Annotated in this window: 101 protein-coding genes and 1 riboswitch (1 of these 102 only partly in view); of the genes, 58 read left to right on the top strand and 43 right to left on the bottom strand. The window is 73.6% G+C overall.

Annotation, left to right across the window (positions count from 1 at the left end; translation table 11 throughout):
* Positions 1–689 carry the 3' portion of a peptidyl-tRNA hydrolase gene (locus AB0P03_RS02085; protein ID WP_363579420.1) on the top strand. Its footprint begins 85 nt before the window's first position, so only the last 689 of its 774 coding nucleotides appear in the window; its start codon lies beyond the left edge, outside the window; it ends in the stop codon at positions 687–689.
* A gap of 24 nt (positions 690–713) precedes the next feature.
* Here AB0P03_RS02085 and AB0P03_RS02080 read toward each other — a convergent pair whose 3' ends face one another.
* Together AB0P03_RS02080 and AB0P03_RS02075 are read right to left on the bottom strand one after the other, a co-directional pair.
* The gene (locus AB0P03_RS02080; protein ID WP_363627583.1) at positions 714–1295 is read right to left on the bottom strand and encodes a DUF2269 domain-containing protein; all 582 of its coding nucleotides are present in this window, start codon (positions 1293–1295) and stop codon (positions 714–716) included.
* Positions 1296–1393: 98 nt separating this feature from the next.
* Positions 1394–2167 (bottom strand): SDR family NAD(P)-dependent oxidoreductase, encoded by a 774-nt coding sequence (locus AB0P03_RS02075; RefSeq protein WP_363627582.1) that lies wholly within the window; start codon positions 2165–2167, stop codon positions 1394–1396.
* A 555-nt stretch (positions 2168–2722) separates the two neighbouring features.
* On the opposite strand from AB0P03_RS02075, the gene AB0P03_RS02070 reads away from it, so the two are divergent.
* The 3 genes from AB0P03_RS02070 to AB0P03_RS02060 are packed head-to-tail and all read left to right on the top strand — an operon-like array spanning position 2723 to position 5336.
* Positions 2723–3463 (top strand): hypothetical protein, encoded by a 741-nt coding sequence (locus tag AB0P03_RS02070; RefSeq protein WP_363627581.1) that lies wholly within the window; start codon positions 2723–2725, stop codon positions 3461–3463.
* 35 nt (positions 3464–3498) lie between these two features.
* On the top strand, positions 3499–4674 hold the full coding sequence (locus AB0P03_RS02065) for a sensor histidine kinase (RefSeq protein ID WP_363627580.1): 1176 nt from the start codon (positions 3499–3501) through the stop codon (positions 4672–4674).
* The gene (locus AB0P03_RS02060; protein ID WP_363616612.1) at positions 4674–5336 is read left to right on the top strand and encodes a response regulator transcription factor; all 663 of its coding nucleotides are present in this window, start codon (positions 4674–4676) and stop codon (positions 5334–5336) included. The genes AB0P03_RS02065 and AB0P03_RS02060 overlap by 1 nt, the downstream gene beginning before the upstream one ends.
* Before the next feature lie 128 nt (positions 5337–5464).
* On the opposite strand, the gene AB0P03_RS02055 is transcribed toward AB0P03_RS02060, so the two are convergent.
* Genes AB0P03_RS02055 through AB0P03_RS02045 form a run of 3 tightly spaced genes read right to left on the bottom strand, consistent with a single transcriptional unit; the run spans position 5465 to position 7925 of the window.
* Complete coding sequence (locus AB0P03_RS02055) at positions 5465–6211, bottom strand: hypothetical protein (RefSeq protein WP_363579410.1); 747 nt, start codon at positions 6209–6211, stop codon at positions 5465–5467.
* 23 nt (positions 6212–6234) lie between these two features.
* Positions 6235–6990 carry a hypothetical protein gene (locus AB0P03_RS02050; protein ID WP_363627579.1) on the bottom strand — a complete coding sequence of 252 codons (756 nt, stop codon included), beginning with the start codon at positions 6988–6990 and terminating at the stop codon, positions 6235–6237.
* On the bottom strand, positions 6987–7925 hold the full coding sequence (locus AB0P03_RS02045; RefSeq protein ID WP_363627578.1) for an ATP-binding cassette domain-containing protein: 939 nt from the start codon (positions 7923–7925) through the stop codon (positions 6987–6989). Before AB0P03_RS02045 ends, AB0P03_RS02050 begins: the two co-directional genes overlap by 4 nt.
* A 179-nt stretch (positions 7926–8104) precedes the next feature.
* Between AB0P03_RS02045 and AB0P03_RS02040 the strand changes: the two genes are divergently transcribed.
* Both AB0P03_RS02040 and AB0P03_RS02035 read left to right on the top strand, forming a co-directional pair.
* Complete coding sequence (locus AB0P03_RS02040; protein WP_363627577.1) at positions 8105–9307, top strand: histidine kinase; 1203 nt, start codon at positions 8105–8107, stop codon at positions 9305–9307.
* Between the two features lie 44 nt (positions 9308–9351).
* Positions 9352–10011: a response regulator transcription factor gene (locus AB0P03_RS02035; RefSeq protein ID WP_363579664.1), complete on the top strand. Its 660-nt coding sequence runs from the start codon at positions 9352–9354 to the stop codon at positions 10009–10011.
* Between the two features lie 80 nt (positions 10012–10091).
* Here the strand turns inward: AB0P03_RS02035 and AB0P03_RS02030 are convergent, their stop codons facing one another.
* From AB0P03_RS02030 to modA, 3 genes are all read right to left on the bottom strand, one after another.
* Complete coding sequence (locus AB0P03_RS02030; protein WP_363627576.1) at positions 10092–11216, bottom strand: ABC transporter ATP-binding protein; 1125 nt, start codon at positions 11214–11216, stop codon at positions 10092–10094.
* Between the two features lie 64 nt (positions 11217–11280).
* Complete coding sequence (locus tag AB0P03_RS02025; RefSeq protein WP_350875665.1) at positions 11281–12102, bottom strand: ABC transporter permease; 822 nt, start codon at positions 12100–12102, stop codon at positions 11281–11283.
* Positions 12103–12173: 71 nt separating this feature from the next.
* Positions 12174–13028 carry a molybdate ABC transporter substrate-binding protein gene (gene modA, locus AB0P03_RS02020; protein WP_363627575.1) on the bottom strand — a complete coding sequence of 285 codons (855 nt, stop codon included), beginning with the start codon at positions 13026–13028 and terminating at the stop codon, positions 12174–12176.
* A 360-nt stretch (positions 13029–13388) separates the two neighbouring features.
* Here modA and AB0P03_RS02015 point away from each other — a divergent pair, with 360 nt between their 5' ends.
* Positions 13389–14471: an RNA ligase (ATP) gene (locus AB0P03_RS02015; RefSeq protein WP_363627574.1), complete on the top strand. Its 1083-nt coding sequence runs from the start codon at positions 13389–13391 to the stop codon at positions 14469–14471.
* A 108-nt stretch (positions 14472–14579) separates the two neighbouring features.
* Entirely contained in the window at positions 14580–15965 is a 1386-nt protein-coding gene (locus AB0P03_RS02010) for a cytochrome P450 (protein WP_363627573.1), read from the top strand.
* A 182-nt stretch (positions 15966–16147) separates the two neighbouring features.
* Here AB0P03_RS02010 and AB0P03_RS02005 read toward each other — a convergent pair whose 3' ends face one another.
* Positions 16148–16522 carry a hypothetical protein gene (locus AB0P03_RS02005; protein ID WP_363579397.1) on the bottom strand — a complete coding sequence of 125 codons (375 nt, stop codon included), beginning with the start codon at positions 16520–16522 and terminating at the stop codon, positions 16148–16150.
* Between the two features lie 113 nt (positions 16523–16635).
* Here AB0P03_RS02005 and AB0P03_RS02000 point away from each other — a divergent pair, with 113 nt between their 5' ends.
* Entirely contained in the window at positions 16636–17481 is an 846-nt protein-coding gene (locus AB0P03_RS02000; protein WP_363627572.1) for an RNA polymerase sigma factor, read from the top strand.
* Between the two features lie 45 nt (positions 17482–17526).
* Positions 17527–18492 (top strand): hypothetical protein, encoded by a 966-nt coding sequence (locus AB0P03_RS01995; RefSeq protein WP_363579393.1) that lies wholly within the window; start codon positions 17527–17529, stop codon positions 18490–18492.
* Between the two features lie 160 nt (positions 18493–18652).
* On the opposite strand, the gene AB0P03_RS01990 is transcribed toward AB0P03_RS01995, so the two are convergent.
* Positions 18653–20056: a cation:dicarboxylase symporter family transporter gene (locus AB0P03_RS01990; RefSeq protein ID WP_363579391.1), complete on the bottom strand. Its 1404-nt coding sequence runs from the start codon at positions 20054–20056 to the stop codon at positions 18653–18655.
* A 230-nt stretch (positions 20057–20286) separates the two neighbouring features.
* Between AB0P03_RS01990 and AB0P03_RS01985 the strand changes: the two genes are divergently transcribed.
* From AB0P03_RS01985 to AB0P03_RS01970, 4 genes are all read left to right on the top strand, one after another.
* Positions 20287–22131: an ATP-binding protein gene (locus AB0P03_RS01985; RefSeq protein ID WP_363627571.1), complete on the top strand. Its 1845-nt coding sequence runs from the start codon at positions 20287–20289 to the stop codon at positions 22129–22131.
* Positions 22119–22859: a response regulator gene (locus AB0P03_RS01980; RefSeq protein ID WP_363627570.1), complete on the top strand. Its 741-nt coding sequence runs from the start codon at positions 22119–22121 to the stop codon at positions 22857–22859. The genes AB0P03_RS01985 and AB0P03_RS01980 overlap by 13 nt, the downstream gene beginning before the upstream one ends.
* A 274-nt stretch (positions 22860–23133) precedes the next feature.
* Positions 23134–24498, top strand: coding sequence for a diaminobutyrate--2-oxoglutarate transaminase (locus AB0P03_RS01975; protein ID WP_363627638.1), 1365 nt, complete (start codon positions 23134–23136; stop codon positions 24496–24498).
* Between the two features lie 239 nt (positions 24499–24737).
* A complete protein-coding gene (locus AB0P03_RS01970) occupies positions 24738–26201 on the top strand; it encodes a pyridoxal-dependent decarboxylase (RefSeq protein ID WP_363627569.1) in 1464 nt (487 codons plus the stop codon).
* Positions 26202–26386: 185 nt separating this feature from the next.
* Here AB0P03_RS01970 and AB0P03_RS01965 read toward each other — a convergent pair whose 3' ends face one another.
* The 10 genes from AB0P03_RS01965 to AB0P03_RS01920 form a co-directional block, all read right to left on the bottom strand.
* Positions 26387–27184 carry an inositol monophosphatase family protein gene (locus AB0P03_RS01965; protein ID WP_363617008.1) on the bottom strand — a complete coding sequence of 266 codons (798 nt, stop codon included), beginning with the start codon at positions 27182–27184 and terminating at the stop codon, positions 26387–26389.
* 229 nt (positions 27185–27413) lie between these two features.
* On the bottom strand, positions 27414–28634 hold the full coding sequence (locus AB0P03_RS01960; RefSeq protein ID WP_363627568.1) for a type III PLP-dependent enzyme: 1221 nt from the start codon (positions 28632–28634) through the stop codon (positions 27414–27416).
* Positions 28631–30385: an IucA/IucC family protein gene (locus AB0P03_RS01955; protein ID WP_363627567.1), complete on the bottom strand. Its 1755-nt coding sequence runs from the start codon at positions 30383–30385 to the stop codon at positions 28631–28633. The genes AB0P03_RS01960 and AB0P03_RS01955 overlap by 4 nt, the downstream gene beginning before the upstream one ends.
* The gene (locus AB0P03_RS01950; RefSeq protein ID WP_363627637.1) at positions 30382–31596 is read right to left on the bottom strand and encodes an MFS transporter; all 1215 of its coding nucleotides are present in this window, start codon (positions 31594–31596) and stop codon (positions 30382–30384) included. Before AB0P03_RS01950 ends, AB0P03_RS01955 begins: the two co-directional genes overlap by 4 nt.
* 2 nt (positions 31597–31598) lie before the next feature.
* Positions 31599–33314 (bottom strand): IucA/IucC family protein, encoded by a 1716-nt coding sequence (locus AB0P03_RS01945; RefSeq protein WP_363627566.1) that lies wholly within the window; start codon positions 33312–33314, stop codon positions 31599–31601.
* Complete coding sequence (locus AB0P03_RS01940) at positions 33311–34519, bottom strand: ATP-grasp domain-containing protein (RefSeq protein ID WP_363627565.1); 1209 nt, start codon at positions 34517–34519, stop codon at positions 33311–33313. Before AB0P03_RS01940 ends, AB0P03_RS01945 begins: the two co-directional genes overlap by 4 nt.
* Positions 34520–34622: 103 nt before the next feature.
* Positions 34623–35612, bottom strand: a complete 990-nt coding sequence (locus AB0P03_RS01935) for an iron-siderophore ABC transporter substrate-binding protein (protein ID WP_363627564.1) — start codon at positions 35610–35612, stop codon at positions 34623–34625.
* A 100-nt stretch (positions 35613–35712) separates the two neighbouring features.
* Positions 35713–36555, bottom strand: coding sequence for an ABC transporter ATP-binding protein (locus tag AB0P03_RS01930; protein WP_363627563.1), 843 nt, complete (start codon positions 36553–36555; stop codon positions 35713–35715).
* Positions 36555–37532, bottom strand: a complete 978-nt coding sequence (locus AB0P03_RS01925; protein ID WP_363579659.1) for an iron ABC transporter permease — start codon at positions 37530–37532, stop codon at positions 36555–36557. Before AB0P03_RS01925 ends, AB0P03_RS01930 begins: the two co-directional genes overlap by 1 nt.
* A 53-nt stretch (positions 37533–37585) precedes the next feature.
* Positions 37586–38551 carry an iron ABC transporter permease gene (locus tag AB0P03_RS01920; protein ID WP_363579658.1) on the bottom strand — a complete coding sequence of 322 codons (966 nt, stop codon included), beginning with the start codon at positions 38549–38551 and terminating at the stop codon, positions 37586–37588.
* Positions 38552–38825: 274 nt separating this feature from the next.
* Between AB0P03_RS01920 and AB0P03_RS01915 the strand changes: the two genes are divergently transcribed.
* Together AB0P03_RS01915 and AB0P03_RS01910 are read left to right on the top strand one after the other, a co-directional pair.
* Complete coding sequence (locus AB0P03_RS01915) at positions 38826–39626, top strand: (2Fe-2S)-binding protein (RefSeq protein WP_363579372.1); 801 nt, start codon at positions 38826–38828, stop codon at positions 39624–39626.
* A 102-nt stretch (positions 39627–39728) separates the two neighbouring features.
* Positions 39729–40130 (top strand): VOC family protein, encoded by a 402-nt coding sequence (locus AB0P03_RS01910; RefSeq protein WP_363579370.1) that lies wholly within the window; start codon positions 39729–39731, stop codon positions 40128–40130.
* Here AB0P03_RS01910 and AB0P03_RS01905 read toward each other — a convergent pair.
* Positions 40091–40465 (bottom strand): DUF6191 domain-containing protein, encoded by a 375-nt coding sequence (locus AB0P03_RS01905; protein ID WP_363579368.1) that lies wholly within the window; start codon positions 40463–40465, stop codon positions 40091–40093. The genes AB0P03_RS01910 and AB0P03_RS01905 overlap by 40 nt on opposite strands.
* A gap of 105 nt (positions 40466–40570) precedes the next feature.
* Here AB0P03_RS01905 and AB0P03_RS01900 point away from each other — a divergent pair, with 105 nt between their 5' ends.
* The 5 genes from AB0P03_RS01900 to AB0P03_RS01880 all read left to right on the top strand — a co-directional run bounded on the left by AB0P03_RS01900 (position 40571) and on the right by AB0P03_RS01880 (position 47631).
* Positions 40571–41329, top strand: coding sequence for a dienelactone hydrolase family protein (locus tag AB0P03_RS01900; protein ID WP_363579366.1), 759 nt, complete (start codon positions 40571–40573; stop codon positions 41327–41329).
* Between the two features lie 418 nt (positions 41330–41747).
* Positions 41748–42626 carry an alpha/beta hydrolase gene (locus tag AB0P03_RS01895; protein ID WP_363579364.1) on the top strand — a complete coding sequence of 293 codons (879 nt, stop codon included), beginning with the start codon at positions 41748–41750 and terminating at the stop codon, positions 42624–42626.
* Positions 42627–42741: 115 nt separating this feature from the next.
* Positions 42742–44859, top strand: a complete 2118-nt coding sequence (locus AB0P03_RS01890; protein WP_363579362.1) for a serine/threonine-protein kinase — start codon at positions 42742–42744, stop codon at positions 44857–44859.
* The gene (locus AB0P03_RS01885; protein ID WP_363579360.1) at positions 44856–45158 is read left to right on the top strand and encodes a glutaredoxin domain-containing protein; all 303 of its coding nucleotides are present in this window, start codon (positions 44856–44858) and stop codon (positions 45156–45158) included. The genes AB0P03_RS01890 and AB0P03_RS01885 overlap by 4 nt, the downstream gene beginning before the upstream one ends.
* Before the next feature lie 835 nt (positions 45159–45993).
* On the top strand, positions 45994–47631 hold the full coding sequence (locus tag AB0P03_RS01880) for a M4 family metallopeptidase (protein ID WP_363579358.1): 1638 nt from the start codon (positions 45994–45996) through the stop codon (positions 47629–47631).
* Positions 47632–47725: 94 nt separating this feature from the next.
* Here AB0P03_RS01880 and AB0P03_RS01875 read toward each other — a convergent pair whose 3' ends face one another.
* Genes AB0P03_RS01875 through AB0P03_RS01865 form a run of 3 tightly spaced genes read right to left on the bottom strand, consistent with a single transcriptional unit; the run spans position 47726 to position 50095 of the window.
* A complete protein-coding gene (locus tag AB0P03_RS01875; RefSeq protein WP_363627562.1) occupies positions 47726–48211 on the bottom strand; it encodes an MFS transporter in 486 nt (161 codons plus the stop codon).
* Between the two features lie 13 nt (positions 48212–48224).
* The gene (locus tag AB0P03_RS01870; RefSeq protein WP_363627561.1) at positions 48225–49247 is read right to left on the bottom strand and encodes an iron-siderophore ABC transporter substrate-binding protein; all 1023 of its coding nucleotides are present in this window, start codon (positions 49245–49247) and stop codon (positions 48225–48227) included.
* A 59-nt stretch (positions 49248–49306) separates the two neighbouring features.
* Positions 49307–50095 carry a MerR family transcriptional regulator gene (locus AB0P03_RS01865; protein WP_363579352.1) on the bottom strand — a complete coding sequence of 263 codons (789 nt, stop codon included), beginning with the start codon at positions 50093–50095 and terminating at the stop codon, positions 49307–49309.
* Positions 50096–50452: 357 nt separating this feature from the next.
* Here AB0P03_RS01865 and AB0P03_RS01860 point away from each other — a divergent pair, with 357 nt between their 5' ends.
* Genes AB0P03_RS01860 through AB0P03_RS01850 form a run of 3 tightly spaced genes read left to right on the top strand, consistent with a single transcriptional unit; the run spans position 50453 to position 53921 of the window.
* Positions 50453–52015, top strand: a complete 1563-nt coding sequence (locus AB0P03_RS01860; RefSeq protein WP_363579350.1) for an NAD(P)/FAD-dependent oxidoreductase — start codon at positions 50453–50455, stop codon at positions 52013–52015.
* Complete coding sequence (locus AB0P03_RS01855; RefSeq protein ID WP_363579348.1) at positions 52012–53019, top strand: alpha/beta hydrolase; 1008 nt, start codon at positions 52012–52014, stop codon at positions 53017–53019. The genes AB0P03_RS01860 and AB0P03_RS01855 overlap by 4 nt, the downstream gene beginning before the upstream one ends.
* On the top strand, positions 53016–53921 hold the full coding sequence (locus AB0P03_RS01850) for an SDR family oxidoreductase (protein WP_363579346.1): 906 nt from the start codon (positions 53016–53018) through the stop codon (positions 53919–53921). The genes AB0P03_RS01855 and AB0P03_RS01850 overlap by 4 nt, the downstream gene beginning before the upstream one ends.
* 121 nt (positions 53922–54042) lie before the next feature.
* Here the strand turns inward: AB0P03_RS01850 and AB0P03_RS01845 are convergent, their stop codons facing one another.
* The gene (locus AB0P03_RS01845) at positions 54043–55467 is read right to left on the bottom strand and encodes a PLP-dependent aminotransferase family protein (RefSeq protein ID WP_363579345.1); all 1425 of its coding nucleotides are present in this window, start codon (positions 55465–55467) and stop codon (positions 54043–54045) included.
* 204 nt (positions 55468–55671) lie between these two features.
* Here AB0P03_RS01845 and AB0P03_RS01840 point away from each other — a divergent pair, with 204 nt between their 5' ends.
* Positions 55672–56268 (top strand): LysE family translocator, encoded by a 597-nt coding sequence (locus AB0P03_RS01840; RefSeq protein ID WP_363579657.1) that lies wholly within the window; start codon positions 55672–55674, stop codon positions 56266–56268.
* A gap of 64 nt (positions 56269–56332) precedes the next feature.
* On the opposite strand, the gene AB0P03_RS01835 is transcribed toward AB0P03_RS01840, so the two are convergent.
* From AB0P03_RS01835 to AB0P03_RS01820, 4 genes are all read right to left on the bottom strand, one after another.
* On the bottom strand, positions 56333–57346 hold the full coding sequence (locus AB0P03_RS01835) for a serine hydrolase domain-containing protein (protein ID WP_363579343.1): 1014 nt from the start codon (positions 57344–57346) through the stop codon (positions 56333–56335).
* Positions 57343–58275 carry a hypothetical protein gene (locus AB0P03_RS01830; RefSeq protein ID WP_363579341.1) on the bottom strand — a complete coding sequence of 311 codons (933 nt, stop codon included), beginning with the start codon at positions 58273–58275 and terminating at the stop codon, positions 57343–57345. Before AB0P03_RS01830 ends, AB0P03_RS01835 begins: the two co-directional genes overlap by 4 nt.
* Complete coding sequence (locus tag AB0P03_RS01825) at positions 58272–59015, bottom strand: hypothetical protein (RefSeq protein WP_363579339.1); 744 nt, start codon at positions 59013–59015, stop codon at positions 58272–58274. The genes AB0P03_RS01830 and AB0P03_RS01825 overlap by 4 nt, the downstream gene beginning before the upstream one ends.
* 273 nt (positions 59016–59288) lie before the next feature.
* On the bottom strand, positions 59289–59516 hold the full coding sequence (locus tag AB0P03_RS01820; RefSeq protein WP_363579337.1) for a hypothetical protein: 228 nt from the start codon (positions 59514–59516) through the stop codon (positions 59289–59291).
* Between the two features lie 155 nt (positions 59517–59671).
* On the opposite strand from AB0P03_RS01820, the gene AB0P03_RS01815 reads away from it, so the two are divergent.
* Together AB0P03_RS01815 and AB0P03_RS01810 are read left to right on the top strand one after the other, a co-directional pair.
* Positions 59672–60445 carry an SDR family oxidoreductase gene (locus AB0P03_RS01815; RefSeq protein WP_363579335.1) on the top strand — a complete coding sequence of 258 codons (774 nt, stop codon included), beginning with the start codon at positions 59672–59674 and terminating at the stop codon, positions 60443–60445.
* A 160-nt stretch (positions 60446–60605) separates the two neighbouring features.
* On the top strand, positions 60606–62447 hold the full coding sequence (locus AB0P03_RS01810) for an ABC transporter ATP-binding protein (RefSeq protein WP_363579333.1): 1842 nt from the start codon (positions 60606–60608) through the stop codon (positions 62445–62447).
* Positions 62448–62539: 92 nt separating this feature from the next.
* On the opposite strand, the gene AB0P03_RS01805 is transcribed toward AB0P03_RS01810, so the two are convergent.
* Positions 62540–63208 carry a lysophospholipid acyltransferase family protein gene (locus tag AB0P03_RS01805; protein ID WP_363579331.1) on the bottom strand — a complete coding sequence of 223 codons (669 nt, stop codon included), beginning with the start codon at positions 63206–63208 and terminating at the stop codon, positions 62540–62542.
* A 174-nt stretch (positions 63209–63382) separates the two neighbouring features.
* On the opposite strand from AB0P03_RS01805, the gene AB0P03_RS01800 reads away from it, so the two are divergent.
* The gene (locus AB0P03_RS01800; RefSeq protein ID WP_363579329.1) at positions 63383–63595 is read left to right on the top strand and encodes an EF-hand domain-containing protein; all 213 of its coding nucleotides are present in this window, start codon (positions 63383–63385) and stop codon (positions 63593–63595) included.
* Positions 63596–63683: 88 nt separating this feature from the next.
* On the opposite strand, the gene AB0P03_RS01795 is transcribed toward AB0P03_RS01800, so the two are convergent.
* Positions 63684–65894 (bottom strand): bifunctional glycosyltransferase family 2 protein/CDP-glycerol:glycerophosphate glycerophosphotransferase, encoded by a 2211-nt coding sequence (locus tag AB0P03_RS01795; RefSeq protein ID WP_363627560.1) that lies wholly within the window; start codon positions 65892–65894, stop codon positions 63684–63686.
* Between the two features lie 799 nt (positions 65895–66693).
* Between AB0P03_RS01795 and AB0P03_RS01790 the strand changes: the two genes are divergently transcribed.
* Both AB0P03_RS01790 and AB0P03_RS01785 read left to right on the top strand, forming a co-directional pair.
* Positions 66694–66960 carry a hypothetical protein gene (locus AB0P03_RS01790; RefSeq protein WP_063349971.1) on the top strand — a complete coding sequence of 89 codons (267 nt, stop codon included), beginning with the start codon at positions 66694–66696 and terminating at the stop codon, positions 66958–66960.
* A gap of 241 nt (positions 66961–67201) precedes the next feature.
* Positions 67202–67648 carry a YjbQ family protein gene (locus AB0P03_RS01785; RefSeq protein ID WP_350875241.1) on the top strand — a complete coding sequence of 149 codons (447 nt, stop codon included), beginning with the start codon at positions 67202–67204 and terminating at the stop codon, positions 67646–67648.
* 87 nt (positions 67649–67735) lie between these two features.
* Here AB0P03_RS01785 and AB0P03_RS01780 read toward each other — a convergent pair whose 3' ends face one another.
* Positions 67736–68332: a DUF1990 domain-containing protein gene (locus tag AB0P03_RS01780; protein ID WP_363579325.1), complete on the bottom strand. Its 597-nt coding sequence runs from the start codon at positions 68330–68332 to the stop codon at positions 67736–67738.
* Positions 68333–68485: 153 nt separating this feature from the next.
* On the opposite strand from AB0P03_RS01780, the gene AB0P03_RS01775 reads away from it, so the two are divergent.
* Positions 68486–68713: a hypothetical protein gene (locus AB0P03_RS01775; RefSeq protein WP_363627559.1), complete on the top strand. Its 228-nt coding sequence runs from the start codon at positions 68486–68488 to the stop codon at positions 68711–68713.
* A gap of 133 nt (positions 68714–68846) precedes the next feature.
* On the opposite strand, the gene AB0P03_RS01770 is transcribed toward AB0P03_RS01775, so the two are convergent.
* A complete protein-coding gene (locus tag AB0P03_RS01770) occupies positions 68847–71906 on the bottom strand; it encodes an SMC family ATPase (protein ID WP_363627558.1) in 3060 nt (1019 codons plus the stop codon).
* Positions 71903–73072 carry an exonuclease SbcCD subunit D gene (locus tag AB0P03_RS01765; protein WP_363579319.1) on the bottom strand — a complete coding sequence of 390 codons (1170 nt, stop codon included), beginning with the start codon at positions 73070–73072 and terminating at the stop codon, positions 71903–71905. The genes AB0P03_RS01770 and AB0P03_RS01765 overlap by 4 nt, the downstream gene beginning before the upstream one ends.
* A 485-nt stretch (positions 73073–73557) precedes the next feature.
* Between AB0P03_RS01765 and AB0P03_RS01760 the strand changes: the two genes are divergently transcribed.
* From AB0P03_RS01760 to AB0P03_RS01750, 3 genes are all read left to right on the top strand, one after another.
* A complete protein-coding gene (locus tag AB0P03_RS01760; RefSeq protein WP_363627557.1) occupies positions 73558–74442 on the top strand; it encodes a hypothetical protein in 885 nt (294 codons plus the stop codon).
* A gap of 205 nt (positions 74443–74647) precedes the next feature.
* The gene (locus tag AB0P03_RS01755) at positions 74648–75346 is read left to right on the top strand and encodes a hypothetical protein (RefSeq protein ID WP_363579315.1); all 699 of its coding nucleotides are present in this window, start codon (positions 74648–74650) and stop codon (positions 75344–75346) included.
* Positions 75347–75852: 506 nt separating this feature from the next.
* A complete protein-coding gene (locus AB0P03_RS01750) occupies positions 75853–76629 on the top strand; it encodes an SGNH/GDSL hydrolase family protein (protein WP_363579656.1) in 777 nt (258 codons plus the stop codon).
* 108 nt (positions 76630–76737) lie between these two features.
* Here AB0P03_RS01750 and AB0P03_RS01745 read toward each other — a convergent pair whose 3' ends face one another.
* Entirely contained in the window at positions 76738–77628 is an 891-nt protein-coding gene (locus tag AB0P03_RS01745) for a nitroreductase/quinone reductase family protein (RefSeq protein ID WP_363627556.1), read from the bottom strand.
* Positions 77629–77928: 300 nt separating this feature from the next.
* On the opposite strand from AB0P03_RS01745, the gene AB0P03_RS01740 reads away from it, so the two are divergent.
* Complete coding sequence (locus AB0P03_RS01740) at positions 77929–78315, top strand: hypothetical protein (protein ID WP_363627555.1); 387 nt, start codon at positions 77929–77931, stop codon at positions 78313–78315.
* A gap of 82 nt (positions 78316–78397) precedes the next feature.
* Here the strand turns inward: AB0P03_RS01740 and AB0P03_RS01735 are convergent, their stop codons facing one another.
* Entirely contained in the window at positions 78398–79624 is a 1227-nt protein-coding gene (locus AB0P03_RS01735; RefSeq protein WP_363627636.1) for a polysaccharide deacetylase family protein, read from the bottom strand.
* A 258-nt stretch (positions 79625–79882) separates the two neighbouring features.
* A complete protein-coding gene (locus AB0P03_RS01730; RefSeq protein WP_363579309.1) occupies positions 79883–81781 on the bottom strand; it encodes an AMP-dependent synthetase/ligase in 1899 nt (632 codons plus the stop codon).
* A 548-nt stretch (positions 81782–82329) separates the two neighbouring features.
* Between AB0P03_RS01730 and AB0P03_RS01725 the strand changes: the two genes are divergently transcribed.
* From AB0P03_RS01725 to AB0P03_RS01705, 5 genes are all read left to right on the top strand, one after another.
* Positions 82330–85197 carry a nitrate- and nitrite sensing domain-containing protein gene (locus AB0P03_RS01725; protein WP_363627554.1) on the top strand — a complete coding sequence of 956 codons (2868 nt, stop codon included), beginning with the start codon at positions 82330–82332 and terminating at the stop codon, positions 85195–85197.
* Positions 85194–85613, top strand: coding sequence for a roadblock/LC7 domain-containing protein (locus tag AB0P03_RS01720; protein WP_063349983.1), 420 nt, complete (start codon positions 85194–85196; stop codon positions 85611–85613). The genes AB0P03_RS01725 and AB0P03_RS01720 overlap by 4 nt, the downstream gene beginning before the upstream one ends.
* An 8-nt stretch (positions 85614–85621) precedes the next feature.
* Positions 85622–86161: a DUF742 domain-containing protein gene (locus AB0P03_RS01715; protein WP_363579305.1), complete on the top strand. Its 540-nt coding sequence runs from the start codon at positions 85622–85624 to the stop codon at positions 86159–86161.
* Positions 86162–86291: 130 nt separating this feature from the next.
* Complete coding sequence (locus AB0P03_RS01710; RefSeq protein WP_350875683.1) at positions 86292–86840, top strand: ATP/GTP-binding protein; 549 nt, start codon at positions 86292–86294, stop codon at positions 86838–86840.
* Positions 86841–87859: 1019 nt separating this feature from the next.
* Positions 87860–88558 carry a winged helix-turn-helix domain-containing protein gene (locus tag AB0P03_RS01705; RefSeq protein WP_363579654.1) on the top strand — a complete coding sequence of 233 codons (699 nt, stop codon included), beginning with the start codon at positions 87860–87862 and terminating at the stop codon, positions 88556–88558.
* 81 nt (positions 88559–88639) lie between these two features.
* Here AB0P03_RS01705 and AB0P03_RS01700 read toward each other — a convergent pair whose 3' ends face one another.
* The gene (locus AB0P03_RS01700; protein ID WP_363627553.1) at positions 88640–89422 is read right to left on the bottom strand and encodes an IclR family transcriptional regulator; all 783 of its coding nucleotides are present in this window, start codon (positions 89420–89422) and stop codon (positions 88640–88642) included.
* Positions 89423–89944: 522 nt separating this feature from the next.
* On the opposite strand from AB0P03_RS01700, the gene AB0P03_RS01695 reads away from it, so the two are divergent.
* From AB0P03_RS01695 to AB0P03_RS01670, 6 genes are all read left to right on the top strand, one after another.
* Entirely contained in the window at positions 89945–90967 is a 1023-nt protein-coding gene (locus AB0P03_RS01695) for an ABC transporter substrate-binding protein (protein WP_363627552.1), read from the top strand.
* A 113-nt stretch (positions 90968–91080) separates the two neighbouring features.
* The gene (locus AB0P03_RS01690; protein ID WP_363627551.1) at positions 91081–92109 is read left to right on the top strand and encodes an NrtA/SsuA/CpmA family ABC transporter substrate-binding protein; all 1029 of its coding nucleotides are present in this window, start codon (positions 91081–91083) and stop codon (positions 92107–92109) included.
* Positions 92106–92972, top strand: a complete 867-nt coding sequence (locus AB0P03_RS01685) for an ABC transporter permease (protein ID WP_363579298.1) — start codon at positions 92106–92108, stop codon at positions 92970–92972. The genes AB0P03_RS01690 and AB0P03_RS01685 overlap by 4 nt, the downstream gene beginning before the upstream one ends.
* Positions 92969–93727 (top strand): ABC transporter ATP-binding protein, encoded by a 759-nt coding sequence (locus tag AB0P03_RS01680; protein WP_363627550.1) that lies wholly within the window; start codon positions 92969–92971, stop codon positions 93725–93727. Before AB0P03_RS01685 ends, AB0P03_RS01680 begins: the two co-directional genes overlap by 4 nt.
* Positions 93728–93790: 63 nt before the next feature.
* Positions 93791–94696 carry an ABC transporter substrate-binding protein gene (locus AB0P03_RS01675; RefSeq protein ID WP_363579294.1) on the top strand — a complete coding sequence of 302 codons (906 nt, stop codon included), beginning with the start codon at positions 93791–93793 and terminating at the stop codon, positions 94694–94696.
* A gap of 3 nt (positions 94697–94699) precedes the next feature.
* Entirely contained in the window at positions 94700–95773 is a 1074-nt protein-coding gene (locus AB0P03_RS01670; protein WP_363579292.1) for an LLM class flavin-dependent oxidoreductase, read from the top strand.
* A gap of 115 nt (positions 95774–95888) precedes the next feature.
* On the opposite strand, the gene AB0P03_RS01665 is transcribed toward AB0P03_RS01670, so the two are convergent.
* Complete coding sequence (locus AB0P03_RS01665) at positions 95889–96878, bottom strand: aldo/keto reductase (protein ID WP_363579290.1); 990 nt, start codon at positions 96876–96878, stop codon at positions 95889–95891.
* A 395-nt stretch (positions 96879–97273) separates the two neighbouring features.
* Here AB0P03_RS01665 and AB0P03_RS01660 point away from each other — a divergent pair, with 395 nt between their 5' ends.
* From AB0P03_RS01660 to AB0P03_RS01635, 6 genes are all read left to right on the top strand, one after another.
* The gene (locus tag AB0P03_RS01660) at positions 97274–98293 is read left to right on the top strand and encodes an LLM class flavin-dependent oxidoreductase (RefSeq protein ID WP_363579288.1); all 1020 of its coding nucleotides are present in this window, start codon (positions 97274–97276) and stop codon (positions 98291–98293) included.
* 240 nt (positions 98294–98533) lie between these two features.
* Entirely contained in the window at positions 98534–99100 is a 567-nt protein-coding gene (locus tag AB0P03_RS01655; RefSeq protein ID WP_363579286.1) for a TetR/AcrR family transcriptional regulator, read from the top strand.
* A 134-nt stretch (positions 99101–99234) separates the two neighbouring features.
* The gene (locus AB0P03_RS01650) at positions 99235–99867 is read left to right on the top strand and encodes a DUF4865 family protein (protein ID WP_363627549.1); all 633 of its coding nucleotides are present in this window, start codon (positions 99235–99237) and stop codon (positions 99865–99867) included.
* A gap of 17 nt (positions 99868–99884) precedes the next feature.
* Positions 99885–100469, top strand: coding sequence for a carboxymuconolactone decarboxylase family protein (locus tag AB0P03_RS01645; protein WP_363627548.1), 585 nt, complete (start codon positions 99885–99887; stop codon positions 100467–100469).
* Positions 100466–101458 (top strand): phosphotriesterase, encoded by a 993-nt coding sequence (locus tag AB0P03_RS01640; RefSeq protein WP_363579283.1) that lies wholly within the window; start codon positions 100466–100468, stop codon positions 101456–101458. The genes AB0P03_RS01645 and AB0P03_RS01640 overlap by 4 nt, the downstream gene beginning before the upstream one ends.
* 95 nt (positions 101459–101553) lie before the next feature.
* Positions 101554–102090, top strand: coding sequence for a GNAT family N-acetyltransferase (locus tag AB0P03_RS01635; RefSeq protein ID WP_363627547.1), 537 nt, complete (start codon positions 101554–101556; stop codon positions 102088–102090).
* 371 nt (positions 102091–102461) lie between these two features.
* Here AB0P03_RS01635 and AB0P03_RS01630 read toward each other — a convergent pair whose 3' ends face one another.
* A complete protein-coding gene (locus AB0P03_RS01630) occupies positions 102462–103226 on the bottom strand; it encodes an SDR family oxidoreductase (RefSeq protein WP_363579279.1) in 765 nt (254 codons plus the stop codon).
* Between the two features lie 142 nt (positions 103227–103368).
* Between AB0P03_RS01630 and AB0P03_RS01625 the strand changes: the two genes are divergently transcribed.
* Positions 103369–104013, top strand: coding sequence for a TetR family transcriptional regulator (locus AB0P03_RS01625; RefSeq protein ID WP_363579277.1), 645 nt, complete (start codon positions 103369–103371; stop codon positions 104011–104013).
* Between the two features lie 187 nt (positions 104014–104200).
* Positions 104201–105343: an alpha/beta hydrolase-fold protein gene (locus AB0P03_RS01620; RefSeq protein WP_363627546.1), complete on the top strand. Its 1143-nt coding sequence runs from the start codon at positions 104201–104203 to the stop codon at positions 105341–105343.
* Between the two features lie 93 nt (positions 105344–105436).
* Here AB0P03_RS01620 and AB0P03_RS01615 read toward each other — a convergent pair whose 3' ends face one another.
* Positions 105437–105766, bottom strand: coding sequence for a MoaF N-terminal domain-containing protein (locus AB0P03_RS01615; protein WP_063349998.1), 330 nt, complete (start codon positions 105764–105766; stop codon positions 105437–105439).
* A gap of 209 nt (positions 105767–105975) precedes the next feature.
* Here AB0P03_RS01615 and AB0P03_RS01610 point away from each other — a divergent pair, with 209 nt between their 5' ends.
* A complete protein-coding gene (locus AB0P03_RS01610) occupies positions 105976–107328 on the top strand; it encodes a lipase (protein WP_363627545.1) in 1353 nt (450 codons plus the stop codon).
* 258 nt (positions 107329–107586) lie between these two features.
* A riboswitch (cyclic di-AMP (ydaO/yuaA leader) is annotated at positions 107587–107753 on the top strand.
* Positions 107754–107755: 2 nt separating this feature from the next.
* Entirely contained in the window at positions 107756–109135 is a 1380-nt protein-coding gene (locus tag AB0P03_RS01605; protein WP_363627544.1) for a glycoside hydrolase family 16 protein, read from the top strand.
* Positions 109136–109154: 19 nt separating this feature from the next.
* Here AB0P03_RS01605 and AB0P03_RS01600 read toward each other — a convergent pair whose 3' ends face one another.
* Together AB0P03_RS01600 and AB0P03_RS01595 are read right to left on the bottom strand one after the other, a co-directional pair.
* Positions 109155–109640: a hypothetical protein gene (locus AB0P03_RS01600; protein WP_363579270.1), complete on the bottom strand. Its 486-nt coding sequence runs from the start codon at positions 109638–109640 to the stop codon at positions 109155–109157.
* Positions 109641–109959: 319 nt separating this feature from the next.
* Entirely contained in the window at positions 109960–110757 is a 798-nt protein-coding gene (locus tag AB0P03_RS01595; protein WP_363579268.1) for an IclR family transcriptional regulator, read from the bottom strand.
* A gap of 188 nt (positions 110758–110945) precedes the next feature.
* Here AB0P03_RS01595 and aceB point away from each other — a divergent pair, with 188 nt between their 5' ends.
* Together aceB and AB0P03_RS01585 are read left to right on the top strand one after the other, a co-directional pair.
* Entirely contained in the window at positions 110946–112598 is a 1653-nt protein-coding gene (gene aceB, locus AB0P03_RS01590; protein ID WP_363579266.1) for a malate synthase A, read from the top strand.
* Positions 112599–112754: 156 nt separating this feature from the next.
* Positions 112755–113141: a gamma-glutamylcyclotransferase gene (locus tag AB0P03_RS01585; RefSeq protein ID WP_363579264.1), complete on the top strand. Its 387-nt coding sequence runs from the start codon at positions 112755–112757 to the stop codon at positions 113139–113141.
* Positions 113142–113235 lie beyond the last annotated feature (94 nt).

Genomic DNA, 113235 nt, shown 5'->3' with positions numbered 1-113235 from the left:
CCCCGGCGGACCGTGACGCGCGGCCGCAGTACGTGCTGCCGCTGCTCGTCCGGCTGGAGAAGGCTACGCCGCCCGGGCGGACCGACGCGCTGGAGACCTCGGCCCGGGCGGTGCTCACCCTGCTGTCCGACTCGCGGGTGACCGACACGGACGGCGAGTGGGCGGAGCGGGTCGAGGCCTGGGAGGACGCCCGGATCCGCAAGGTGGTCCGGCGGGCCCGGGGCGGGGAGTGGCGCCGGGCGGGCGAACTGCCGGGGATCACGGTGAGCGGACGGGAGGCCGAGGTGCGGGTGTTTCCGCCGGTGCCGTTGGATGGCTGGCCGAAGGACCTCGCCAAGCTCCAGGTCTCCGGGACGGACTTGGAGGAGACCACCGAGGTCGGCGCTCCTGAGCCCGGGTTGCCGGTGCTGTGGCTCAACCCGGAGCTGGAGATGAGCGCGGGCAAGACGATGGCGCAGACCGGCCACGCCGCCCAGCTGGCCTGGTGGCGGCTGGACGAGGCGCAGCGCAAGGAGTGGGCCGAGGCCGGATTCGCGCTCGCGGTGCGGACGGCCCCGGCGGAGGCGTGGGAGGGGCTGGTCACCAGCGGTCTGCCGCTGGTCCGGGATGCGGGCTTCACCGAGATCGCGCCGGGTAGCTGCACGGTGATCGCGGACCACCCGGCATTGCGGGGGACTGCTGAGGTCTGACAGCGAGCTCGGCCCTGCCTCGGCTCACCCGCCACTGGGCCGTGAACGGGCATGGTGGCGTCCCGACGGTTTGACGACGGAGAGCACGACGTTGGCGACGTACACCGACAGCGCGACGATCGGGATGATCACCAGGTTGTAGCGGGTGAATCCGAGGTGCATGTCCGCGATGGTGCCGGTGGGGTGCTGGTCCACCAGGTGGGCCGCTTCGTGCAGCCGGGCGGTGAGTTCGAAGATCGAGGCGGCGGTGGCGGCCAGGGTGAGCCAGAACTTGACGGCAACCCAGCGGTACCTGAACAGGCGCCAGGGGGTGCCGAGCGCGAGGAGCAGTCCGGTCAGCAGGGAGAGCAGGCTCAGCGGGAAGACCAGCGCGTCGCCGAGGACCGGCATCATCCGGTAGGCGCTGCGCAGGGTCTCCGCGCTGTCCGTCAGCAGCCCTGTCGCGCCGAGTGTGAGCAGGCAGAGCATCAGGCCCAGCCAGCTGACCGAGCTGACGATGTGCACGACCACCGCGCTCTTGCGGGCAGTCGGTGAGAGGCGGAAGTTCTTGGGCTGCCGGGTGCCCGGACGGGGCGTTGCCGCGGAGGACGCGGCGGGGGTGGTCATACGGGGTCCTTCGGGAGGCGACGGGGGAGGGGGCCTGCGTCAGGCTCTCGTGGCGAGCGCCGTGGTCGCCGGCCGGTGGCTGCGGCCGGCCACCGGCGTCAGAGCATGATGCGCCCGCCGGCCACGTCGATCGTCAGGCCGGTCAGCCAGGACGACGACTCGGACGCGAGGAAGAGCGCGGCGTGAGCGACATCGGCGGGCACTCCTGCGCGGCCCAGCGGGAACTGCCTGACGATCAGCGGGAGCTTTTCGGCGGGTATACGCTCCTGCTGGCTCTCCGTCATGATCAAGGACGGAGCGAGGCAGTTGACCCGCACGCCGTACCGGCCCACCTCCTGTGCGACCTGGCGGGTGAACATCAGCACGCCTGCCTTGGCCGCCGCGTAGGAGGCGGCGGCACCGCCGGGAAGCCGCCCGGCGGTGGACGCCATGGTGATGATCGAACCGCCGCCGCGCTCGATCATGCCGGGCAGGAAGGTCTGCACGGCCAGGAAGGTGGTGGTCAGGTTCAGGTCGACCACCGAGTGCCAGTGCTCCAGGCTCATCTGCTCGATCGGCACCGGGTCGCCGCCTCCGCCGACGAACGCGCAGAGCACTTCGATCGGACCGACGGACTGCTCGGCCTGTGCACGCAGCCGCACGAGGTCGGCGGGATCGGTGCAGTCGGCCGTCATCGCGACCGCCGTTCCGCCTGCCGCGCGGATCTCGCCGACCGTCCGGTCGACGGCACTCCGGTCGCGGCCGACGACGGCTGCCTTGACACCGTTGGCGGCCAGGGCCTTTGCCGTCTCGGCTCCGATGCCCCGGGAACCTCCGGTGACGAGGGCGGCCTTGCCCGCGAGATCGGGATAGGTGGGCAGTGGCGTGGTCATCAGTGTGGCTCCGTGGATTCTCGGTTGACGGTGAATCGGCCGACGGGCGGCGTGGTCTCGTCAGACATGGGAGGGGACCGTGGCGTCATCGGCTTCGGCCGGGCGTCGCGCCGGGTTGAGGGCGCCGGCCTGGCGGCCGGCGCGTCGCCCCGGACTGATCCGCCGATGCGGGCACCTGCCGCCCGTGCCGACCCCAGGAATCCTCGTCGCCGCGCCTGCACGCCGTCGTCGTCCGAGCGGCGACCGTCGGGATACTCCTGCTGACGTAGCGTCGCGTCCCGGTGGTACGACGCTGGGAGGAGGCCGAAGTGCCAGTCTCAGACCAGCTGCTGACACGACACAAGGACAATGCTCTCTTGGTGGCCGAGCCCTTGGTGCGACCCACGGCCGAAGCGCCAGGCCTGTGTGAGGGCGGCCGGTGATCCGGTACCTCCGCGGGCGTACGGCGGAAGCCTTCCTCCGGAGGACGCCCCGGCGCGGCCGGCGCGGTGAACTGAACCGCGCCGGACGTGGGCCTTCCAGCCGGCGCCGTCCCTTGCCTGGAGGCTGTCGACCTTGTCGTCCTTCACCTCGCCCCGCCGGTCGTCCGCGGGAGCGCTCAGCGGCATCCTGTACGTGCTCCTCTTCGTGGCCAGCCTCGTCATCAGCGGCATCACCGCGCCCTCCGGGCCGTTCGCCACCCCGTACTCCAGTGACGACGTGGTGCGGAAGTACCTGCTCGCCGATCCGGCGGCGCTGCACCGCTCGCTTCAGGTGGGAGCCCTGTTCCAACTGCTCTCGGCACTGGCGCTGCTGGCGTTCGTCCCCTGGCTCACAGAGTTCGTGGGCCGCTACGGCACCCCGGTGCGGGCGGGTGTGGTCCGGGCGGCGGGCAGTGCGTCCGGGGTCCTGCTGGTGCTGTCCGCGAGCGCGGGTTGGGTCCTGTCGCTGCTGGGCACCGCCGCGGACCTGTCGGTGTCCCGCGCCCTCATGGACCTCGCCTTCATCACCGGCGCTGCGCCCGCGATCGGTACGCTCGGCGTGGTCCTGTGGCAGGTGTCGCGCACCGCGCTGGTGAGCCGGGCGCTGCCCGCCTGGGTGGCCTGGTCCGGACTGGCCCTGTCCGCCGCGAGCACGTTGTCTCTGCTCTCGCTGGTCGCCGAGCCGGCCACGCTGCTGATCCCGGTCGGACGTTACGTCGGCTTCCTCTGGTTCGTCGCGGTGAGCCTGACGCTGTGGCGTCGGGACGGCGGCACCCCCTCCACGGGCCAGTCGCGTACTACGGCGGGAGTAGCTGCGCCCGCACCCGCGAGCTGATGCCCGGGTGTGGCGCGCCGCACTAGCCTTCCGGCATGAACGAGTTGCGCCCGTCGTGGAAGCCGCCGTGGAACCGGTCCGGCCGGGCGGGCCTGCCCGTGCTCTCGTCGCTGGCCGTCGCCTGCTTCCAGGTGGCGGGCACGGTCGGCGCAGGGCACCGGCAGCCCGACCGCGTCCAGCTCGACGCCCTCGGCTACGCGCTGCTCCTGCTCGGCCCCGCCGCGCTGCTGCTGCGCCGCCGCCACCCGGCGGCGGTCATGGTCGGCACCACAGCGGTCACCATCGGCTACCTGCTCGCCGGGTACCCGTACGGCCCGGTCTTCGTCAGTCTTGGTGTGGCGTTCTTCGTCGCGGTCCAGTGCGGGCGACGGCGGGCGGCCTGGGCCTGCGGCGGCGCCTTCTACGTCGGTCAGCTGCTGATGAGCTACGCGGTTCCGCACGACTGGCTGCGGGCCAAGAGCTGGCAGGCCAACGCCTGGCAGGAGTTGGGCGTCACGGCGGTGCTGCTGCTCATCGCGACCGGTGCGGAACTGGCCCGGACCCGCCGCGAGCAGTCCGCCGCCGCCAGAGCCGCCGCGGAGGAGGCGCAGCGGCGCCGCGTCGACGAGGAGCGGCTGCGGATGGCCCGCGAGCTGCACGACATCCTGGCGCACAGCATCTCGTTGATCCACGTCCAGGCCGGGGTGGCGCTGGAACTCATCGACACCCGCCCGGAACAGGCCAGAAGCGCCCTGGCGACGATCAAGGCCGCCAGCAAGGAGGCCCTGGGCGAGGTCCGGCAGGTCCTCGGCACGCTGCGCGGACCGGGGGCCACCGCGCCGCGCACTCCCGCCCCCGGCCTGGACCGGCTGGACGAACTGGTCGACCAGGCCGGCCGGGCAGGCCTGACCGTCAGCGTCCGTTCCGAGGGCATCCCCGGGGAGGTCCCGGCCGCCGTCCAGCGGGCCGCCTTCCGGATCGTCCAGGAAGCCCTGACCAATGTGATCCGCCACTCCGCCGCCCGGACGGCCACCGTGCTGCTCTCCCGGACGGCCGACGGCCTCACCGTGCGGATCGACGACCCGGGCCCGGTGGGCGGCGGCGACGCGGGCGGCTCGGGAGCCGGACTGATCGGGATGCGGGAGCGGGTCGCCGCCTTCGGGGGCACCCTGGAGGCGGGCCCGTACGACGCGGGATTCCGAGTCCGGGCCCGCTTGACGAGGGGTGACTGATGATCAGGGTGCTGCTGGTGGATGACCAGATGCTGGTCCGGGCCGGTTTCCGGGCGTTGCTCGACGCCCAGCTCGACGTCGAGGTGGTCGGCGAGGCCGACGACGGCGAGCAGGCCCTGCGTCTCGCCGTCGAGCTGCGTCCCGACGTGGTGCTGATGGACATCCGGATGCCCCGCCTCGACGGCCTGGAGGCCACCCGGCGGATCGGGGCCGACCCGGAGCTCGGCGGGGTGCGGGTGGTCGTACTGACCACCTTCGAGCTCGACGAGTACGTCTTCGAGGCGCTGAGGTCCGGCGCGGCAGGGTTCCTCGTCAAGGACGCCGAGCCGGCCGAACTGCTCCGGGCGGTCCGGGTCGCCGCCGCAGGCGACGCGCTGCTCTCGCCGGGCGTCACCCGGCGCCTGATCGGAGAGTTCGCCGCCCGCTCGAAGGAGCCGCGGGCGGTCGGCCTTGAGATGCTCACCGAACGCGAACGCGAGGTGCTTGCCCTGGTCGGGCTCGGGCTCTCCAACGAGGACATCGCCCGCCGCCTGGTGGTCAGCCCGCTGACCGCCAAGACGCATGTCAGCCGCGCCATGGTCAAGCTCGGCGCCCGCGACCGTGCCCAACTGGTCGTCCTCGCCTACGAGTCTGGCCTGGTCCGCCCTGGCTGGCTCGGGTGACGAGTGACAGATGGCAGCGAACAGATAACAGCAAACAGATAACAGATTTCGAAATCTGTTATCTGTTATCTGTTCGCTGTTTGTTGTCATCGGCCACCGGCCCGCCGCCCGCCGCCCGCCGTCGGGCGCTACTCGCCGGAAGCCTGGTGCCGCCGGATCGCCCGCAGCCCGCCGTAGGCGGCTGCGGCCGTCCAGAGGGCCATGATCAGCAGTCCGGTCCAGTGGCCGTAGTGGATGCCGGCCTCGGTCCGGGTGTGCATCGCGTACAGGCCGGCCCGGTCGGGCAGGAACTGGCCGACCTCGCGGACGCCGGGGATGGCCGCCAGCCAGGTGGTGCCGAGGAACACCATCGGGCCGAGCAGGCCGAGCGCGGCGCTGAAGTTGCCCAGCATCGTGGTCAGTCCGAGGCAGAGCAGTACCAGCAGCGGGTGGTAGAGCACGCCGGCCACGAAGCTGCGGGCCAGGCCGGGGGTTGACCAGTCCAATCCGACGGTGGCGTCGACGGCCAGGAACGAGCCCGCCGTCGACGCCAGCCCGAGCAGCAGGCCCAGCCCGGCTCCGAGCGTGAGCTTGGCGCCGTACAGCCGAGCGCGCCGGGGGACGGCGATGAACGAGGTGCTGATCATGCGGGTGTTGAACTCCTGGCCGATCAGCAGGATCCCGAGGCAGGCCACGGCCACGTGCCCGAAGAGCAGCCCGTAGTAGATCCCGTTGGCCGGGTCAGTGCCGGGGGCCACGGTCTTGGGGTCGGAGGCGGCGCTGACGGCCGCAGTGACCCCGACGGTCAGGACCAGGGCGACCAGCGGGGCCGCCCACTGGGAGGGCAGGGTGGTGAACTTGATCCGTTCGGCGCGCAGGGCGTGGGCCGCGCTCATGGTCATCTTCCCTTCGTTCGTGGTCACTTGGCGCGCCGCAGGGCGAGCAGGCCGCCGTAGGCCGCGGCGCCGGCCCACAGGGCCATGATCAGCAGTCCGGTCCAGTGCCCGTACGAGACCTGCGGGTCGTCGGCGTAGTGCATCGCGTACTGGCCGGCCCGGTCGGGCAGGAACTGGGCCACCTGCCGCACCCCGGCCACGCCGCCGAGCAGCGGCGAGAGCAGGAAGAAGACCGGGACCAGCAGTCCCATGGCGGCGGTGAGGTTGCCGAGCAGCGCGGTCGCGCCGAGGCAGAACACCACCAGCAGCACCGGGTAGAGCACGCCGGCGGTGGCGCTGCGGACGAAGGCGGGGCCGTCCCAGTCGCCGGGGACGGTGGCCGCGTACCCGGCGAAGGCGCCCGCCGTGCCCGCCGCGCCGACGCCGAGGCCGACCAGCGCGCCGAGCGTGAGCTTGGCGCCGTACAGCCGTCCGCGCCGGGGGACGGCGGTCAGCGAGACGTCGATCATGCGGGTGTTGAACTCCTGGCCGATCAGCAGGACCGCGAAGCAGACCAGCGCGGCCTGGCCGAAGTTGAGCCCGTAGAAGACGCCCACGCCGGGGTCGTCGGTGAGGTTGTGCTCCGAGCCGCCGAGGGCCGCACCGATCGCCGTGGTGGTGCCCACGGTGAGCGCGAAGGCGAGCAGCGGGGTGATCCAGAGCGAGTGGAGGGTGGTGAGCTTGATCCGCTCGGCGTCGAAGGCGCAGAGGTGGTGCCGGAGAGTTGAGTTGGAGCTCATGCGGTGGCCTCGGCGCGGTACTCGACGCTGTCGGCGGTCATCCGCATGAACGCTTCCTCCAGCGAGTCCTGTTGGACCGCGATCTCGTACAGGACCACGCCGTGTGCGGCGGCGAGCGCGGCGATCTGCTCGGGTTCGGCGCCGGTCACCTCCCAGGCGCCGTCGTCGACCTCGGTCGCGGTGAGGTTGCCGGCGGTGTCCGACTGCCGGAGCAGGTCGCCGCCGAACAGGGCGGCGAGCTTGGCCGAGTTGACGGCCCGGACGCGGATCCTGGTCCGGCCGTGCTGGTCGATGAACTCGGCGGTGGCGGCGTCCGCGAGCAGCCGACCACGGCCGATGACCACCAAGTGGTCGGCGGTGAGCGCCATTTCGGTCATCAGGTGGGACGACACCAGCACCGACCTGCCCTCGGCGGCCAGTTCGCGCAACAGGGTGCGGATCCAGCGGATGCCCTCCGGGTCGAGACCGTTGACCGGTTCATCCAGCAGCAGCACCGGCGGGTCGCCGAGCAGCGCGGCGGCCACCCCGAGGCGCTGGCGCATACCGAGGGAGAAGCCGCGGATCCGCCGTCCGGCGGCGTCCGTCAGGCCGACCTGGGCGAGCACCTCGTCCACCCGGCGCGGCGCCAGGCCGTTGCTCGCCGCGAGCCAGCGCAGGTGGCCGGCGGCGGTGCGGCCGCCGTGCAGGGCGTGGGCGTCCAGCAGGGCGCCCACCTGCCGTAGCGGCTGGGCGAGTTCGGCGTACCGGCGGCCGCCGACCAGGGCGCTACCGGCGGTGGGGCGGTCCAGGCCGAGGATCAGGCGCATGGTGGTGCTCTTGCCGGCGCCGTTCGGGCCGAGGAAGCCCGTCACCAGGCCGGGCCGGACCTCGAAGGACAGGTCGTCGACGACGCGCCGACCGTCGTACTCCTTGGTGAGGCCCTGGATCTCGATCACGGCCGCGCTCCCCTCTCGGTGCTCCGGTGCCGGGTCGTCCGGCTGGTGGTCACATTCGACCGGAGCGGGCCGTACCGGCGGATCCCGCCGGGGTCGGGAGCCGCCTCCCTCCCGGGAGGGAGACGGCGGCAGGCCGGCGGGGGAGCCCGGGCCGACCGCTGAGCTGGCAGGATGGTGGAATGCCCAGGATCCTCGCGCCGCTGCTGGCCGGCGCCACGTACGCGCGCCTGCTGCATCTGCTGGTCGGGTGGATCTTCGTGGGCGTCGTCCTGATGATCTACCCGGGGACGTACCACAAGAGCCTGGGCGAGATCGTGGTCGCCGGCGCCGCGGTGGACACCGCCCTGCTCGCCCTGGTCGCCCTCGTCCCCGCGACGCGGCGCGCCGAGGGGGTGCAGGCGCGACTGCTGCTGCTGCCCGACCGCGAGGAGGACATCGCCGCCGAGTCCTCCCGCACCTGGGCGGACCGGCGGCGCACCGCCGGCTGGCTGATCGGGCGGGTCGTGCTCGGCTCGGTGGTCGGGTTCGCGACGGCCTTCGGCCTCACCAGCGGCTACGACCTGCTGACCGGACCGGACTCGTTCTGGTACCTCCCGCTCGCCCCGGTGCTGGTGATCGGCTACGGCTGGCTGGTGGTGTCCGCCGGGCGCCTCCAACTCGCCATGGCTGTAAGGCTTCTGGGGCCATCCCCGGCGGAGCGGCTGGCGGAGGCGGAGCTGCGCGCCGAACGGCTGCTGGAACGCAACAGGTTGGCCCGCGAGCTGCACGACTCCATCGGCCACGCACTGACGGTGACGGTCCTTCAGGCGGGTGCCGCGCGGGAAGTCGGGGACCAGGTGTTCACCGCCAAGGCGCTCGAAGTCATCGAGGAGACCGGCCGCCGGGCCATGGAGGACCTCGAACGCACCCTCGTCCTGCTCCGCGAGACGCCGGAGGGCGCGGCCGGCAACGGAACGGCCACCGAACAGCCCGGTGTCGACCAGTTGCCCGCACTGTTCGACACCGCCCGGTCGGCCGGGAGCCCGGTCGAGGCGCGGATCGAGGTGTCGGCGGGCGCGCTGCCCGGGGTGCTCTCCCGCGAGTCCTACCGGATCGTCCAGGAGGGTGTCACCAACGCGCTCAAGTACGCGCCCGGCGAGCCGGTCAGCGTCCGGATCGCCCTTCAGGGAGGGCAGTTGGAGCTGCGCTGCGCCAATCGCCCGGCGGTCGGCGGCGTTCCGGCGCGCCTCCCGGGCGGCGCGGCGGGCAAGGGCGGCAAGGGGCTGCGCGGCATCCGGGAGCGCGCCACGCTGCTCGGCGGGGAGGCCACCGCCGGGGTTTCGGGCGACGGGAGCGGGGAGTGGGTGCTCGCCGTCCGGTTGCCCCTACGCTTGGGCTCGTGACGAACGATCTTGTGGGCGACGGACCGTCGAGGGGCTCCGCCGGGATGATCGACATCCTGCTCGCCGACGACGAGGAGCTGGTCCGGGCCGGGATGCGGGCCGTCCTGGAGGCGCAGGGGGACCTACGGGTGGTCGGTGAGGCCGCCGACGGCGCCGACGCGGTGGCGCTGGCCCGCACGCTGCGCCCACACGTCGTCCTGATGGACGTCCGGATGCCGGTGCTGGACGGCCTGGCGGCCACCCGCGAGCTCCTGCGCCCCGGCGCGCCGGGGGACCAGCCGCCGAAGATCCTGGTCGTCACCACCTTCGAGAACGACGACTACGTCTACCAGGCGCTGCGCGCGGGCGCCGATGGCTTCCTGCTGAAGCGCTCCCGAGCGGCCGAGATCGCGCACGCGGTACGGCTGGTGGCGGCGGGCGAGTCACTGCTGTTCCCGGCCACGATCCGCCGCCTCGCGGCCGGCCACGGCAATCCCGCCGCCCGCGCGACCATGGAGCGGGCGGCACTGACCGAGCGCGAGGCGGAGGTGCTGCGGCTGGTCGCGCGCGGCCTCAGCAACGGGGAGATCGCCGAGCTGCTGTTCCTCGGCGTGCAGACGGTGAAGACCCACGTCAGCAGTGTGCTGGCGAAGCTCGGGGCGCGGGACCGCACCCAGGCGGTGATCGCCGCGTACGAGTCGGGCTTCGTCGAGCCGTCGGAGTAGCGCAGAGCGCAGCGGGCAGGAGCTCGGCGGGGACGCGGGCGGCCCGGCGCGGCCCGGCCCGGCCCGGCGCGGTGTCGGGGTCAGGCCGGGTACGCGTGGGTCTGGGTGGCTTTGACGGAGGCCCAGACCTCGGATCCGGGCGCCAGCCCCAGCTCGGCGACGGCGGCCGGGGTGAGGTCGGCGGCCATCGGGAGTTCGCCCGCGAGGTCGGCGCGCACCTGGTCGCCGTGCAGGTCCAGGCCGGTGACCTCGGCCTTCCACACGTTGCGCGCGCTGGACTGGGGCCGTTCGCGGTGCAGGGTCACGGCGGACGGCGGGAAGGCGACGAAGGCCGGGCCGGACAGCTCCTCGGTGGTGGCCAGGACTGTGCCGGCCGTGAGCGTGACCTGGTGGCCGTCGGCCACGCCCTGGTACAGGTTCAGTCCGACCAGGCGCGCGATGTAGTCGGTGCGCGGCCGCCGGGCGACCTCCGCCGGGCTGCCGGACTGCACCTCGTGCCCGCTCTCGATCACCACCAGCCGATCGGCGAGTACCATCGCGTCCAGCGGGTCGTGCGTCACCAGCACCGCCACGGCCTCGAACTCGGCCAGATGGCGCCGCAGTTGGGCGCGTACGTCGAGCCGGGTGCGGGCGTCCAGAGCGGCCAGTGGCTCGTCCAGCAGCAGCAGCCGGGGGCGGACGGCCAGCGCCCGGGCCAGCGCCACCCGCTGGGCCTGGCCGCCGGAGAGGCTGCCGGGTCGTACGGAGGCGTGGTCGGCCAGGCCCATCCGCTCCAGCCAACCGGCCGCCTCGGCCCGGGCGGCACGCTTGGGGCGGCCCTGGCAGCGCGGGCCGAAGGCGACGTTGTCGAGCGCGCTGAGGTGCGGGAAGAGCAGGTAGTCCTGGAACACCACACCGACGGGACGCTCCTCGGCGGGGGTGTGCACGCGCTGCCCGGGCTCCTCCAACAGGCGTCCGTCCAGGCGCAGGTGGCCGCCGGTGAGCGGGAGCAGCCCGGCGAGGGCGCGCAGGGCGGTGGACTTGCCGGCGCCGTTCGGGCCGAGCAGCGCGATCACCTCGCCGGGTGCGGCGGTGAGGGCGAGGTCGAGGGTGAACGCGGCGCGCTCCACCCGCAGCCGGGCGTCGAGGGCGGGTGCAGGTGCAGCCGCGGCGGCCGTGGAGGCGGGGTCGGCCGAGTCGGTGGGGTCGGTGGGGGAAGTGCTCATCGGGGCGGCGTCCAGGGGGTCGGGGCAGCGGTGGCCGGGCTCCGGCCCGGGGCTCGCGGGGCCGTCACGGGGTCGACATCCAGCGGTCGCGCAGGCCGACCAGGACCGCGACGGAGACCACCAGCAGGACCAGCGACAGCGCGATCGCCGCCTCGGGGTCCGATTCCATGGCGAGGTAGACGGCCAGTGGCATGGTCTGGGTGCGGCCCGGGAAGTTGCCCGCGAAGGTGATCGTGGCGCCGAACTCGCCGAGCGCCCGGGCCCAGGCGAGGACCGCCCCGGCGGCGATCCCCGGGGCGATCAGCGGCAGGGTCACCCGGCGGAACGCCGTCAGCCGGGAGGCGCCCAGGGTCGCGGCCGCCTCTTCGTAGCGGGGGTCGGCGGCGCGCAGCGCACCCTCCACGCTGATCACCAGGAACGGCATCGCCACGAACGCCTCGGCGATGACCACTCCGGTCGTGGTGAACGGCAGCGTGATGCCGAAGGCCGAGTCCAGCCAGGAACCGACGATGCCGCGCCGTCCGAGGACCAGCAGCAGTGCCACGCCGCCGACCACCGGCGGCAGCACCAGCGGCAGGGTGACCAGGGCCCGGATCACCCGTCGGCCCGGCAGCTCGGTGCGGGCGAGCAGCCAGGCCAGCGGGACGCCGAGGACCAGCGAGACCGCCGTGGCCGCTGTCGCGCAGATCAGCGACAGACGCAGGGCGTCCCAGACGGCGGCGCTGGTGAGCTGCTCGGACAGGCCGCTCCAGGGCGCCCGGACGAGCAGGCCGACCAGCGGCAGGATCAGGAACGCCAGCCCGAGCAGCGCCGGGAGCAGCAGCGTGACCGGGACGCGGTGGGTGCGCCGGCGCCGGCGTGGCAGGGCTTTCGCCGTTCCTGCCACGCCGGGCCCGGTGCCGGTGGCGCGCTCGGTGGTGCGCCCGGTGTCGGTGGTGCGCTTGGTGGTGCGGTCGCTCACGGCGCCTGGAAGCCCGCCGCGGTGAGCACCTGCTTGGCCTCGGGCGACTGGATGTACGCGACGAAGGCGGCGGCGCCGTCCTTGTTCGGGGCCTTGGCCAGGGCGGCGATCGGGTAGTCGTTCACGGCCTTGTCTGCCTCGGGGAAGTCCACGCTGTCGATCTTCCCAGCGTCCGCCTTCACGTCGGTCTTGTACACGAGCGAGGCGTCGACCTCGCCGAGCTCGACCTTGGTCAGCGCGCCCTTGACGTCCTGCTCCAGGGTGACCGGGGTGAGGTTGACGTTGGCGGCCTTGAGCGCGGTCAGGGCGGCGGCGCCGCACGGCACCTCCTTTGCGCACAGCGCGACCTTCACACCGGAGGCGGTGAGGTCGTTCAGGCCCGCGACGTGCTTGGGGTTGCCCTTGGGCACGGCGATGGTGAGCGTGTTCTTGACGAAGGTCTTCGGGTCGCCGCTCGCGCCGCCCGCGTCGGTCACGGTCTTCATGGTGGCCGGACTGGCGGCGGCGAACACGTCCGCCGGGGCGCCCGAGTTGATGCTGGTGGCGAGGCTGGAGCTGCCGCCGAAGTTGAACTTGACCTTGGCGCCCGGGTTCGCGGCCTCGAACTTCTTGCCGAGGTCGGTGAACGTCTCCTTGAGCGAGGCGGCGGCGAAGACGGTGATGTCGCCGGTGGCCTTCGGGACGCTGCCGCCACCGGCCGCCGACGAGGCCGAGGAGCCCGCCGTCGAAGCGGCCGAGGAGCTGCCGGACTTGCCACCGCCGTCGCTGCCGCAGGCGGTGGCCCCGAGGCTGAGGACGAGGGCCGCCGCGGCGGCGACGGCGAGTCTGCGGGTGGTCGTACGGGTGCTCATCGGGGCTTCCCCTCCAGGGCGCGCGCCGGAAGGGGCGCGGAGTGAGGCCGCAGGTGCGGCCATTACGGTGATCATAGTGCCGCAAATGCGAGTGATAAGTCCTCTGTCGCTTCGCACAGGCGGGGTGTGGCGGCGCTCTCCGCCCGGCTGTGCGAAGGCTCAAACGTGCACGGACGGCGCCGGAGCGGGAGTGCTGCGGGGGTCGGCGTGATGGCCTGCGTGAGGGCCGGCGTGAGCGTGGTGCCGGGGAAATTACGTCGCGCAGGGGGCGGCCGGGCGGACAGAGTGGGGGCGATTCGTACGGCAGTCCGTACACGCCACCCGGGCCGAACGGCCCAGAAGAGGAGGAGGGGTCCGTCCATGTCCACGTTGCGCGTCACCGCGGAGAAGCTGGTCGTCCTGGAGCACCCGAACGCCGACGCACTGGAGCTCGCGCAGGTCGGCCTCTACCGGGCGGTGGTCGCCAAGGGCAGGTACCGGACCGGCGACTACGCCATCTACATCCCCGAACAGTCGGTCCTCCCGGTGGAGTTGATCGAGGAGCTGGGCCTGACGGGCAAGCTGGCCGGCAGCAAGTCCGACCGGGTGAGGGCCGTCCGGCTGCGCGGTGAGCTGTCCCAGGGCATCGTCTGCCTGCCGGCCGCGCTCGCCGGCACCGACCTGGCGGACGCCGCCGGGCGCGGCGAGGACTTCGCCGAGCTGCTCGGAGTCGTCAAGTGGCAGCCCCCGGTACCGACCTCCATGAGCGGCGACGTGCTGAGCGCGCCCGACCTGCTGCCCTGGGTGGACATCGAGAACCTCAAGCGCTACCCCGACGTCTTCGAGCCCGGCGAGCCCGTGGTGCTGACCGAGAAGCTGCACGGCAGCTGCTGCCTGATGACGTACACCGCCGCCACCGGCGAGGTCCGGGTGTCGTCCAAGGGCATCGGGGCGCAGGGGCTCTCACTGGTCGAGGACGAGCGCAACCTGTACTGGCGGGCCGTGCGCGCGTACGACCTCCCCGCCGTGGCGGCCCGACTGGCCGAGCGGCTGGGCGCCGAGCGGGTCGGCGTCTTCGGCGAGGTCTTCGGCGCCGGTGTGCAGGACCTGACGTACGGAGCCTCCGGCCGTGCCGAACTGCCCGGCTACGCCGTGTTCGACGTGTCGGCCGTGGTGGACGGGCAGCTGAGGTGGTACTCCGCCGCCGAACTGCTCGACGGCGAACTGCTCGACGGCGAACTGCCGCTGGTGCCCGAACTGTGGCGGGGGCCGTTCGACCCGGAGACCGTGCTGGCCTTCGCCCAGGGCAAGGAGACCGTCTCCGGGCGTGAACTCCACCTGCGCGAAGGCGTGGTGGTCCGGCCGGTGACCGAGCGCTGGAGCCCGGTGGTGGGCGGACGGGCGATCGCCAAGGTGGTCGGTGACGCCTACCTGACGCGCAGGGGCGGCACCGAGTACGAGTGATCCCCGCCCCGTCGCGCCCTCTCGCGCCCTCCCCCGCGCTTTCACGCCTTCCGCAGCTGATGGATCGTCAGCTAGGTTGGTGGGTCGCCTGCGGAGAATGGAGTGCCGATGACCGCCGCCACCGCCCTCATCCCCGGGCCGGCCGGAAACCCCCTGGTCGGGTCGTTGTTCGACCTCACCCGCCGCCCGCTGCGCACCTACCTCGCCGCCCGCCGCGACCACGGGGACGTGGTCCGGTTCCGGGTCGGGCCGCCCGGGCTGCGGGTCGAGTTCTACGGGGTGTTCTCCCCGGAGGGCGTCCAGCAGGTGCTGGGCGGTGAGGCGGCCAACTTCCGCAAGGAGAACGCCTTCTACGACGAGTTGCGGACCAGCGTCGGTAACGGCCTGCTGACCAGCCAGGACGGCGACTACCAGTGCCAGCGCCGGCTGGTCCAGCCGCTGTTCACCCGCCGCCGGGTGGACGGCTACGCGGGCGCCGTCGCCCGGGAGGCGCGGGCGCTCACCGAGCGGTGGAACGCGATCCCGGTCGGGGTCGTGGACGCGGCGGAGGAGATGTCCCGGTTCGCGCTGCGAGCCGTCGCCCGGATCCTGTTCGGCGCGGACGTCGAGGAGGCGGTGGCGGTGGTGGACCGCAGCTTCCCGGTGCTCGGTGAGTACGTCTGGGACCGGGGCTTCGCGGCGATCCGCATCCCGCGCACCTGGCCGACCCCCTCGAACCGGCGCGGCGCCGAGGCCCAGCGCGCCCTGTACGCGGTCTGCGACCGGATCATCGCCGAGCGGGCCGCGCGCGGCGGCCTGGACGAGGACGCGGACGACCTGCTCACACTGCTCGGACGGGCCCGTGGCGAGGACGGGGAGCAACTCGACCCGGCCGAACTCCGGGACCAGGTACTTGTGTTCCTGCTCGCCGGGCACGAGACCACGGCCACCTCGCTGGCCTTCGCGCTGCACCTGCTCGCCAAGCACCCCGAGCAGCGGAAGCTCGCCCAGCAGGAGGCGCAGACCGTGCTGGCCGGCCGGGAGCCGACCGCGGCGGACCTGGAGTCGCTGCCGTACATCACCCGGGTGCTGAAGGAGGCGATGCGGCTCTACCCGGCGGCGGCCCTGGTCGGGCGGCGGGCGGTCGCCGAGACGGTCATCGACGGGTACGTGATTCCGGCGGGTGCCCAGGTCGTCGTCTCGCCACTGGTCACCCACCGGCACCCGGCGCACTGGCCGGACCCGGAACGCTTCGACCCCGACCGCTTCCTGCCCGAGCAGGAGAAGGACCGGCACCGCTACGCCTGGTACCCGTTCGGTGGTGGTCCGCGGGCGTGCATCGGGCAGCACTTCGCGATGCTGGAATCGGTGCTGAGCCTGGGCGTGCTGCTGCGGGACTTCGAGATGGAGGCGGTGGACGAGCGGGTGGCGCTCGCCCAGGGCATCACGCTCCGCGCGGCGAGCCCGATGCGGATCCGGGTGACGGCGCGGGGAGCCGCAGGGCTCGCCGGGTAACGGCTGACAGCGTTCAGATTTCAGATGACAGAGGATGAAATCTGTTATCTGTCATCTGTTTGTCGTTATCTGTTCGCTGCCTCTCCGGGTGTGTGGCCGGCCGGCGCCCACCGGGGGGTGCGGGTGCGCGGCGGGGGCGCCGCCCCGGCGGGACAGCGCCCCCGATCGGCTCTGCCGGTGCCTCAGCCCCGGCTCTGGAACACGATCCTGGTCCAGGTGGAGCCCGGGCAGTTGCCCCAGACGTCCCAGGCCTGGGATCGGGCGCCGATCCACAGGCCGGTGGTGCTCGTGCCGTTGGCACAGTAGGTGATGGTGCGCAACTCGCCCGAGTAGACGTTGCAGTAGCCCTCCCAGCGCCACCCGTAGTTCGCGGTGATGACGCAGTGGTAGGAGGCGGCGGCCACCTCGGGCGAGGCTCCGATGGCATTGGCGGTGATGGTCTGGTCGGCGACGGTGGGCGCGGCGGCGGCGGGCAGGGTGGTGGTCCCGAGCACGCCGAGGGTGGCCGCGGCGGCGGCCCCGAACGTGGCGATCTTCCTGGCGATGCGACCTCGCATGGCGGTTTCTCCTCGCTCAGCGGTACGGATCGGGCGGTGTGTCCCCGGCCGTCCAGATCCACGGGGTGGGTGAATTCCGGCTTCCCGTCCGGCCGATGACGTATTGCGCACGAATGACTGCGTACAGTGAGACGACGGCCTATGATGTGAGCTGTGTCACAACCTTTTCTTTGGGTTGTGACCTGCCCAACTGGGCTTTCGGAGTGCCGATTTCCGGGGAGAGCGGCATGGCGGAATGCGGCGGTAGGTGTGGTGGCGGACGCGGGGGCGGCGGTGGGAAGGACTTCGGTCCGAGGCCTGCCGATCGTCAATCGGACGATTTCAACCGGGTGTTCACGGAAATGCTGCCGAGGCTCCACCGGGCGGCCGCGTCGCTCACCGGCGGGCTCGCCGCCGGGGACGTGGTGCATGACGCGTATCTGCGGATCGCCCGCAGGCCGGAGCGGTTCCTGAGCCATCCGCAGCCCTACGCCTACGTGTTCACCACGATGGCGAACATCCTGCGCGACCAGTGGCGCCGGGAGCGGCGGAGGGTCGTGCTGCCCGATCCGTGCGAGACGGCCGAGCGGGAGCGGGACCGGCCGCCGGTCGAGTCGCCGTCGGGCGGGATGGCCGAGCTGCAGGCGCGCTGGGAGGTGCTCCGACTGCTGGGCTGCCTGACGGCGAAGCAGGCCCGCGTGGTGGTGCTGGTGGACCTCGACGGCTACACCGTCGACGAGGCCGCCGAACTGCTGGGCCTGCATCGCAGCACGCTGGCCGTCACCCGTCGCCGCGCCCACGGGAGGCTGCGCGCGGTCCTCGCGCGGGAGCGGGAACATGAGCGGGAGGGCGAGCGGGACCATCGGCCGGGGCCCGCCCTCGAAGCGGCGCCCGGCGCGGGGTCCGCTGCGGGGTCCGCTGCGGGGCCCGGTGCAGGCCCTGGGGCGGCGCCCGAAGCGGCACCCGACGCACCGAGCTGACGCCAAGTCAGCTGATGCGCCGCCCCGGCCCGTACGCTGAAAATCGTGATCACGTACGAGGACCACCGCCTCCGCGCCCTGGCTGACGACGGCCGCTGGCCCGAACTGCTGACCGCCTACCGGCAGGGTCGGGCGGCAGCCGTGGAGCGCGCCGGGGAGGAGCCCGCGGCGGCGCTGACCGCGCCGCTCGGCCACCTGATCGCCTACTCGGCGCCGCCGGAGCTGGCCGTCCGGCTGTTCGACCGGGACGGCGGCCCGGGGACGGTCGCCGGGGTCGCCGACCATGACGCCGGTCCGCTCTGGGAGGTGCTGGCGACCCGGCATTCCTGGCTGCGGCTGGCCCCGCTGCTCGTCCCGGCCCCGGTGCGCCGACTGGTCGCGCAGACCCGGGTGCTGCTCGGCGAGGACCTCTCGTACGGGGCCGAACCCGACCCGGAGGGCGTGCCGCTGCTGCTGGCGCCGTGGGAGGCGGCCGGATGGGACGAGGGGGCGCGGGTGCGCCAGTACCTGCCCTGCGGGGGCGCGCGCAGTGCGCTGCTGACCCTGCCGGCCAGCCGGGAGGGTCTGGGTGACGTGACGCTGCCCGCATCGGGCGTACGGCTGGGCGGGCAGCGGGCGACCCGGGCGCTGGCCGCACTGGCGGACTGGGCGGAGGTGGTCTGCGTCCGGGGCCCGGCGCCGCAGGCGGCCGCCCAACTGGCCCGTAGTTCCCGGGTCACCGGCGGGTACCTGCCGTTCGCGCTGGTCTATCCGGCGCTGGTACAGGCCGCCGTCGTGGACCGCGGACGGGGCTCGGCGCACGGACGGCTGGCGCTCTGGCGGGCGCTGGTCGAGATGGCCGGCGCGAAGGGTACGGACGGGTCGGACCGGGCGGAGGTCGACGCGCTGGTGGCCCGGATGCGCTGCTTCATCTGGCACGAGCCGACCGCCGGGCTGCGCCATCTGCACGTCGCGCTGGAGGACCCGGCCTGTGGCCTGGCCTGGGCGGTGAGCGGCTCCGAGGACCTGTGAGGACCTCCGAGGACCTGCGAGGACCTGTGGGGACCCGCGAGAACCGGTGAGGACCGGTGAGGGCCTGTGGCGAAGGCCCGTCGGACATGCGGAACCCCCGGTCCGGCGCCGTTTCCGGGGGAGGTGGTGGCGCCGGACCGGGGGCGTATGAGGGGGCCGCTCAGGCGGCCGCGGCCGCGCCGCTCTGGACGGGGACGGCTTCCGGAGTCGCCGGGACGGCCTCGGGGGCCTCGACCGGCCCGCCGTGCGCGTCGACCAGGGTCCGCTCGTCGAACGGCTCCTCGCCGGCCAGCACCCGCTGGGCGCGGTCCGCGTCGAGTTCGCCGGTCCAGTGCCCGATCAGGACGGTCGCGACGGCGTTGCCCGCGAAGTTGGTGAGCGCACGGGCCTCGGACATGAAGCGGTCGATGCCGACGATCAGGCCGACCCCGTCCACCAGCGCGGGCTTGTGCGACTGCAGTCCGCCGGCCAGGGTGGCCAGCCCGGCGCCGGTGACCCCGGCCGCACCCTTGCTCGCGATCACCATGAACACCAGCAGCGAGAGCTGCTCGCCGATCGACATCGGCTTGTCCATCGCCTCGGAGATGAAGATCGACGACATGGTGAGGTAGATCGCGGTGCCGTCGAGGTTGAAGCTGTAGCCGGTCGGCACGGTGATGCCGACGACCGGGCGGCTCACGCCGAGGTGCTCCATCTTGGCGATCAGGCGGGGCAGCGCGCTCTCGGAGGAGGAGGTGGAGAGGATCAGCAGGAACTCGCGGCCCAGGTAGCGCAGCAGGGCGAACACGTTGACCCCGGCGACCAGTCGCAGCAGCGCGCCCAGGACGACGACGACGAACAGCACGCAGGTCGCGTAGAAGCCGATCATGATGACCGCGAGGCTCTTCAGCGCGGCCGTGCCGGTCGCCCCGACGACGGCGGCCATCGCCCCGAAGGCGCCGATCGGCGCGACCCACATGATCATCGACATGACCCGGAAGACCAGCCGCTGCACGTGCTCGATCCCGCGCAGCACCGGGGCACCGGCCGGGCCCATCGCCTGGAGGGCGAAGCCGGCGAGCAGTGCGACCAGCAGGGTCTGCAGCACCTTGCCCTCGGTGAGGGCCGAGAACGTGGTGGTGGGGATCATCCCGAGCAGGAAGTCGGTCGTCGACTGGGCGCCGCCGGCGACGGCCTGGGCGTGGCCGGACTTCGCGAGCGCGGCGGTCAGGTGCAGGCCGCCGCCGGGCTCCAGCAGGTTGCCGATGGCCAGGCCGATGGCCAGCGCGACGGTCGACATGACGAGGAAGTAGCCGAGGGCGAGGCCGCCGACCTTGCCGACCTTGGCGGCCTTGGTCACCGAGCCGATGCCCAGCACGATGGTGCAGAAGATCACCGGGCTGATCATCATCTTGATCAGGTTGACGAATCCGGTGCCGACCGGCTTCAACTCCACGGCGAAGCCGGGGGCGGCCAGCCCGACCGCGATGCCCGCGACCACGGCGGCGATGACGGCGAGGTAGAGGTAGTGGGTCCGGTCCCTGCGTCTGGATCCCCCCGCCGGTGCGGCTCCATCGATCGACATCTGCGGCTCCTTCGCCGTGCGGTCCTGGCGGCCCCGGGTGGTGGGCCGCTCTGACTATCGGGCCTGGGCGTGACGGAGGTCACGTTTGCGTTCATAGAGTTCACGGCCGGGTGCCGCTGGGCCGTGGGGTGCGACGGGGCTGGGGGGCGTTCGTCGACAGGTCGTCGGCAGGCCGCCGACCTGTCGCGGGCCCCTGGGGGACCCCGGGAGTGTGGTGCACACTGGCAGGCATGTCCGTGCGCACCGCCCCCACGCCCTCGCGCCGACGGCTCCCGGCACCCCGCGGGCTGGTCCGCAGCCTGGCTGGGCAGCTCTTCGTCGTCCAGGTGGTCATCGTCGCCGCCGTGGTGGCGGGCGGTGCGGTGCTCGCATACCTCTTCACCGCCGACCGGGCCGAGGACGCGGCCCGCCGTCAGGTCACCGCTGTCGCCCACGCCGTCGCCGACTCGCCCTCCGTGCGGGCCGCCGTCACCACGCCGGACCCGACCGCGGTGCTCCAGCCGTACGTCGAGCAGGTGCGGGTGGACACCGGCGTCTCCTTCATCACCGTCATGGACACCGAGGGCGTGCGCTGGACCCACCCGCTGCCCGAGCAGATCGGCAAGCGCTTCCTCGGACACATCGACTGGGCACTCGCGGGGGAGACCCGCAGCGAGACGTACACCGGCACGCTCGGGCCGTCCGTGCGGGTGGTGACGCCGGTGTTGGACGACCGGCACCAGGTGATCGCGCTGGTCAGCGCGGGCCTCACGGTGGAATCCATCTCCGCGCAGTTGAGCGGCCCGCTGCTCGCCCTGGTCGGGGTGGCGGTGGCCGCGCTCGGGGTCGGCGGTGTGGGCACCTACCTCGCCAACTCCCGGCTGCGGCGGCACACCCACGGCATGGGGCCGGCCGAACTCAGCCACCTCTACGAATACCACCAGGCGACCCTGCGCTCGGTGCGCGAGGGGCTGGTCCTGCTGGACCGCGCGCACCGGGTGGTGCTCTGCAACGACGCGGCCCGTGAACTGCTCGGACTGGGCGGCAACTTGGAGGGCCGCCTGATCGTGGAGCTGGGGCTGCCGCAGGCGCTGGTCGCGGCCGTGCTCGGCGACGAGCCGGTCCGGGACGAGGTGCACCTGACCGCCGAGCGGGTGGTGGTGCTCAACACCTCCACCATCGGCACCGGCCTCGGCCGGGTCGTCACCCTGCGCGACCACACCGAACTCCAGTCGCTCAGTGGAGAGTTGGACTCCGTACGGGGCTTCACCGAGGCCCTCGGGGCGCAGGCGCACGAGGCGGCCAACCGGCTGCACGCCGTCGTCTCGCTGATCGAACTCGGCCGCCACGAACAGGCGGTGGAGTTCGCCACCGCCGAGCTCGCGCTCGCCCAGCAGCTCACCGACCGGGTGGTCGCGGCGGTCGGCGAACCAGTACTGGCCGCGCTGCTGCTCGGCAAGGCGGCCCAAGCGGCCGAACGGGGAGTGGAGTTGACCCTCACCGACGACAGTCGGATCGACGACGGGCTGCTGCCGCCCGGGCTCTCCGCGCGGGACCTGATCACCGTCCTCGGCAACTTGATCGACAACGCCGTGGACGCCGCCATCGCCGGAGCCGCGCAGAGCGCGGTGCCGCCGGAGGTCACCGTCACCGTGCGGATCGATGGCGGTGGCGTGGGTGGCGTGGGGGGCGGCGACGCGGCTCCGGGTGGCGGCGATTGCCTGCTGCTGCGCGTCGCCGACACCGGGGCGGGGATCGACCCGACCGCCGTCGAGGACGTGTTCCGGCGCGGCTGGAGCACCAAGCAGGACGTGCGCGGGCACGGTCTCGGGCTGGCACTGGTGTCCCAGGCCGCCCGGCGCAACGGCGGCAGCGTCGAGGTCGGGCGCGACCGGGGTGCGGTGCTCACCGTCCGGCTGCCGCTCGCCGGGCTGCCGGCACGATCCGGTGAGCGGCAGCCGGGGCAACTCGGGAGCCCGGAGCAACTTGGCCAGCCGGGCCAGCCGGGGCAGCCAGGCCAGCCGGGGCAGCCGGGCCAGCCAGGCCAGCCGGGGCAGCCGGGCCGACGGGAAGGGGTGTCGCGATGGCCGAGGTGACCGCCGGGCCGGGGATCTCCGTGCTGGTCGTCGAGGACGACCCCGTGGCCGCCGCCGCGCACACCCTCTACGTCGAGCGCGAACCCGGCTTCCACGCCGCCGGGACGGTGCACAGCTGCGCCGACGCGCTGCGCTTCCTGGACCGCGCCCGCGCTGCCGGGAGGCCCGTCGACCTGACCCTGCTCGACCTCTACCTGCCGGACGGCCACGGCCTCCACCTATGCCGCTCGCTGCGTGCCGCCGGCCACACCACCGACGTCATCGCGGTGACCTCGGCCCGCGACCTGGCGATGGTGCGGCAGGCCGTGTCGGCGGGCGTGGTCCAGTACCTGCTGAAACCGTTCAGCGCCGCCGCCCTGCACGACCGCCTGGAACGCTACGCCCGCTACCGCGACAGCCTCGGGCGCACCGGCGAGGCGACCGGGCAGGACGAGGTCGACCAGGCGTTCGCCCTGCTCCGCACGCCCGAGCGCAGCAGCCTCCCCAAGGGGTTGAGCGCGCCCACCCTGGACACCGTCGCCGCCGTACTGCGCGAGACGGCGACGGGTCTGTCCGCCGCCGCCGCGGGCGTCGCCGCCGGGGTCTCCCGGATCACCGCGCGCCGCTACCTCGAACACCTCGTCGACACCGGGCGGGCGGTGCGGGAACCGCAGTACGGGAGCGTGGGGCGGCCGGAGCTCTGCTACCGGTGGAAGGGTGGCGGGGCGGCTCCGGGTCGGCGGGGGTGAGGGCCGTGACCTTTTCGCCGGTGGCTCGTTGGCAGGACCGGGGGCGGTTCACTCACTCGGGTGGTTCTGGGGGTCCCTGGGGTATCCCGCCAGGTCAGGGGCGGTAAAGTTAGGCTTACCTAACTTCTTCTGGGGGTTTGCCTTGTCGCTCGCCGCCGTTCCCGCCCAGGTTCCGGCCTCCTCCTCCGGAACTGTCGGAGCCGCCGGAGCCGTCGGAGGTGTCGAATCCGCCGGTGTCGCTGGAGCCGCCGGTGCCCCGGCCTCCGGCGAGGCCATCCTGCGCCGCCAGCGCGTACGCGAGTCCGCCGCCCGTACGTACGCCCGGTCCTTCCCGATCGTCCCGGTACGGGCCCACGGCATGACCGTCGAGGGCGCCGACGGGCGGCGCTACCTGGACTGCCTCTCCGGCGCCGGGACGCTCGCCCTCGGGCACAACCACCCGGTGGTGCTGGAGGCGATCCGCCGCACCCTCGACAGCGGCGCCCCGCTGCACCTGCTCGACCTCGCCACCGCCGAGAAGGACGACTTCACCAGCGCCCTCTTCGAGAGCCTGCCCGCCGACTTCGCCGCCGGCGCCCGGATCCACTTCTGCGGGCCGGCCGGCACCGACGCCGTCGAGGCCGCGCTCAAGCTGATGCAGACCGCCACCGGCCGGTCCGGCGCGCTCGCCTTCACCGGCGCCTACCACGGCATGACCGCCGGAGCCCTGGCGCTCACCGGAAACGTCGCCGTCAAGGAACCGCTGCCGAGCGGCGGCGAGGTCGTCCGGCTGCCCTACCCGTACGGCTACCGCTGCCCGTTCGGCGTCGGCGGCGAGGCCGGCGCCGACCTCGCCGCGACCTACGTCGAACGGCTGCTCGACGACCCCTCGGGCGGGGTCGTCCCGCCCGCCGCGATGATCCTGGAAGCCGTCCAGGGCGAGGGCGGCGTCGTCCCCGCGCCCGACGGCTGGCTGCGCGAGATGCGCCGGATCACGGCTGAACGGGGCATCCCGCTGATCGTCGACGAGGTGCAGACCGGCGTCGGGCGCACCGGGGCGATGTGGGCCGTCGAGCACAGCGGCATCGTCCCGGACGCCATGGTGCTCTCCAAGGCCATCGGCGGCAGCCTGCCGCTCGCCGTCGTCGTCTACCGGGAGGACTACGACGGCTGGCGCCCCGGCGCCCACACCGGCACCTTCCGCGGTAACACCCTCGCCATGGCCGCCGGCGCCGCCACCCTGCGCCACGTCGCCGCCCACGGGCTGGCCGAGCGCGCCGCCGTCGTCGGCGAGCGGATGACCGCCCGGCTGCGCGGGCTCGCCGCCGAACTGCCGGTGATCGGCGACGTGCGCGGGCGCGGCCTGATGCTCGGCGTCGAACTCGTCGACCCCGCCGCCGATCCGGACGCCTGCGGGGCCAGGCCGGCCGACCCGGCGCTCGCCCGCCGGGTGCGGGAGGCCTGCCTGGCACGCGGGCTGATCGTCGAGCTCGGCGGGCGCCACGACGCGGTGCTGCGACTGCTGCCGCCGCTGACCATCACCGACGAGCAGGTCGCCGCGGTGCTCGACCGGCTGGCCGACGCGATCGCGGCCGCTGCGGCCGTCGATCCCGTCGCTGCGGCGAGCGCCGCGGCTCCCGCGGCCCGGGGCGCCGAATGAGCGCGCGGCGAGGGGGCGATGGCGGTTCAGGGGAAGGCTCGGGAGGAGGCTCGGGCGCCCGAGCCGGGGCCGGTGGCGACTCCGGTGCCGAGGGCGGGTCCGGGGCCGGAGTCGGGGGCGGTTCTGGAGTCGGAGGCGGTTCGGGAGTCGGAGGCGGTTCGAGGGCTGGTGGTGGTTCCGATGCGGGTTCCGGCTCGGGTTCCGGTGCCGCAGCCGGACTGCCCGGCGGGCCCGCCCCGTTGGACGCCCTCGCGGGCGGCGTCGGCGGGCCTGGCGCGCTCGGACCGCTGCTGGCCACCGTCCTCGACGCGCTCGACCACGGCATCGCCCTGCGCGGCGGGCCGCTGCCCGCAGGCAGTCCGGCCGAGCTCGGTGCGCTGGTCGCCGACGGTCTGGCCGGCGCCCACGGGCCCGGCGCGCTCGCCCGCCTCACCGAACTCCTCGCCTACGGCGCCGCCGACCCCGCCGACCCGGCCTGCGCCGCCCACCTGCACTGCCCGCCGCTCGCCGTGGCCGCCGCCGCCGACCTCGTGGTCAGCGCCCTCAACCCCTCCCTGGACTCCTGGGACCAGGCCCCCGCCGCCACCGCCCTGGAGACCGCCCTCCTCGCCGAACTCGCCGCCCTCGTCGGCTACGACCCGGCCCGCGCTGCCGGCGTCCTCACCTCCGGCGGCACCGAGTCCAACCTCATGGGACTGATGCTGGCACGGGACCAGAAGCTGGACGGCATCGTCGAATTGGACGGCATCCCGGCCGGAGTCCGGCCGTGCGTCGTCGCCTCCGAGGCCGCGCACTTCTCCGTCCAGCGCGCCGCCGCCCTGCTCGGGCTCGGCGAGCGCGCCGTCACCACCGTCCCCGTCGACCGGCAACTCCGGATGGAACCAAAGGAGTTGGAGCGGACCCTGGCCGAGGCCAGCTGGGCCGGACGCACCCCGATCGCCATCGTCGCCACCGCCGGCACCACCGACACCGGCGGCATCGATCCGCTGCACGTCGCCGCCGACCTGGCCGGCCGCTACGGCGCCTGGCTGCACGTCGACGCCGCGTACGGCGGCGGCGCGCTGCTCTCCGACCGGCTCGCCCCGCTCCTCGACGGCATCGACCGCGCCGACTCCGTCTCCCTCGACTGGCACAAACTGGGCTGGCAGCCCTCCGCCGCCGGCGTCTTCCTGGTCCGCCGCACCGAGACCTACGTCTCGCTCGCCCGCCGCGCCGAGTACCTCAACCCCGTGGACGACGAGCAGGCCGGCTACCCCAGCCTGCTCGGCCGCTCGCTGCGCACCACCCGGCGGGCCGACGCCTTCAAACTCGCCGTCACCTTGCGCACCCTCGGCCGCGACGGGCTCGGCCGACTCGTCGACGTCTGCCACGAACTCGCCCGGTCGGCCGCCGAGGCCGTCCGCGCCGAACCGTCGCTCGAACTCCACGCCGAACCCGCGCTGACCGTCGTGCTGTTCCGCTACCGGCCGCCGGGCCTGACCGACGAGGCTGCCGTCGACGAACTCAACGGCAGCCTGCGCCGGTTGCTTCTGCGCACCGGGCGGGCGGTGGTCGGGCGGACCGAACTCCCGGGCGAGGGGCCGGGCCGGGTACGGCTCAAGCTCACCCTGCTCAACCCGCACGCCACGGCGGGGGAGGTCCGTGTACTGCTGCGCGAGGTGGTGGGCGCCGGGCGGAAGGCCGAGGGGGACCGGGCCGGCTAGGCGCGCGCTGCGGGGAGTCGGTCATCGCCGGTCATCGCCGGCCGACCGGCGCCCGGGCAGGCCCCGTTCGGGACCGAGGACCAGGGCGCCGATTCATGACCGCGACCGGATGACCATGGTTGCCGCGGTGGCGGTGGCGGTGGCGGTGGCGGTGGCGGTGGCGGCGTGGCTGTGGTTGCGGTCGGTCAGTCGCTCAGGAGTGTGGTGCGGGTGAGCTCCCAGGTCTCCGGGTCGGCGGCGACCAGCAGGCCGTTCTCGCAGCCGGGGGCCTCGGGGCGGTAGGGGGTGCCGTCCAGCCGGGCGGACACGCCGCCGGCCTCGGTGACGAGCAGGGAGCCGGGGGCGTGGTCCCAGGGGAGGGTGCGCCAGTAGAGGAGGAAGTCGAAGCGGCCCTCGACGACGTCCGGGTACTCGATTCCGGCGGCGTGCCGGCCGGGGGAGACCTCGCCGAAGGCCGACTCGTTGGCCTGCAAACGCCGGCGGTGTTCCGGGTCGAGGTAGCGGCTCTTCACGGATCCGCGCAGCTTCGCGGCGTCGCGCGGTGCCGGCGGCCGGGTCAGGCGCACGCCGTCGCGCCAGGCTCCGGAGCCCAGTTCGGCACAGTAGGCGGTGGCGGTGGCGGGCTGCCAGATCCAGGAGGCGACGGTCTCTCCGCCGCGGACGAGCGAGCACATCACGGCGTACTCGGGGCGGCCTGCGACGAAGTTGGCGGTGCCGTCGACCGGGTCGACCAGCCAGGCGGCGGGCTCGTCGTGGAGGGCCTGGGCGAGTTCGGGGTCGGCGGAGACCGCCTCCTCGCCGACCACGGGGACGGGCAGCAGCTCGCGCAGGCGGCGGGCGATGATCACCTCGGCCTCGCGGTCGGCGACCGTCACGATCTCGCCGGGCGCCTTCTCCATCACCTCGCCGGCGGCCAGCGCCCGGAAGCGTGGCTCCACCACCTCGGCCGACGCCTCGGCGAGTATCTCCGCCACCTTGTCCATCAGCACGTTCGCGCTCCCTTCGCTGCCTACCACTGTCGCACGAGTGTGCGGAGGCGACCTGCGGCGACCCCTGGGGCGGGCGGGGCCCGCGGGTGGGGTCCGGCGCGCGGACGGGCGGGCGGCGGGGCTCGAACAGGGAACGGCGAACAGATAACAGATAACAGATTTCGAAATCTGTTATCTGTTATCTGTCAGCTGTTACCTGCTGCCCGCCGTCCCGGGGGTGCCTTCAGTCGCCCAGGTAGTGGAACCCCGGGCGCGGGTGCATCAGGAACTCGTGGTGCGAGATGTTCCAGGCGTACGCGCCCGCCATCGCGAACAGCACCCGGTCGGCTGCCCGCAGGCCGTCGGCGTCGGCGGCGGCCCGGGCGAGGACGTCCTTCGGGGTGCAGAGCTGGCCGGCCAGGGTGGCGCGGCCGGTGGCGACGGCGGGGCGCGGCCACGGGTGCGGCCAGGCGTCGACCGGGAGCACCTCGAAAGGCTGGGAGTGCCCCCGGGTGGCGGGGGTGCGCAGGTGGTGGGTGCCGCCACGGACCACCGCGAAGTCCTCGCCGTGGCTCTGCTTCACGTCCAGCACCTCGGTCGCGTACCAGCCGCAGTGGGCGGTCAGGGCCCGGCCGGGTTCGATCCGCAGGGTCAGACCGGGGTGGGCGTCCAGCAGCTTGGCCAGCCCTTCGCCGAAGGCCGTCCAGTCGAAGTGGTTCGCCGGGTCGTCGTAGTCCACGGCCATTCCGCCGCCGACGTTGACCTCCGCCAGCGGGAAGCCGTGCCGCTCGGCCAGCGCGGCCGACCAGGCCACGATCTGCTCGGCGACGGCCAGTTGCTCAGCCGCCGCGAGCCCGCTGGCCAGATGGGCGTGCACGCCGCGCAGACGCAGCCGCCGTCCGAGCGGGCCGGTGCCGTCGCCGGTGCCGTCGCCGGTGAGCTGGCGCACGCACTCCTCGGCGCGGTCCGGGTCGAGCCCGAAGGGCGTCGGTCGCCCACCCATCGCGAGTGCCACCGCGTCGAGCGCACCGGTGGCGACCGGCAGGTTGACCCGTAGCAGCACGTCGACCACCGTGCCCGGCCGGTCCGCGAGGACGGCGTCGAGCCGGTGCAGTTCCTGCTCGCTCTCGATGTGCCAGCGGTGCACCCCGGCGTCCACGGCGGCGGCGATCTCGGCGGGCGTCTTGCCAGGGCCGCCGAAGGCCAGCGGCGCGTCCGGAACGGCCGCCCGCACGTGCGCCAACTCACCTCCGCTGGAGACCTCGTAGCCGTCGACCGCGTCGCGCAGCGCGGCCAGCAGCGGCGCCTCCGGATTGGCCTTGGCGGCGTAGTACAGCTCGACCCGCGCGGGCAGCGCGGCCCGGACGGCGGCGGCGTGCGCGCGCAGCGCCGCCAGGTCGTAGACGTAGGCGGGCAGGGCGTCGGGCGCGAGGGCGGCGACGTGCCGGCGGACGATCTCGGTCATCGGGCGGCGCTCCCGAGGGAGAGGGGGGTAGCGGTGCGGGCGGCCTGGGCGAGGACGGATCCGGCGAGCGGCGAGGGCAGGCGGACGTAGCCGGCCTGTCGGTCGGCCTTGCGCTCCCAGCGGGTGAGCAGGTTGGCCTTGGCCGGCAGCGGCACGCCCGCGAGCAGCGCCCGCAGCCGGGGCGGGCGGCCGTGGCCTGCCGCGTACCGCTCCAGGGTGTCCCGGACCGCCTGCCACAGGGCGCCCTCCAGCTCGGGGTGGCGGTCGGCGAGGGCGGCCAGCAGTTCGGCGACGTGGTTGACCAGCAGGCAGTAGACCACCCGGTCCCAGCCGCGTTCGGCGTCGTACGTCATCGGCCCGGCGACCTCGGGCGGGAGGGCGGCCAGGATGTCGGCGTTGTGCTCGGGGACGAGCTTGGTGCCCTCCAGGTCGCGGAAGAGCACCTGGGTGGGGCGCCCGGTGGCGTCGACGCCGATGAGCACGTTCTGCAGGTGCGGCTCCAGCACCACGCCGTGGTCGAAGTAGGCGGCGAGCACGGGCGGGATGAGTAGCCCCAGATAGGCCCGCCACCAGTCCAGGGCCCGGAAGGCGTCCGAACTCCCGTCCAGCAGGCGGGAGATGTGGGCGGAGCTGGTCGGGTGCTCGTCGGCGACGGCGGCGGCCAGCAGCGGGGTGACGCCGGGCCGCAGCACGCCGCCGAAGCCCTCGCGGACGATCAGGCCGAAGCCCTCGTACAGCGCCTGGTCGGGTCGGCCGTCGGCGCCGGGCAGGGCGAGGGTGCGGAACGCGGGCTCGCGCAGCATCGCCGCGTCGGGGAAGCGCCGGGCGAGGTCGGCGAGGGCGGGGGCGAGCAGCCGGGTGAGTTCGACGGCGCCGGTGAGCTCGTAAGCGGCGTTCTTGCGCAGGCAGTTGGTGATGCGCACGTTGAGGCTGAACTTGAGGAAGGCGTCCGCGCCGTGGAGGGTGCGCACCGAGGCGGTGGCTGCGAACTCCTCGCCGCGCGGCCCGAGGTCGAGGACCTCCCCGCGGTCCAGGGCGTCGCGCAACAGCGGGTGATCGCCGATGAGTTGATACTGCCAGGGGTGGGCGGGCAGCAGGCGGTATCCGTCCGGGACGTCGCCGAGGCCGTCCAGCAGGGCGCTCGCGCTCTCGTCCAGGGACTGCTCGGTGAGCAGTTCGGTGCGGACGGCGAGGTGGCGCAGCGGGAACGCCGCACGGGACTCCGGGGCGTACCCGCGCCAGTCCCCCCGAGCGGCGGAGCGGGACTTGGGCGCCGGGTGGAAGCGGTGGCCGAACAGCAGGGCCTGCTCGGACTCCAGGTAGCGATCCGGTCCGGAGACCGGGCGGTCGGCCAGGCTCTGCCGGAGGCCGTCGTGGCTGGAGGTGACCTGGCCGAGGAACTCCTCGTTCACCGTGCCGGTGCGCAGCTCCAGTTCGTCCTGCACGTGTTCCGCCAGCTCTCGCCAGTTCAACTCCGCCCAGATGCCGCCTCGTTCGATCTCGACCGGGCCGGTGAAGCGGTGCGCGCCGAGCAGCGAGGTGCGGCGCAGGGCGATCCGCAGCAGGGCGCCGCGCCGGGGCAGGCGCAGCAGCAGGCGGCCGTCGGCCACGGCGGTCTGGTGCTCGGGGGCGGAGACCTCGCGCAGCAGGCAGTTCAGCAGGGTGTGGGCCACCGCGTCGTCGGCGGTGGGCAGTTCGTGGCTGATCGGCTCGTGGGTGATCGACTTGGGGGCGATCGGCTCGGGGGTCATCGGCGACTCCAGCGCTGGCGGAGGGACGGGAGGGAGAATGCGGTGGCCGCGACGGCGGCCAGCAGGGCGGCGGCGGTGCCGGCCACCACGGGCGCGGCGGCGCCGAACTGCCCGTTGGCCAGCGCTGCGACGGCGCCGGCGGCGACGGCGCCGCCCTTGGAGACGAGTTCGAGCGTGCCGAACATCCGCCCGGGCGCGCGCCCTTGGGCCGCTCCGGCGGCGAGCACGGCGAGGCAGACCAGGCCGAGCGTGAGCCCGGCGCCGAGCAGCAGCCGGACGGCGACGAAGACCGGGAGCGAGTACGCGACGGCGTGCCCGGCCAGGCCGAGCGCGACGAGGCCGAAGCCGAGTGCGATGCCGGTGTGCGGGCGGGCGTGGAACAGCGTGTGGACGCGTGCGGCGAACACCAGGTAGCACAGGTGCGGCAGGGCGAACAGCACGCCGGTGGTGGTGCCGGAGACGCCGGGAAGCCGTTGCTCGGCGAGCGAGATGAGATAGGGGAAGGAGATGACGGTGGCGAAGACGAAGACGAACTCGAAGACGTAGAGCGGGAGGAGCGGGGCGGCGGGTGCCCGCTCGGCGCGGCCCTCCGACGCGGGGGTGGCCGCCGGACGGTCCGGCTCGGGCAGCAGGGACAGCAGCAGCGCGGCGGCGAGCGGGAGGACGGCCATCACCAGGTACTGGCGGTGCGGGTCGATCCACGGGGACAGCGCGCCGACCAGGATCGGTGCGGCCACCAGGGCCGCCCGGGCGCTGCCTTGCATCAGGGTGAGTGCGCGGGACAGCCGCGGTCCGTCGAGGGCGGCGGCGAGGTAGCCGTTGGTGGCGGCGAAGGTGCCGCCGAGGAAGCCCTGAAGGACCAGCGCGAGGGTGAACGCGGGCAGGCTGTCGGCGGCCCCGGCCAGCAGGAAGGAGACGGTGAGCCCGAGTTGGGCGCGCAGCAGCAGCCGCTTGCGGCCGAAGCGGTCGGCGAGCCGGCCCCACAGCGGTGCGCCGAGCGCGCTGAAGACCGTCGGGACGATGTAGAGCACGCCGGCCCACCGGGCCTGCGGATCGCCGAGCGTGGGCAGGATCGCGGTCAGGTACGGCGGCAGGCCCAGCGCGGCGAAGGAGGCGACGAAGTAGCAGGCGGCGACGGCGTGCACCTGGCGGCGGCCGAGTCCGCCGGAGTGGTCGGTCCCGTGGCCGGACCGCTGCGAAACGGTCTCCACACTCACCGGGTGATCCCGTTCGCCAGCAGGTAGTTGGGGCCGCTGGTGTAGTGCTTGTTGATGTCGGCGGCGCCCGAGCGCTGCTTGCTGAGCAGGGTCCCGGCGCTGACCATGGCCTTGACCGGCAGGCGTTCGGCCTCCAGCAGGTCCGTCCGCAGCGGCTCACCGGCCGGTCCGATCCGGTCCACCGCTTCGGCCAGGCGCTTTCGCAACAGTGTGAGCACGTCGGTGAGTTCGGCGCGACGGTGCTCGGCGAGGCCGAACGCGAGCGCGCCGGTGCACAGGTGGCCGGTGATGGTGGTGAACAGGTCGGTGAGCGCCCGGTCGTCGTCGCCGAAGATCCGGGCGTCGTCGAAGTCGGCCCGGGTCGGGGCGAGTTCGCCGAGGCGGGCGGTCATCCGGGCGGTGTGCACGCGCGGGCCGTCGTCGTCCTTGTAGAGCAGGCGCAGTCCGTCGCCGTCGAGCACCAGGGAGGTGTTCTGCTGGTGCGACTCCAGTGCTATGCCGTAGTCGAACAGCGTGGTCTGCCAGTCCAGCAGCAGTTCCAGCAGGGAGTCGTAGAAGGCGAGTTGGTCGCCGTCGTGGAAGCGGTCGGCGAGGTGGTCGAGCACCAGGCGGCCCCCGGGCGCGGGGGCCAGCAGGGCGGCCAGCGGGACGGTGACGGCCCGCTCCAGCCCGGCGGGGTAGCGGCGCAGCAGGACGGCCAGCAGTTCGTGACCGGCGTGCGCCCAGGTCTGCTCGTCGGCGTGCAGGACGCGGCCGGCGAAGCGCGGCTCGCGGGCCAGCACGGCCTCGATCAGGCGCTGGCCGGCGGCGCCGTCGAGCAGTGTGCCGGGCTTGATGGTGCGGCGGTTGAGCCGGCCCAGCGTGGCGGTGGCGAGCGGGAGTTTGAGGTGGCAGGCGGGGTCGTCGGCGACGGCGACGGTGCGCATGGAGAGCGTCGGCACGACGGTCAGGTAGGGCCGTTCGGCGAGCACCGCGCGGTCGGCCAGGCCGACCGCCTCCAGTGCCTCGTCCAGCGGGGCGCCGACGGTGAGGGGGTGGACCGGCAGGGTGGTCCAGCCGTCGCCGGGGCAGGCGTCCGCAAGGCCCAGCCAGGCCGGAGTGGGCCACCAGCTCGGGAGCGGGCGCCGGCCGTGGGTGGTGAGGGCGTCGGTCGGGACGGCCAGCCAGCGCAGCTCGAACGCGGGGTGGAACTCCGGTGCGTAGGAGCTCAGCTGGTGTTCGGTGAGGCCGGATCGGCCGCGCGCGGTCGGGTAGACGGGGTGGTCGAGGTAGGCGGCCAGGGTGTCGTGGCCGAGGGCGGCGGCCAGACCGGTCCAGTCGGCCGGGTCCTCGCCGTACAGGTCGGTGAGCCGGGTGTGCACCTCGGGCCGCGCGCGCTCGTGCAGTTCCATGGTCGCGAGGGTCTGGCGGCACTCCTCGGCGAAAGCGTCCCAGCCGGGCCGGTCCTCGGCCTCGGCCAGGCCGGCCAGGGCTGCCACGATGACGTCCAGGCCGGTGAGCCGGCGCCCGGCCAGCTCCAGTAGGGGCAGCCGGGCGGCGTACTCGCACTGGAACCCCTCGACGGCGACGGGCAGGGCGAGTTCGGCGTCCGCGACGGTGAACCAGGCGCCGTCCGCGCGGTCCTCCACGGCGCCGCGGGTGCGCAGGCCGAGGACGTCCTCGCGCAGCAGGGCGGAGAGCACCCGCAGGGTGAGCTGCTCGTCGGCGGTCACGGGGTGATCTCCCAGCGGTTGGCGGCGCGGAACCGGGCGACGGCGGCGTCCACGGCTTCCTGGTCGGCGCCGATGGCCCACATCACGCCCAGGTAGTCGCGGTTGGTGCGGTAGTGCTCGTGCCGCTCGCCGAGCGGGCGCAGCGGGCGGTAGGCGAGCCGGATGCCGTCGCGCTCCTCGTCGTACGGCCCGGGGGCGGCGGTGAGGAGGCCGGCGCGGTCGGCGCAGACCACCTCGTTGCGGGCCCGGCGCGGGGTCGCGGCGCACTGCGCGCCGAGGTCCGCGGGGAGTTCCCGGCCGAGGTGGGCGGCGAGGATGTGCTCGAAGAGCGGGACGCCGAGGATCTCGGCGAGCATCAGGTCGCACTGGTCGCCGATGGCACGGTAGTTGACCTCGATGATCCGGGCGCGGCCGTCGGGCTGCACGACGAACTCGGTGTGGCAGGCGCCGAGTCCGATCCCGAGCGCGTCGAGTTGGGCGAGCACCTGCGCGACCACCTCGCCGGGGTGCGCGGGGATGAACTCCAGCACCTCCTCGATGAAGTCCGGCGGCGGGGAGAGCTGCGTGCGGAAGCCGCCGAGGACGTGCCGGCGGCGGCCGTCGCCGAGCGTCTCCAGGGTGCACAGCCGGCCGTCCAGGAACTCCTCGACGACCAGCGTCGCGCCGGCCCGGCGGTGCTGGATCTCCCGGCAGCGGAGGGCGAGTTCGGCGGCGTCGGCGACCAGTGTGACGTCCTCGCTGGCCACTCCCTCACGAGGTTTGACCACGCACGGGAACGGCGGCTCCAGCTCGGCCGGTTCCTGCCCGGGGGCCAACTCGGCGGACCAGACGGCGTCCTGGCCGGTCAGGGCGAGGTGGCGGCGCAGCTGGCCCTTGTCCTTGGCCCGCAGTGCGGCCTTCCAGTCCTTGGCGGGGAGGCCGAAGTACTCGGCGGCCAGGGCGGTCTGGGTCTGCAGGTGGTCGCTGTTGCTGAACACCGCGTCGGGCGCGTGGTGGCGGGAGACCAGGCTGATCACGGCGCGGAAGTCCCGGACGTCGCACTCCAGCACCGCGGGTGCGGTGAACGGGAGGTCGGCGTAGGCCTTCTGGTGGGGTTCGGCGTGGTCGGTCAGGACGGTGACGTCGAGCCCGAGCCGGGCGGCGGCGGGCAGGAAGCCGGCGGTGACCGAGTCGGTGGGGTTGAGGGCGAGCAGGTAGAGCCGCATGGGGTGGTGGTCCTTGAGGGTGGTGGCGGACGGGAGTGACGGCGGGCGGTGGCGGTGGCGGCCACAGCGGCAGCCGCCTCCGCCCGCCGTCGTCCGTCGGCGGTTACTTGGGCGCGTCCACGCCCGCGGCCTTGGCGATGTCGCCGAGCATGGCGTCGGCGGCCTGGACGCCGATGCCGGACATCCAGGTCTCGTCCGGGACGTTGAAGACCTTGCTGTTCTTGACGGCGTTCAGGCCCTGCCAGACCGGGGTCTGCTGGACCTCGCTCTCCTTGGTCTTGGACGGGTCGTCGGCGGTGGTGACGAACACCAGGTCGGCGTCGGCCTGGTTGATCTGCTCGGCGCTCACCTCGACGATGTTCTTGTCGACGTCCTGGGCGGCCGGGCGGGCCAGGCCGACGTCCTTGAGCACCACGCCGCTGTAGGAGGCCTTGGCGTAGAGGCGGGTCGGTCCGGCCACGAAGCGGACCACCGAGGCGGTCGGCATGGTGCCGCCGTTCTTCGCCTTGATCTCCTCACCGAGCTTGGCGGCCCGCGCCTCGTAGTCGGCGAGCGCCTTCTTGGCCTCGTCCTCCTTGCCGAGCGCCTGCGCGTAGAGGGCGAGGTTCTCCTTCCACGGGAACCCGGTGGTCTCGGCGAGCACGGTCGGCGCGATCGCGTTCAGCTGGTCGTAGACCTTGGCGTGGCGGACCTTGGAGGAGAGGATCAGGTCGGGCTTCAGGGAGGCGATCAGTTCCAGGTTCGGCTCGTTCATCGGGCCGACGTCCTTGGTGTCCTTGATCTTGTCCTTGAGGTAGTTCGGGAACCCGCCCTCGGTCTTCATGTGCGGCGACACCGCGCCGACCGGCGTGATGCCGAGCAGCGTGACGTCGTCCAGCTCGCCGCTGTCCAGCACCACGACGCGCTTGGGCTGGGCCTTGATCTGGGCGGTTCCGGCGGCGTGGGTGACGGTGCGCGGGAAGCCGGCGGACGCGCCGGCGCTCGCGGAGGAGGCGTCCCCGCTCTGCTTGGTCCCGCCGTCGCTGCCGCAGGCGGCGAGCAGCGTGGTGGACAGGGCGACGGCGAGGACGGCGACGGGGAGGCGGCGGTTCATGGGGGTCCTTGGATCGGGTCGAGCGGGCGTCGGGTTGCGGAGCGTCGAGGGTGAGGAGCGTCGGGGGTGACGAACGGGGGCAGTGGTCAGTGGTCAGTGGTCAGCGGTCGGCGGCGCGCGGCCGGGTCCGCGCCCGGGGGACGACCAGCGGCGTGCCGGTCTCCGGGTCGGGCACCACCCGGCACGGCACCTGGAACACGGTCTCGACCAGGTCGGCGGTGAGGACCTCGGCGGGCGGTCCGGCGGCGGCGAGCCGCCCGTCCTTGAGCACCACCAGGTGGTCGGCGTACCGGGCGGCCTGCCCGAGGTCGTGCAGCACCATGACGACGGTGCGTCCGGCCTCGGCGTGCAGGTCGGCGACCAGGTCGAGGACGTCGAGCTGGTGGCGCAGGTCGAGGAAGGTGGTCGGCTCGTCGAGCAGCAGCAGCTCGGTGTCCTGGGCGAGTGCGAGCGCGATCCAGGCGCGTTGGCGCTGCCCGCCGGAGAGCCGGTCGACCTGCTGCTCGCGCAGTTCGGCGGTGCCGGTCCGGGCGAGGGCGTCCTCGACGGCGGCCTGGTCGGTCTTGGACCACGGGCTGAGCATCCGCTGGTGCGGGTACCGGCCGAGCCGTACCAGTGCCTCGACGGTGATCGCCTCGGGGGTGACGGGCTGCTGCGGCAGCAGGCCCATCCGCTTGGCGAGGGCCCGGGCGGACATCCGGTGGATGTCGGAGCCGTCCAGGGTGACGGTGCCGGCGGCGGGGTCGAGCAGCCGGACCAGTCCGCGCAGCAGGGTCGACTTGCCGCAGGCGTTGGGCCCGACGATGGCGGTGACGGCGCCGCCGGGCAGTTCGAGGTCGAGCCCGTCGACGATCGTGCGGTCGCCGTAGCGCAGGTCGAGGCCGTGCGCGGCGAGCCGGTTGGCGGTGGTGGTGACGGACTCGACGGTCGTCGTGGGCGTCATCAGTTGCTCCTCTGGGGAGGCCGGCCCTGGCGGATCATCAGCGCCAGGAGCCAGGGCGCGCCGAGCGTGGCGGTGACGGCACCGACCGGCAGGCCGTGGACGGGGATCACGTGGAGCACGAGGAGGTCGGCGGACAGCAGCAGGACGGCGCCGGTGAGCGCGGTGAGTCCGAGCGTGCCGAGGGTGGGCGGCCCGGCGAGCAGCCGGACCAGGTGCGGTACGGCGAGCGCGACGAACGCGACCGGGCCGGTGAGGGCGGCGGCCAGCGAGGCGAGGGTGATGCCGAGCAGCAGCAGCCAGAGCCGGTCCCGGCCGGGGTTGAGGCCGAGGCCGCCGGCCGAGTCGTCGCCGAGGTCGAGGACCGCGATCCGCCGCTGGCAGAGCAGCACGGCCAGGGCGGTCAGCGCGATGGCGGTGCCGCCGATCCACACCTCGGTCCAGTTGCGGCCGTAGAGCGAGCCGGTGGTCCACTGCATCGCGGAGGAGGCCAGCTCGGCCGGGAACCGTACGATCATCAGGTTCACGGCGGCGGCGAGGCCCTGCTGCACCGCCAGGCCGACCAGCACCAGCCGGGTGACGGCCATCTTCGACCGCCAGGCGAGGCCGCCGAGCAGCAGCGCCGCCAGCAGTCCGCCGCCGAGCGCGGCCAGCGGGATCAGCTGCTGGGAGGCGCCGGTGGCGAGCATCAGCACCGCGCCGAAGGACGCGCCGCCGGTGACACCGATGGTGTCGGGGGAGGCCAGCGGGTTGCGGAAGAGCCGCTGGAGCATCGAGCCGGCCATCGCCAGCCCGGCCCCGGCGATCAGCGCCGACACCACCCTGGGCGCCCGGAACTGCTGCACCACCAGGACGTTTCCGGGTTCGCCCTGCCCGACCAGGGCGCGCAGCGCGTCCCATCCGGACAGGCTCACCTGTCCGGTGCCGAGCGCGACGCCCGTCAGCACCACCAGGACGACGGCGGCCAGCGCCGACCACACGGCGGTGCGGGCCCGGCGGCGGGCGAGCGTGCCGACGGGTACGGCGAGCGCGGTCACCGGGCCACCTTCCGGGCCAGTACGGCGAGAAGCGGCGCGCCGAGGAAGGCGGTCACGATGCCGACCTCGATCTCGGAGGGGCGCACCACGAGCCGTCCGAGCACGTCGGCGGCGAGCAGCAGCAGCGGACCGGCGATCAGGCAGCCCGGCAGCAGCCAGCGGTGGTCGTTGCCGAGCAGCGGGCGGACCAGGTGCGGCGCGGCCAGTCCGATGAACGCCACCGGCCCGGCGACGGCCACCGCACTGCCCGCGAGCAGGACGACGGCCAGCCCTCCGGCCAGTCGGATCCGGGCCACCGGCACGCCGAGCGACTGGGCGGTCTCGTCGCCGAGGGCCAGCGCGTTGAGGGCGGGCGAGATCGCGAACGCGCCCAGCAGGCCGAGCACCAGGAACGGCAGCACGGGGGTGAGGGTGTCCAACTGCCGCCCGCCGATCGAGCCGGCCAACCAGAACCGAGCCTCGTCCAGGGTGCGGTGACTGGCCAGCATCAGCGCGGAGGTCCAGGAGGTGAGCACCACGGTGAGCACGGTGCCGCCGAGCGCGAGCCGGACCGGGTCGAGGTCGCCGCCGCGCCGGGACATCGCGTACGCGGCGACCGCGGCGACGGCCGCCCCGGCGAAGGCGAACCAGACGTACTCGACGGGCCGGGTGAGGTCCAGCGCGTAGATCGCGGCGACCACGGCGAGACTCGCGCCGGCGTTGACGCCGAGGGTGACCGGGGAGGCGAGCGGGTTGCGGGTGACGCCCTGGGCGACCGCCCCGGCGACGCCGAGCGCGGCCCCGACGGCCAGTCCGATCACCGTTCGCGGCAGGCGAAGGCCCGTCACCACATCGGCGTCGCCGCCGTGGGCGGCCCCGGTGAGCGCGTCGGCCACGGTGGACAGCGGGATGGATCGGGAGCCGAGCGCGAGGCTCAGCGCGGCACACAGCACGAGCGCGCCCACACCGGCGACCAGCAGCAGGGGCCGCTGGACCGCAGACGATCGAGGCGTCGCCGGGGCCGTGGTGGCCGGCGGGTCGGTTCTCAACACGAGTCGACATCTTAGGTTAGGTTTGCCTAAGTTCGTCAATCTCGGGTCGCCTGGTCCGATGTCGGGCCGTTCGCCGCGGCGTCACCCCGCCCAGGTGTCGCGGGTGTCGCGCCGCCCAGCCCGGCCCCGGGTGGTGCACTCCCTGGGGCATTGTAAGGTGAGCCTCACCTTATTCGATCATGCGGAGTCGATCCACGGAGCGCCGATGATCCCCGGAACACCCCTGCCCGTCGCGCCGACGTCCACCCTGCCCGGCGACTACCGGCGCCTGCGCGAACTCTGCCCGGTGCTGGAGCTGCGCCTGCTCGGCGCCGACGAACCCGACCCCCGTGCCGCCGACGGCTGGTACTCGGGGGCCGAACTCGCCGCCGACGAACGGGCCCTGGCCGCCGTTCTGGCCGGCGAGGAGGAGCGCATCGCCGCCGAACACGGCCGCGCCCCCCGCCCGCACGTCACCGCCTCCAGGCTGCTGCACCACTACGTCTGGTCCGCGTGCCTGCTCATCGCGGGCCCCTGGCACCTCGCCCGGAAAGTACCCCTCGTCGACCCCGCCGACCTCTGGCTGCACGCCCCCACCGGGGACCTCGCGCTGCGCCCGCGCGGCCACGTCACCCTCCCCGGCGACGACGAACTCCGCGCCGAACTGCGGGCCGCCGTGGTCGCCCACGTGGAGCCGGTGCTCGCTGCCTTCGCCGCCCCCAGCCGGCGCCGCGACCGCGCGCTCTGGGGCATGGTGACGGACGACCTCGCCTCCGCCGTCTGGTACCTCGGCCGGATGCTCGGCGAGGAGGACGCCGCCGTCGTCGCCGCCGGGGCGGTGCTGCCCGGCGGCACCCTCCCGCTGCCCGGCGCCGCCGACTTCCGCCGCCTGCACACCCCCGACGGGCGCGGCCACCACACCCGTACCCGGCTCGGCTGCTGCCTCTACTACGCGGTCAAGCCCGAGGCCGCCGCCTGCCTGACCTGCCCGCGCACCGGCGACGAGGAACGGCTGCGCCGGTTCTGAGGGGTCCGTCCGCGGATCGCCGTCGGGGATCCGCGGACGGGATTGTGTGGGGGAACCGTCGGGGACGGTTCGTTGTCAGTGGTATCGGCTAGGGTCGCGGCCATGATCGATTCGACGACGCGGGTTCGCATCGCCCGGCCCTCGCGCGACCTCGCGGCGGCCGAGCGCTTCTACGTCGGCGGCCTCGGCCTCGACGTGCTGTGGCGCACCACCGAGCGGGTGTCCGGCGAGCACGACCTGCTGATGGTCGGTCCGCCCGGCGGAGCCTGGCACTTCGAACTCACCCACGACCCGGAGAACCCGCTGGAGCCCACCCCGACGGTCGACGACCTGTTCGTCGTCTACCTCGGTGCGCCGGTGGACGACGCCCTGGTCGCCCGGCTGGAGGCCGCCGGCGGCACCCCGGTCCGGGCCCACAACCCCTACTGGGAGGAGTTCGGCGTGACGATATCCGACCCGGACGGCTACCGGCTGGTGCTCTGCTCCCGTGGCTGGGGAGCCTGACCGCCTGTCCGACCCCGTTCGGTCTCGCCGCCCGCCCCGTCCCTGCCGCGCAGCACCGCCACGCCCCGGTCCAGGTCCACGCCGAAGTGCGGCGGCGCTCCGACCTGGGCGTCGTCCCGCAGCGTCAGCTGTTCCCGCCGTTGTTCGACCTGCACCCGCTTGCCCGGGCTGAACAGCGCCTGCAACTCCTCCAGCCCGCCGCCCAGGCCAACCCCGGTGCTCCCGCCGCCGCGCCGCCAACGCCCCGACGACTCGCCCCGGATCTGCCACGCGATCAGGAGCATCAGCCCGATCACCGCCGCCGCCACGCACGCCACGTCTACGATCACACCCATGTACGCCCAACGCCGGTCGGCAGCACCCGTGTTCCCCGAGGGCGCCGCGCCGGTGGCGGCGTCCACCCGCTACCCTGCCGCGCGAACCGAAGGAGACCCCTCACCATGACCGTGCGCGGAACCACCGTGGACATCCCGACGGCGGACGGCACCGCCGATGCCTACCTCGCCCGTCCCGACGACGGGCGGGCCCACCCCGGCGTCATCCTCTATATGGATGCCTTCGGGCTCCGACCCCAGCTGAAGGACATGGCCGACCGGCTCGCCCGGGCCGGGTACGCCGTGCTGGTCCCCAACGCCTACTACCGGAACGGCCGCGCGCCGGTCGTCGAACTGCCGCCGCTGATCGACCTGGAGAAGGACCCGGCGATCTTCAAGCAGATCGGCCCGCTGCTCGCCACCCTCACCCCCGAGGTGACCGCCCGCGACGCGGACGCCTACCTGCGCTGGCTCGCCGATTCCCCGCTCGTCGAGGACGGCCCGGTCGGCCTCACCGGCTACTGCCGCGGCGCGGTGCTCGCCCTGCGGACGGCCGCCAGCCACCCCGACCGGATCGCGGCCATGGCCGGTTTCCACGGCGGCAGCCTCGCCACCGAGGCGCCGGACAGTCCGCACCTGGGCGCCTCCCGGATCACCGCCGAGGTGTACTTCGGCCACGCCGACGAGGATCCGTCCATGCCCGCCGAGCAGATCGAACGGCTCGCCGGGGCCCTCGCCGCCGCCGGTGTCCGCCACCGGGAGGAGGTCTACCAGGGTGCCCCGCACGGCTACACCCAGGCCGACACCACCCGCTACGACGCCGTCGCCGACGCGCGCCACTGGGAGGCGCTGCTCGACCTGTTCAAGCGGACCCTGTCGGCCTGAGCCGCCGGAGGGCCGGGGCGGCCAGCGACGCCGCCCCGGCCTGGGCCGTGCGGGCGCGGGCCGGTGACGGCCTCACGCCACAGCGCCTCCTCTTCGTCCTCCGGTCACACAACGGACGCGAGGTGTTCGGGTTTGCGTGGAGCCGGGCCGTCATGGTCTGGTGCCTGACAGCGAGTCCGGGCCCGGCCGGGGGCCGACCCGCCGGGCGTCGGGGAGGCACCCGGGACTCGTGGCAGTGGTGAGCAACGAACCCGCGTCACCCGGTACCACAGGCCGGGACCGGGCGGACGGATCCAGGGGGGAACCGAACGTGCAGAAGACGGAGAACAGGCAGAACGCGCAGGAACCGTGGGGCACGCGGGACACGCAGGGCGCACGGGGCATGGGGGGCGTACAGGTAGTACGGGGCACGCGGGCCATGCGGGATGTGCAGGACGCCATCGCGCAGGCGCTGGCCGAGAGCGTCCCCGGCGGGGTCCGGCAGGGCGAACTCGACCGTGACGGGCGGGCATTGCGCTGGGTGGAGGCGGGGCGCGGCGGCCCGCCGGTGGTCCTGCTCGCGGGCTGCGGCACCTCGTCGCTGACCTGGGCGCCGGTGCTGTCCGAACTGGCCGCGCACAGCCGGGTCGTGGCGTACGACCGGGCCGGGCTCGGTGCCAGTGACCCCGCTCGCGTCTCCGGTCCTTCGCTGGAGTCCCCGACCGGGGACCTGGCTGCCCTGGTGGAGCACCTCGGCGCCGGCCCGGCCATCCTGGTCGGGCACAGCTGGGGCGGCCAGCTGGCCCAACTCCTCGCCTGGCGGCACCCGGAACTGGTGGCCGGCCTGGTCCTGGTGGATCCGGCGCACGAGGAGTTCCAGCCACCGGCCATCCGCGCGGCCGAGGCCGTCCTGTTGCGGGTGGGGCTGCTCCGGGCGGCCATGACGCCCGCCGCACGCCGTGCCGGGGGAGCCGTCGCGAGGGCCGAGGCGGCCGTCGAGGCGCATCGCCACCAGCGGCGGACCGTCCTCGACGAGAACCGGCTGACGGTCCTCGCGGTCTCCGAGCTCCGGCGGCGGCGCGCGGCCGCGCGGCTGCCCGACGTGCCGGTGACGGTGCTGAGCGCGACCGACGGCCTGCCGGGGGCGATGCGCGCCCGCTGGACCGTCCTCCAGTCACACGTCGTCGCCGGCGCGGCCAAGGGGTCGCACATCGTGGTGCGCGGCGCCGGCCACCACGTCCACGCCGACCACCCGCAGGCCGTCGCCGCCGCCGTCCTGGAGGTGGTCGAGCACGCCCGGCAGGGCCGGGACAGCTGACGGCGGCGGCCCTCAACCGCTGGCCGGACAGCGCCTGCTGACCGTTCGACCCCCTCTGGCACACTGGGGGCCGAACGGCCCGCTGGGGAGGGTCATGACACATGGGGGCGGGAGTATGAGGGGTCCGGGCGCCGTGCTCGGCGGGCGGTACACGCTGGTCGAGCGGATCGGCGGCGGGGGGATGGGTACGGTCTGGCGGGCCGACGACACGGTGCTGGCGCGGCCGGTGGCCGTCAAGATCCTGCACTCGGCGCTGTTCGAGGACGACACTTTCATCCAGCGCTTCCGCCGGGAGGCCCAGCTGGTCGCCGCGATCGACCACCCGGCCGTCGTGGACGTCCACGACTACGGTGAGAGCGGCGGCGGTGCCGAGGGCCGGGAGGGCGGCGAGGGCGGTGACGCCGGGGACCGCTGCGCCTACATCGTCATGGAGCTGGTCGACGGCCGGCCGTTGGACCGGGTGCTCGCCGAGGAGGGCCCGATGCCTCCCGAGCGCGCCCTCGGTCTGGTCGCCGCCGCGCTGGACGGCCTGCACGCCGCCCACCGCCGGGAGATCGTGCACCGGGACATCAAGCCGTCCAACCTGATGGTGCGCACGGACGGCCGGGTGACCATCACCGACTTCGGCATCGCCCGGGCGATCGCCAGTACCAAGATCACCGCCTCGCACGCGATCGTCGGCACCGCCCTCTACATGGCCCCCGAACAGGCCGAGGGTACGGGCACCGGGCCGGCCTCCGACCTCTACTCGATCGGCGTGGTCTGCTTCGAACTGCTCACCGGGAAGCCGCCGTTCGTCGGCGAGAGCGTGTTGGAGGTCGCGCTCAAGCACGTCCGCCAGCCGGCGCCGGAGCTGCCGGGGGCCTTCCCGGCGGCGGTCCGCGAGCTGGTCGCGAAGGCACTGGAGAAGAAGCCGGAGGACCGGTTCGCCGACGCCGCCGAGATGGCGGCCGCGGCCCGGGCGGCGATCGGCGCGAAGGACGCGGGCGCTGCGGCGGGTGCGGCCGGCGCCCCGGCCGACACCGGGACGGTCGACCTCAGGGCGGCGGCCGGGGGAGCGGCTGCGGGTGAAGGGGCCGGGGGTGGGGTGGCCGGGGGCGCCGGTGCGGCGAAGGCCGGTGCCCTGGTGCCGGTCGCGGACGGCGCCGACCAGCCCGCGTCAGGCGAGCGCCCGGCGTCGGGTGGCCCCGTGCCGGACGAGGACGAGGTCGCCAAGGTGGGGCCGCAGCCGGTGACCGAGCCGGGCAAGCGCCGGTCGCGGCGCGCACTGCTGGTGCCGGTGATCGTCCCCGTGGTCATCTCGATGGGCACGGCGACCGTCCTGCTGGTGGACCGCGGCCCCGGCCGGTCGGACGCGGCCGAGCCGCCCGCCGCCCAGCCGACCGTCGTCGTGACGGCCCCGGTGACCCCGGGCGCGGGCACCCCGGCGGCCCCGGCCGTGACGCCGCCCGCCACGCCGACACCCTCCGACACCCCGGTCGCGGCCCCGGCCGCCGACCAGCAGCCGAGCACCCCGAACCAGCCGGGCGCGCCCGTCCCGGCCCCCGCGCCGGGCGGCAACGGAGGCGCGGCGGGCCGAGGCGCCGGCGCGGGCGCGGCGGGCGGCGGAAACGCGGCCGGTGGCGGCGGCGCTTCGGGCGGCCAATCCAACCAGTCCGGCGGCGGGGGCGGCACCGCCAACCAGCCCGCCAACCCCAATCCCAATCCCAACCCGCAGCCCCCGGCCCAGAACGCGGCCGGTGGCTCCCCCGCCGGGGGCGGCTCCCCGTCCGGCGGCGGTTCGCCCTCGGGCGGCGGCAACCCGCCGGCTCCGCAGACCCCCACCCGGCCGCCGTCGTGCGGCGGCACCTCCTGGACCACCATCGTCAACGTGAAGGACGGCCGCCCGATCGGGATGGCCCGCGACGAACTGAGCGGCGACAACCCGATCGTGGTCGGCGGCGCGTCCCAGTACGGCTGGGTGCGGGCGACCGACCCCGGCTCCTGGATCAGTTTCAACGCCTGCAACAGCGGCGGGCCGCTGCTCGTCCAGACCATGGACGGCAAGGTCACCCTGAGCGGAGGCTTCAGCTTCCTGACCAACTGGACGGTGCGCAGCGGATCCGCCCAGGGCTCCTACACGCTGGCCGACTACCAGAACCAGCGCTGCATGACCGACAACGGCCCGGGGAACGCGGTCACCATGGTGACCTGCACCCCCGGCAACACGGCCCAGGAATGGCGGTTCCAGTGACAGCGACCGGCGGAGCCGACGACGGTGTGGTCCTCTACTGGCGGCCGCTGTGCACGTTCTGCATGAACCTGCGCCTGGCGCTGCTCTTCACCCGCCTGCGCTACAGCCGGCGGTTCACCATGGTGAACATCTGGAAGGACCCGGACGCCGCCGCCTTCGTCCGCTCGGTCGCGGACGGCAACGAGACCGTGCCGACCGTCACCGTGGCCGGGCGGCCGATGGTGAACCCGTCGATCCGCCAACTGCTCGCCGCAGTGCGGGAGTACGCGCCGGAGGTGCTCCCGGGGAGGCCTCGCTGACCGGTCCGGGCGAGGAGTGGTACCCCTTCGCTCTCCCGGTCCAGATCCCGATCCCGCCGTTGCCGTTGCCGCTGCCGCTGCCGCTGCCGCTGCCGCTTCTGCGACCGGACGGGCCCGGCGCGGGCGGCGGTTGAGCGCGTGTGCCGACCCGGCCCGGGTGTCCGTACGGGCGGGTCGCCCGGGAGCCGGGGGCGGGCGAGCGGGGCGCCGCGGGAACCGGGCGTCATCGCAGATGCCGGTGGAGGAGGGGCCGTTGTGGGACACGGGGTCTCCCCGGCTCCGGTGCGCCCTCAGGTGTCGAGCCCAACTCGCCGACTGCGCTGAGGAGTCGGGCGAACACGAGGCCCGGTGGCGCTAGCAGATGACCCGGCGGCGGGCAAGGGTGGCAGGTGGCGGGACCTCGCCAAGCGGATGTCAAGATTCCGTATTGGAAGTTCTACAGGGATGTAAAAGTCGATTCCGGCCCGCTCGGCTCCGCGCGCCGAATCGGCGTTCGACGGTCGATCGGACATCGGTGCAGGCGGTCGGGCGTGGTTCGGGTGGGAACCTACTGCAAGGCGCGGTGAATTGCCCCGTTTTGCCCACCACTTGAGGGCCTTGGCGAGCTGGCGGGACCTGGCCAATCGCTGAAGTAGACCTGTCAATTCACCTGCTGGATTGTCATGCTTCTGGACAGCCCCGGCGGTAGCCCCCACCCCCACCCCTTGGTGGCTCGCCGCTCGACCGCTCGGGGTTTCAGCACGTCAGCGCCCATTTCCGCCCCACAGGTGCCGACCCCGGCCCCCGGAACGCGGCGCGACCGCGTCCACACGCGGTTTCCCGGAAGGACTCGCACGTGAAGCGAAAGCTCGCAGCTGTCGCCGTACTGTCGGCCACCGCCCTGCTGACCGGTGTGATCCAGGTGAGCACCGCCGCCCAGGCCAGCCCCGTCGCCGGCCTCCAGGCCCAGGCCGACCACCAGCACGCGGCCGTGCTCGCGCTGGCCGGCGGCCAGTCCGGCCCGCTCGCCAAGGCCCTCGCCCTCGGCGAGAAGGAGCGGCTCGTCGCCAAGGACGCCGTGGTGGACAAGGACGGCACCCGGCACCTGCGCTTCGAGCGCACCTACGCCGGCCTGCCGGTGCTCGGCGGCGACCTGGTCGTCCACCAGAAGGCCAACGGCTCGGTCAAGTCGGTCGACAAGGCGGTCTCCGCCAAGCTCGCGCTGCCGAGCCTGACCCCGCAGATCCCGGCCGACCAGGCCGCCACGCAGGCCACCGGCGCGGTCAAGGCCACCGTCGGGGTCACCCTCGACGCCGACGAGTCCCCGCTGGCCGACGTGCACCAGACCGGCAAGGCCGAACTGGTGGTCTGGGCGACCGACGGCAACCCGCGCCTGGCGTACCGGACCACCGTCGAGGGCGTGCGCGCCGACGGCACCCCGAGCAACCAGGTGCTCGTCACCGACGCCGCCACCGGCAAGGTGCTGTCCACCCACGAGAAGATCCAGACCGCCGCCGGCACCGGCAAGGGCGTCTTCGTCGGCCAGGTGCCGCTCACCACCGCGCAGAGCGGCTCCAGCTACTCGCTGAAGGACGACAGCCGCGGCGGCCAGTCCACCAGCGACATGAGCAACGGAACCGCCGGCAACGGCTCGCTGTTCGCCAACACCTCCAACAACTTCGGCGACGGCACCGCCTCCAACCGCGAATCCGCCGCCGTGGACGCCCAGTTCGGCGCGGCCACCACGTGGGACTTCTACAAGAGCACCTTCGGCCGCAACGGCATCCGCAACGACGGTGTCGGCGCCGCGAGCCGCGTCCACTACGGCTCCAACTACGTCAACGCCTTCTGGGACGACAGCTGCTTCTGCATGTCCTACGGCGACGGCAACGGCGACGCCGCCCCGCTCACCGAGATCGACGTGGCCGGCCACGAGATGAGCCACGGCGTCACCGCCGCCACGGCGAACCTCAACTACTCAGGTGAGTCCGGTGGCCTCAACGAGGCCACCTCCGACATCATGGGCACGATGGTCGAGTGGTACGCCAACCTGCCCTCCAACCCGCCGAACTACTGGATCGGCGAGCTGATCAACCTGAACGGCAACGGCACCCCGCTGCGCTACATGGACCAGCCCAGCAAGGACGGCCAGTCCGCCGACTCCTGGTCCGCCGGCGTGGGCAACCTCGACGTGCACTACTCGTCGGGCGTGGCCAACCACTTCTTCTACCTGCTGTCGGAGGGCAGCGGCGCGAAGAGCATCAACGGGTTCGACTACAACAGCCCGACGGCCGACGGCTCCTCGCTCGCGGGCATCGGCCGGGACAAGGCCGCGCAGATCTGGTACCGCGCGCTGACCGTCTACTTCACCTCCACCACCGACTACGCGGGCGCCCGGGCGGGCACCCTCAGCGCGGCGGCGGACCTGTACGGCAACGGCAGCGCCGAGTACAACGCGGTCGCGGCCACCTGGACGGCGGTCAACGTCAACTGACGACCGCCTGAGTGGGCCCTGCCGAACCGTGGGTGCCGGCGGGCGGGGCCGCACGGCGGGGGCGACGGTGTGCGGACCACCGTCGCCCCCGCCGTCATGTGCGCGGGGCGCGGCGCGCGGGCGCAGCGATGCGGGGTTGGACGCCGGAACCGTCAGTCCCACCGTCAGTCCCACCGTCGGTCGGAGCGGTCGGAGCGGTCGGAGCGGTCGGAGTGCGGCGGCGGTAGCGCTGTTCGGTCGCGGTGCACGCGGCGAGCAGCAAGGCCGCCGCCGCCGTGGCCGCGGTGATCGCGAACGGCGCGGCGGGCGCGAAGTGCGTGGTCGCCCAGCCGCCCAGGAAGGTGCCGGCCGATTGCGCCAGGATCAGCGCGCTGACCAGCGCAGCCATCGCCTCGCCCAGCCGGACGGCCGGCACCGTCCGCTCGGCCAGGCCGAACATCGTGATCATCTGTGGTGCGACCGCCACCCCGAGGAGGCCCACGGCAACGGTCAGGCTCCACAGGCTCCCGGTGGAGACGAGCAGGACGCAGGAGGCGGCGAACAGCAGCGCCATCCCGGCCAGCAGCAGGACGTAGGGCACGGTGAGCAGTCGCTCAGGGCGCGAGGTGCTTCCGGATCTGGTCCAGGATCAGGCCGGCCCCGGTGTAGCCGATCCCGAGCATCCACAGGCTGTCGTCGACCCGGAACACCCGGCCGGTGCGGACGGCGTCCAGGCTCTTCCACAGCGCGCCATCGGTGATCCTGCCCTGGTCGGATTTGGCCGCGTCCCCGTAGACCGAGTAGAAGATGACGTCGGCCGCCGCCTGGTCCACCTGCTCGGGGCTGATCTCGACCGAGAACCCGGGCTTGTCCTGGTTGGCGGGCCGGCCGAGCCCGAGGTCCTTGAACAGCGAGCCGACGAAGGTGTCGTTGAGGTACAGCCTGGTCGGTGCGCCCGCGAGGAAACGAGCCATCTCGACCCGGGTGGCGGCGGCCTTGGCCGGGCCGCCGAGTGCGGTGACGAGGTCCCGCGCCTTCGTCCGGTACGCCGCGTCGGCCGCTTCGGCTTCGGCCTGCCGGCCCATCGCCTCGGCGTGCAGCCGGACGTTCTCCTTCCAGGTGGGCCCGGTGGTCTTGGACAGCACGGTCGGCGCGATCTTCGTCAGTTCGTCGTACCGCTTGTCGTCGCGCACCTGGTTGCTCAGGATGAGGTCCGGCCGCAGCGCCGCGATCGCCTCCAGGTTGGGCTGCCCGATGGCGCCGACGGCCTTTGTCGTGGCCAGCCGTTCGGCGGGCAGGTAGGCCGGGAAGGGAGCGCCCTCGGTGACGGTGGTCGCGCCGACCGGCGTGAGCCCGAGGGTGACCACCGAGTCCAGCGCGTCGGTGTCCAGCGCCACCACCCGGGTGGCCCGGGCCGGTACGGTGCTCTCGCCGCGAGCGTGCCGGACGGTCCGGGGGCCGGCCCCGCTGGACCCGCTGGACCCGCCGGAACCGCCCGGCGCGCCGGGCTCACCGGTCGCGCCGGTCGAACCGGCGGACGGTGCCGGGGAGTTCGGTCCGCAGGCGGCGAGCGCGAGGCCCGGGGTGAGCCCGGCGGCGAGGCCGAGCGCGGCGCGGCGACTGAGGGGTCTGGGCATCGGCGGTTCCTCCAACGGGTGGGCAGGGCGCGGGAATCCCTGCCCTCCCGTCGGAGGGGTTACGCCTCGGTGTCGTTCTCCCGTCGCTGGCGCAGCAGTTCGTCGTACTCGGCGGGCACCCGCCGGTCCATCGCGAGGGCGAACTGCGCGTCGACGACCGTACGGGCCAGCGGCCGCACCCGCAGGATGCGTTCGGTGAGCCGGGCTGCCTCGCCGGGCGGCAGCGGGGCGTCGGCGGCGAGGGCGCCGAGCAGGTGCTCGCCGACCACGTCGATGAAGATCTCGGCGATGGCTTCCACGTGCTCCTGGGTGCGCCGGCTGGCGTCCAGCACCACGGAGAGCGGTACGCCCTCGGCGACGAGTGCGGTGGTGGCGTCCATCAGGCGGCGGCTGATGTGGGTGATCCCGTCGTCGTCGATCGTGATGTAGCCCTGGGCGATCGACTCGGCGGTGTTCTCCTCGGTGAGCTGGTCGTTGAAGACGGTCCTGAGTTCGTCCCAGTCCAGGCGCACCGGGGTCTCGTCCGACCAGGGGGCGACGATCGCGGCCTCCAGCCCGATCAGCTCGGCGACGTCCCGCCCGCTCTCGCCGGCGCCGATCAGTTCGGCGATGCCGCCCAGGGTGTGGCCGCGGTCCAGCAGTTCGCCGATCATCCGCAGCCGGGCCAGGTGCTCCTCGCCGTACCAGGCGATCCGGCCCTCCTTGCGGGGCGGCTGGAGCAGTTTGCGCTCGCGGTAGAAGCGCAGCGTCCGGCTGGTGATGCCGGCCGCCTCGGCCAGTTCCTCCACCCGGTACTCGCGTTTTCCGTCACCCGCAGCAGCTCTGACCTTGTCCACGGCGATCAGCATAGGTCCGGCACCTCCGAAGGCTCCCGGAATCCGGGTGGCCGCGCTTCTTCCATCCGGTGTCAGCAAGGGCTACCCTGCCAATCATGCCAGTAATTACTGGCGCGATTAGCGGGGCTCCGACGCCGGTCGTCGGGGAGCCCAAGGCAGTGCGCACAGCACCATGCGGAGCAGCACCAGAGCGACACCGCGGCTTCACCCGGGCGCATCAGGGCAACATCAGAGCAGCGCCAGGGCGGTACGAGAGCAGTCGAGCACAGCACGAGCACGGCGTCGTCGGCGCGCCAGGACGCGCGGCACGAGCGGGCGCCACGGTACGGCAGCGCGAAGATCATCGCCCCACCCTCAGGAGGAGGCCGCATGGCATCCAGCAGCAAGCGCCCCCGCTCCGGCACGTCCGGTGCCCCCGCGGCGGACGAGGCCGTCCCGCACGTGCGGGTGGCGGTGATCGGCTCCGGCTTCGGCGGTCTCGGCGCCGCCGTCCGGCTGCGCCGCGCCGGGATCACCGACTTCGTCGTCCTGGAGCGCGCGGACTCGGTCGGCGGCACCTGGCGCGACAACAGCTACCCCGGCTGCGCCTGCGACGTGCCCTCGCACCTCTACTCCTTCTCCTTCGCGCCCAACCCCGCGTGGCCGCGCAGCTTCTCCGGCCAGCCGGACATCCGCGCCTACCTGGAGAAGGTCGCCACCGTCTTCGGCCTCCGCCCGCACCTTCGGTTCAACACCGAAGTGCTGGAGGCGCGTTGGGAGGCCGAGCAGGTCCGCTGGCGGATCACCACCTCGGCCGGTCAGTGGACCGCGGACGCGGTGGTCTCCGCCGCCGGACCACTGGCGGACCCGCAGATCCCCGACCTGCCGGGGCTCGGCGCCTTCCCCGGCAAGGTGTTCCACTCCTCCCGCTGGGACCACGACTACGACCTGACCGGCAAGCGGGTCGCGATCGTCGGCACCGGAGCCTCCGCCGCCCAGATCATCCCGTCGATCCAGCCGAAGGTCGGCAGGTTGACGGTCTTCCAGCGCACGCCCGCCTGGGTCCTGCCGCGCCGGGACCGCGAGATCAGCCAGCTGGAGAAGTGGCTGCACGACCGCGTGCCGGTCACCGGGAAGATCCGCCGCGGCACCCTGTTCGCCCTCCGAGAGCTCCAGGTGGACGCCTTCGTGCGCCGCCCGGGAATGCTGCGCGTGGTCCAGCAACTCGCCGAACGCCACCTCGCCCAGGGCGTTCCCGACCCGGCCCTGCGCGCCAAGCTGACCCCGGACTACCGGATCGGCTGCAAGCGCATCCTGCTCAGCAACACCTACTACCCGGCGCTCGCCGCGGCCAACACCGAGGTCGTCGCCTCCGGCCTGCGCGAACTGCGCGGCTCCACCCTGGTCGCCGCCGACGGCAGCGAGCACGAGGTCGACGCCATCGTCTTCGGCACCGGCTTCCACGTCACCGACATGCCCATCGGGGCCCGGGTGTTCGGCGCCAACGGCACCAGCCTGGCGGAGGAGTGGAAGGACGGCATGGAGGCGCTGCGCGGCTCGGCCGTGCACGGCTTCCCGAACCTGTTCTTCGTGATCGGTCCCAACACCGGCCTCGGCAACAGCTCGATGATCCTGATGATCGAGTCCCAACTGAACTACCTGATCGACGCGTTGACCACGCTCAAGTCGATCGGTGCCACCGCGATGCAGCCCACCGTCCGGGCCCAGCGGCAGTGGAACCTAGAACTCCAGCACCGGATGGACCGCACCGTCTGGACCACCGGCGGCTGCCGCAGCTGGTACCTGGATCCGAACGGCAAGAACACCGTGCTCTGGCCCGGCTCCACCACCGCGTTCCGCCGCGCCACCCGCAAGGTCGACCTCGGCGAGTACGAACTGATCATGCGCGCCGGCCAGGACGCCGCCCGTACCGCGCAGGAGGTGTCCGCATGAGCGCCGCCGAGCTGCCCGCCGAGTACGTCCCGCCCGTGCCCGTCGAGGAGTTGAGCATCCGATCGGCGGACGGGATCCGGCTGCACGTCGAGGTCCACGGCCAACCCGGGGCGCCGACCGTCGTGCTCGCCCACGGCTGGACCTGCTCAACCGCCTTCTGGGCTCCGGTGATTCGCCAACTCACCGACCGCTACCGAGTGGTGGCCTACGACCAGCGCGGCCACGGGCACAGCGAGATCCCGCCGAGCCGGGTCCGCTACTCCACCCGGGCACTGGCCGAGGACCTCTCCGCCGTCCTCGCCCGGACCGTCCCGGCGGGGGAGAAGGCCGTGCTCGCCGGGCACAGCATGGGCGGGATGACCATCATGGCCGCCGGTGGCCGCCCCGAGATCGCCGACCGGACCGCCGCCGCCGTCCTGGTCTCCACCGGGCCGGGGGAGCTGGTGGCCGAACTCGCCGTGCTGCCCGAGGCGGTGCGTTCCCCGGGGCTGCGCCGCTTCCTGAACCGCCTGCTGCTGCGCTCCCGGCTGCCGCTCGGGCCGGTCTCGCCGGTCACCCGTGTCGCGCTCAAGTACGCGACCATGGGTCCGGGTTCGTCCGCCGGGCAGGTGGAGGCGACGGCCCGGATCGTGCACGCCTGCCCGACCGCCGTCCGTGCCAACTGGGCGGGCGTCCTCGACCGTCTGGACGTCCACGCCGGACTCGCCCGGCTCGCCGTACCGACCGCGGTCGTGGTCGGCACCGCGGACCGGTTGACCCCGCCGGTGCACGCGCACCGGATCGTCGCCGAACTCGCCGACCCACAGGGGCTGTTGCTGCTTCCGGGGGTCGGGCACATGGCGCCGCTGGAGCGGCCGGTGGAGGTCGCGGCCGAGATCCACCGCTTGGCCGCCGCGTACCTGTCCGCCGCGCCCGCTTCCGCCGCGCCCGCTTCCGTCTCCGCTCCTGCCCCCTCCGCCTCCTCCGCCTCTGCGCCCGTCTCCGAGAGGACCGCCGCCGCATGAACGCCATCCCGCCGTTGTCCGCGCAGGTCGTCGTCGTCACCGGGGCCGCCCGCGGGGTCGGGGCTTCGCTCGCCCGCACGCTCGCCCGGCGCGGGGCCAAGGTCGCCCTCCTGGGGCTGGAGCCGGACGAGCTCAAGGCCGTCGCGGCGCAGTGCGGCGCGGCCGCGACCAGTTGGGAGGTGGACGTCACCGACCTCGACGCGCTCGGCGACGCCGCCCGTCGGATTAAGGAGCACTACGGCCGGATCGACACCGTGGTCGCCAACGCCGGCATCGCCATCGGCGGGCCGGTGGTGGACAGCGATCACCGGGCGTTCAGCCGGGTGATCGAGGTCAACCTGCTCGGCAGCGTCGCCACGGCCAGGGCCTTCCTGCCCGCCCTCGCCGAGAGCCGGGGCTACCTGCTGCAGATCGCCTCGCTCGCCGCGCTCACTCCCGCGCCGCTGATGAGCGCGTACTGCGCCAGCAAGTCCGGGGTGGAGGCCTTCGCCCACTCGCTCCGCGCCGAGGTCGCCTACCAGGGGGTCAAGGTCGGCGTGGGATACCTGAGTTGGACCGACACCGACATGGTGCGCGGCGCCGACGAGGACGCCGTGCTCAAGCAGATGCGCACCAGGCTGCCGTGGCCGGCCAACAAGACCTACCCGCTGGAGCCCGCAGTGGAGCGGATCGTCGCCGGCATCGCCCGGAGGTCCGCCCACGTCTACGCGCAGGCCTGGCTGCGCGGCATGCAGCCGGTCCGCTGGCTGCTGCCGAGCCTGATCGCGGCGGTCGGCTCCCGCGACGTCGCCCGGATCGCGCCCCAGCTCGCCGCCACCGCCGCCTCCCGGTTGCGCGCCGTCGGTGCCGGCGGAGCTGCGGACACGGCGGTGCGGGGCGGCCGGAGCGGCGCCGTCGACTGACGGCCGTCGACTGACAACTGACAATTGACAGATTTCAACTGACGGATAACAGATAACAGATTTCAACAGCTGTTATCTGTTATCTGCCAGTTGTCCGTCCGTCCGTCCGTCTGGCTGCCCATCACTCCATCCACTCCTCCGCCGTCCCCCGCGCGATCCGCGCCAGCGTCTCCAGCGCTCGCGTCAGCACGGGCAGCGGCGGCGAGGCCAGGGCGACTCGGACGGCGGACGGGGAACGCCGGGGGTCGGCGGCGAACGCCGCCGCGGGTGTGACGGCGATGCCCGCCCGCGCCGCCGCCGCGACGAACGTCTCCGCCCGCCAGGCCGTCGGCAGCTCCCACCACAGGTAGTACGAGCAGGGGTCGGCCCGGACGTGCTGCCCCGCCAGCACCTCGCGCGCCAGCAGCTGACGCGCGACGGCGTCGGCGCGCTTGGCTGCCGCGACCTCGGCCACGGTGCCCTCCCCGATCCAGCGCACGGCCGCCTCCAGGGCGAACCCGCTGGGCGTCCAGCCACCCGAGCGCAGTGCGCCCGCGATCCGCTCGCGCAGCGCGGCGGGGACGACCGCGAACCCGGTGGTCAGCCCGGGCGCGAGCCGCTTGGAGAGGCTGTCGACGAGGACGGTGCGTTCCGGTGCGAGGCTGGCGAGGGCGGTCAGCTCCGGGCGGAGGAAGGACCAGATCGCGTCCTCGACGACCGGCAGGTCGAGGCGGCGCAGTTCCTCGGCGAGGGCGGCCGTCCGCTCGTACGGCAGGCTCCCGCCGAGCGGGTTCTGCAGCCTCGGTTGGACGTAGACGGCGCGCAGCGGCGCGGCCCGGTGGGCGGTGGCCACGGCGTCGGGCAGCAGCCCGTGCTCGTCGACGGCCAGTGGTACGAGTGTGATGCCCAGCCGCTGGGCGACGGCCTTGACCACCGGGTAGGTCAGCGCCTCCACCCCCAGCCGGTGGCCGGGCGGCACCAGCGCGGACAGTGCCGCGGCGATGGCCTGCCGGCCGTTGCCCGCGAACAGCAACTCCTCCCCGGCGATCTCCGGGTTGACCTCCTGATCCCCGCCCGAAAGGTCCCCGCCCGACCGGTCGCCGTCCATCCGATCCCCGCCCGTCCGGCGTTCGTCCGACAGCAGTGCCGCGAACGCCTGCCGGGCCGCGCCCGTCCCGGCCGCGCCCACCGGTGCGAGCGCGGCACCCAGCGCGTCGGCCCGGAGCAGCGGCGCCAGTCCGGTGGCCAGCAGTCCGGCCTGCTCGGGGACGGCGGGGTAGTTGAGTTCCAGGTCCACCGGCGCGCCGGCCGGTTCGGCGAGTGCCACCTGCCCGCCGGTTGCCCCGCCGCCGGCCCCCTGCCCGGCCCGGACGAAGGTGCCGCGCCCGACCTCCCCGGTGGTCAGTCCGCGCCGGGTCAGTTCCCGGTAGACGCGCCCGGCCGTGGAGTTGGCGATGCCCCGGCTGCGGGCGAAGGCGCGCTGGGTGGGCAGTTGCCGGCCCGGTCGCAGCCGCCCGTCGGTGATGGCGCCGGCGATCTCGTCGGCGATCAGGCGGTAGTCGTCCATCGGGGGGACCCCTCCACACGAGTTGACGGCATTGCACAGCATCGCACCGATATTGCACCGAGTGCAAAGTCATCATTGCATTGAGATCGACGCCGGGCCTAGCCTCCTCGCATGGAAGCACTGACCCCCACCGCTCCCGCCGCATCCGCCCTGTCCGCTGTGGGCGGGCACGCCGTACTCGGGATCGCCGCCGTGGCGCTCGGGATGGTGCTGACACCGGGGCCCAACATGATCTACCTGGTCTCCCGGTCGATCGCCCAGGGCCGCCGCGCCGGGCTGCTGTCGCTGATCGGGGTCGCGGCCGGCTTCCTGGTCTACCTGGCCGCGGTGACGGCGGGCGTGGCCGCCGTGTTCTCGGTGGTGCCCGCCCTCTACACCGCGATCAAGCTGGCCGGCGCCGGCTACCTGCTGTGGTTGGCCTGGAAGGCCGTCCGTCCGGGCGGTACGGCGGTGTTCGCCCCGCAGCAGCTGCCGCCGGATCCGCCGCGCCGGCTGTTCGCGATGGGCTTTCTGACCTGTCTGCTCAACCCCAAGATCGCCATCATGTACATCTCGCTGCTGCCCCAGTTCGTGGCGCCCGAGCGCGGTCACGTCGCGGTGCAGAGCCTGGTGCTGGGGCTGGCCCAGATCGTGGTGGCGGTCACCGTCAACGGGCTGATCGCGGTGAGCGCGGGAGGCATCGCGTCCTTCCTCAACCGCCGTCCCGCCTGGCTGCGGATCCAGCGCTACGCGATGGGGACGGTCCTCGGCGGCCTCGCCGTCCACATCGCCGCCGACCGCGCCAAAGCCGTGGCAGCCTAGGCCCGTCGCCTCGGCCCGCAGTGCCGCGATGCCGCAGCGCCGCAGTGCCGCACCCCCCAGGGTCCTAAGCCGCCCGCAGCACCTCGTACGCCGCCTGTAGGAAACGCCCGTCCAGCGACGGCCCGGTGTTGGCCAGGGCCGCCACCGCGGCCGACGCCTGGGGCGAGAACCCGACGAAGGCGGTGAACCCCCGGGTCGCCCCGGCGTGGAAGTACAGGTCGCGCCCGCCCGGGCGGCGGTGGTTCCACACCAGGCACAGCTCGTCCGTCGAGCGCGGCAGCCGCAGCCGCGGTCGCTGGACCTCGCGCAGCGCGGCCGCCAACTCGCCGTGGCCACCGCCGAGATGCGCCCTCAGGTAGCGCAACAGGTCGGCCCCGCTCGCCCGGAGCGCGCCGGCCCCCGGCAGTCCGGGGATGTGCCAGGGTGGCAGTTCCTGCCCGCGCCGGTACCCGACCGCCCGCCCCGGCGGGTCCGCCGTACAGGTGGTGGCACCGAGGCCCAGCGGTCGGAGGACCCGTTCGGCGAGCAGTTCCCCATAGGGCGACCCGCCCGTCTCGGAGAGCACCCGACCGAGCAGTGCGACGCCGTAGTTGGAGTACCGGTACCGGCTGCCGGGCCTGCACCGTACGGTGGTTCGGGCCACCCCTGCCCTCAACTGCTCGTCCCCGAACGCGACGTACGGATTGGTGAACCAGGTCGGTACGGCGCGCGCGGCCAGTCCGGGCGGCAGCCGGGGCAGGCCCGAGGTGTGGGTGGCCAGGTGCAGCAGCCGGATCGGCTCGGGGGAGCGGACGGTCACCGGGCGCCAGCAGTCCGGCAGGCGGCGTTCCACCGTGTCGTCCAGGGAGACGTCTCCGCGCGCGGCCATCTGTGCCAGCAGCAGCGCGGTGAAGGTCTTGCTGACCGAACCGAGTTCGAAGACGGTGTCCGGCGAGCACGCGGCCGTCCGCCCGTGCCCGAGCCGCCCGTGGCAGCGCACCTCCTCCGCGTCCCCGCGCGCGACGGCGACCGTGACGGCGCTGGCGTACGGCCCGGCCGCGCGCACCACCTCCGCGACCGCCGGACCCAGCCCGTTCACGCGACCGCCGTGGTGGCCCCGAGCGCCCGGGCGAGCGTGATGCCACCGGCCACCACCGCGACGACGGCGGTGTGCTGGTGGTCCTGGAACGCCTGCGCGCGGTCCTCGTCGACCGGGTCGGCGTCGCGCGGCAGCAGGCCGTCCTCGTGCTGGACGGCGGCCAGCGCGTCCCAGCCCTGCCGCCCGGTGGCCGGCTCACCGATGCACGCGTCGACCACGAGGAGTTCGGCGGCGAGGTCCCACTGGCCGATCTCCAGCCAGATGTCGAGCCAGGCCGGCAGCCAGTCGCGCACGTGGTCGCGCATCGGCTCCGGCAGGCCGTCCGGGCGGGCGCCCCAGTCCGTGAGGTGGAAGACGGTGTGGGTGATGTCGTAGCCGGTCATCCAGTTGACGGCCCACGGCTCGGGCGTGGCGCCCAGCCAGGTGCCGGCGGCGAGTGCGGCCCAGTCCGGCTGGTGGGCGAGCCCGATGACCCGTCGGGCGTTGGCGACCCCCAGGCGCCGGTTGGGGTGGATCTCCTCGGCGTGCGCGGCCCGCAACCGGCTGAGCGAATCGAGCAGTTCCTCCAGCGCCGGGTGGCGGTAGCCGGCCCGGGCGAAGTGGGCGTAGGTCTCCAGCGGGTCGGTCATGGTGAAGTGGCGCAGCTGCCGCTCGTACAGCAGGTCGCCCTCGCGCAGTTGCGCCCAGGCGTGGTCGAGCAGCTCGCGTGCGGTGCGGGCCTCGGTGGGCCCGGTGACGCCGTCGCGCAGGATCAGCGAAGCGGCCAGCGCGATCTCGCCGAGCGGCTTGTAGGCGTCGTCGGGGTCGGAGAGGTCGACCACGGTGTTGTCCGGGATCCGGCCGAGGCCGTCGGCGTGGGAGGCGTGCAGCCAGGCCAGCGCGCGGGAGGCGAGCCGCTGCGCGGTGGCGAGGACGTGGGTGTCGGTCATCGGACCCGGCTCCGTCGGTCGGTCGGCGGACGGGAGGAGCGGTCGAGCAGTCGACGGGCGACGGCCAGCTCGAGTCCGGTGCGGGCGCTACCGTTGCCGGCCAGCCGGATGCGTTCCAGGACGGGCTCGACCTCCAGCCGCAGCGGCCGGCCCTCGGCACCGGCCCAGGCGAGCCAGCGGGCGAGCCGGGCGGCGGTGGGGAGGCCGCGGCGCAGCATGGAGCGGACGGTGCCGCGGGCAAGGGCCAGGGTGTGCGCGCGGGCGGTGTCGTGCACCGGGCCGTCGAGCCCGGGCAGTGCCAGGACGGACAGCTGGGCCATCCGTACCGACCAGGTCTGCCAGCCGACGGCCTCCGGGCCCGGAGGCGGCACGGGCGGCGGGGCACCGGTTCCGTACGGCGTGCGGGCGAGCACCTGCCCGGCCGCCCAGTCCTGCCATGCGATCACCAGCGCGGCGTCGGCCGAGGCCGCTGCCGAGTCCGGTGCCGGAAAGGCCTGCCGCGCCTCGGCCAGCAGTACGGAGGTGGGCCCGTCGGGCGCGGCCCCGGAGAGTAGTTGCGGGGCGAAGAGGTCCGCGCCGAGCACCCGCAGCGCGGCCAGTGTCGGGCGCGGCACGGCGCTGTCCGGGTCCGCGATCGCGGCTGTGCCTCCGTCGCCCCGGAGGGCGTCGAGGGTCCGGCGCGCCACCCGTTCGACGGCTGCGGCGTACTCGTCGCGCAGTGGCGTCTCGGCGAAGGGCATCGGTGGTGTTCCTCCTGGTCGGGGAGCCCCCGGCGGGCGGCCTCGCGGGCGTGGGTTCGCGCGGACGGGCTCACGGGCGCGAGTTCACGCGGACGGACTCACGAGCGTGGGCTCACGAGCGTGGGTTCGCGCGGACGGTTCACGAACTCGGGCTCACGAGCCCTCGTCAGGCCCGCCGAGGAGCCGGGGAAGGGGTGGGCCGGTCCACGTCGGTGGACCGGCCCCGCGATCGGGCCGCCCGGCTACCGGGTCGGTGATCGGGTCGCCCGGCTGCTAGCGGGTCGACTTCTCCTTCGGCGGCTTCGGCGACAGCAACAGCGCCAGCAGCAGGAGTCCGAGGGCTTCGGGCGAGTACGTGGGCGCGTCGGACACGACGGCCTCGTCCTCCACCATCAGGCTCGCGAGTGTGTCCGTCTCGGCGCGCGTCGCGGTCGCCGCGGTCGGCGTGGTCGTGGCGGTCGGCGTGGTCGTGGCCTTGTGGGTCCGGCAGTGAGTAAGCATCAGAAGTGCCTCCTCAGTTGAGCGTCACCGCCCGGTCGGGCGATGCCCCCGTCCGAACGGTACGGGCGCGGTCCGGTACCTGCATCCGCAGATGGCCGGCAGGGATAGTCCGTTCGGAGTGGGCGCGGCTGCGGTGAGTCGGTACCGTCGGGGGCATGACCACAGCCTTGATCACCGGCGCGACCGCCGGCATCGGAGCCGCGTTCGCCCGCCGGCTCGCCCGCAGCGGCTACCAGCTCGTCCTGGTGGCCCGGGACACCGGGCGCCTGGAGCGTGCGAGCGCCGACCTGCACGCCGAGCACGGAATCGAGGTGGAGGTGCTGACCGCCGACCTCGCCACCGACGAGGGCATCGCGGCCGTCGAGGCCCGGCTCGCCGACTCCGCCCGCCCGGTGGACCTGCTCGTCAACAACGCCGGTTTCGGCAACAAGGGCGCGTTCGGGACCGTCCCGCTCCAGGACGAGCTGGACATGCTGAAGGTGCACATCGAGGCGATCCTGCGGCTGACCACGGCGGCCCTGCCGGGGATGCGCGAGCGCGGTCGCGGCGCGGTCGTGAACGTCGCCTCGGTGGCGGCGTTCCTGCCGCGCGGCACGTACGGGGCGAGCAAGGCGTGGGTGGTGAGTTTCACCCAGGGCGTGCTGCGCGACCTCGGTGGCACCGGAGTGCGGATGATGGCGCTCTGCCCGGGCTTCACCCGCACCGAGTTCCACCAGCGGGCCGGCATGGGCACCGGCAACATCCCGGCCTGGTCCTGGCTCTCGGCCGAGCGGGTGGTGGCGGAGGCGATGCGCGACCTGGCCCGGGGCCGCTCGTTGTCCGTGCCGGGCAAGCGCTACAAGGCGGTGGTGGCCCTCGCCCGCCTGTTGCCCTCCGGTCGGCTGGGCGGCCTGTCCTCGAAGGCGGCGCGCAGCTACCGGACGAACTGACGCGGTCGGGGCGGCCGGAGCATTCGGGGCGGCCGGACGGTAGGCCGGGCGGTCGCGGCGCCGTGGGAATAGATCCAGCCTCACTATTAGCTAGTCTAACTATGAGCTATTCTCGCTATGCTGGCGGCCGTCCGACCGCCCCACCCACGGAGGTTTGCCCTTGAGACCCACCACCATCAACTGGACCCCGCCCGAACGCGCCCAGGGCGAGCCCCGCCCGCCGGCCCAGTGGCGGCGCATCCTCGCCCTCTTCCGCCCGTACACGGGCCGCCTCACCGTCGTCGGGCTGCTGGTGGCCGCCTCCGCCGTGGTGTCGGTGGTCTCGCCGTTCCTGCTCAAGGCGGTCCTGGACACCGCGATCCCGCAGGGCCGCACCGGGCTGCTCAGCCTGCTCGCGCTCGGCATGGTTCTCGCGGCCGTGGTGAACAGCATCTTCAACGTCCTGCAGACGCTGATCTCCACCACCGTCGGCCAGCGCGTCATGCACGACCTGCGCACCGCCGTCTACAGCCACCTGCAACGGCAGTCGCTGGCGTTCTTCACCCGCACCCGCACCGGCGAGGTGCAGTCCCGGATCGCCAACGACATCGGCGGCATGCAGTCCACCGTGACGTCCACCGCGACCAGCCTGGTCTCCAACTTCACCGCGGTGATCGCCTCCGTGGTCGCCATGGTCGCGCTCGACTGGCGGCTCACCGTCGTCTCGCTGCTGCTGCTCCCGCTGTTCGTCTGGATCAGCCGGCGGGTCGGCAACGAGCGCAAGAAGATCACCACCGAGCGGCAGAAGCAGCTGGCCGCGATGAGTTCGGCGGTCCAGGAGTCGCTGTCGGTCAGCGGCATCCTGCTCGGCCGCACGATGGGCCGTTCCGACTCGCTCGCCCGTGAGTTCACCGGGCAGTCCGACCAGTTGGCCGACCTCGAAGTGCGGGCCAGCATGGCCGGGCGCTGGCGGATGAACACCATCCAGATCGTCATGGCCGCGATGCCCGCGGTCATCTACTGGGCGGCGGGGCTGTCCGCGGCGGGCGGCGCGCCGATCGTCTCGGTCGGCACCCTGGTCGCCTTCGTCACCCTCCAGCAGGGCCTGTTCCGCCCGACCGTCAGCCTGCTCTCCACCGGCGTGGACGTGCAGACCTCGCTCGCGCTCTTCCAGCGCATCTTCGAGTACCTCGACCTGCCGGTGGAGATCGCCGAGCCGCCGAAGCCGCGGAACCTGACCGACATCCGCGGCGAGGTCCGCTTCGAGGACGTCGACTTCCGCTACGACCCCGCGCAGGAGCGGCCGACGCTCTCCGGGGTCGAACTCAAGGTCCCGGCCGGGAGCTCGCTGGCCGTGGTCGGTGAGACGGGCTCCGGCAAGACCACGCTCAGCTACCTCGTCCCGCGTCTGTACGACGTCACCGGCGGCCGGGTCACCATCGACGGCGTGGACGTGCGCGAACTGTCCTTCGACACGCTGGCCCGCGCGGTCGGCGTGGTCTCCCAGGAGACCTACCTCTTCCACGCCTCGGTCGCCGAGAACCTGCGCTTCGCCAAGCCGGAGGCCACCGACGCCGAACTGGTCGAAGCCGCCCGGGCCGCGCAGGTCCACGAGACCATCGCCGCCCTGCCGGACGGCTACGACACCCTGGTCGGCGAGCGCGGCTACCGCTTCTCCGGCGGCGAGAAGCAGCGCCTCGCGCTCGCCCGGACGATCCTGCGCAACCCGCCGGTGCTGATCCTCGACGAGGCCACCAGCGCGCTCGACAACCGCACCGAACAGGCCGTCCAGCAGGCCGTGGACACCCTGGCCGCCGGCCGCACCACCATCACCATCGCGCACCGGCTCTCCACCGTCCGGGGCGCCGACCAGATCGCCGTCCTCGACCACGGTGAGGTGGTCGAACTCGGCACCCATGAGGAACTGGTGGAGCTGGACGGCCGCTACGCGGCGCTGCTGCGCCGGGAGGCGCCGGAGCCGGCCGTCGTCGTACCGGAGCCGGCCGCGCTCGGACACGTGTGAGCGCCCGAGCGGGTGCGGCGAGGCGTGATGTGGCGGGGTGTGACGTAGCGAGGTGTGGCGGGGTGTGATGCGGTGCGGCGCGCGGCCGGGGCCTACGCGGCCTTCGGCGCCTCGTTGTAGCTCTCCGCGACCTCCTGGCCGGAGAGCCGCTGGATCGCCGCCATCACCTCGTCGGTCACCTGTCGACGGGCCTTCAGCGAGCGGGCCTGCCCGTGCAGCTCGTCGAAGTGCAGCGGCTCGCCGAACCGGACGGTCACCTTCTTGATCCGCGGCACCCGCTTGCCGACCGGCAGGATCTGCTCAGGCCCCTCCAGCGCCACCGGCACCACCGGTACGCCCGCGGTCAGCGCCAGCCAGGCGACGCCCGTCTTGCCCCGGTAGAGCCGGCCGTCCAGCGACCGGGTGCCCTCGGGGTAGATGCCGAAGGCCTTGCCGTCCTCCAGGATCTCCAGCGCCGACTCCAGCGAGGCCTGAGCGGAACGGTAGGTGCCGCGCTCGACCGGCACCGCGCCGATCGCCTCGAAGAAGTCCTTGGAGAGCCGGCCCTTGAGCCCCGTTCCGGTGAAGTACTCGGCCTTGGCGAGGAAGTGGACCCGGCGCGGGGCGGTGAGCGGGATCACCACGCTGTCGATGAAGGACAGGTGGTTGCTGGCCAGGATGACCCCGCCCTTGCGCGGCACGTTCTCGATGCCCTCGATGGTCGGCCGCCAGATGCCGCGTGAGACGGGTTTCAGCACCAGCCTGGTGGCGAGATCGAGCATGGTCCCTCCCTGGACGAACGATCGCCCGGGAGGAGCCCGGGCCTGCAATCAGATCCGCAGACTACGACAACCACCCCCGCGGCCGTCCACTCCCGGCGACCGTGGCGCGCACCACGGCCGGGTAGGGTACGCCCGTCCGAACAGAGCACAACCCCGCAGTACCAGGAGGGCACGATGGAGACCACCGAGGCGATCAAGGCCATGTTCGACCGTTTCGACAAGAACGGCGACGGCAAGATCACTCCGGCCGAATACGCGCTGGTCGCGAACGAGATGGGCGACCACGACGTGACGCTGTCGATGGCCGAGGCCCTGATCCACGCCATGGACACCCACCACCAGGGCTTCCTGACCTTCGACGAGTTCCTGGCCGCCCGCCAGCGCTGAGCGTGCCGACGGGTCCGGTCGCCGTACCGGCGGCGCCGGGCCCGGTGCCACCCGGGTCCTCAGGGCTCCGGGAGCGCCGCGCGACGCCTCAGGACTCCACCGGGAACACCCGGCGCACCACCCGCTCCGCCGCCCCGCCGTCGTCCCACGGGCAGAACCGCGCCCGGAAGCGCGCCCGCGCGGCCGGCTCCGGATCGCCCGCCAGCAGCGCCTTCGCCAGCCCGTCCGGGTCCACCGTGACGGCCCCCGGCGGCTGCTCGAACAGGTCGAAGTAGACGCCGCGCACCCGCTGGTACTCCTCCCAGTCCGGCGCGAAGATCACGACCGGCCGGTCCAGCACCGCGTAGTCGAACATCATCGACGAGTAGTCCGTCACCAGCGCGTCCGCCGCGAGGTAGAGGTCCTCCACGGTCGGGTGGGCCGAGACGTCGACGATCGCGGCCGAACCCTCGCCCGCCGCCAGGTCGCCCGGGCCGCCGGTGTGGAAGTAGTGCGTGCGCACCAGCAGGGTGAAGTCCGGGCCCAGCCGCCGGGCCAGCTCCCGGACGTCCAGCAGCGGCACGTAGCCGCCCTGGTCGCCGCGGTGGGTCGGGGCGTACAGCACGGCCGTGGTGTCCGGCCGCAGCCCGAACCGCTCGCGCACGGCCCGCACTTCGTCCGGTGTGGTGTTGGCCAGCCGGTCGTTGCGCGGGTAGCCGGTGTCCAGCATCTCGTACCGGCCGGGGAAGGCGCGGGTGAAGTGCTCGCTGGTGTGCGGGTTGGAGGAGACCAGGAAGTCCCAACGGTCGACGGCCTCCTGGAGCCGGTCGAAGTCCATCCCCTCGGCGGCTTCGGGGCGTTCGCGCAGGTCCATGCCCATCGCCTTGAGCGGGGTGCCGTGTTGGGTCTGCACGTGCACGGTGCCCGCCCGCTTCGCCATCGTGCGCGGGAAGTTGACGTTGTTGACGAAGTACTTGGCGGTCGCCATCGCCTTGAGGTAGGCCGGGGTGTTGACGATCACGTACGGCACGCCGGGCGGCATGGCCGCGGCCTGCTTGCGGTTCTCCACCACCCACACGCCCCGGATCTGCGGCGCCAGCTCCCTGGCCTTCTCGTAGATCGCCGCCGGGCTGCACGCGTAACCCCGGTGCCAGTACGCCGCGTAGACCGCCAGGTGCTCGTCCAGCGGCAGCCGGCGGAAGGCGTTGTACGCGGTGAACCGGGCGCCGCTGCGCACGCCCTTCTTCACGGCCGGGGCCACCGCCCGTGCCCCGCGCTTGAGTTCGCGCGGCAGCTGCCCGGTGCGGCGCAGCTCCGCGTACGCGATCCGGGCGCCGCGCGCGGCCAGCCGGTACTGCACGCCGCGCACGCCGCCGGGGTAGCGGTAGCCGGTCGGGCGGTGCCGGGCGAAGTGCCGGGCGATCTGGCGGAAGAAGTCCTTGCGCCGGTCGACGGGGACCAGCCCGGGGGTGTCGTAGACGTTCAGCGCCTGCCGGACGGTCCGGTCGAAGACCAGGGTGCGCAGCGCGTCGGGGACGGGCCGGCCGGGGCGGTCCGGGCGGTCCAGGAAGGCGAAGATCGCGTCGTACTGGGCGAACACGTCGGCGTGCTTGGGGGAGGCGGTGGCGGTGATCGCGCCGTCCCGGCCACGCCGGTAGAAGTAGCAGGGGCGGTCGAGGTAGCGCAGCCGCTCGGCGGCCAGCAGCGCGGGGTAGGTGACCGAGATGTCCTCGTAGTAGCCGCGGCCGAAGGAGACGCCGAGGCCCTCCAGGAAGGCGCGGCGGAACACCTTGTTCCAGACCGACATCACGGTCTGGAACAGCGCCGGGTGCTCGGCCAGCGTGCACCCCTCGACCAGCGGGGAGTCGGCCAGCACGTGGCGCCAGGGGTTCGGCTCGGTCCCGCCGTCCGGGTAGACGTGGGTGAAGCCGGTGAGCAGGACGTCGGCGGGCGCCTCGGTACCGCGCTGCCGCTCCTGCTCCCGCTCCAGTTCGTCCAGGATCGCGCCCACCGTCCGCTCGGGCAGCCAGTCGTCGCTGTCCACGAACCAGACGTACTCGCCGCGCACCTGCGCCAAGGCGGCGGTGCGGGCGCCGCCGAGGCCCTGGTTCTCGGTGAGGTGCAGGACCCGAAGTCGGGGGTCGCGGGCCGCGTAGGCGTCCAGGATCGCGCCGGAGGCGTCGGGGGAGAGGTCGTCGACCGCGATCACCTCGAAACGGGACTCCGTGGCGGGGGTGTCGCCGAGGATCGAGTCGAGGCAGCGCGGCAGGAACCGCTCCACGCCGTGGACCGGGAGCACGATGCTGAGGAGGAGGGGCACGCTGGCCGAGTCTACCGATCCACCGGGTGCGACCTGCGGGGACGTCCGGCCGGAGTGATCGGTCGAGGTGACCGGCCGGGCTGACCGGTTGCCGTGGAGCCGTGGCCACGGTCGCCCCTGAGCCCGGAACCGCCGGTGCCGGGCCCTGAACGGGGCGGCACCGGCAGCCTGGCGGCGGCCCGGCCGACCCTCTACGGCCGGCCGCCTTTCCGGGCACCTCGCGAGCCTGGCCACCGCAGCGTCGAGGCGGCCGGGCAGTGGCTCGCGGGAGCCGGAGTTCTTCATCACTCGAACACGCACCCGGGTGCGATGCGGGCGCGCACGTGTTCTCACAGATATTGCTTGGAGGATTGCCGGGAGTCAATCCCTCGAATGTGTTCACTTCATGAAGCCTGGAGGTGTCGACCGGTCGCTTTGTCGATGGCCCCGGCTGTCCCCTATATCCACCGCGGCATCCGCGTCGTGTCCACCGCCGCATCCCTCATGGCTCTCGGGCGGACCGGCGGGCCGCCCGCGGGACCACCGGCAGGACCGTCCGCAGGGACGCGTGCGGGGTCGCGTGCGCCCGGCGCGCGCCGCGTGGCCGGGCGCCGTGCCCGTGCCCCGGGTACTGCTGACAGATGGCCGGTCGTGCACCATCATTGATGCCTAGTCGTGATCGGCCTGGTGGCCCCTGGTGCATCGTCAGTTGACGCCGCACGATACGGTGGCACAACACCAAGGACGGTTGCGCGAAGGCCGTCCATCGCGGATAGTCTTCGCCTCACGGCCCTGGCGCCTCGTAGGGGTGGGAAAACTGATGGAACACATGCAAGTGCGGACTCGGCCCCGCGTGCCGGCGATCCAGTGCGGTGTCGGCACGACCGGCCGTCGGATCGACCGACACCTGGCCGTGCTCGGCGCGCCCGCGCTCCCGGCGGTGGACACCGCCGAGGCGCTCGGGTTGATAAGGGAGCTGACGCCGCGCGGCGCGGACGCCCCGACGGCCAAGCGTCGTCACGCGCGGATCTCGCTGCTGACGCCACTGCGCCGGCTGCGGCGAAGCCTCTTCGGCGGGCGCGGCTAGCGCCCGTCGGCTCGGGGCCCACGGCTCCGCGGCCCGGGGCCTCCCGGGCCACCCGATGCGGATCGGGACCCCGACCCGGCGGACCACACGGACCGTCGGGTCTTCGGCGTACCCGGCTCCGGGGCCGCCCCGGCTGGGCCGATGTGGTCTAAACCTTTCACCCTAGTGCACCTCGCCGCCCCCACAGGCGGAGTCGGCGAGGTGCTGCGCGAGGCCCGCCGAGGTGGGTCAGGATGGCGCCATGGCGGACAACATCCACTCCACCCACCAGGGCCTCTTCCAGACCACCACCTTCGAGATCACCACCGGCAGCCGAGAGGTCGCGCTCGACATCACCGACCGCTGTGCCGCGTTCCTCACCGAACGGGCCGCCGGCCGCGACGGCCTGCTCAACGTCTTCGTCCCGCACGCCACCGCGGGAATCGCCGTCCTGGAGACCGGATCCGGCAGCGACGACGACTTCCTCGCCACCCTGCGCGAACTGCTCCCCGCCGACGACCGCTGGCGCCACCGGCACGGCAGCCCCGGCCACGGCCGGGACCACGTGGTGCCCGGCCTGGTCGCCCCGCACGCCACCCTGCCGGTGATCGGCGGCCAGCTGGCGCTCGGCATCTGGCAGTCCGTGGTGCTGATCGACACCAACGGTGACAATCCACGCCGAACCGTGCGGCTCTCCTTCTTCGGCTGATCCGGCTCCCTCGGCCGAGGCTCCTTCGGCCGACACTCCTTCGGCCAGGACTTCTTCGGCCGACACTCCTTCGGCTGACTCGACGCTCTACTCGACGGCGGGACCGGCCGGGCCCGCGGGCCCGGCCGGCTCGGCCACGGCGACGGCGGCGGCCACCGCGGCCAGGTAGCGCTCGATCGCCAGGTACTGGCAGAGCAGCGCGACCGGCCGGCCCAGCCGCGCGTACCAGGCGGTCAGCCGGGAGAACGCCGACACCTCGAACCACACCTCGCCGGCGGCGTCCATGGACACCAGGAACGCCTCTTCGCCGCACTCCGGGTGCCCGGGGAGCGTGCCGTACGCGAAGCCGATCCGATCCGGCTCCTCGACCGTCCACACCACCCGGCACGGGATCACCAGCCGGGGCCACCGGCCGCCCGGCAGGCTCAGCCGCAGCAGCACCGTCGACCCCGGCTCGGCCGGCGCGTGCGGGTACACGGCGAAGCCGGTGCCCAGCTGGCTTCCCCAGCCGAGCACGTACCGCCCGGCCCGGGCCAGCACCTGCGGCCCGCGGCCCAGGTGCACCCGCCGCCGCAGGTGCGCGTAGCCGTCCGGCAGCGGGCCGCCGCGGGTGGCGCCGACCTCGGGGTAGGAGGGCGCGGTGGCGCGGGCGGCGAGCAGGCGCCGCTGGAGGTCGGTGGCCATGCGGTCACCGTAGCCGGGCGTCGCGGGCCCGCCGCCGGCGGGTCGCCCGGGGCGGAGGGGGGCGGGGCGTGGGGCGGGGCGGTCCGGCGCTCGGGTCGGGCTCGGGCCGGCGGCGCCTTGCGGCGGGGGCCGGGGGCGGAGTAGGAAGGCGGCATGAGCGACAGCGCGAGGAACGAGGACACGGCGGTCTGCGAGTTCGCCCCCGACGGCGGGGTGCAGGCGGCGCAGGCGGCGCTGGTGCGCGATCCGGCGTCGACCGGGCCGCGGGCCGACTGCGTCCTGTGCGGGGAGCCGACCGAACTGCCCGCCGACCACCCGGGCAGCACGCTCTGCCCGGTCTGCACCTGGCAACAGGCCCAGCGGGTGGCCTGTTCGGGCTGATGCGACGCAGTGTGCCCTAGCCGCAATGCCACCGGCTTGACAGTGCCCGCAAGCCGTTGACCTGCGGCGATGCAGGGCCCAGAAGGCACCGGAAGGCCGCCTCAAGACCGCTGGCAGTGCCCCTGAGCGGTCCCTAGGCGTCCTCCCGCCCGGCCAGGGCCAGGGTCGAGCCGCGTCGCCCCTTGCGGACCAGGAGCTGGGCGGGGATGCGGGTGCGCAGGTCGGCGACGTGGCTGACGATGCCGACCGCCCGGTCGCGTTCGCGCAGGCCGTCGAGGACGTCCATCACCTCCTCCAGGGACTGCTCGTCGAGCGTGCCGAAGCCCTCGTCGATGAACAGGGTGTCCAGCGGCATGCCGCCGGCCTCGTCGGTGACCACGTCGGCCAGGCCCAGGGCCAGGGCGAGGGAGGCGAAGAAGCTCTCGCCCCCGGAGAGCGTCGCGGTGTCCCGCTCGGTGCCCGTCCAGGCGTCGACCACCCGCAGGGCCAGACCCGAGCGCTTGTTGCCGGTGCCCCGGTCGTCGCTGTGCACCAGGGTGTAGCGGCCGCCGGACATCCGGACCAGCCGGTCGCTGGCCGCCGCCGCGACCTGCTCCAGGCGGGCCGCCAGGACGTAGGACTCCAGGCGCATCCGGAGCCGGTTCTCGGTGGAGGTGCCGGCGGCCAGCGCCGCGAGCCGGTTGATCCGCCCGTACCGGGCCAGCGCCGGGGCCAACTCGGCTGCGAGGTCCGCCAGTTGCCGGCCGATCGAGGCCAGTGCCGCGCACCGTTCGGCGGCCGCCGAGCGGGCGGCGTGGGCCCGGCCCAGCCGGTCGGTGGCGGCGCTGAGCGCGGCCGCGGCGGCGGACAGGTCGACCGGCGGACGGGCCGCGGCCTCGGCCAGATCGGGCAGTGCGAGTTCGTGCCGGACGGCGGCGGACTCGGTTCGGTGCCGCTCCAGCCGGGCCGCCAGCCGCTCGCGCTCCGCGCGGGGGAGCAGTACGGCGAGGGCCTCCTCGGGGCTCGGGAAGCCCGCTGCGGCGGCGGCCTCGGCGAGCTCGCCCTCGGCGTCCCTGAGCCGGGCCAGCGTCTGCGCGCAGGCCCGCGAGGCCTCGGCCACGGCGGCGACCCGCTCGACCAGCCGCTCCAGCGCGGCCGCCCGCGCGGCGACGGAGGCCGCCTCGCCCCGGGCCGCGGCCACCCGCGCGGCGAGTTCGTGCTGTTCGTGCTGGAGCGCCTGGAGCCGGTCGGTACGGACGGCGGCGCGCTCCCGGGCCTCGCGCAGCTCGGCGAGCCGGCGGTCCTGGTCGGCCGACAAGCGGGCGATCTCCTGCTCGACCCGGCCGAGCGCCTCCGCCGAGTGCAGCGCCTCGCGGTGCTCGCGGTCCAGCTCGGCGAGGGCCTGCGCGAGCGCGTCGGCACCCTCCGGCCCGGCCGCGCCGGTGGCGGTCGCCTCGCGGACCCGCAGCGCGGTGAGGGCCTGGTCCGCTGCCGTCCAGGCCTGTTCGGCGACGGCCTGGGCCCGGCGGGCACGCTCCTCGTCGTCGGCGCCGACCCGGCCGTCGGCGGTCTCGGCGGGTGCCGGGTGTTCGGGCGAGCCGCAGACCCGGCACGCCTCGCCCGCGCGCAGTTGCTCGGCCAGCTCGGCGGCCATGCCCGCCAGCCGCCGCTCGCGCAGGCCGAGGCCGTACTCGCGGGCGTCCAGCGCGGCGGTGCGCAGGGCGGCAGCGCGCGGCTCGGCGGCGGCGATCTCGGCCCGCAGGCCGTCGCGCTCCCGGGCGGCGTCCAGGCGGGTGCTCAACTCGACCCGTCGGCCGTCGAGTTGCTCGACCAGCGCGCCCGCCGACCGGGCCCGGTTCTGCTCCTCCTGGAGGCCTCCGAGCCGCTCGTCATACTCGGCCAGCCAGTCCTCGGCCTCCTCGGCGAACTCGTCGGCCCGCCGGCGCTCCTCGTCCAGGCTCCGCTGCTCGCGGGCGAGTTCGGCGCAGCGCCGCTCCTCCGCCCCGGCGGCCTCCAGCCGGACGAGCCCGGCCCGCAGGCCCCGTTCGGCCTCGGCCAGCTCGGCGGCCCCCGCCTCGGCCAGCGCCGGGCCCCCGGCGGCCGCGCTGCCCGCGCCGCCGTCGCCGTCGCCGGCCAGCACCTTGCGGTGCCGACGCTCGGCCTCCCGGGCCCGCCGGTGCGCCTCGGCCGCGCCCTCGTGCAGCCGCAGCGCGGACTCCACCCCGACGGCCGCCTGCGCCGCCGCCAGCCGCCGGCCGTCCCGGGCCGCCTCGGGCTCGAACGCGGCCAGCCGGTCGGCCTGGAGCAGCGCCTGCCGGTGGCGGTGCTGCCGCCCGGCCAGCTCCTCGGCGGCCGCTCGCTCGCCCTGGGCGGCGCGTTGCGCCTCCTCGGCGCCCGCCAGCGCCTCCCCGGCGACGGTGAACTGTTCGGCTGCGCCGCTGCGCAGGATCGCCGCCCAGCCGAGCACCCCGGCGGTCAGGTCTGCGGCGTCCTCCTCGGCCGGCACCCAGCCCTCTGCGGGCTCGGCGCCGGGGCCGGCCGCCTGCTCGGCCTTGCTGGCGAGATCCCGCAGGCGGCGCCGGCCGGCCTGGACGGCGGCCTCCTGGACGCGCCGCTGCTCCGCGAGCCACCCCTCGACGTGCTGGAACCGCTCGGTGTCGAACAGGCGCCGCAGCAGCTTGCCGCGCTCCTCCGAGTCGCCCTTGAGGAAGCGGGCGAAGTCGCCCTGCGGCAGCAGCACCACCTGGCAGAACTGCTCCCGGTTCATGCCGATCAGCCGGTGGATCTCCTCCCCGGCCTCCTGGTGCGACTTGCTCACCGCCCGCCAGCCGGGCGTGCCGTCCCCCGCGTCGGCGGCCCACTCGCGCAGCAGGGTCTGCGGCCGCTCGACGGTGGTGCCGGTGCCGACCTTCTTCGGCCGCCGCTGCTCCGGCAGCCGGGTGATCTGCAGCCGCCGCCCGCCGAGCGTCAGCTCCAGCCGGACCTCGGTCAGCCTGCGCGCCTCGGCGTGGTCGCTGCGCAGCCGGTTGGCCCGCCGGGTGCCGGGGACGTCGCCGTAGAGGGCGAAGCAGACCGCGTCCAGCACGCTGCTCTTGCCCGCGCCGGTGGCGCCGCGCAGCAGGAACAGGCCGCCGGCGGCGAGCGCGTCGAAGTCGACGCTCTCGCTGCCCGCGAACGGGCCGAACGCGCTGACGGTGAGCCGGTGCAGCCTCATCGGGGCAGGTCCGCCTTCCGGTCGGTGGTCTCCCGGACGCTCTCGAACCCGGCGCGCAGCCAGCCCAGCTCGTCCGGTTCCGGCTCGGCACCCGGGCGCACGTGCCGCAGGAAGCCCTCCGCGATCTCCAGGTCGGCCCGGCCGCTGACCCGGGCCGCGTACGACCGGGAGGGCTCGGCCTCGCTCTCCTCGGGGTCGAAGAGCAGCTGGAGGGTGTGCGGGAAGCGGCGGCGCAGCTTCTCCATCGGCTCGCTCGGGCGGGCCGCGTCGGTGAGCGTCGCCTGTACCCAGGCCTGCTCGTACGGCGCGTACTCGTCCTTGGTGAGCAGCGCGTCGAGGCTGTCGCGCAGGGTGGCGAGCGGGCGCGGGCGCGGGCAGTCGACGCGCTCGGCGGCGACCGAGCCGTCGGCCGCGAGGTCGACCAGCCACATGGTCTTGCGCTGGTCCACCTCGGAGAAGGAGTAGGCGAGCGGCGAGCCGCTGTAGCGCAGGTGCGGGGCCAGGGTCTGGCAGCCGTGCAGGTGGCCGAGCGCGGCGTAGTGCACGCCGTCGAAGACGGAGGCGGGCACCGAGGCGACGCCGCCGACCGCGATGTCCCGCTCGCTGTCGCTCGCCGTCCCGCCGGTGACGAAGGCGTGCGCCAGCACCACCGCGCGGGTGCCGGCCGGGCGGGCCGCGAGATCGGCCCGGACCTGGTCCATCGCCGCGCCGAGCACCGCCGCGTGCCCGCCGCGCTCCAGCCCGAACCGCTCGCGCACCAGCGTCGGCTCCAGGTACGGCAGCCCGTAGACCGCCACCGGCCCGTGCTCGTCCGCCAGCAGCACCGGGGCGGCGCACTCGCCCGGGTCGGTGCGCAGGTGGATGCCGGCCCGGCCGATCAGCCCGGCGCCGACGCCGAGGCGGCGGGCCGAGTCGTGGTTGCCGCTGATGAACACCGTCGGCACGCCCAGCCCGGCCAGCCGGTGCAGCACGTCGTCGAACAGGGCGACCGCGTCCAGGCCCGGCAGCGCCCGGTCGTACACGTCCCCGGAGACGAGCACGGCGTCCACGCGCTCGGCCCGGACCACGTCCACCAGGTGGTCCAGGAACGCGCGCTGGGCGTCGTGCAGGCTCTCCCGGTGGAAGGAGCGGCCCAGATGCCAGTCGGAGGTATGCAGCAGTCGCATGGTTCCCGACCTTAACGTCCGGTACTGACAGTCCCGTCCGGATCAGGAGACCCGAGGGTCTCGGGACATGCGCGTTCGATTACTCGGGGTGGATTGTCAGTGGCTCTGTGTATGTTCCTCGACGTCGGCGGTTCCGGGGTCGGGGCCGTCGGCGGTGTCCGGTGCTGGGCTAGTCGGTGGGAGGAACCATGCGGGTGTGGTCGTCGGGTCGTGAGGGCTCCGGGGTTGCGGAGCGTTGTGCGGGGCGTTGTGGGGGCCCCGGGGGTTCCGAGTGTTCCGGGGCCGTGGATGTCTTCGGGCGGTCGCGGGTCCGCCGGCGGGTGCTGCTGCGCGCCGGGCGGCGGGCCGGGGCGGACGGTGGGCCGGGCGCTCCCGGTGGGGCCCGGCCGTCCGGTGGTGACCGGCCGCCGGGAGGGCGTGCGGGCGGGGCGGGTGCGCGGGGGCGCCGCGGCGGGCGGGCCCGGGGTGCTCCGCCGCCGCAGCCGGTGGCGGTCGCGCTGGCGGCGGCTGCGGCCGACTTCGCCGGCCTCGCGCGGTACGGGTTGTTCGGCCGGCTCGCCCACCAGGAGTACCTGCGGCGCTCGGAGGAGCAGCTGAGGGCCCTGCACGCGCAGGGCCTGGAGGTGCACTTGCGGGTCCTGGAGGCGGGTGACTACGAGGACTACTGCACGGCGCTCGGCCTCGACCCCCGGACGCCCGCCGCCCGGGTCGCGTACGCGGGCGATCCGGAGCTGGCCGGGGAGCCCTTCGTCTACGCGGGGGAGCGGCTGGCCGAACTGCTCCCGGTCCTGCTGGACGACCACCGGGCGCGGGTGCGGATGTCCGTCGCGGGCGTGGCCCTGCTGGAGGCGGTCGGCGACGACCCGGACGGGCAGCGGCGGCTGGCGGCGGTGATGGGGTACGTGACGTCGGCCTACCTCGCGCTGGCCGAGGGCGCGGGGGAGGGTTGCCACCTGCTGACGCTGCGCTGCCACGGCCCGGAGGACGGCGAGCAGCTCAGCTCGGCGGTGGAGGTCTGTGTGGAGGCGGGCGGCCTCTACCCCGCCGGGCGGGACACCGAGGCGTTCTGCGTCACGCTGGCGGCGGGGGTCGCCGGTGGTGGGGCGGGGGCGTTGCTGCTGCACGGCGATCCGGGCGTCCCGGCGCCCGGGGCCCCGGCCTCGGACGGGCCGTGGGTGCGCGGTTGGGCGCTGGCCGGCGGGCGGTTGCGGCCGATGACGGTGCACGAGGTGTTCGACGAGCTGGCCGACGACGCGGCGCGCGGGCTGCCGTTCCCGCCCGGGGTGGTCCCGCGACCGGGCTTCCCGCTGCCGGGCTTCCCGGAGCCCGGCTCGGCTGGGCCGGGGGAGGGGGGTGGGCCGCTGGGGTGATCAGGGGGTTTCCACCCCTGTCATCCACCATGCGGCGCTGGGGACTGTTCATCGACCGCCTGTTCGGGGAAGATTCGGAGAAGATCAACAGCAGGAGCGCGCGGTGCCCCACGCCGCCGCTCCGGCCGCTCCGCTCCGTACCGTGCTCCGCAGGTCCGTCCCGCGCACTGCCGGTCCGGCGAGCCCGACAGCGAGAGGGGGACGCATGAGCCGGATCGAGTACAGCGCGGAGATCGCCGAGCTGCTCGGCAGGGTGCGCCGGCGTCCCACGGCGGGGTGGCCGTGGCGGCCGGGCGAGCAGGTGCCCGAGGGGCTGCCGGTGAAGCAGTCCTGGGGGTGGCTGTTCGCTCCCGACGGGCGGGTGCTGACCCTGGTCAACCCCAGGGACGGGATCTGCTCGCTCCCCGGCGGATCGCTGGAGCCGGAGGACGCCGGGGATCCGGCCTCCGCGCTGGCTCGGGAGGCGGCCGAGGAGGCCCAGGCCGTGATCGGCCGACCGTACTACCTCGGTTACCTCTACGACCGGGTCGGCTCGGCCAACGGCGGGCACGAGTGCGCGCGGGTCCGGATGGCGGCGGCGCTGCGCGCGGTCGGCCCGAGCGCGGCCGACCCGGCCTCCGGCCGGCACTACCGGCGGCTGCTGGTCGCGCCCGGACTCGCCGTCGAGCTGCTCGGCTGGGGCGCGCCCGGGCTGCGCCAGGCCCGGGTGGCGGTCGCCACCGCCGCCCGCCGGCTCGGCGTGCCGGTCGCCGCGAACGAGGCGATCGAGGAGCTGCCGGTGGAGGGCTGCGTGGTCTTCCCCGGCGCCGTCTATCCGGATGCGGTGTGCTCGGACGCCGGTTGCTCGGATGCCGTCCACCCGGATGCGGTGTGCCCGAGCGAGCCTCACCCGGGCCTCGCGTAGCCCGAGGAGGGGCTGCCGGGTGCCGGCGCCGTCCGTCTGATCCGTGGTCAGGGTTTCGAGCCGGAGTCGCGTGCGTCGGAGTCCGCGTGCGCTGACGCCCTTGCGCCCGGGGTCGGTTCGTGCGGGGTCGGTTCGTGTCGCGCCGGTTCGCGCCGGTTCTCGGCGCGCTGTGCCATGGCGAGCCCCGGCACCCCGCGACGCGTCGTACGGCGGGTGGCCCGGCGGTGGCCGGGCCGTAACGGTGTCCTGGCCGTGCCCTGACTACCAACTGACCACTCGCTGACTTTTTCACCGACCACCGTCTACGCGCGATGACCGACGCCCGTCGGCGTACACCGGCGCTGACCAGCGCCAACTCACGCCCTGTGGACGGTGGTTCACTTCTGCGTTGTCGGACAGCCCGTCAATGTCCTTGGCATGAGCGCTTCCCGGTTCACCTACTGCCTGGTATCACTTCTGTGACCCATACCACACCAGGAGGTGCCATGCTCCGTCCAGCTCGCGCCATGTCCGTTGCCGCGATAGCGGCTCTGCTCACTCTGACCACGTTGTTCACCGCGTCATCCGCGAATGCGGCGAGCGTCAACTACGTCGCTCTCGGGGACTCCTACTCCGCCGGTGTCGGTGCCGGCAGCTACCTGAGCGACAGCGGCAACTGCAAGCGAAGCACCAACGCCTACCCGTACCTGTGGAAGAATGCGCACTCGCCGTCGTCCTTCTCGTTCGTCGCGTGTTCCGGCGCCAGAACCGGAGACGTCCTCAGCAACCAGCTCTCCGCGCTGAGCTCCAGCACCACGCTGGTCAGCCTGTCGGTCGGCGGCAACGACGCCGGCTTCGCCGACACCATGAAGACCTGCGTGCTGGAGTCGGACAGCACCTGCCTCAGCGCCGTCAGCACGGCCCAGAACTACGCCCGCAACACCCTGCCCGCCCAGCTGGACAAGGTGTACTCGACGATCCACGCCAAGGCGCCGAACGCCCACGTGGTGGTGCTGGGTTACCCGCACCTCTACAAGATCGGCGGCAGCTGCATCCTCGGCATCAGTGACACCAAGCGCGCCGCGATCAACGGTGCCGCCGACACGCTGGACGAGGTCATCGCCAAGCGGGTCGCCAACGCCGGCTTCAGCTTCGGCGACGTGCGCAGCATCTTCACCGAGCACGAGATCTGCGGCTCGCAGACCACCTGGCTGAACAGCGCCACCCTGCCGGTCGACGAGAGCTACCACCCGAAGGCCGCCGGCCAATCCGGTGGCTACCTCCCGGTCTTCACCCAGTCGTAACGGCTTCGCGCCGGTAGGCCGTCGCTTCAGGGCGCCGCCGAACCGGCACACGGGCCGTCGGCCCCTCTCCCCGAGCGCGGGGAGAGGGGCCGACGGCATTCGTGCGTCTCAGTCCCGGGCCGGACCGGGCCGCAGCGGCGGGAACGGGATCCCGGCGAGCGTCGGCAGCAGTTCCGCTTCCTCGTAGTCGAGGTGCGCCTCCAGCTCGGCCGACATCCGGTCCAACTCGGCCCGGAGTCGGTCCGGTTCGGTGACCTCGATCCCGGCCAGCAGCGCCACCAGCTCCTCCCTGATCCGCCCGATCACCAGGTGCTGTTCGCCCAGCTGTTCCAGCACCCCGGCCAGTTCCGGGTGGTTGCGCGCGAGCGCGGGGAAGATCGCGGCGTCCTCGCCGGCGTGGTGGTGCGTCAGCCCCTCGCAGAAGGCGAGGCAGTGCTGGCGCAGTTGGAGCCCGAGGCCGGCCGGTCGGCCCGCGATGTGCGAGTGCGCCTCCTCCCGGACGTGGCGTAGCTGCGCGCGCAGCCAGGTGTGCGCCTCCAACAGCTTGTCGGCGAGGCTGCGGACCTCGCGCGCGGGTGTCTCGGGCTGCTCCAGGACGACCACCGGTAGTTCCCGGTCGGTGTTCGCCTGGTAGTCGCCGTACCCGGGCGCCTGCCGGACGACAGCCGCGAACAGCCGCTCCCGGCGGGCGCCTTCGGCGGGTACGGCGATCACGTCGAACGCCTCGGAGCCGAGTTCGACCCGGACCACCGGTCGGGCGAGCAGGTTGCGGTACCACTGCGGGTGGTCCGGCGCCCCGGCGGCGGAGGCGACGACCAGGAGCAGCCCCTCGGCCCGGACGTACCCGAGCGGCACGGTGTGCGCCTTGCCTGAGCCGGCCCCGGCCGTGGTGAGCAGCAGCAGGTCGCCGCCCTCGAACGGGCCGCCCACCCGCCCGCCGTTGGCGCGGAACTCCTCGATGACGCTCTGGTTGAACTGGTTGACATGGTTCGTGGACATGGGTGTGGACATGAGTGTGGGTGAAGTCTCCTACAGGGATTGGGAGTCACGGCCACACGCGGTGCATGGGCGCGCACGCGGACACCGCGGTGACCGCCTACGTCAGATCAGGGCAGCGGAGAAAGTACTCATCGCGCATCGTCCCTCGGATAAAAGGTGCTCGCCCGGCGGCCGGCCGGCCCACTACTCTGTGGCCGGCGCCACGCTGCATGCCCCCATTAGAGCCACGCCGCGGACGCCCTGTCAACGAGCAAGATCGCCGACGAAAGTTCCCTGACCGGGATCGTCGACGAAAGGGGAGTGAACGCCGTCGTGGAGCGCATCGTCGACCTCGACCACGCCGCCGAGCGGATCGCCGCCCGGGCCGTACGCTGGCGGGCCGCCGGCCTGACGGTCGGCGCGCTCACCTGGCGCGACGCCCTGGCCCCGTGGCCGCAGCCGCTGGAGACGGACCGCGCCCGCGTCGCGGACCCGGACTCCGTCGGCGTCCAGGTCGTGGACCCGCTGTCCGGCGGCGAGCTGCACGTGGTGCTGTTCCGGGGCGGCTGGGCCGACGTCGAGTACCTCGCCGCCGGCTGGGAGGAGCAGGAAGACGCCGAGGGCGGAGTGATCCCGGCCAACGACTTCACCGGCGCCGCCGACTTCGACGAGCGCCTGCGCGGCTGGATGGCGCACGTCTTCGGCTGATCCCGGCCGCCGGTGGACGGGAGCCCGGTGAGTGGGTGCCCCCGTCGGCGGGCGCCCTGGGGAGCCCGCCGACGGCGACGCGTCAGTGCAGGTAGTCGACCAGGCCGGCCGGCTTGAGCCCGGCCGCGTCAGCGGCGGCGAGGGCGCGCTGGAGGTCGGCGGCGAGGGTGTCGGTCCAGTGCATCAGGACGACGTCGCCCGGCTGCAACAGGCCCGGGTGCCAGATGTTGGACGCGCCCCAGCTGAAGTCCGCGTCGGCGGTGAGCACGGTGCGGATGCCGCAGTTGGCGGCGGCCTGGAGGGTGTCGGCGTTCCAGGCGAAGTACGGCGGGCGGAAGGCCACCGGCGTGGTGCCGAACTGGCGGGTCATGGCGTCGCGGGCGTCGCAGATCTCGATCTGCTGCTGCTCCAGTGGCAGTTTGCTGAGGTCGGAGTGGGAGACGCTGTGGTCCTGGATGGAGGAGCCGGGCACGGCCGTGACGCGTCGGAAGAAGTCGGGGTCGGTGCCGGCCGGCATCGGCAGCGGGAAGGCGGTGATCGGTAGCCGGTGGTCGGCGATGAACTTCTCCGCCTCGGGGGTGCGCTGCCAGCCGTCGTCGACAGTGAAGAAGACGACCTTGTCGCTGGTGGGCGCGGATCCGGCGGCCACGGCCGGGGCGGGCGCGGGGCCGTCCACCCGGACGTCGTCGACCGAGAACGGGCCCTGCTGGTACCAGCCGTGGACGTAGAGCCGGACGCTGTGCGCGTTCGGGCCGGTGGTGAACCGGGTGGTGAGCTGCTGCCAGCCGCCGCCGGTGGTCTCGGTCCAGGCCGGGGCGACATCCCTGCCGGTGCCGGTGGCGCCCAGGTAGACGAAGGCGCCGCGGACCCAGGCCGAGGCGGTGTAGGTGGTGTTGGGCTGGACGGCCACGGTCTGCGCGCACTCGCCGGTGGAGTCGGCGGTGGCCGGCGTGACGGTGAGTGCGGAGGCGCCGGAGTGCGCGGCGATGGTGGTGACGGCGGCCTCGGCCGGGCCGCCGGTGCACTTCCAGCCGGGGACGGCGCCCCAGTCGGAGAGGTCGGGGACGGGCAGTTCGAAGCCGGGGTTGGTGGCCAGGTTGACGGTCGGGCCGCTCGGGGTGCTCGGACCGCTCGGGGCGCCGGCCGGGGCGGGCCCGGGGGCGGCGGAGGCCGCCGGGGCGGCGAAGGCGGTGAGCAGCGCGACGGAGGCGGCCAGCGCGGACAGGCGCGTGAACTGGCGCGTGGACTGGCGCGCGGACAGGCGCGTGAACTGGCGCGTGGACAGGCGCGCGGACGGGCGCGTGGACATCGACACGAGAGGACTCCTGCATGTGGGGGACACGCCCGTGGGGAGGGCGTGGCGGAATCGGAACCCTGGAACCGGGGCCTTGGGTCGGGCCCCTGGAACCGGGCTCGCGGGACCTGGGTGCTCCCGGAGGGGCGGGAGCGGATGGTGCGCCGCACTCGGACCGAGGAGAAACAATGGACTGGACCAATCGGCCCGTCAAGGGAACGGCCGGTGAACCGAAGCCCACCGCACCCGCCGCAAAAGGGACAAGACGATCCGTCAGGGGACGTACAACTCCGCGATGTCATCGGCGTAGTACTCGGCGATCGCCGCCCGGCGCAGCTTCAGGGAGGGCGTCAGCAGCCCCTGGTCCTGGCTGAACTCGCGGGGCAGCAGCCGGAACGCGCGGATCGACTCGGCCCGCGACACCGCCGTGTTCGCCGCCGCCACCGCGCGCTGGACCTCGGTGTGCAACTGCTCGTCCGCGAGCACCGCCCACGGGTCCAGCTGCTCCAGCCCGTGCGTCTTCAACCAGTGCGCCAGCGCCGCCGGGTCGAGCGTGATCAGCGCGGCCACGTACGGGCGGTCGTCGCCCACCACCAGGCACTGGGAGACCAGCGGATGCGCGGCCACCCGCTCCTCCAGCGCCGACGGGGCCAGGTTCTTGCCGCTGCTGGTGACGATCAGGTCCTTCTTGCGGCCGGTGATGGTCAGGTAGCCGTCCTCGTCCAGCCGGCCCAGGTCGCCCGTCCCGAACCAGCCGTCGATCAGGGACTCCGCCGTGCACTGCGGGTGGTTGAGGTAGCCGCCGAAGACCGAGCCGCCGCGCACCCAGACCTCGCCGTCGTCGGCGAGGGCCACCGACGAGCCCGGCAGCGGATGCCCGACCGTGCCCAGCTTCTGCCGCCCGATCGGGTTGGCGGTGATCGCGGCGGACGTCTCGGTCAGCCCGTAGCCCTCGTACAGGTGCAGGCCGGCGCCGGTGAAGAAGAGGCCGAGCTCGCGGCGCAGCGCGGAGCCGCCGCACATCACGCTGCGCACCCGGCCGCCGAGTACGGCCCGCAGCCGCTGGTAGACGGTCCGCTCGTAGGCGAGGTGGCGCAGCCGCAGCTTGGGGCTGGGCCCGGGTCCGCGCCCGAACGCCTTCTGCTCCCGGGCGGCGGCCCAGTCGACGGCCACCTGTCGGGCCTGTTCGAAGAGTTCGCCGCGCCCGGCGTCCTCGGCGGCCCGCCGGGCCTGCTGGAAGATCTTCTCGAAGACGTACGGGACGACGTGCAGGAAGGTCGGCCGGAAGGACTCCATCGCGGGCAGCAGGGCGTCGGTGGAGACCTCGGGGACGTGTCCGATCCGGAAGCCGCCGCGGATCGCCGCGACCTGCACGGCCCGCCCGTAGACGTGTGCCAGCGGCAGGAACAGCAGGGTGGACGGCTGTCCGCCGCCGGTGTCGTGGAAGGCCTCCCGCCAGCCGCCGAGCAGTGCGTCGGCCTCGGCGGCCAGGTTGGCGTGGGTGATCAGGCAGCCCTTGGGGCGGCCGGTGGTGCCCGAGGTGTAGACGACGGTGGCGACGTTCCCGGCCGTGACGCCGAGCCGCTGGCGGTGGACGAGCGAGTCGGGCACGTCACGGCCGTCCTCGGTGATCGCGGCGACGCAGTCGCGGTCCAGCTGCCAGATGCCGGTGAGGTCGGGCAGCGCGTCGCAGACCGCGCCGACCGTCATCGCGGCGTCCTCGTCCTCGACCAGGCAGGCCACCGCCTGGGTCTCGGCGAGGATCCAGCGCACCTGCTCGGCCGCCGCGGTGGGGTAGACCGGGACGGTGATCGCGCCGATCGACCAGAGCGCGTAGTCGAACAGCGTCCACTCGTAGCGGGTGCGGGACATCAGGGCGACCCGGTCGCCGTAGCGCACGCCCCGGGTGAGCAGGCCCTTGGCGAGGGCGAGCACCTCGTCACGGAACTCCCGCGCGGTGACGCCCCGCCACTCGCCCCGGTGCCCGAACCGGTGCCCGTCCCGGTGCTCGGCGGGGCCGCCGGGTCCGGCGGAGTCAGCGGGGCCCGGCGGGCCGACGCGGCGGGCCAGCTGCACCAGGTCCGGTGTGCGTTCGGCGGTGTCGTACAGCGAGTCGGCGAGTCCTCCGGTGGCCTCGGGCCCGGCCACGGCGGGGGTGGTGAACTCGCGCACATTCCCCCCGTTGGCGTCTCGCGGCGGCACTGCCCGCGCCGGAACCGGTGTCGGCGCCGGAGGCCGTGGCGGCGGTGCCGGGCCGCGCAGGTGGAGCGAAACTATCGGATCGGCCTGTCACTGCCCAGGGTTGTGACCGTGACGCGACGAGATCGGCACCGGTCCCTGCGGAAGGTGTCGCCGCCGGGGAGGAACCGCGTGCGTTCGGTGATCGGGCAAACCGGGCGGCGGCGGATGATCCGGACGCGAGCCCGCAGTGACCGGGACCCGATCCTGACGTGTGCGGGGCAAGCCGGGGAAGTGGACTGGTTCGACCCTCGAACGAGTGGTCAGGGCGTAGTAGGCTCTCGCAGACCTGCGACCGGGGGCCTCCCGGCCAGGCCCGATCCGACGACACACCGTCCACGCCGACCAGCCCCGAAGCCGATTTCCGAAGCCCGCACCCGAAGTCCTTTCCGAAGCCCTTTCCCAAGCCTTTTCCGGCCGAGCCCCGCGGCTCCTCCGAACCACTCCCCGTCCGCGCCTGGCACTTCCCGACCGAGGACTCCATGCGTCTGCGCAGCAGCTCGATCCGCGCGAAGATCATCGCGCTGCTCCTGGTGCCCATCGTCGCGCTCACCGCGCTGTGGGTGTACGCGACCTTCGCCACCACCGGAGACGTCTGGGGCCAGCTGGAGATCAGCCGTACGTATAAGGAGTTCGGGACCCCGGTCGACCAGTACGCCGACGATCTGCAGAACGAGCGCCGCGCGGCCGTCCAGCGACTGGCCGTCCCGAACTCGCAGGTCGCCACGGACGCCTACGAACACGCCAAGGCCGCCACCGATCGTAGCCTCGACGTCCTGCGGCAGAAGAAGGACCACGTGGGCGGCAAGCTCTCCAGCTCCCAGCGCGGCCGCTTCCTGCAGATCATCGCCGCCGCCGACCAGATCGGACCGCTGCGCGCGCAGGTCGGCCGCTCCGCGCTCAACTGGGAGTTCGCGCTGGGGCAGTACAGCGACCTGGTCAAGCCGGTGTTCGGCTTCCGGTCCGCCTACGTCGCCCGACAGACCGGCCAACTCCCGCGCCAGGGAACCATCCTGATCGAGCTGGTGCGCGCCCGCGAATACCTCGCGCAGGAGGACGCGGCGATGGAGGGCCTGCGCGGCGGCGCCGCCAAGCCCACCGCCGAGCAGTACCAGGTCGCCCTGGACGCCCTGCACAACCAGCAGGCCCTGTTCACCGTCTACATCGCCGAACTCGAACCCGCCGACCAGTCCGACTACATCGCCCTGCGCGGGGGCGAGGCCTGGGCCGCGCTGGCCCGCGCCGAAGCGGACTTCGTCGGCGCCGGCGGCCCCGAGCGGGTCGCCCAGGCGATCAACGGCGACTCCTGGCGGGAGACCGCCGACCGGGCGCTCGGTGACCTCACCTCGATCAACACCCGGATCGCCAACGGGATCGGCGAGCGCGAACGGTCCGCCGCGATCGGGCTGCTCTGGCGGGGCGGCATCGCCGGCGCGATCGGCCTGGTCGCGGTCGTCCTGTCGGTGCTGATCTCCTTCCGGATCGGGCGCGGCCTCGCCCGCGAACTGATCGGACTGCGCAACGCGGCCAACGAACTGGCCGGCGCCCGGCTGCCCTCCGTCATGCTGCGGCTGCGCCGGGGCGAGGCGGTGGACGTCGCGGCCGAGGCGCCCGAACTACGCTTCGGGGCAGCCGAGATAGGCCAGGTCGGCCAGGCCTTCAACGCCGTCCAGCGGGCCGCCGTCGAGGCGGCGGTCGAACAGGCCGAACTGCGGCGCGGCGTCTCGGCGGTGTTCGTCAACCTGGCCCGGCGCAGTCAGGTGCTGCTGCACCGCCAGCTCACCCTGCTCGACACCATGGAGCGCCGCACCGAGAACCCGACCGAGCTGGCCGACCTCTTCAAGGTCGACCACCTCACCACGCGCATGCGGCGGCACGCCGAGGGCCTGATCATCCTCGCCGGCGGCTCGCCCGGGCGCGCCTGGCGCAAGCCGGTCCGGATGGTGGACGTGGTCCGCGCGGCGGTCGGCGAGGTCGAGGACTACGCCCGGGTGATCGTCCGGCCGTTCCCCGGCACCGGCCTGCTGGGCAGCGCCGTCGCGGACGTCACCCACCTGATCGCCGAACTCGTCGAGAACGCCGCGGTGTTCTCCCCGCCGATCACCCAAGTCACCGTCCAGGGTGAGGTGGTGCCACACGGATTCGCGCTGGAGATCGACGACCGCGGGCTCGGGCTGAGCGATCAACTCCTCGCCGACATCAACGAACGCCTCGCTGTGGAGCAGGAGTTCGACCTCGCCGACACCGACCGGCTGGGCCTGTTCGTGGTCAGCCGGCTGGCCCGGCGGCACGGCATCCGGGTCCACCTGCGCCCGTCCCCGTACGGCGGGACGACGGCGGTCGTGCTGATCCCGCGCGAACTGCTCGCCGAGGCGCCGGACGGCCTGCCCGAGCCGCCGCCCACCGGACAGCGCTCCGCCCCGGTCCGGCGCGGACAGCGCGACCTGATCGCCGTGCCCGCGCTCGGTGGTGGCGGTGGCGGTACGGCGGAGGGCTCGGCTCGGGCCGCTGCCGGTGCCGGGTCCGGGGCCGGTTCCGTTGCGGGGGAGGACGAGCGGCACCGGGGCAGCGGCGGTCCCCGGCCGTCCACGTCCGAGCCTGCCCGGACGCCGGGCGGGCTGCCGCGACGGGCCTCGCGGACCAAGGGCGGGCCGGTGCTGGTGCCCGCGCCGCCCAGGGACACCGAGGACGGTGCGGCGACGGGGCGCCACCGTCGGGACGAGCCGACCACGGCCGCTCCCGTCCTCGACGGGCCCGCGGACCCGCCGTTGGTCGCAGGCCCGCGGACCGAGGGCGGGCTGCCCCGGCGGGTCCGGCAGGCGAACCTCGCGCCGCAGCTCAAGGAACAGCTGAAGGAGCGCCTCCGGGACCGGACCGACCACGGGCCCGAGGACGAGGCCGCGCTCGCCGCCCGCCGGGCCCGGGAGGCCCAGGAGGCCGAGCGGGCGCGTGAGCGCTCGCCCGAGGAGGCGCGGGCCACCTTCGCCTCGTTCCAGCGCGGCTTCACCCGGGGGCGCGGTGCCGCCACGTCCGGGTCGGCCCCGGCGAGTGCCCGACCCGCCGCCGTACCCGTCTGGCAGCCGCCGGACCCCGCCCGGCGGGCGATCAGTCCGGCACCCGCCCCGGCGGCGCTGTCCGCGCCGTCGGACGGTGCCCGGGCGCCGCTCGCCCGTCGGGTGCCGCCCGGCCCGCCCGTCCGGCGGAACCCGGCGCCCGCACCCACGGCACGACCCGTGCCACCTGCATCAAGGGCAATACCTGAACCATGGGCAACACCTGCACCATCGGCAGCACCTGTACCAACAGCACCACCTGCACCACCCGCTCCATCGGAAGGAACTGATTCATGACCACTTCGACGCAGCCGTCCGGGGACCTCAACTGGCTCCTGGACGACCTGGTGGGGCGCGTCGCGGCCCTGCGGCACGCCGTGATCCTCTCCAGCGACGGCCTGGCCACCGGCGCCTCCCGCGACCTCGACCGCGAGGACGCCGAGCACCTGGCGGCCGTCGCGGCCGGGTTCCACAGCCTGGCCAAGGGCGCCGGCGGGCACTTCAAGGTCGGCGGGGTCCGCCAGACGATGGTGGAACTGGACGAGGCGTTCCTGTTCATCACGGCGGCCGGTGACGGCAGCTGCCTGGCCGTGCTGAGCGAGGCCGAGGCCGACATCGGCCAGATCGCCTACGAGATGGCGCTGCTGGTCAAGCGGGTCGGCGAGCACCTGGCCGCCGAGCCGCGCACCGAAGCCGCGCCGCCGGGGAGATGAGTGGTCCGATGGCGGATCCGAAGGCTGAGGCGGCGGGGCGGCCCGAGCCGGGCGGCTCGGCCGCGTCGGCCGCGTCGGCCGGGACGGCAGGTACGGCAGGGGAGGTGGCGGAGCAGATGGGCCAGGACGGGGCCGAGTCCGACCTGCTCCACCCGCGTGCCCCTGCCGACGACCGCTGGTTCGACGACGAGGCCGGCCCGGTCGTGCGGCTCTACTCGATGACCCGCGGCCGCACCCGGCCGGTCGAGGACGGCCTGTTCGACCTGATCTCGCTGATCACCGCCGCCGAGCCCGGGCCGAACGCGGGGGCCGTGCCGGCGCACGTCCTCGACCCGGAGCACCAGACCCTCCTGGCCTGGTGCCGCCGCGAGCCGCTGTCCGTCGCCGAACTCGGCTCCTACACCGACCTGCCGGTCAGCGTCGTCCGGGTGCTGCTCGGCGACCTCTACGACGCCGAGCTGATCAGCGTCACCCGACCCGTTCCGCTCGCCGAGCTGCCGGACGAGCGCCTGCTGCGAGACGTGATCAATGGACTCCGTGCGCTCTGACCACGACGGCCGCGCCGCCGCCGGCGGTACCTCTGGTGGCGGCACTCCCGGCACTCCCGGCACCCCCGTCGGCCACAGCTCCGGCGGTCGCGCCAACGACCCGCGCTGGCGCGGCGGCCCGGCCGTCGCGGTGAAGATCCTCGTCGCGGGCGGCTTCGGCGCGGGCAAGACCACGCTGGTCGGCTCGGTGAGCGAGATCCGACCGCTGCGCACCGAGGAGGAGCTCAGCGAGCTGGGCCGCCCGGTGGACGACACCTCGGGCGTGGAGGCGAAGCGCACCACCACCGTGGCGATGGACTTCGGCCGGATCGACCTGCGGCCCGGACTCGCGCTGTACCTGTTCGGCACGCCCGGGCAGGACCGGTTCTGGTTCGTCTGGGACGAGTTGGCCCGCGGCGCGCTCGGCGCACTGGTGCTCGCGGACACCCGGCGGCTGGCCGACTGCTTCCCCTCGGTCGACTTCTTCGAGCAGCGCGGCATCCCGTTCGTGGTCGCGGTGAACTGCTTCGACGGCACCGAGCGGTTCTCCCCGGACGAGGTCCGCGACGCGCTCGACCTCGACCCGGACATTCCCGTGCTGCTGTGTGACGCACGCCTGCGGGAGGACGGGAAGGAACTCCTGGTCGCGCTCGTCGAGCACGCCGCCGCCCGTCGCCACCGCGCCCCGGCCCGGACCTGACGCCGCCGCACCCCGGTCCTGGCGCCGCCGCGACCCGGTCTGACGACACCGCGCCCCCGGTTCGGCACTGCACCCGCACAGAGGCTTCACAGAGCCTCCGAGCCACCCGACGTCTCATTCGGTTGTCCGCATCCCGGACGTTCGGTGTGCCGAAGGTTGCCTAGACCGGCCCGGCGTGGAAGGCTCTGGGCACGAAAGCCGCCCGGCCATGCCGTCGGGAGGGCCGGAAACGTTCCGTTCACGAAGGCGCGCATCGACGACGACGCGCCATTGTGCAGAGCAAGGGGGAGGGCAGCAGGATGACCGTCGGCCAGCAACGTGCCACGACCGATCCCGCCCCCGTCACGCCGGTGCTCACCGTCCGCCGCTACATCGACCAGGCGCTGATCTGCAGCGCCTGTTGTCGGTGACCGGCCGGCCCCTTCCCGGTACGTCCCCGACGATCCCGGCCCACCCGGCCGCCGTCTGACGCACCGCCAATCCCGTCGACCAGGCCGTAGCGGACCCGCCCCATCCGGCGTGCCCGCGACCGCCGATCCGGACCCGCCTCGCGGAGAGACCACCAGTGAACATCGCCTGCACCAGCCCCGCCCCCGGCATCGCCGGCCGTCCCCGCTCGACCGGGGCGGCCTCCGCGCTGTGCGACGGTGGACCGGCCAGGCGGTGGAACGGGCGCGCGAACCGCGCCGGGGACAGCCACCAGGGTCACCTCGACCTTGAGCCGTTCTGGCCGTCCCGGCAGCCGCACCTGTTCGATCAGACGTGTCCGGGCTCGCCCAGCGCGTCCCGGCCCTCCGCAGGCTGATTTCGGATCAGCCCGGCAGTACGCCCGGTCGACGCGCAGACGACTCCACCCCGTCCGTCACGCGCGAAATGAGCGGCACACCATGTCTTCTTCATCCACGGCCACCCTGCCCCTGCCTTCCCCGACCCCGCACCTGCGCGCGGTCCGTTCCGTCCCCGGCGTCCTCCCGGCCGGGTCCGGCCTCTCCGGCGCGCCGGGCTCCTCCGCCTCCCCGCTGTCGCACGGCTCGCCGGCCGCCGAGCGATGGCCCGGGGGAGCGGTCCGGTCCTCCCATGCGGCCCCGTCCCGTCCGGCGGGCGCGGGCGTCGCACCCCAGCCGGGTGCGGTCCTCCCGGCCGCGCCGGCTGCCCTGCTCGCCGCGCTGCCCGAGGGCGCGACCGTCGTCGCCGCCCTGCCGCAGGGCGCACTGCCGCAGGGTCTGCTCGCCCAGTACGGCACACAGTTCGGCGCCGGTACCGGGAACCCGATGGTCGGGTACCTGGTGCTCGTGCCGGCCGACAGCCCGGTGGCGGCGGTTCCCGGCGCGTCCCTCGGCGGGCCCTCGGCTGCGCAGCACGTCGGTGCGCACGCCGGTGCGCCCGTGAGTGTGCCCGCACAGGGCGGTGTCCGTCCGGTCCGACCGGCCGGGCGCGGCATCGCCGTCGATGCGGAGCGGCGCAACGCCTACGTCGACGGGCGGCTGCTCGACCTCACCTACCTGGAGTTCGAGCTGCTCGCCCACCTCACCGAGCACCCGCAGCGGGTGCACACCCGGGACCACCTGGTCTCGGCGGTCTGGGGTTACGGCCACGTCGGCGACGGCCGCACGGTCGACGTGCACGTCGCCCGGTTGCGCCGCAAGCTCGGACCGGTCTACCGCGACACGATCGTGACGGTCCGTCGGGTCGGCTACAAGTACACCCCGGCCGGCTGATCGGCCACTGAACCTCCTGCCGCGGCGGGTTGCCCGTGACCTCGTGGAACGGGCAGCCCGCTGCGGCATTGTGACGTGACGTCAGGCGCGCTGGTCGGGCGGCAGCAGCAGGACGGCGAGTGCGTCGGCGCAGGTGCGGGCGTGGCCCAGGAACCAGTCCAGGCGGTCGTCGGTCAGGTGCGCCGGGGTCGAGCGGACGGCCAGCGCGAACCGGGCCTGCCCGGTGCCGTCCAGGACGGGCACGGCCACCGTCCGCACTCCGGCAGCCGACTCGCCGTCGTTGAGTGCGTACCCGGAGCTCCGGACCTTCGCCAACTCCTCGTCGAGCAGCGCCGGTTCGGTGATCGTCCGGTCGGTGAACGACGGCAGCGGGCCGAGCGCCGACACCGCCGGCTCACCCGGGCGCGGCCAGGCCAGCAGCACCTTGCCGAGCGCCGTGGAGTGCAGTGGCCGGCGCAGCCCGAGGCCGGTGTCCGGGCGGACGGAGGCCCCCACCAGGATGACCGCGTGCGGACCGCTGCGGATCGCGAGGTCCGCGGTCGCACCGGTGCGTCGGGACAGCCTGTCCAACTCGGGTGCGGCCAGGTGCAGTCCGCGCTGGTGGAAGGTGAGTTGGCCGAGTTCGGCGACCGCCGGGCCGAGCCGGTAGCGCGCGGTCTGCTCGTCCTGCTCCAGGAAGCCGGCGCTCACCAGCGTCCGGGCCAGCCGGTGCGCGGTGGAGACCGAGAGGTCCATCCGGCGGGCCAGGTCGGAGGCGCTCAGGTCGGGGCCGTTGTCGTGGAAGCAGTGCAGCAGCCCCAGCGCACGCTGGACGGCCTGCGCACCGGCCGGCGGGCCCTGGACGGCGGTGACGGCCTCGGCCATGGCACCTCGCGTTTCGGTTCGGGAATCCGGCTGGATCACCGGGAGGAGTCTCAGCGTAGGGCAGCGAGTGCTGCGGGATTGTGTCGACGACGTTGCAATGGAATGGCGTTGATGAACAAGTGATCCCACCATGTGGCAAAACCTTGCCTCCGGCTCGATCGTCGTGGAACGCTCCTCACATCGCGCCGGACGCCCGCCGCCCGGCGCACCACCCGCAACCCCGACCCGCAGGAAGGAGCGACGCCGTGACGATCCACCGGTGCCCCGCCTCCTGCGCGTGTTGTCGCTGACGCTCCCCTCGCGCCGCACCGTCCGGCGTTCCCCGCCTCGCGCGACTCACGGCCTCGCCCGTCTCGCCCGTCTCGCCCGTCTCGCCCGACACGCCCGACCCGCCCGACCCGCCCGCCTCGCCATCTCGTGCAACTCCCCGACGCCGTGGGCCCCGTGACCCGCGCGGCGTGCCCAGACCCGTAGCCTTCCGGCGCCCGCCGAACCCGCCCCCTCCGCAGAGGACCACACCCCGTGCCCAGCCCTTCCCCCAGTGCCCCCGACACCCTCTGGTTCACCCGCTGCCCGGTGCCCACCGCCACCGGGATCGCCGCCGACCAGGGTTGGCTCGCCCGCGAGTTCGCAGCCGACGGTATCGCCGTCCGCTCGCTCCAGGACGCCCCGCCGGAGGTGGCCGCAGACCACCACTACACCCACGCGCTCACCGGACTGTTCCGCGAGGGCGGCAACGTCCCGGCGCTGTGGGCCCGTTCGCACGGCGAGCGGACCCGGCTGGTCGGCCTCACCTGGATCGAGGAGCGCCAGGTGGTCCTGGTCCGGGCCGGCAGCGGCATCACCGACCCCGGCGACCTGCGCGGGTTGCGGCTGGCGGTCCCACATCATGACATCGGCATCGACTTCTGGCGGGCGATGGCCCTGGCCGGCTTCCGTGGCGCCCTCGGCCTCGCCGGGCTCACGCTGGACGATGCCGAGCTGGTCGACGTCCCGGGCCTACCCGGCGGCGGGCAGTGGGCCGGCGAGCTGGCCGCGCTGCGGGACGGGGTGGTGGACGCCGTGTACGTGAAGGGGGCGCTCGCCGTCGAGGCGGCCCGCCGGGTCGGGGCGGAGGTGGCTGTGGAGCTGGACGCGGTGCCGGACCGCCGGGCCCGGGTCAACAACGGGACGCCCCGGCCGGTCACCGTCCACCAGCAACTGCTGGACGAGCAGCCGGAGCTGGTCGCCCGTTTCCTCGCCGTTCTGCTGGAGGCCGCCGACTGGGCGGCCGAGCACCCGGCGGAGGTGGTGCGGATCCTGCGGGCCGAGACCGGCGCGGGCGTCGAGGGCGTGGCCGGGGCGTACGCGCCGGGTAGCCACCGCACCCTGCACCTGGACCTCTCGGCGGAGCGCCTGGAGCTGCTGGCGCAGCAGGAACGATTCCTCGGGGAACGGGGATTCCTCGCCGCCCCGGTCGACATCCCCGGCTGGGCCGACCCGGAACCACTGCGCGCCGCCCGCGAGCTGCTGCGTGAACGGCGCCGCGCCGCGGTGGGCGGCTGAGCGCCGTCGACCGCCGGCTGACAGATCACAACTAACAGATTTCAGCAGACAGATTTCAGATAACAGATTTCGAAAGTTGTCACTTGTCAGCTGTCCTTCGTTTGGAGACCCCCGTGAAGACCCCCCGCTTCGCCCTCGCCGCCACCGCGCTGCTCGCCTCCACCGCACTGGCCGCCTGCGGCTCGTCCGCCGACGGGGCCAAGGCCTCCGCCGGCGGCGGGGCCGGCGGCAAGGCCGACGTGGTGCTCCGCCTGCCCGACCCCGGAAACAACGGGTTCCTCGCCCGCGGCAAGAAGGACGGCTCGCTGGACAAGGCTCTGGCCGCCGTCCACGCCAAGGTCGCCTGGACCGGCAGCGCGGGCCCGTTCGCCCCGGCCGCACAGGCCCTGTCCGCCGACCAACTGGACGTCGCCCAGGGCTCGATCACCTCGGCCGTCGCCGCGCTCGCCCAGAAGCCCGGCTTCAAGCTGTTCGCCCAGACCGCGCCCGACGGCGTCGGCGAAGGGATCCTGGTGAAGAACGACTCGCCCATCAAGTCCGTCCAGGACCTGGTCGGCCGCAAGGTCGCCGTCTCCCAGGGCGGCACCAGCGAGTACCTGCTGCTCAAGGCGCTGGAGAAGAACGGCGTCCCGGCCGACAAGGTCGAACGGGTCTACCTGCGCGCCGACCAGACGGCAGGTGTCTTCAACTCCGGCCAGGTGGACGCCTGGGCGACCTGGAACACCTTCTCCACGCCCACCATCGCCAACGCCGGGGCGCACTTCCTGGCCAACGGCAAGGAGGTCGGCTCCGACAACTACGCCGTCTGGGCCGTCCGCAACGGCTTCGCCGACAAGCACCCCGAGGTGGTCAAGACCTTCTACACCTACCTGCGCGAGAACGGCCTCAAGGAGAAGGCGGACCCGGCCGCCTACCTCAACGTCTTCACCGACTCCGGCCCGACCGCCGTCACCCCCGCCGAGAAGGACATCGCGGTGAACGTCAGCGGGCAGGGCGCCGCCGCGGAGGCCATCTCCGACGCCGACACCGCCCGCTTCGGCACCGTCGCCCGGTTCTTCGCCGACCAGAAGGTCACCAAGCAACTCGTGGACGTCAAGCCGTACCTGATCGACATCAACAAGCTCGGGGACGGTGCCAAGTGACCACCGCCGCCCCCGAACGCGCCACCGACGAGACCCGAACCGCCCTCGACGCCGGACTCGTCACCCCGCACACCAGGCGGCAGCGACCCCGCCCGCGCGCCCTCGCCGTGATCCTGCGCACCCTGGGCCCGCTCGCCCTGCTCGGCGGCTGGGCGCTCGCCTCCGCCACCGGCGCCCTCACCCAGGACGTCCTCGCCTCACCCGCCCAGGTCGCCGAAGCCGTCGGCGAGTTGTGGGGCAACGGCCAGCTCGCCGATGCCCTCGGGGTCTCCCTCACCCGGGCCGGCCTCGGCCTGTTCTTCGGCGCGACCACCGGTCTGGTGCTCGGCGTGGTCACCGGCTTCACCCGGCTCGGCGAGGAACTGCTCGACTCCGCGATCCAGGTGCTGCGCACCGTCCCGTTCCTGGCGCTGGTCCCGCTGTTCATGGTGTGGTTCGGCATCACCGAGACCGCGAAGGTCGCCCTGATCGGCGTCGCCACCAGCTTCCCGATGTACGTGTCCGCTTCCGGCGGCGTCCGCAACACCGACCGCAAGCTGGTCGAGGCGATGCGCAGCTTCGGGCTCGGCCGCTGGGCCATCGTGCGCACCGTCGTCCTGCCCGGCGCGCTGCCCGCCCTGCTGTCCGGCCTGCGGCTGTCGATGACGCTCAGCGTGATCGCCCTGATCGCCGCCGAGGAGATCAACTCCACCGAGGGGATCGGATACTTGATGGCCCAGGCGCAGAACTACTCGCGCACCGACATCCTCGCCGTCTGCATCCTGATCTACGGGTTGCTCGGCCTCACCGCCGACGCGGTCGTCCGGGTCCTGGAACGCCTCCTGATGCCGTGGCGCCAGGCCGTCCAGGGGGCAGCCCGATGAGCACCGCTACCTCCGCGACCTCCGCCACCTCCGCGCCTGCGACCTCCGCGCCCGCGACCGCGGCTCCGGCCGTCCACCTGCGGGGCCTGCGACGGGTGTTCGGCACCCGGGCCGTCCTCGACGGCGTCGATCTCTCCATCGCCCGGGGCGAGTTCGTCGCGCTGCTGGGCGCCAGCGGCACCGGCAAGACCACCCTGCTGCGCATCCTCGGCGCGCTCGACCGGGCCGACGAGGGCACCGTACTCGTCCCGCCGGTGCGAACGGTGGTCTTCCAGGAGCCCCGACTCGTGCCGTCCAAGCGGGTGTTGGCCAACGTCACGGTCGGCCTGCCGCGCGGCGCCGCCACCCGGGAGACCGGACTCAAGGCGCTCGCCGAGGTCGGCCTCGACAAGCACGCCGACGCCTGGCCGGCCACCCTCTCGGGCGGCGAGGCGCAGCGCGTCGCCCTCGCCAGGGCCCTCGTCCGCGAACCCCAACTGCTGCTGCTCGACGAGCCGTTCGCCGCACTGGACGCGCTCACCCGACTGCGCATGCAGGACCTGGTCGGTGACCTCGTCCGCCGCCACCGCCCCGCCGTGCTGCTGGTCACCCACGACGTGGAGGAGGCCGTCCGGCTCGCCGACCGCGTCGCCGTCCTGCGCGACGGCCTGCTCGTGCGCGACGAGCCGGTCGCCGTCGACCACCCCCGCGACCCCGCAGACCCGGCCTTCGCCGACCTGCGCCGCCGACTGCTGGCCGACCTCGGCGTCCACTGACCCGTAATCGGCCCCACCGAACCGTCCTCGATAACGCCAGCCCGCACCACCGGAGTTGAACAGATGACCGTGACCCTCGGCGTCCACGCCAGCAACCCCTCGCTCTACTACCTCGCCCGACTGCCCTACCTGGACGAGGAACTGGCCCCGCTCGGCGAGACCGGCGCCTTCCACCACTACGCCGACGGCACCCGCACCGGTGCGCTGCTCGCCGACGGCACCATCGACTTCGGCGGGACGGGCTCGACCCCGCCGGTCACCGCCCAGGCGGCCGGCCACGACCTGGTGTACGCGGCGGTCTCCGCACCCCGGCCCGACCACGGCGCTCTGCTGGTGCTGGACGGCGGCCCGGTCCAGGCGGTGGCGGACCTCAAGGGCGGCACCGTCGTGCTGGGCATCGGATCCTGGCAGACCCATCTGCTCGCCAAGGCCCTGCACGCGCAGGGACTTTCGTACGCCGAGGACGTCACCCCGGTGCGCCCGGCGGCCGGCCAGGACCAGGCCCAGCGGCTGCGCGACGGCGAGATCGCGGGGTGGATCGCCCAGGGCGCCGAACTGGCCGCCGCCCGCCGGAGCGGGGGCTTCCGGGAGCTGATCCGCACCGGCGACGTCATCACCGACCGCTCGGTGTTCTTCACCCGCCGGGACTTCGCGACCGAGCGCCCCGAGGTGGTCGCCGCGATCGCCGCCGCGCTGCGCCGGGCCGACGCCTGGGTGGCCGCCCACCCGGCCGAGGCGGCTGCGATCGCGGCGGAGCAGCTGGGCGGCTCGGCCGTCGACTGGCAGGCGGCGCTGGCCGCACTGCCGTGGCAACTGGAGCCCGCCACCGCCGGGTTCATCGCCGAGCAGCAGGAGGCCGCGGACATCTTCCACGGGGTCGGGTTCATCGACCGGGCGCTGACCGTCGCCGACGCCCATCTGCCCGAGCTGGAGGCCCCGGTGGCCGCCGCGCTCGCCAAGGCGGTCTGAACCATGGCCTCCGAAGTCCTCTGGTACATCATCCCGCGCGAGGGCCGCTACCCGTGGGAGCCGGCCGGACGCCGCCCGGTGGATCTCCGCTACTTGCAGCAACTGGCGGGGAGCGTCGAGCGGTTGGGCTACACCGGCGCCCTGCTCGCGACCGACCTCTACGATGTGTGGACGCTCGGCAGCGCGCTCGCGGCCGCCACCACCCCGGCGTTCAAGCCGCTGCTGGCCGTCCACCCGGGGCTGGTCTCGCCCACCCTGCTGGCCAAGATGGCGCTCAGCTTCGACCGGATGCACGGCGGCCGACTGCGGTTCAACGTGGTCAACGGCTCGACCGCGCAACTGCGCGAGTACGGACTGGACGTCGAGCACGACGACCGCTACCGGCTCAGCGCCGAGTACTGGTCGATCGTCAAGCGCCTGACCGCCGGCGAAGTCTTCGACCACAAGGGCGAGTTCTACGATCTGAAGAACGCGGGCGCGAGCCTGAGGGAGCTGGCGCCGGTCCAGCCCGGCGGCATCCCGCTCTGGTTCGGCGGCAGTTCGGCGGCCGGCATCGAGATGGCGGCCGAGCACGTGGACGTCTACCTGACCTGGGGCGAGCCGCCGCACCTGCTCAAGGAGAAGCTGGACCTGGTCCGGGCGCGGGCCGCCGCCCACGGCCGGACCCTGCGGATCGGGCTGCGGCTGCACCTGATCGTCCGCGACACCGAGGATGAGGCCTGGGCGGCCGCCGACCGCCTGCTCGACGTCACCAGCGAGGCCACGTACGCCCGTCAACTGGGCGGCGCCAAGGGGGAGGACGGGGTCGGCTGGCAGCGGCAGTTCCGCCAGCACGGCGGCAAGGTGCCCGCACGGGCCCGGGAGCTGGAGGCCTACCCGAACCTCTGGCCAGGAATGAGCCTGTTCCGCCCCGGCCCCGGTACGGCGGTGGTCGGCTCGACTGCCCAGGTGGTCGAGCGGTTGCAGGAGTTCGAGTCGTTGGGCGTCGACACCTTCATCCTCTCCGGCAACCCCCTGCTGGAGGAGGCCCACCGGGTTGCAGAAACGGTATTGCCCGCCTTGGGCATCCGCCGCTGACAGATGACAACTGACAGCTGACAGCCGACAACTAACAGCTGACAGATGATGAAATCTGTCAGCTGTCAGTTGTTTGCCCGTTCCGCCGGCAAGCCCCGCCCGCCCCCCTCCCCGCTCAGAGGCTGAGTCGGTCGATCTCCGCCAGCTCCTCCGCGGTCAGCGGACCGCCCGCGAGCGCGTCGATGTTCTGGTCCAGCTGGGCGACGCTGCTCGCCCCGATGATCACCGAGACCACCCGCGGGTCCCGCAGGACCCAGCACAGCGCGAGCTGCGCCAGCGTCTGCCCGCGCCGCTCGGCGACCTTGTTGAGTGCCCGCAGCTGCTCCAGCTTCGGCCCGCTGAGTGCCTCCTCGGTCAGGAACCGCCCGACCGACATCCGCGAACCGGCCGGCACCTCACCTGACAGGTAGCGATCCGTCAGCAGGCCCTGGGCGAGCGGCGAGTAGGCGATGAGGCTGGTCCGGGTCTCGCCCACCGCGTCCAGCACGCCCTCCTCCACGTACCGGTTGAGGATCGAGTACGCCGACTGGTTCAGCAGCACCGGCGTGCCCAGCTCGCGCAGGATCGCCACCGCCTCCCGGTGCTGCTCCGCCGGGTAGTTCGAGATCGCCGCGTACAGCGCCTTGCCCGAGCGCACCGCGCTGTCCAGCGCGCCCATCGTCTCCTCGAGCGGGGTGTCCGGGTCGTAGCGGTGGGAGTAGAAGACGTCGACGTAGTCCAGCCCCATCCGGCCCAGCGACTGGTCCAGGCTGGCCAGCAGGTACTTGCGGCTGCCGCCGTTGCCGTACGGGCCGGGCCACATGTCCCAGCCGGCCTTGCTGGCGATGAACAGCTCGTCGCGGTACGGGCGGAAGTCCTGGGCGAACAGGTAGCCGAAGTTGCGTTCGGCGCTGCCGTACGGCGGACCGTAGTTGTTCGCGAGGTCGAAGTGGGTGATCCCCCGGTCGAAGGCGCGGCGCAGTACCGCCCGCTGGACCTCCAGCGGCTGGGCGTCACCGAAGTTGTGCCAGAGGCCGAGGGAGACGGCCGGCAGCTGAACGCCGCTGCGGCCGGCCTTGCGGTAGGTCATCGAGGCATAGCGGTCATCCGCGGCGAGGTAGCTCATGCCGGACATCTTGCCAGTCGCCGCGGGCGGATCAAGCCCTTGCCCCGTTTCTGACCGGTGCTTATGCTCGCGGAGGATCGTACGCGTGCGAGGCGAAGGGGGAGTCGCGATGACCGTCCAGGCTGTGACCGCGCCCGCGACCCCAACCGCGACCGCACCCGCGACCGCACCCGCGACCGCCGCGCCCCGCTGTTGTCGTCGCCGCCGCCGCACCTCGCGCTGACGCCGCCCCAGAGCCGCTCCGCCGCGATCCCCTCCCGGTGCCGCCCGCGTGAGCGCAGCCCGTACCGGGGCGTTCCGCGCGGGCCGCCGCCACCCCTCCTCGGCAGCCCTGCCCGCGCCTCGGGTCAGGGCGTCGCGCCGAGGCCCCATCGAGCGCCCCCAAGGAGACCGCCGTGCGGTTCACCGTCTCGTCCCTCGTCGCCAACGGACCCGATCCCGTGACCGGCGTCCAGCGCACCCCGCAGGAGAAGCTGTGGAACGTCATCGACCAGGCGGTCGTGGCCGAGCAACTCGGTTACGACGGCTACGGCGTGGGGGAGCGGCACGGTGAACCGTTCCTCTCTCCGGCGCCGCCGGTGCTGCTCAGCGCGATAGCGGCCCGCACCTCCACCATCCGGCTGTTCACCACGGTGACGGTGCTGAGCATCCTGGATCCGGTCCGGGTCGCCGAGGACTACGCCCTGCTCGACCAGCTCTCCGGAGGCAGGGTCGAGTTGATCATCGGCAAGGGCAACGACCCGCGGCACTTCGACCTGTTCGGTCTGCCCGAGGAACGCCAGTGGGACGCGCTCGCCGAGAACTACGGCCTGTTGCGCCGGCTCTGGCGCGAGGAGAGGGTGACCTGGGAGGGTTCGACCCGCCCGCCGCTCAAGGACGCGGCCGTCGTGCCGCGCCCGTTGCAGGACCCGATCCCGGTGTGGCACGGCAGCGCGACCAGCACCCAGTCCACCGACCTGGCCGCCCGCTACGGTGATCCGCTCTTCTCCGCCAACTCCTTCCACCCGCTGGCCAAGTACCGCTCCCTGGTGGAGCACTACCGCGAGCGCTGGGCGCACTACGGGCGCGATCCGAGGGGGGCCAGGGTGGGCGCGAGCTTCGGCGGGCTGTACGTCGCCAAGCGCTCGCAGGACGCGGTCGAGGGCTTCCGTCCGTACTGGGACGCGATGTTCGGTTCGGCGGCCGGCCGGCACAACAAGTCGCCGTTCACCTCGCTGGAGGACGCGCTGGAGCACGGTTCGGCCCTGGTCGGAAGCCCGCAGCAGGTGATCGAGAAGATCCACCGCTATCACGAGGCCTTCGGCAACGAGGTGGTCGGGATCGGAGTCGACGCTCTGACGGAAGGGGCGCAGCGGGAGCAGTTGGAGCTGTTCGCGGCGGAGGTAGCCCCGGTGGTCAGGCGCGAGCTTCCGTGAGCGCCCGCCCGACGTGACGCGCGCCACCGGCCGCGGTGGAGTGCCGCCGGTCGGGGAGGGGGAGACGAGCGGGCGAGGGGCCGTGGCCGCCGGGGGGCGGCGCACGGCCCTCAGTCGTCCCCGGCGCGTACCCGTCCGCCCGCCTTGTCCACGGCGCGGACCGCGTCGGCCTGCCTCGCGTCCGCGTCGAGCCGGGCAATCCCTGGCCTTCTGTACCTACTGGTATGTACAGTGGTTCGCATGACCACCCAGGACCGCCTCATCGAGAGCACCCAGGCACTCCTCTGGGAGCGTGGCTACGTCGGCACCAGCCCCAAGGCCATCCAGCAGCACGCCGGCGTCGGCCAGGGCAGCATGTACCACCACTTCGCCGGCAAGCCCGACCTCGCCGCCGCCGCGCTGCGCCGCAGTGCCGAGCAGCTGCGGGGAGTCGCCGCCGCCGACCTGTCCGCCCCCGGCAGCGCGTACGACCGCATCGCCGCCTACCTGCGCCGCGACCGCGACGTGCTGCGCGGCTGCCGGATCGGCCGGATGGCCCAGGACCCGGACGTCATCGCCGACCCCGAACTGCGCGCCCCCGTCGAGGAGACCTTCGACTGGCTGCGCGCCCGGATCGCCGAGTTGGTGGCCGAGGGCCAGGCGGCGGGCGAGCTCGCCCCCGGTGTCGACCCGGCCGACACCGCCGCTGCCGTGGTCGCCGTCGTCCAGGGCGGCTACGTTCTGGCCCGCGCGGCCGGCCGGGCCGAGCCCTTTGATCAGGCCGTACGCGGCGCCCTCGGCCTGCTCGCCGCCCAACGCACCGCCTGACCCGCGCCTCGCACGGCTGAGCGGCCGCGTGACCGACTGACCGAGTGACCGCGTGACCGCGTGACCGCGTGACCGAGCGCGTGACCGACTGGCCGAGCGACGCCCGCTCGACGATCCGACCGAGGAGACCCGCCGTGCACGCCATGCAGTACGAGATCACCCTCCCCGCCGACTACGACCTGGGGATCATCCGCAAGCGCGTCGCCGACAAGGGCCATCTGCTCGATGCACACCCGGGCCTCGGGCTCAAGGCGTACCTGGTCCGTGAGCGGGGCCGCGACGGGTCGCCCGTCAACCAGTACGCGCCGTTCTACCTCTGGCGCACCGTCGAGGGCATGAACAGCTTCCTCTGGGGACCGGGCTTCCGCGGCCTGAGCGCCGACTTCGGCCGCCCGGTCGTCCGTCACTGGCTCGGCGCCGGTCTGGCCCACGGCGCCGTGCCGGATGCTCAGGCGACCTCGACCTCGACCTCGACCTCGACCGTGACCACGACCGCGACCACGACCGCGACCACGGCTACCCGCCACACCGTCAGGCTCCCCGAGTCCGACGATCCCGCCGAGGCGGTCGAACGGGCCCTCGCCGAGTTCCCCGCGCACCCCGCTCTGCACACCGCCGCCGTCGCGGTGGACCCGAGCCGCTGGGAACTGGTCCGCTTCGCCCTCTGGCACGGCCCGGCCCCGGACGACGTGCCGGGCAGCCGCTACCAGGTGCTGCACCTGTCCCGTCCCGAACTCGACCGGCTGCCTGGCGGCCGGCACTGGTGAAAGGTTTCGCCACTCCCATGACCAGCCCCACGCCCGCCTCCGCGACCGCCCCCGTCACCCCCGCGACCGCCCCCGCCGTCCCACCCCCCGCCCCGATGACACCGGCCGACCTGACCCCCGCGCCGCTCGACCGCGAAGCCGGCTACGCCCTGCTCGCCGACCTCGCCGGCCCGGTCGCCGCCGCGACCCTCGGCGGCCTGGACGGTCTCGCACCCGGTTTCCCCGACTGGATCGTCACCAGTCTCTTCGGCGGCACCTACCAGCGCCCCGGTCTCGCCCTGCGCGACCGGCAGGTGGCCAACCTGGCCGCGCTCACCGCCCTCGGCGGCGTGGAGCCGCAGCTCGCCGACCACGTCCGCAACAGTCTGCGGATCGGCCTGACCAGGGAGGAGATCACCGAGGTCATCGTCCACCTCGCCCCCTACGTCGGCGTCCCCAAGGCTCTGGCCGGCCTGCGGGTCGCCACCGCCACCTTCGCCGAGGTACCCCCGACCGAGGTACCCCCGACCGAGGTACCCCCGACCGAGGTACCCCCGACCGAGACGTCCCCGACCCCCGCATCCCCGACCCCCGCATCCCCGGCCGAGGCGGACCGGGCATGACCCCCACGATCCGTACCGTTCTCGGCGACCTCGACCCCGCGGAACTCGGTGCCACCGACTCCCACGACCACCTCTTCATCCGCAGCCCCCTGCTCCCCGGCGAGGAACTGGACGACCCGGCCGCCGCCGAGGGTGTCCTGCGCGCCTTCGCGGCGGCCGGCGGACGGTCGTTCGTCCAGTGGACCCCGTACGGCATGGGTCGCGGAGCGGACTCCCTCGCGAAGCTCTCCCGTGCGACCGGAGTCCACGTCGTCGCCGCCACCGGCCTGCACCAGGCGGCCCACTACGACCCGGACACCCTCCCTGCCGTGTACGACGGGCTGGCCGAACGCTTCACCGCCGAACTCACCACCGGGCTGACGGCCGAACCGGCCACCGAGTTGCCTGGACCGCCCGTAGCAGCCGAGGCCCCCGTAGCCGCCGAGGTCCCCGAAGCACCCGCGTCGCCCGAGGCCGTCCGGGCGGGCCTGATCAAGATCGCCTGCGACCCCGGGGCCATCACGGCGCACACCCGCCGGGTGATGGCCGCGGCCGCCGACGCGCACCACGCCACCGGTGCCCCGATCGCCGTCCACCTCGAACCCCGAGCCGACCCGCACCTCGTCCTGAACCGGCTGCACGTTCGACACGGCGTCCCGCCCCACCGGATCATCCTCGGTCACCTCACCCGGCTGCCGGATGTGCGGGTGCATCGCGAACTCGCCGCGGAAGGCGTCTACTTCGCGCTGGACAGCCCCTCCCGGGCCGGCCACCCGGCCGACCACCAGGCCTTCGACGTCATCGCCGACCTCGTCGAGGCCGGCCACGCCTCCCGCCTCCTCCTCGGCGCCGACACCACCACCCGCACCGCCCGTCGGGCCGACGGCCCGACCGCACTGCTCGACGACCTCGCCCCACGGCTCGCCCGCACCTTCGGCCCCGAACTGCCCGGCCTCCTCCTCACCGCCAACCCGGCCGCCGCCTTCGCCACCGAGTGGCGCACGCCCTGAACCGTTCCCGCTCGGCCCGCCCCGGTCTCGACCGGCCGCAGGCCGAACCAGGGTCCTCGGTGAAGGCCCGCCGCCCACGCCCTACCGTGACGGCCATGGTGACCCTGCGCATCCTCACGACCGACGACTGGCCGCTCTGGCGCGACCTGCGCCTCGCCGCCCTCTCCGACGCGCCGCACGCCTTCAAGGCCCGCCTGGCGGACTGGCACCACGGCGGCGAGGAACGGTGGCGCGCCCGGTTGCACCTTCCGGGCGCCCACCACGTTGCGGCGCTGCTGGACGGTCCGGACGGTCCGGACGCCACGCCCGTCGGCCTGGCGGACGGTCTCCCCGGAGCCGACGGCGTACGGGAGTTGCGCTCGGTGTGGGTCGGACCGAAGGCGCGCGGCAGGGGCGTCGCCGACCGCCTGCTGGAGGAGGTCGAGCGCTGGGCCCGCGCATCCGGCGGCAGCACGCTGCGCCTCGCGGTGCTCCCCGGCAACGAACCCGCGATCACGCTCTACCGCCGGCACGGCTTCACCGAGCTCACCGCACTCACCGCACTCACCGCACTCACCGAGCCCGGCGGGCCCGGCGGGCCGCTCGCCGGCGGGGTCGCCCGGGAGCTCGTGATGGCGAAGCCGCTGCGCTGACGGTTGCAGCTGACGGCCGGGCGGGCCGGTCACCCGCCGATCCACCCCGCCACCCGCTCGACGGCCGCGAACGCGCCGAAGGCGAGCAGCTGCCACCCGGCACCGACCCGGCCGAGGTCATCAAGAACCTCGCCGCGCCGTTGTACTTCCGGGTCCTGATCACGGCCGAGCGGGTGGACGGCGACACCGCCGACCGAGCCGCCGCCGCCGTTCTCGCCGCGGCCCGCAACGGTGGCCTCGGCTGACCCGGGCTGCCGTCACGAGCCCGGCTGCCGTCACGAGCCCGGCCCCGCCGTCCGCGACGCGACGGCGGGGCCCGTGTCACCGGGGGGGGTGGCCGGGGCCCCGCCGTCGCGCGGCCGTCCGGCGGCTCACATGTGAGTGCCGCCGTCGATGCGGAGCTCGGTGCCGGTGACGAACGCGCCGTCGTCGGAGGCCAGCATCGCGATCACCCCGGCCACCGTCTCCGGACCCGCGAAGCCCTGGCCGAGGGCCGGGGCGAGCTTGGCGAGCAGGCTGAAGTCGGCGTCGGCGGGCAGCCCGGGGTTGTGGGTCATGCCGCTGTCGATGCTGCCCGGCGCGACGCAGACCGCACGCAGGCCCTGCTTCGCGTACTCGGAGGCGATGGCGTGGGTGAAGGACTGGATGCCGCCCTTGGTCGCGGCGTACGCGGCCATGTAGGGGTGGGCGAAGCTCGCCGAGGTGGAGCTGAAGTTGACCACCACGCCCCTGCCACCCGCGAGCAGCGAGGGGAGCGCCTCGCGGGTCATCAGGAAGGTGCCGGTCAGGTTGACCGCGAGGAGCTTGTTCCAGAACTCCAGGCTGGTCTCGTGGGTGTGCGAGGAGCGGAGGATGCCGGCCGCGTTGACCAGGGCGTCCAGCCCGCCGAGGTCCGTGATCGCCGCCGCGACGCCGGTGACGACGGCCGCCTCGTCCGAGATGTCCAGGACCTGGATGGCCAGGCGGTCCGCGGTGCCGTCGGCGGTCGCGCGGTCCAGGGTCGCCTTCAGGCCGTCCTCGTCGACGTCGACGGCGACGACCTTCCCTCCCTCGGCGAGGATCCGGTGCACGGTGGCCTGGCCGATGCCAGAGCCGCCGCCGGTGATCAGGACGTTCCGTCCGCTGAAGCGCTCCATGGTGGTACTCCGTTCGTTCGTTCGTGGCCTCTCGACCTCAAGAGGCACGGTACGCCTTAATGGCATAACGTGCCAATAAGTCCTCTGGGTGTCACTTCGGCGCAACGCGCCACAGTGGCACCGGCCCGCGTACGCTGACCCTGTGACCGGACGCCCCACCCTGAATCAACGCCGCCGCGACGCCACCCGGCTGGACATCGCCCGTACCGCCGCCGCACTCTTCGCCGAGCGCGGGGCCGAGGCGACCACCGCCGAGGAGATCGCCCTCGCGGCCGGCATCTCGCTGCGCACCTTCTACCGGTACTTCTCCGTCAAGGAGGACGCCGTCGCGCCGCTGCTGGCGGCCGGTGGGCGTCGCTGGGTCGACCAGCTCGCCGAGACCCCGGCCGATCTGCCGCTGCGCGAGGCTCTGGAGCGCTCGGCGGTCGCCTCGCTGACCCCGCCCGACGAGGAGGCGGTCGAGGCGATGGAGTGGACGCGAAGCCTGCTGCGCGACCCGCGCCTCGACGGCACGTGGCAGCGCGTCCACGCCGACTCCGAGGAGCGGCTGCGGGCGGTCCTCGCGGCGCGTTGCCCGGGCGGCACCGACCCGCTGGAGATCCGACTGGCCGCCGCTGCGGCGACGGCCGCGATCCGGGTCGCGCTGGAGGAATGGGCCGCCTCGGACGCGCCCACGACCGGCCCGGGCTCCCCGCGGGAGCTCGGTGCGCGCTGCATGCGCGAACTCACGGCGGGGCTGCGGCTCTACGGGCGGGAGGGCTGGGCCCGCCCGGCCGCGAACAGGTGACAGATAACAGCTGACAGATTTCGTTATCTGTTATCTGTTATCTGTCGGCTGTCATCTGTCATCTGTTCCTCCTCCCCGGCCCCGTTAGGGTGGGTGATCGCGCGCCCCGGTGGGGGAACCGGGGTGACCACCTCGGATGTCCTGGACGGAGGGGGCGGGGAGTTCGAGGCGTGGGAGCAAGTAGGACATGGGTCTGACGAGCCACAAGGTGTTGGCGCTGGCCGTATTGATCGCCGTCGTGATGACGGCCGGCACGGTCTGGCTGTGGCCAAGACTCGCCAAGCAGACCTGGCAGGCGGTGCTCGGCCGGATCGGCTCCCTGCTCGCCACCCAGCTCGCGGTGCTGGCCGCGCTCGGCCTGGTGGCGAACAACTACTTCGCCTTCTACAGCAGTTGGGACGACCTGCTGGGCACCGGTGACACCGGCCCGGTGGTGATCCACAACAAGGCGGACGCGTCCGGCCGGCTGCTCGTGGAGACGATCGGCCACGCCTCCGTCAAGGGCGGCGGCGCGATGGGCCGCGAGCCCAGCCAGTCCGGTGAGATCCGCAAGGTGCGGATCGACGGCGCGGCCAGCCGGCTGTCCACCGAGGGGTACGTCTTCCTGCCGCCGCAGTACTTCCAACCGGAGTACGCGCAGCGGCAGTTCCCGGCGGTGATCGTCAGCACCGGCTTCCCCGGGATCGCCGAGAACCTGATCACCCGGTTCAACTACCCGGGCGCAGCGCTCAAGTTGCTCCAGGACGGCAACATGCAGCCGACCGTCATGGTGCTGATGCGCCCCTCGCCGGCCCTGCCGCAGGACACCGAGTGCGAGGACATTCCGGGCGGCGCGCAGTCCGACACGTACTTCACCAAGGACGTCCCCTCAGCGATCCAGGCGAGCTTCCGGGTCTCCTCCGACCCGCAGGCCTGGGCCTTCATGGGCAACTCGACCGGCGGCTACTGCGCCCTCAAGCTGGCCATGCGCCACCCGGACGTCTTTCCGACCGCCGTCGCGCTCTCCGCCTACTACGACGCCGCCGACGACCCGACCACGGGCGACCTGTTCGGCGGCAGCAAGCAGCGTCGTGACGAGGCCAACCTGATGTGGCGGTTGAAGAACCTGCCGCAGCCCAAGGTATCCGTGCTGCTGGCCGGCACCAAGAAGGGCGACGGCGACTACCGGCGCGACACCGAGGCCTTCGTCGACGCCGTGCAGTCCCCGATGAAGGTCTCCTACAGCATGTTGGAGAACGGCGGCCACAACTTCGAGACCTGGAGCGCGCTGCTGCCGTCCTCGCTGGAGTGGATGTCCCAGCACCTCAAGGTCCCGAACCAGGCTGCCTGAGCAGGCCGCCCGAGCAGACTGTCTGAGCAGGCAGTCTGCTCAGACAGTCTGAGTAAGCCGACGGACAGCGAGGGGGCGCGGGAGCGGTGAGGCTCAGGCCACCCGCTCCAGCGTCCCGGTGTGCAGCTCGCCGACCCGGCCGCCCTCGCCCTCGTACGTCCAGAAGGCGCGTACCGTCAGCCGGCCGAGGTCCATCACGTGGCTGACGGTGATCCCGCTCTCCTCGGTCCAGCTGATGAAGTAGATCTCCGGCGCCACCTCGGCGACGTGCAGCCGCACGTCCTCCCACTGGCCCGCCGACTCGCCGAGGCCCTCCCAGCGCAGCCGCCTGCCGTCGGCCGAGTAGGTGTTGCGGAAGGCCGCGCCGTTGTCGGCCCGGAAGAGGTAGGTGCGGCCGGCGAAGGCGGGCAGGGGCGCGGTCATGGTGGGGCGGTACCTCGTTCCTGTGGGGCCGTGCACGGCGGTCTTGTGCACTGCGGAAGATGTCGGACCTCCAATTTATCCGACCCGGTGAGCCGGGTGGGCGCACCCGTGGACGGTGCGCCACGGCACCGGCCGCCACCGCGCAGGCCGGCGCGGTGTGCGGCGGGCACCTGGGCGCCCGCCGGCGGCCGGTCCTACCGTCCACCCCCATGAGACGCACCCCCACCCCCATGCGGCACACCCCCACCGCCGTCAGACGCACCCCCACCGCGTTGTCCGCCCTCCTGCTCACCCTCGCCGCGCTGCTCCTCGGCACCCCCACTCCCGCCCAGGCCACCGCTGCCCAGACCGTCACTGCCCAGACCGTCACTGCCCAGACCACCGCCCAGGCGGCCACCGCCCCGCTCACCCTCGAAGCCGCCTTCCCCGCCCCCGGCAACGGCTGGGCCAAGGTCGAGCGCTACCTCGACACCACCCCCGGCTTCCGCACCGAGCAGTACCCGGCCGACGGCCGCGGCGACCAGGACGGCGCCCGCCGGACGTACTTCGGCGGCACCGGCCAGCCCTCCTCCAGCCGCTTCCTGCTGTACTCGGCGACCGGCTGGGACACCGGTAGCCGTCCGACCCCCGTGCTGCTGGTCCACGGCGCCAACGACAACGCCGACCGCGCCTGGGCGAACCCGGGGGAGAGCGGCACCTGCGGTGCCTCCGCCTGCCCGTCCACCGGCCTCGCCCAGTACCTCGCCGGCACCGGCCACCGGGTGTTCGCCATCGGCTTCGCCCACAAGCAGGGCGACAACCTGCTCCAGGCGCAGGCCGTCGGCGACGCCGTCGCGCTGATCCGGGCCCGCCTCGGCGTCCCGCAGGTGGACGTGGTGGCTTGGAGCAAGGGCGAGGTCGCCGCCCGGGCGTACGTGTCCTCGGTGCGCCCGTCCTGGGGGCGGGCCTACGCGGGCGACGTGCGCCGCCTGATCACCCTCGGGGGCCCGAACGGCGGGCTCGACTACGTGTACGCGCACGGCTGGTCGTTCGACCTCGCGAGCTGGCCGGCCTGCGGCGGCACCGCCAACGCGCCGTCCCCGCACCTCTACATGACCTGCTACGGCACCTACACGGCGCAGCCCTGCCTCGGCGTGCTGCCCACCGGCGGCTACGACTGCTACCCGGGCCAGCGCCAGCTGCTCGCCCGCTGGGACGGCCGGTACGGGGTGGACGGCACCGCCCAGGACTGGTGGACCACCTACTACGGCGGCCAGGGCTTCTACACCTCCGGCCAGGGCATCCAGGCGGCGATCGACGCCGGTTCGCTGATCGCGCCGCTGCAACAGGCGGGCGTCCCCGCGTCGGTGCGCACCTATCTGCTCGCGGGCGGGTCCGCCGACATCCCGGGCGTGCTCAACGAGAACCGGGGGCCCAGCGACGGCATCGTGTTCACCGCGAGCGCCCTGGACACCACCGGCATCGCGACGATCGGCGGCACCCGGCTGCTCACCGGCCTCAACCACCTGGAACTCGCCTGGGCACCGGAGGCCGAGAGCCAGGTCGACAACTGGCTCGCTTGACCCGTGGACCCGTGGACCCGTGGACCCGTGGACCCGTGACCCGTCGATTCGCCGATCCGTCGTTCGGCAGCTCGACGGCTCCGCTGATCCGTCCCAACTGATCCACCACGCAGCGTCGTTGATCGACACCACTGTGACCTGTGCGACAACCGGCCCGGGCAGGTTGTCCGTTCACGGACGGCCCGCCTAGCCTGCAACCGTCGTCCGCCCTCGCGGACCCCCGCCGCCGGGACGCCGAGTCCTGTCCACCCGCCGGCCGGCAACCGAGCACCACAGCGGACGGGAGCGGGGGAACCAAGGTCAGCGCCCGGCCCGTACGCTCCCGCGTGCGGGCCGTGGCTAGGGGTGAAGCCGCTTCCACCGGCGGCCGGGCTGCCTCAGCCCGAATCCGACAGCTCACCTCGCAGGCGTCGCAGAGGACACTGCCATGCACCAGCCTGCCCGGCGCCGCGCGCCGCGCCACGCCCGCCCCTCCCGCCGGGGCCGCAACGCCACCCTCGCCGTCACCGGAGCGCTCGCCGTCACCGGCGCCGGACTGCTCGGCCTGCCGGCCGTCTCCGGCGCCCAGGCCGCCACCGCCCCGACCGTCACCCAGGACCGGCTCGCCCCGGCGACCATGGTCGCCAACCAGGCCGCCACCGCCTCGCTGACCCTCCACTCCTCGGCCTGCTTCACCGCGAAGACCGTCGGCGTGGGCGTCCGGAACGCGGCCGGTGCGAACCTCGACTTCCCGGGCAACGCCTCCAATGTGCAGATCTGCCCGAGCGGCCTGTCCTTCACCAGCGGCGCACGCGCCCTGCCGGCCGGGACGTACACCCAGTTCGGCTTCTGGCAGGACCTCGGCGGGACCTGGCACAACCTGGCCTCGCAGCAGCTGGTGGTCTCCAGCACCCCGACTCCGCCCCCGACCCCGACGCCCACCACGACGCCGACTCCGCCCCCGACCCCGACGGCGACCCCGACCCCGACGGCGACCCCCACCGCGAAGCCGACCCCCACCGCGAAGCCGACCCCCACCGCGAAGCCGACCCCGACGAGCAGCCCGAGCACGAGCAGCCCGAGCCCGAGCAGCCCGAGCGCCACCGCCAGCCCGTCGGCCGGCACCCCCGCATCCCCGGTCGCCGGCAAGTCGCTGACCTGGTCCGACGAGTTCAACGGCCCGATCAGCTGGGGCTCGCGCTGGGTCGGCGACAAGAGCACCGCGTACAAGTACGGCAACCACAACCCGGACGACAACAAGCTCGACCTGCTGAACAAGAACAACGTCAGCGTCGCGAACGGGGTCGCCACCTTCACCGCCGCGCCCGGCACCACCACGCTGGAGAACGGCAAGCAGGCCTGGAACACCGGCTTCCTGACCACCGAGGGCTCCAGCGAGGGCTTCCAGGTCAGGACCGGCGACTACGCCGAGACCCGGGTCAAGCTGCCGTCCGGCTCCGGCGCCTGGCCGGCCTTCTGGACCTGGAAGAACGGCAACGGGGAGGTCGACTCCTTCGAGTATCACCCCGACAACCCGAACCTGCTGGAGCTGACCAACCACGTCAACCCCGGCAACCCCAAGTACTACACCGACGCCGGCGCCGTCGCGAAGGACCAGTGGGTGACCATCGGCACCTATTACGGCGCCACCTCGGTGGACTGGTACGTCAACGGCGCCAAGGTGTTCTCGGACGGCAAGGGCGTCGGCGCCAACTGGTCGGCGTACCTGATCCTCAACCTGTCGGTCGGCGCGGGGAAGTACCACCCGGCGCCGCAGGGCACCGCCCCGATCACCTTCGCCGCCGACTACGTCCGCGTGTACCGGTAGGGCCTTCGGGGCTTCCGGGTCAGGAACCGGGAGCCGTCTCGACCACCGTGATGTCGAACGGCTGCCGGTTGTTCCCCTCGTCCGGGTCGTCCACGCCGCGCACCGAGACCGAGCCGCCGGTGAGCTTGCCGATCCGCAGGTCCGGGGAGAGGCGCACCGGTACCAGCGCGGTCGCGCTGCGCAGCGGGGGCAGTCCGGCCGGGAAGACACAGCGCACCTGCCGGCCGTTGAGCCGCACCTCGCAGTCCTCGGGGAAGTACGGGCCCACTGGGGAGACCCCGGGAGGCAGCGTCACCAGCACGGTGAACGGTGCGGCGGTGGTGTCCGGGCCGCGGTTGGCGATGAAGGCGTGGACGGTGGTGGTGCCGCCGGGCGGGGCGGCGTCCGGGTCGAGCCGGACCACCTCCAGATCGGAGCGGGACGCCGTGGGGGCTGCCGTGTCCACCGCCGGCCGGGGCTCGGGCCGCCGCAGCGCCCAGGACGGGCCGGCGGTCAGCGTCGCCACCGAACAGCCGGCCGCCATCGCGGCGACGAGCGAGGCCGCGCGGAATCCGCGGAGCCTGCTGGCCTGCCCGGACCCGCCCCGCCTGGACCCGCCCTGCCCGGACCCGCCTCGCATTGTCGAACGCCTGTACGTCATCGTCGTCCACCCTGTCCCGGGGCCCCGGCCGCCCGCGCCGCTGCGGGCCGCGTCCGCACCAGGGTGGCGGAGCCTGCGCCGGGGGCCGGTGCAACCCGCTCGGCGTCCGCCCGAACGGGGGAGCGTACGTACGGGAAGTCGACCGGATCGACTTCCCGTGCGTGAAGCGGGCGGTGGCGACGGGTCAGGGTGCGAGGACCTGCCCCAGCCGGGTCGCGATGTGATGCATCACCGGCACCAGCGAGGACGTGCCGGCCTGCTCCTCCAGGGCCCGGATGCGGGCCTCCGGGCCGGACACCGACAGGGCGGTGGGCGTCGGCGCGCCCGGTACGGCGAGCGCGATGCAGCGGACGCCGATCTCCTGCTCCTGGTCGTCGACCACGTAGCCGCGCTCGCGAGCCTCGGCGAGCTGGTGCAGCAGCTCCTGCGGGTCGGTGACGGTGTACTCGGTGTGCGCGGGCAGCGGGTTGGGGCCCAGGACGGCGCGCGCCTCGTCCTCGGGGAGCTGGGCCAGCAGCGCCTTGCCAACGCCCGTGCAGTGCGGCTGCACCCGTCGGCCGACCTCGGTGAACATCCGCATCGAGCGCCGCGACTGCACCTGCCCGACGTACACCACCTCGCCGCCCTCCAGCACCGCCAGGTTGGCGGTCTCGCCGGTGGCCTCCATGAGTTCGGCCAGGTAGGGGCGGGCCCAGCTGCCGAGCAGCCGGCCGGCCGTCTCGCCGAGGCGGATCAGCCGGGGGCCGAGGGTGTAGCGACGCGCGGTGTCCTGGCGTACATAGCCCTGCTGGACGAGGGTACGAACCAGGCGGTGGATGGTCGGCATCGGCAGGCCGGAGCTGGCGGAGAGCTCGCTGAGGGTGGCCACGCCGCCGGAGTCGGCCAGCGCCTCCAGGAGTTGGAAGGCGCGCTCGACGGACTGCACGCCGCCGGTCGCGCGGTCCGGGCTGGTCGTCGATGCTGTGTCGGGGGTCGAAACCACCGGCGTTCCCTTCGCTGTCGGGGAGGAGTAGAGTCCCGGCGATCACATCAACAAACCGTTGAAATTCTGTATCGCGGAAACTAGTCTCCACCTTACAGAATCGAACCCGCCGACAGGTGGGTTCCGATCAAGGAAGTTCCCACCGGAGCTCCCTTCGCCAGGCTCAACCGCTTAGGAGTGTCCTGCCCATGGCTACAGAACAGGGACCCGTCGGCGCCTCCCCCGCTGCTCCGGTCGTCACTGTCGCCGGTCCGCGCGTTCACCGGGCGGAGGAGGTGCTCACTCCGGAGGCGGTCGCCTTCGTCGTCGGCCTCCATCGCGCTTTCGAAGGGCGCCGACAGGAGCTCCTGGCCGGGCGGAAGGCCCGCCGGGCGGAGATCGCCAGAGCCGGCACGCTGGACTTCCTCCCCGACACCGCCGACGTCCGGGCCGCCGACTGGAAGGTCGCCGAGGCGCCCCGCGCGCTCCAGGACCGCCGGGTCGAGATCACCGGTCCCACCGACCGCAAGATGGTCATCAACGCCCTCAACTCCGGCGCGCGGATCTGGCTCGCCGACTTCGAGGACGCCACCTCCCCGACCTGGGAGAACGTGGTCAGCGGCCAGATCAACCTGATCGACGCCTTCGAGGGCCGGATCGACTTCACCACCTCCGCCGGAAAGGCGTACGCCCTCAAGCCCGCCGCCGAACTCGCCACCGTCGTGGTCCGCCCGCGCGGCTGGCACCTGGACGAGAACCACCTGCTCGTCGACGGCGCCCCGGTCGCCGGAGCCTTCCTCGACTTCGGCCTGTACTTCTTCCACAACGCCGCCCGGCTGCTCGCCAAGGGCGCCGAGGACCCCAACTCCGGCCCGTACTTCTACCTGCCGAAGACCGAGAGCCACCTCGAAGCCCGGCTCTGGAACGACGTGTTCACCCACGCCCAGGCCGCGCTCGGCATCCCGCACGGCACCGTCCGCGCCACCGTGCTGATCGAGACCATCACCGCCGCGTTCGAGATGGACGAGATCCTCTACGAGCTGCGCGACCACGCGGCCGGCCTCAACGCCGGGCGCTGGGACTACCTGTTCTCGATCGTCAAGAACTTCCGCGACGCCGGCGAGCAGTACGTCCTGCCGGACCGCAACAGCGTCACCATGGCCTCGCCGTTCATGGCCGCCTACACCCGCCTGCTGGTGCAGACCTGCCACAAGCGCGGCGCCCACGCGATCGGCGGCATGGCCGCGTTCATCCCCAGCCGCAGGGACCCGGAGGTCAACGCCGCCGCCCTGGAGAAGGTCAAGGCGGACAAGGACCGCGAGGCCGGCAACGGCTTCGACGGCTCCTGGGTCGCCCACCCGGACCTGGTGCCGGTCGCCCGCGCCTCCTTCGACGCGGTGCTCGGCGAGCGCCCCCACCAGAAGGACCACCCCGGGCCCTCCGAGCCGGTCACCGCGACCCAGCTGCTCGACATCGCCGGCGCCGACGGCAGCTGCACCCACGCGGGGCTGCACAACGCCGTCCAGGTCGGCATTCGCTACATCGAGGCCTGGCTGCGCGGCCTCGGTGCGGTCGGCATCTTCAACATGATGGAGGACGCCGCCACCGCGGAGATCTCCCGCTCGCAGATCTGGCAGTGGATCCACAACGGCGTCGTCCTGTCCGACACCGGTGAGAAGGCCACCGCGGACCTCGTCCGCGCCCTGGTCGCCGCGGAGTTGGCCGAACTCCTGGCCGAGCTGGGTGCGGACGCGTACGCCGGCGGCCGCTGGCGCGAGGCCGCCCAGCTCTTCGAACAGGTCGCCCTGGCCGAGGAGTTCGCGGACTTCCTGACCCTCCCCGCGCTTCCCCTGCTGGGCTGAGTCCCAATCCATCCGCCGCCGGCGCCGCCGCTGCCGCCTGCCAGGCTGTAGCGGTCCCGCCGGCCCATTGCTCCGTTCCGTACGGCGACGATTCCACCTGTCCTCTCGTCGCCGTGCGGAACGGCTTTTTCCCGGTACCCGGTAAGGAGTTCAACCGTGCCCCGCATCTTCTTCAACGGCCAGGCCATGGTCGGCGGACCGTTCCACGCCAAGGTCGCCGACTCGCTGGTCGGCCCGGCCCGGACGGCCCCCGGCTACCGCTTCTTCTCGATCGACGACGTCTGCCCGGGCCTGCTCGCCGATCCGGCGGTCGACACCGCCATCGAGGGCGAGCTCTACGAGATCACCCTGGAGCACCTGCGCGACGTCATCCTCCCCGGCGAGCCGCGGGAGTTGGAGCTCGGCGTCATCAAGCTCGACGACGGCTCCGCCTGCCTGTCGATGCTGCTCGCCCGCGGCGAGGTGGAGCGGGGGGTGCACCGCGAGATCACCCACCACGGGGGCTGGCGCGCCTACCTCGGCTCGCTCGGGCGCACCGCCTGAGAAAGTGTTGGGTAATCGGGTGATCACTCGTTCTTGAGGTCGTCGGCGAGGCGGCGGGCGGCTTCGGTCTCGATGGGGCCGCGCGGTTCGACCT

It is taken from the genome of Kitasatospora sp. NPDC088779, assembly GCF_040685395.1.
Classification (GTDB): Bacteria; Actinomycetota; Actinomycetes; order Streptomycetales; family Streptomycetaceae; genus Kitasatospora.
The sequence above is the reverse complement of the archived record's forward strand: the minus strand, read 5'-3'. Positions and strand labels throughout refer to the sequence as shown.

Excerpts from the sequence above, each read along its gene's own strand:
- AB0P03_RS02080 (WP_363627583.1), bottom strand. The coding sequence starts at position 1,295 with ATGACCACCCCCGCCGCGTCCTCCGCGGCAACGCCCCGTCCGGGCACC.
- AB0P03_RS02075 (WP_363627582.1), bottom strand. The coding sequence starts at position 2,167 with ATGACCACGCCACTGCCCACCTATCCCGATCTCGCGGGCAAGGCCGCC.
- AB0P03_RS02065 (WP_363627580.1), top strand. The coding sequence starts at position 3,499 with ATGAACGAGTTGCGCCCGTCGTGGAAGCCGCCGTGGAACCGGTCCGGC.
- AB0P03_RS02060 (WP_363616612.1), top strand. The coding sequence starts at position 4,674 with ATGATCAGGGTGCTGCTGGTGGATGACCAGATGCTGGTCCGGGCCGGT.
- AB0P03_RS02055 (WP_363579410.1), bottom strand. The coding sequence starts at position 6,211 with ATGAGCGCGGCCCACGCCCTGCGCGCCGAACGGATCAAGTTCACCACC.
- AB0P03_RS02050 (WP_363627579.1), bottom strand. The coding sequence starts at position 6,990 with ATGAGCTCCAACTCAACTCTCCGGCACCACCTCTGCGCCTTCGACGCC.
- AB0P03_RS02040 (WP_363627577.1), top strand. The coding sequence starts at position 8,105 with ATGCCCAGGATCCTCGCGCCGCTGCTGGCCGGCGCCACGTACGCGCGC.
- AB0P03_RS02035 (WP_363579664.1), top strand. The coding sequence starts at position 9,352 with ATGATCGACATCCTGCTCGCCGACGACGAGGAGCTGGTCCGGGCCGGG.
- AB0P03_RS02030 (WP_363627576.1), bottom strand. The coding sequence starts at position 11,216 with ATGAGCACTTCCCCCACCGACCCCACCGACTCGGCCGACCCCGCCTCC.
- modA (WP_363627575.1), bottom strand. The coding sequence starts at position 13,028 with ATGAGCACCCGTACGACCACCCGCAGACTCGCCGTCGCCGCCGCGGCG.
- AB0P03_RS02015 (WP_363627574.1), top strand. The coding sequence starts at position 13,389 with ATGTCCACGTTGCGCGTCACCGCGGAGAAGCTGGTCGTCCTGGAGCAC.
- AB0P03_RS02010 (WP_363627573.1), top strand. The coding sequence starts at position 14,580 with ATGACCGCCGCCACCGCCCTCATCCCCGGGCCGGCCGGAAACCCCCTG.
- AB0P03_RS02005 (WP_363579397.1), bottom strand. The coding sequence starts at position 16,522 with ATGCGAGGTCGCATCGCCAGGAAGATCGCCACGTTCGGGGCCGCCGCC.
- AB0P03_RS02000 (WP_363627572.1), top strand. The coding sequence starts at position 16,636 with ATGACTGCGTACAGTGAGACGACGGCCTATGATGTGAGCTGTGTCACA.
- AB0P03_RS01990 (WP_363579391.1), bottom strand. The coding sequence starts at position 20,056 with ATGTCGATCGATGGAGCCGCACCGGCGGGGGGATCCAGACGCAGGGAC.
- AB0P03_RS01985 (WP_363627571.1), top strand. The coding sequence starts at position 20,287 with ATGTCCGTGCGCACCGCCCCCACGCCCTCGCGCCGACGGCTCCCGGCA.
- AB0P03_RS01980 (WP_363627570.1), top strand. The coding sequence starts at position 22,119 with ATGGCCGAGGTGACCGCCGGGCCGGGGATCTCCGTGCTGGTCGTCGAG.
- AB0P03_RS01965 (WP_363617008.1), bottom strand. The coding sequence starts at position 27,184 with ATGGACAAGGTGGCGGAGATACTCGCCGAGGCGTCGGCCGAGGTGGTG.
- AB0P03_RS01960 (WP_363627568.1), bottom strand. The coding sequence starts at position 28,634 with ATGACCGAGATCGTCCGCCGGCACGTCGCCGCCCTCGCGCCCGACGCC.
- AB0P03_RS01955 (WP_363627567.1), bottom strand. The coding sequence starts at position 30,385 with ATGACCCCCGAGCCGATCGCCCCCAAGTCGATCACCCACGAGCCGATC.
- AB0P03_RS01940 (WP_363627565.1), bottom strand. The coding sequence starts at position 34,519 with ATGCGGCTCTACCTGCTCGCCCTCAACCCCACCGACTCGGTCACCGCC.
- AB0P03_RS01935 (WP_363627564.1), bottom strand. The coding sequence starts at position 35,612 with ATGAACCGCCGCCTCCCCGTCGCCGTCCTCGCCGTCGCCCTGTCCACC.
- AB0P03_RS01930 (WP_363627563.1), bottom strand. The coding sequence starts at position 36,555 with ATGACGCCCACGACGACCGTCGAGTCCGTCACCACCACCGCCAACCGG.
- AB0P03_RS01915 (WP_363579372.1), top strand. The coding sequence starts at position 38,826 with ATGATCCCCGGAACACCCCTGCCCGTCGCGCCGACGTCCACCCTGCCC.
- AB0P03_RS01910 (WP_363579370.1), top strand. The coding sequence starts at position 39,729 with ATGATCGATTCGACGACGCGGGTTCGCATCGCCCGGCCCTCGCGCGAC.
- AB0P03_RS01905 (WP_363579368.1), bottom strand. The coding sequence starts at position 40,465 with ATGGGTGTGATCGTAGACGTGGCGTGCGTGGCGGCGGCGGTGATCGGG.
- AB0P03_RS01900 (WP_363579366.1), top strand. The coding sequence starts at position 40,571 with ATGACCGTGCGCGGAACCACCGTGGACATCCCGACGGCGGACGGCACC.
- AB0P03_RS01895 (WP_363579364.1), top strand. The coding sequence starts at position 41,748 with ATGCGGGATGTGCAGGACGCCATCGCGCAGGCGCTGGCCGAGAGCGTC.
- AB0P03_RS01890 (WP_363579362.1), top strand. The coding sequence starts at position 42,742 with ATGAGGGGTCCGGGCGCCGTGCTCGGCGGGCGGTACACGCTGGTCGAG.
- AB0P03_RS01870 (WP_363627561.1), bottom strand. The coding sequence starts at position 49,247 with ATGCCCAGACCCCTCAGTCGCCGCGCCGCGCTCGGCCTCGCCGCCGGG.
- AB0P03_RS01865 (WP_363579352.1), bottom strand. The coding sequence starts at position 50,095 with ATGCTGATCGCCGTGGACAAGGTCAGAGCTGCTGCGGGTGACGGAAAA.
- AB0P03_RS01860 (WP_363579350.1), top strand. The coding sequence starts at position 50,453 with ATGGCATCCAGCAGCAAGCGCCCCCGCTCCGGCACGTCCGGTGCCCCC.
- AB0P03_RS01855 (WP_363579348.1), top strand. The coding sequence starts at position 52,012 with ATGAGCGCCGCCGAGCTGCCCGCCGAGTACGTCCCGCCCGTGCCCGTC.
- AB0P03_RS01850 (WP_363579346.1), top strand. The coding sequence starts at position 53,016 with ATGAACGCCATCCCGCCGTTGTCCGCGCAGGTCGTCGTCGTCACCGGG.
- AB0P03_RS01845 (WP_363579345.1), bottom strand. The coding sequence starts at position 55,467 with ATGGACGACTACCGCCTGATCGCCGACGAGATCGCCGGCGCCATCACC.
- AB0P03_RS01840 (WP_363579657.1), top strand. The coding sequence starts at position 55,672 with ATGGTGCTGACACCGGGGCCCAACATGATCTACCTGGTCTCCCGGTCG.
- AB0P03_RS01830 (WP_363579341.1), bottom strand. The coding sequence starts at position 58,275 with ATGACCGACACCCACGTCCTCGCCACCGCGCAGCGGCTCGCCTCCCGC.
- AB0P03_RS01825 (WP_363579339.1), bottom strand. The coding sequence starts at position 59,015 with ATGCCCTTCGCCGAGACGCCACTGCGCGACGAGTACGCCGCAGCCGTC.
- AB0P03_RS01820 (WP_363579337.1), bottom strand. The coding sequence starts at position 59,516 with ATGCTTACTCACTGCCGGACCCACAAGGCCACGACCACGCCGACCGCC.
- AB0P03_RS01815 (WP_363579335.1), top strand. The coding sequence starts at position 59,672 with ATGACCACAGCCTTGATCACCGGCGCGACCGCCGGCATCGGAGCCGCG.
- AB0P03_RS01805 (WP_363579331.1), bottom strand. The coding sequence starts at position 63,208 with ATGCTCGATCTCGCCACCAGGCTGGTGCTGAAACCCGTCTCACGCGGC.
- AB0P03_RS01800 (WP_363579329.1), top strand. The coding sequence starts at position 63,383 with ATGGAGACCACCGAGGCGATCAAGGCCATGTTCGACCGTTTCGACAAG.
- AB0P03_RS01790 (WP_063349971.1), top strand. The coding sequence starts at position 66,694 with ATGGAACACATGCAAGTGCGGACTCGGCCCCGCGTGCCGGCGATCCAG.
- AB0P03_RS01785 (WP_350875241.1), top strand. The coding sequence starts at position 67,202 with ATGGCGGACAACATCCACTCCACCCACCAGGGCCTCTTCCAGACCACC.
- AB0P03_RS01780 (WP_363579325.1), bottom strand. The coding sequence starts at position 68,332 with ATGGCCACCGACCTCCAGCGGCGCCTGCTCGCCGCCCGCGCCACCGCG.
- AB0P03_RS01775 (WP_363627559.1), top strand. The coding sequence starts at position 68,486 with ATGAGCGACAGCGCGAGGAACGAGGACACGGCGGTCTGCGAGTTCGCC.
- AB0P03_RS01770 (WP_363627558.1), bottom strand. The coding sequence starts at position 71,906 with ATGAGGCTGCACCGGCTCACCGTCAGCGCGTTCGGCCCGTTCGCGGGC.
- AB0P03_RS01765 (WP_363579319.1), bottom strand. The coding sequence starts at position 73,072 with ATGCGACTGCTGCATACCTCCGACTGGCATCTGGGCCGCTCCTTCCAC.
- AB0P03_RS01755 (WP_363579315.1), top strand. The coding sequence starts at position 74,648 with ATGAGCCGGATCGAGTACAGCGCGGAGATCGCCGAGCTGCTCGGCAGG.
- AB0P03_RS01750 (WP_363579656.1), top strand. The coding sequence starts at position 75,853 with ATGTCCGTTGCCGCGATAGCGGCTCTGCTCACTCTGACCACGTTGTTC.
- AB0P03_RS01745 (WP_363627556.1), bottom strand. The coding sequence starts at position 77,628 with ATGTCCACGAACCATGTCAACCAGTTCAACCAGAGCGTCATCGAGGAG.
- AB0P03_RS01735 (WP_363627636.1), bottom strand. The coding sequence starts at position 79,624 with ATGTCCACGCGCCCGTCCGCGCGCCTGTCCACGCGCCAGTTCACGCGC.
- AB0P03_RS01725 (WP_363627554.1), top strand. The coding sequence starts at position 82,330 with ATGCGTCTGCGCAGCAGCTCGATCCGCGCGAAGATCATCGCGCTGCTC.
- AB0P03_RS01720 (WP_063349983.1), top strand. The coding sequence starts at position 85,194 with ATGACCACTTCGACGCAGCCGTCCGGGGACCTCAACTGGCTCCTGGAC.
- AB0P03_RS01715 (WP_363579305.1), top strand. The coding sequence starts at position 85,622 with ATGGCGGATCCGAAGGCTGAGGCGGCGGGGCGGCCCGAGCCGGGCGGC.
- AB0P03_RS01700 (WP_363627553.1), bottom strand. The coding sequence starts at position 89,422 with ATGGCCGAGGCCGTCACCGCCGTCCAGGGCCCGCCGGCCGGTGCGCAG.
- AB0P03_RS01680 (WP_363627550.1), top strand. The coding sequence starts at position 92,969 with ATGAGCACCGCTACCTCCGCGACCTCCGCCACCTCCGCGCCTGCGACC.
- AB0P03_RS01675 (WP_363579294.1), top strand. The coding sequence starts at position 93,791 with ATGACCGTGACCCTCGGCGTCCACGCCAGCAACCCCTCGCTCTACTAC.
- AB0P03_RS01670 (WP_363579292.1), top strand. The coding sequence starts at position 94,700 with ATGGCCTCCGAAGTCCTCTGGTACATCATCCCGCGCGAGGGCCGCTAC.
- AB0P03_RS01665 (WP_363579290.1), bottom strand. The coding sequence starts at position 96,878 with ATGAGCTACCTCGCCGCGGATGACCGCTATGCCTCGATGACCTACCGC.
- AB0P03_RS01655 (WP_363579286.1), top strand. The coding sequence starts at position 98,534 with ATGACCACCCAGGACCGCCTCATCGAGAGCACCCAGGCACTCCTCTGG.
- AB0P03_RS01645 (WP_363627548.1), top strand. The coding sequence starts at position 99,885 with ATGACCAGCCCCACGCCCGCCTCCGCGACCGCCCCCGTCACCCCCGCG.
- AB0P03_RS01640 (WP_363579283.1), top strand. The coding sequence starts at position 100,466 with ATGACCCCCACGATCCGTACCGTTCTCGGCGACCTCGACCCCGCGGAA.
- AB0P03_RS01635 (WP_363627547.1), top strand. The coding sequence starts at position 101,554 with ATGGTGACCCTGCGCATCCTCACGACCGACGACTGGCCGCTCTGGCGC.
- AB0P03_RS01630 (WP_363579279.1), bottom strand. The coding sequence starts at position 103,226 with ATGGAGCGCTTCAGCGGACGGAACGTCCTGATCACCGGCGGCGGCTCT.
- AB0P03_RS01620 (WP_363627546.1), top strand. The coding sequence starts at position 104,201 with ATGGGTCTGACGAGCCACAAGGTGTTGGCGCTGGCCGTATTGATCGCC.
- AB0P03_RS01615 (WP_063349998.1), bottom strand. The coding sequence starts at position 105,766 with ATGACCGCGCCCCTGCCCGCCTTCGCCGGCCGCACCTACCTCTTCCGG.
- AB0P03_RS01610 (WP_363627545.1), top strand. The coding sequence starts at position 105,976 with ATGAGACGCACCCCCACCCCCATGCGGCACACCCCCACCGCCGTCAGA.
- AB0P03_RS01605 (WP_363627544.1), top strand. The coding sequence starts at position 107,756 with ATGCACCAGCCTGCCCGGCGCCGCGCGCCGCGCCACGCCCGCCCCTCC.
- aceB (WP_363579266.1), top strand. The coding sequence starts at position 110,946 with ATGGCTACAGAACAGGGACCCGTCGGCGCCTCCCCCGCTGCTCCGGTC.